Raw genomic sequence first — 115343 nt, 5'->3', positions numbered from 1 at the left:
CTCCGGATATGGAGCGGGAAAAGCGGCTGCAAAGGAGTAAAAAATGTTACGTATACATGAAATAAAATTAGATGTAATGGAACCGCTCTCTCATTTGCCGGACGCCATTCGAAGAAAGTTACGTTGCAAGGAGTTAGAACTTAGCTCTTGGAATATCGTAAAGGAGTCACTGGATGCGAGAGATAAAGGAAATATAAAGCGAGTTCATTCGATTGATTTTGAGCTTGCATCAATAGAAAACAAATCTTTTAAAAATGAAGAAGAACGCAGAAGCGCAGAAGAAACTTTATTGAGAAAAAATAAAAAAATAAAACTAGAACCTGTTGTAGCGAGACAATATGAATATGTGATTCCGAGAATTTGTATAGACCAAAACAGCAATTTAGACGGTGGTGTCGATGTAAAAAATCGAATGACGAAACGACCTTTAGTCGTTGGATTTGGACCCTGTGGGATGTTTTGTGCTTTGCTTCTTGCGCAAATGGGTTTGCGTCCTTTGGTACTGGAACGGGGAAGAGCAATGGAGCAACGTACGGAAGAGGTGCAGCGCTTTTGGGAGGATGGAAAGCTAGACATTCATTCCAATGTGCAGTTTGGTGAAGGTGGAGCGGGTGCGTTTTCAGACGGAAAGCTGACAACGCAAATAAAAGATCCAAGAGTGAGAAAAGTTCTGGAAGAGCTGGTAGCTGCAGGAAGCAACAGAGACATTCTTTATAAGCAAAAGCCTCACATTGGAACAGATGTACTCCGTAAAGTGGTTGTTAATATCAGAGAGCAGATTCTAAATTTAGGAGGTGAGATTCATTTTGAAAGCCAGATGACTTCTTTTGAAAAAAAGAATGGTCGTGTCAGTGGCGTATTTGTCAATCAAGGCGAATTTATCCCTTCTGATTTTGTTGTCTTAGCCTTGGGGCACAGTGCAAGAGATACGCTTCAGATGCTTCATGAATCCTCTGTTGAGATGGAACAAAAACCGTTTTCTATGGGTGTAAGAATTGAACATCCGCAATCTATGATTGATGAATCGCAGTATGGCAAACGATACAGCGAATACCGCCTTGGAGCTGCTGATTATAAACTTTCCCATCATTGTAGAGATGGGAGAGGCGTCTATACGTTCTGCATGTGTCCCGGTGGTCTGGTCATCGCTGCCGCTTCTGAGGAGGGCGGTGTCGTTACCAACGGCATGAGTTACCGTAGCAGAGATTTGGAAAATGCGAACAGTGGATTATTGGTAGATGTGCGGACTGAGGATTTTGAGTCAGAGCATCCGCTTGCAGGGATATATTTTCAACAAAAGTATGAGAGACTTGCTTTTGAACTTGGCGGGAAGAATTATCATGCACCTGCGCAAAGAGTTGGAGATTTTTTGAATGATCGGATGCCTTCAAAGGATACTGGGGATGTTCAAAATAAAATACAACCCACTTATAAGCCTGGTGTTTGTTGGACAGACTTAAGAAAGTGCTTACCTGCATTTGTTACGGAGTCGATCAAGGAAGCTTTGCCGTTTCTCGGAAGAAAAATCCAAGGATTTGATCGAGAGGATGCGGTCATGACGGCACTGGAGAGCCGAAGCTCTTCACCAGTCCGTATCTTAAGGAATAGAAAGTATATGTGTAACATAGAAGGAATTTATCCGGCAGGAGAGGGAGCAGGATATGCAGGTGGAATTGTTTCTGCGGCAGTGGATGGAATTAAGATTGCAGAAGAGATTGCGCGGGTATATAAAGAATATAAGTATGATAAAACAAGAGAGGTGAGGTAAAGATGGCGATTGAAAAAGGATACATTCAGCTCTACACCGGGAACGGAAAGGGTAAAACCACTGCAGCGTTAGGAATTTCTCTTCGCAGCTTATGTGCAGGAAACAAAGTTTTTTTTGGACAATTTATGAAAGGAAAGCCTTACAGTGAGCTGAAAGCAGTAAATTATTTTGAAAACCTAACGATGGAGCAATTTGGGAATGATTGCTTTGTCGGGCAGGAACCGGAACAAAGGGATTTTGAGGATGCGCAGAAGGGCTTGAACCGTATGAAGCAAATCCTCAGCTCCGATGAATATGATATGGTAGTCTTTGATGAGATAAATACTGCCTTGTTTTTTCATTTGTTAAAGCTGGAGGATGTCTTGGAGACTTTGGATTTAAAAGCAGAGAATACCGAAGTGATTTTGACCGGGCGCTATGCACCTGAAGAACTGATTGCACGTGCGGATTTGGTAACAGAGATGCGGGAAATAAAACATTATTATAATGCGGGAATTGATGCTCGATTGGGAGTTGAATATTAAAATGAAAAATGAATTTTTCCCAAAAGATTGAAAAGGTTGTAAAATGCGTCTTAAAAGCTCTATACGAAGCTTTAAGGACGCATTTTTTATAAGTTCTTTTATTTCGGTTGAATTAAGCTGACTCCAGTCATTTCATCTGGTTTATCCAGTTCCATTAAGTCTAGAAGAGTCGGGGCGAGATCAGCGAGTACACCTCCGTCTTTTAGCGTAACTTTTTTATCAGACATCACTAAAAGCGGAACCGGACTTAAGGAATGAGCCGTTATCACATTTTCTTCATCATCCAGCATGTAATCGGCATTTCCGTGATCTGCCGTTAAAAGCATCTGGCCATCATTTTGCTGCAGAGCAACTGCAATTTTTCCAACGCATTCATCTACTGTTTCAACGGCTTTTATAGCAGCATCTATCTTTCCTGTATGCCCGACCATGTCACAGTTTGCAAAATTTAAGATAATGACATCGTACGCTTTAGATGTAATTTGTTCTAAAACACGGTCTGTTACTTCATAAGCACTCATTTCTGGCTGCAAATCGTAAGTAGCAACCTTAGGAGAGGGAACCAGAATACGTTCTTCTCCTTTATTGGGAGCTTCCACACCGCCGTTAAAGAAGAAGGTGACATGTGCATATTTTTCGGTCTCTGCAATGCGAAGCTGACGTAAGTTCAAATCGGAAAGGTATTCCCCTAATGTATTCTTTAAAGATTGGGGAGGGAATGCAACTAAAACATTCGGCATTTGTGCATCGTACTGCGTAAAGCAGACATAGCATAAATTTTTACACTCCTTTTTTCGTTTAAAGCCGGTAAAGGTTGGGTCGACAAAAGCACGAGTAATCTGTCTTGCACGATCTGGTCGGAAATTAAAGAATATAATAGAGTCTCCGTCGTTGACCGTTGCAATCGGTTGACCATTTTCCATTAGAACTGTCGGTTTTACAAACTCATCATTTTCATTTCTTTCATAGGCATCAGAAAGTGCCTTTTGTGCACTTCCAGCAGTTTCTCCTATCCCAAGGGTAAGGGCATCATAAGCCAGTTCTTCTCGCTCCCAACGAGTATCACGGTCCATTCCGTAATAGCGGCCGCCAATTGTAGCAATTTTTCCGAGTCCAATTTTTTTCATATGCTCTTCCAAGGATAAAAGAAAACGTCCGGCACACCTAGGAGGAACATCTCTTCCATCTAAAAGACAGTGAATGTATACTTTTTTAAGTCCCTGTTTTTTTGCAAGATCAAGCAGGGCAAAGAGATGATTGATATGACTGTGCACACCGCCATCTGAGAGAAGCCCCAAAATATGAAGAGCAGTTTGATCTTTCAAAGCATGATTCATAGCAGAAAGGATGGCTTTATTGTTTTGAAAGGAACCTTCTTTAATTGCTTTGGATATTTTGGTCAATTCCTGATAGACAATACGTCCTGCTCCGATATTTAGATGCCCGACTTCAGAGTTTCCCATTTGACCACTTGGAAGTCCGACATCTTCACCGCTCGCTCCGAGCTGCGTGTTTGGAAAATTGGAAAACAGGTTATCCAGATTTGGTGTCTTGGCTTGAAGGACAGCATTACCGTGAACGGCTTTGCGTTTGCCGAAACCATCTAATATTAAAAGCATTGTCGTCTGTTTCATAGTTATAAACCTCGATTCTATTTTTAAGATCTCATTTTTAAAAAGTATAAAAAGTATCTGAGTGAAACGTTTTTTCATAGCTCATGCACATTATATCAAAAGAAATGTTTAAAATATATAGAAGAATAGATGAAAATTATATATAATAAATCAGAGTGCCTAATTGGCACGTGAAATTATATAAAAAGTCAGAAAGGGGAGACGGAGCGATCCGTTTTAGTAAATTATATTATGAGCAAAAAAACGTTTTTAAAAGGTGCGGCAATATTAGGGATTGCAGGATTGTTGGTGCAAGTGATGGGTGCGGTCTTTCGCATTCCTTTGGCTAATATTATTGGTGATGAAGGAATGGGCTATTATCAAACGGCTTATCCAATTTACATATTTTTGCTGGTGTTTTCCACCAATGGTGCTCCTGCTGCCATATCAAAGATGGTTTCAGAGCGTATTGCGGTTGGAAAGTATAAAGAGGCACACTTAGTATTTCGCATTTCATTTCTTGTTATGCTAATACTTGGTATCGTCTCTTCTGCGATTGTTTTTTTCGGAGCAAAACCCATCGTAATTCTATTGAAAAATCCACATGCTTATTATGCTATGGCAGCCATTGCGCCAGCACTTTTATTTGTTCCGATCATGGCGGTATTCCGGGGATATTTTCAGGGAATGCAGGAAATGGTGCCCACTGCTTTTTCGCAGTTAGTTGAACAAGCCATTCGCGTTGGAGTAGGATTAACTTTAGCGGTGATGTTAGTAGAAAAAGGAATTACTTATGCAGCAGGAGGCGCTTGTTTTGGTACAAGCGTAGGGCCGATTGCAGGAACGATCATTTTAATGATCGTATATTTATTAAAAAATAAAAGGATTATGCAGGAAGTCGATGGGGATGAAACGGTTGAAACAGAATCCGCAAAAAGCATTTTTAAAACACTGGTCTATTTGACAGTGCCAATTACAATCGGTATCTCTATTTTACCGATTATGAACATTGCGGATGTTGGGATTGTAATGAATCGTCTGCAAGGGATTGGATTTGATTATGATACTTCAAATGCTCTTTACGGACAGTTAACCGGAATGGCGGGGCCGATTATCAATATTCCACAGGCTCTGGCTCTCAGTATCGCTTTGAGCATGGTACCGGCTGTAGCTGCGGCACAAAGGACAAAGGATCAATTGTTTTTGAATGACAATGTTCGTTTGGGGCTTCGAACTGCAATGATGCTTGGTACTCCATGTGCATTTGGCTTGATGGCTCTTTCAGAGCCGATTATGCTCTTGTTATTCCCAAAACAATTAGAAAGTGCAATCAGTGCAGCTCCAAGCTTATTTTATCTATCCATAGGAATTATTTTCTTAGCGATCGCGCAGACGATGGCCGGAATTCTGCAAGGCTTAAATCGAGCGTCTTACGCTGTTTATGCACTGATGACTGGATTGCTGGCGAAGATTATCTTAACCTATTTGCTGACAGGAATTGAGCAGCTAAATGTACAAGGCGCAGCAATTGCAAGCTCTGTTGCTTACGGTGTTGTTGGGATTTTAAATTTACTGGCGGTGAAACGTTTATGTAAAACAGAATTTGACTGGAAACTAACTATCATAAAGCCGTTACTTTGTGGTGTATTGATGAGTATTTGCGTCTTGATTTGTTATTCCTTGCTTGTCGGTATTTTGGGAAATACAATTGCGACGGCGCTGGCTATTTGTGTGGGTGCTGCTGTGTATGGCATTTCACTGATATTCAGTAAATCGATATTGCCAAATGAAATAATGGCACTGCCGAAAGGAGAGACCTTACACCGTTTGCTGAAAAAATTACATTTGATTTAAGGCGGGGGAATAGAACATGAAATGGACAGAGGCACAAGATAGAGCAATCCGGTTACGTGATAAAAATATTTTGGTATCTGCTGCTGCGGGTTCTGGAAAAACCGCGGTTTTGGTCGAAAGAATCAAAAGCTTTATTTTAGAAGATGGAGTTGATTTGAGTCAGATGCTGATTGTGACTTTTAGCAATGCAGCGGCGGCAGAAATGAAAGAAAAAATTGTCCGTGCGATTTCCAACGAATTAAAAGAAGATGTGTTGAATCAACAAAAAGAACTGTTTTTACGAAAACAGTTGAGCTTGATTTATAAAGCGAACATTAGCACATTTCATGCATTTGCAATGGAAATCATACGAAGGTATTTTCATTTTATACAGATTGAACCGGATTTTAAAATTTGCGATGAGGCACAGAAAACTATTTTGCAGGCAGAGGCAATGGAAGAACTCTTTACAGAGCATTTTCAGAGCAGAGATGAGGCCTTTATTTTATTTTTGCGAACCTATGCGGCAAGTAAAAACGAAAAAGCTGTAAAAGAAATAATTCTTGACACATATCACTTCATACAAAGTATTCCAAATTCATTCGAATGGCTGCTGGAAAATACGAAGAGTCTAAAAAAAGATAAGGAAACATTTGAAAAAAGCAATGTATTTTTACTATTAAAAGAAACGATTCATGATAAGCTCTTTATGAGTTTGCAATATTTTAAGCAGGCTGAAAATTTATTGCAGGAATACGGCCTTGAAAAGCTGAGCAAGAAATGTGGATTGGATATAAATGAACTCACTTCCATTCAAAGCGCAGCAAGTATAGAAAATTTCGATCTTTTGATCCAAAGAATGAACGCATTAAAAGGTAATTTTCAACGCCTTACAGCGGGAAAAGAAGAAAAGGAGACTTATCAGGAAATCAAAGCTTCCGTGAGTGCGTTCCGTGACAAGGGAAAAGATCTTTTTAATTCCCTTTGTGAACAGTACGGAGGCCGCTCTTTAGAAGAACTGACAGTAGAAATACAGAATACTTATCCTTATGCATCCATTCTCTATTCACTTGTACAGGATTTTGAAAAAATTTATTCTGAGAAAAAGAGAGAAAAGGGATGGATTGATTTTAATGATATAGAGCATTATGCCTTGCGCATTTTAGAAAAGGAAGAGGCTGCTTTAGAGTATAAAAAGAAATTCAAGTATATTTTTATTGATGAATACCAGGACAGCAACATTGTTCAAGAGACATTAATCAATCGCATTAAAAGAGAAAATAACGTGTTTATGGTAGGAGATGTGAAACAGAGTATTTATAAATTCCGGCTGGCGGAGCCGGAATTGTTTATCAGCAAATATGAACTGTTTCGAAACAGTGAGGACAAGAAGAACGAAAAGATTGATCTAAATCGAAATTTTAGAAGTAAGGGAACGGTGATTGATGGAATCAATCATGTTTTTTCAAAGATTATGCAGAGACAAACGACTGGTCTTGCTTATGACGAAGATGCCGCATTATATAAGGGAGTGGCTTATGAGGGAGAATTAAACTATCCTTTATCTTTACATATCGTAGATGATGCGAAAGTTGAGGAAGAAGAACTGGATGATGCGATAAAGGAAATGAAACGCGCAGAGATCGAAGCTTATGCCGCGGTTCAAATCATTAAAGAAGCAAAAGGCAAAGAGATTTATGACTGCAAGAAGGAATGCACACGAACGTTAGAAAACAGAGATATCGTCGTTCTGTTGAGAGGTGCTAAGACAGACGGGCAAATTTATTTTCAGGCACTGATGGATGCCGGGATTCCTGCATTTGTCGATAACAGTGACGGGTATTTTGATACGGTAGAAATTCAAATCTTTTTAAACTTGCTGCGGTTGATTGATAATAAAAAGCAGGATGTATGCTTATTGAGTGTAATGCGTTCTCCTATTTTTGATTTTACAACGGATGAAATGGCAGAAATTCGAATTTTTCATAAAGAAGGGGCTTATTATGATGCCTTTTCACAGTATGCCGAAAAAGGGGAAGAGGAAAGCTTGAAACGAAAATGCAGCATCGCATTGGAGTCATTAAAGCTTTGGAGGAAAAATGCGGCGTATATGCCGTTAGAAAATTTGCTTTGGAAGCTGATTGAAGAAACCGGATATTATCAATATATAGGGAGTATCCCGGGAGGAATTCAGCGTCAGGCTAATCTGCGTTTCCTTGTTGATAAGGCAGTGCAGTACCAAGCGGCACAGGGGAAAGGTTTATTTTCCTTTATTCGTTACATCGAGGCTTTACAAGAGAAAAAAATTAGCACCGGACAGGTAAAGCTTGTTGGAGAAAATGATGATGTTGTAAGAATTATGACTATACATAAAAGTAAAGGTCTTGAATTTCCATTTGTACTGGTCGGCGGACTGGCAAAGAAATTTCAGTTTGGTCAAAAATCTGCCGCATGCAGTCTCGACAAAGAGTTAGGGGTTGCGTTGCGTTTGGTTGATACGGAGAATCATTGCTATCGAAAAACGCTTCTTCAAAATTTAATGGATGAAAAGAAGAAGAAAGAAGATATGGCTGAAGAGATTCGGATCTTATATGTAGCATTTACTCGAGCAATGGATGAGCTGGTTCTTTTAGGAACTGTGGCAGATATTGATAAAACTTTAGAAAAATACAGGTTGAGGGAACCTGAGGATGTAGGAAGTGCAAGATGCTATATGGACTTGATTTATCCGGCTGCCTCTGATTCTGAGATTCAGATTTTCCGTCATGATCGAGGTGGTATGAGTTTGCTTAAAAAAGACTGTGATCAGCAAAAAGAAGAAGTTTCCTTTGCACTGGCAGGCGGCTTTTCTGTAAAAGAAACAGAAGAAATGCAAAAAATCATTTACAGTCGTTTAGAATATGAGTATCCATATCTATCCGCCAATGAGATCAAATCGAAATACAGCGTATCGGAACTTGCTAAGGAAAATATAAAAGAATCATTTAAAACGGTGACGAGTTTATCAAAAGCATTGCCACAATTTTTGCAGGGGAAAAAAGTATATTCATCAGCGGAGAAGGGAACCATTCTGCATCGAATCATGGAATATCTTCCATTTCAGGAGTTTGCTTCACTTGCGGAAAACAGTGAAAAGAAGATAAAGGAGAATATTTCCCGATGGATTACACGGATGATAGAACGGGAGATTTTGCTGAAAGAGGAAGCACAAGCTGCAGATTTAGATAAACTGACCGCATTTTTCTTTTCCGATATTGGACGGAGAGCATGTGGAGCAAAGGAAATCTATAAAGAAGTATCCTTTAATCTAAAAAAGGAAAAGGAAAAGGAAGAGATCATCATTCAAGGTACGATCGACTGCTATTTTTCAGAGGGAAATAGTTATGTACTCTTGGATTATAAATCAAATGCGGTACATGACACGGAAATATCTTTGGAAAGAATAAAGGGGCAGTATCAAATGCAGCTTTCACTTTATAAGGAGGCATTGGAGAAGATTAAGGGGATTGAGGTAAAGGAAATGTACTTGTATTTGTTTTCAATTGGACGTGAAGTAAAGTTGTAAGTGAAAAAGGGAATAAAAAAGAATGGAGATGATCTCCATTCTTTTTTTACGTTATAGTATTTATTCGATTAAACCATGCCTTGTGCCATCATAGCCTGAGCTACCTTTAAGAATCCAGCAATGTTTGCACCAGCAACTAGGTTGTAGCCAAAGCCATATTCTTTGGAAGCAGTAGCGGAAGAATCGTGAATGTGTTTCATAATTCCTTCAAGCTGAGCATATACTTGTTCAGCAGTGTAAGGCATCTTTAAGGAGTTTTGGCTCATTTCAATTGCGGAGCAAGCTACGCCACCTGCATTTGCAGCTTTAGAAGGTCCAACAATGATACCGCTGTCTTGTAGGTACTTAAGAGCTTCGTTTGTAGTTGGCATATTTGCACCTTCACAAACAAATTTTGTACCGCTGGCAACGATTTTCTTAGCATCCTCCAAGTGGATTTCGTTCTGTGTTGCACAAGGGATATATAAATCTGCTTTTACGCCCCAAGGCTTCTCACCAGGGAAGAATTTAGCTTTAGGGAACTTCTCTGCGTAAGGAGCAACGATATTCTTTCCACTTCCTCTTAATTCAAGCATAAAGTCAACTTTTTCACCAGATATGCCTTCTTCGTCCAAAATATAGCCATCTGGTCCAGAAATCGTAATTAACTTCGCTCCTAACTCGTTCAGCTTGGTTGCAGTACCCCAAGATACATTACCAAAACCCGAGATTACAACAGTTTTACCAGCAAGCTTTTCACCGTTTGCTTCTATCATGTTTCTTGCAAAGAATACAATACCGAATCCGGTTGCTTCCGTTCTGCCGAGAAGACCGCCGTAAGGGATTCCTTTTCCTGTCAAAACGCCTTCAAATCTGTTAGCCAATCTCTTGTATTGACCATATAAGTAACCAATTTCTCTTGCACCTACACCGATATCTCCTGCCGGAACATCAGTTTCAGGGCCAATATGTCTAAATAATTCGGTCATAAAGCTTTGACAGAATCTCATGATTTCAGCATCGGATTTTCCGTTTGGATCAAAGTCGGAACCACCTTTGCCTCCACCAATAGGAAGGCCGGTTAATGAGTTTTTAAAGATTTGCTCAAAACCTAAGAATTTGATGATACCAGGATATACATTTGATGCAAAACGAAGACCCCCTTTATAAGGCCCGATTGCACTGTTAAATTGGTATCTGTAACCTCTGTTTACTTGTACCTTGCCATTGTCATCTACCCAAGTTACGCGGAAGCTAATGCCTCTTTCCGGCTCGATGAGTCTTTCAATCAATCCGGCTTCAATGTATTCCGGATGTTTTTCGAGAACCGGTTCTAAAGAAGTTAAAACTTCTTCCACTGTCTGGAGAAATTCAGGCTCACCTGGGTTTCTCTTTGCTGCAATATCAATGTACTTCTGAACGATACTTGCCATTTTTTCTCTCCTCTTTCTGTTTAAAAATTAAAAAAAATGTGGATATTGATTTTCAGATTGAATTTTCTCCGCAATTTCAATTTATCACACTAGATTTTTATAGTCAATAGTAAGAATCACAAAAATTGTAAAACTGATTTTTAAAAATCATAGAATAATAATTTGTTAGAAAAAATACGTTGGAAAATCAAGCGTTTAAAGAAAAACTTCTTTCAATAAAAAAATATAAATTTAATCTATTGGCTTGAAAATTTATTTACTTGAATTGTATACAAAAAAGCGGTATACTTAATAGATTAAAGAGGTATAACAGAAGAAAGGAAACCTATTTTTATATGATTACGACAAAACAGAGAAGCTATTTAAAAAGTCTTGCACATGATTTAGAACCTACCGTATACATCGGAAAGGCAGGAATCACCGAAAATATCATGCAAGAGATGGATACGGGATTTGAATGCAGAGAGCTTGTTAAGGTAAAAATTCAAGATGGGTGTGACTGGAAACCGAAAGAAGCAGCAAATGAAGTGGCCCAAAAACTAAATGCGGAATTTGTACAGGCAATCGGTAAGAAATTTACTCTGTATCGTGAATCGAAAGATCATAAACAGATAGTACTTCCGCGAAAATAAAAGCAAAATAAACAAGATGTGAAAAAGCTGTAAATTATGATAGAAAGTGAGACCGAAATTTTATGGAAGGGTACTTATCCTTAAAAGACCACGTTTATAATTACATTGCAGAGGAAATTAATAAGGGTAGTTTAAAACCAAATGAAAAGATTAATGAGCAAAGAATCAGTGATCTGTTAAATATCAGCCGTACACCTGTAAGGGAAGCATTGATTCAATTAGCCAGCGAAGGATTTCTGGAAAATGTACCTAGAAAAGGCTTTATCATTCGCCCGCTAAGTGAGAAAGAGGCAGCAGAAATCTATATTATTTTAGGTGTACTGGATGGACTTGCAGTATCTTTGGCCTGCTCTCGAGTCACAGATAAAGAAATAAAGGATATGCAGTTTTACATCGGAAGCATGGATCTTGCAATTGATTCTGGAAATTATGATATGTATTATAAGCAGCAAGAGGAGTTTCATCAAATCTATTTAGATTGCTGTGGAAATGATAGCTTAGTTAGTTTGATGAGCCGAACGAAGAAAAAGTTTTTGAAGAAATCTTATATTATGGATGTAGGTGAAAATGTTAAGACTATACTTCATCGCACGAACGACGAGCATCGCACAATGCTGACTTTGTTTGAGCAAAACAAAGGTGAGGAATTGGAGCGTTTTATGAAGGAAGTACACTGGAAACCGGATTTAGCATATATGGAAACCATTTAGCTATTTTGAGCCTATATTCTTTATCTATTCGAATAAAAAATTTAAGAAGCCATCAATCATTTGTTTGATGGTTTCTTTATACCTTTATACAGTTACGTAATATTCAGAACTTAAAGACGTTACAGAAAAGAATGCAAGCTCTACCCCATAAAAAGCAACGGGATTCTTAAGAATAGAGGTTTATCTATGGAATTTAATGAAAAACTGCAACAGCTGAGAAAAGAAAAATCCATGACACAAGAAAAACTCGCAGAACAATTATTTGTGTCCAGAACTGCAATATCGAAATGGGAAAGCGGAAAGGGATATCCGAATATTGAGTCGCTTAAAAGTATATCAAAACTTTTCTCTATATCTATTGATAATTTGTTGTCAGGTGAGGAATTGATCTCTCTGGCGGTGGATGAGAACCGTGCGAATATAAATAAGATTTATATCTTGATTTTTGGAATTTTAGATTTAATGGTGTTGACCTTTCTATTCCTTCCATTGTATGCATACCAGGAAGGGGCGTTTGTTCGCAAGGTAAACCTGTTTGCGCTTCAGGATATTTCCGCTATTACCCGTGCTATATTTTTTATCTTTCCTATTCTGATGGCTACACTTGGTATTATTGAGTTAGTCATACAGCATTATGATAATGATAAATGGCTGAGTACGAGCAAAAAATGTTCAATATTTTTACAAGCGTTTATAATACTGGCACTTATTGCAACGCGCCATCCGTACGCTATAGCACTTATGTTCGTTTTATTTATGGTTAAGGTTGTACTTTTGATAAGGAGCAGCCGTATGAAGTAAAATGGCTTAAGTCCTTACAGAAAGCCCTCTGACACGAAAAGTGTCGAAGGGCTTTTGTTGTTGTGACGATTCGTTTCTTGAAGATTTTTATGCCTGCCGTACAATAAAGATGTGGCTGGCGCACATGAATACTATAATAATAAAGAAAAGGAAGAGAGATATGATGAAAAATAAAAAGTACTTTGTATTTGCGGGGATACTGCTCTTGCTGTTTATTCTATTCACAGTAGGAGTTTTGACATTTGATGTTAGCCCTATAGGTCCGGAGAAATCCGTTGTTGCATTCGCTACTTTAAATAGTTCTATGCTCAAGCTACTTGGAGAAAATTTAGCATGGTATCATATTACGGATTGGCTTGGTGCTGTAGCTATCTCTGTTGCTTTGGGTTTTGCAATATTGGGACTGGAGCAACAAATCAAAAGAAAAAGTATTAAGCGCGTGGACAAAGATATTCTCGCACTAGGCGTATTTTATATTCTCGTGATGGTTTCGTATATATTTTTTGAAACTTTCATTGTTAATTACAGACCGGTTCTTTTAGGTAGCACATTGGAAGCGTCCTATCCATCATCCCATACGATGATAGTGTTATGTATCATGTCTACCGCAATAATGCAGTTCCACAAACGGATAAGGAATAAAGCTTTGAGAAATATAGGAGAGGTCATTTCTGCTGTTGTAATCGCGGTGACGATAATAGGGCGTTTTGTTTCGGGGGTGCATTGGTTCACCGATATTATAGGAGGCTTATTGTTAGGCTCTGCACTTGTCATGTTTTACTATGCAACGGTTAAGCAACTATCAAAAAACGGACCGACTTGAATGAACCGATTATTATTGACTTACTGCTCTAATTCACAGTAGTTATAAAAGGTTAGGTATTTTATAAGATTGTAAGGAAGAAAAAAATAATATTATTTCATGTTTCGTGTTTCTTAAAAACATTTCTTGTAATCACTTGCAAAAAAAACGTATTTTAGGTATAATTTTAAAGTTAATATATCAATTTAAGAAAAGGAGTGAGAGTAGATGGAAACAGTTCCCAGTCATAAACAAATGCATAGTGAACTGAATAATAATACAAGTTCCCTGCTTTCACGTTGTCTTTTTTAAGGTAGAATTCTGTTTCTTTCTTTTAAATTCATTGTTTTCAGCAGGGAAATTCCAAAGATAAGTTAAAGTAGACTTTAACCACTCGAAAGGAGAAGACCGATGGAAAACGAAAAAATGAATCAGATCATTGAACGAGTATTGATCTTGCTGGAAGAGAAAAAATACTTAAAAGCCCGAGAAGAAATTTTAAAACTGAATGAAGTGGATATTGCAGAAGTTATGGAAGAGGTTATCGACGAGCTTGATATTGACAAGGCCGTTGTTTTGTTTCGATCTTTTCCTAAAAATATTGCGGCAGAGGTGTTCTCTTATTTACCTTCGGATGATCAGGTTAATATCATTTCTGCAATTACCGATAAAGAAATCCAGCATATTGTTGATGAACTGGCTTTTGATGACATGATTGACTTATTAGAAGAATTGCCGGCTAATGTTGTTGATAAAATTTTAGAGAATGCCACTAAGGCAGAAAGAAAGCTGATCAATACTTTTTTAAATTATCCGGAAACCAGCGCAGGCAGCCTGATGACGATTGATTATATCAGCCTTCGAAAAGATATGACGATTGCAGAAGCAATGGCTCATATTAAAGAGGTAGGTATGGACAGTGAAACGGTTTATACCTGTTATGTGAAGGATAAAGAACGAAAACTTTTGGGGATTGTTTCCTTACGTACTTTAGTGGTTGCACAGGATAGTGATTTAGTCGAGTCATATATGCATGAAGATATGGTTTATGTCAATGCACTGGATGACCAGGAGGATGTATCCAACATCTTTAAGAAATATGGCTATTTGGCTTTGCCTGTTGTGGACAACGAGCATCGTCTTGTTGGAATTATTACATTTGATGACATTTTAGATGTTATCGATGAAGAAACGACAGAAGACTTTGAAAGAATGGCTGGTGTCATTGACAGCAGCGATATGGAATACTTAGATATGAGTGTTTGGCACCATATTAAAAACAGAATACCATGGCTTTTTGTCTTGATGTGTTCCTATGTGATTACGGGGGGCATTATTGCGAGCTTTGAGGGTGTGCTTTCTAAAGTGATTTCATTGGTTGCTTATATGCCGATGCTGATGGGAACGGGAGGTAATTCAGGCTCCCAATCTGCAACGCTTGTGATTCGTGGCATGGCGATAGATGATATAGACCTTTCCGATGTATGGAGAGTGCTCTGGAAAGAATTAAGAATCAGCTTTTTAATCGGCATTTTGCTGAGCGCTTTAAATTTTGCAAGAATTATTTGGCTGGATCAAGAAAGCGTATGGGTTGCATTGACTGTTAGCGGTGCGATGCTCGTCATCGTAATTGCAGCAAAAACAATTGGAAGTATGCTTCCGATGGCTGCTAAAAAGGTTGGGATTGACCCGGCTTTGATGGCAAGCCCTATGATTTCTTCTTTAACCGATATGGTATCGGTAGTCACTTATTTCGCAATGGCAACTTGGATGTTGGGAATATAACAAAATAATAACATTAAATTTTAGGGAGGGCTACGGTAAAGGATATTACGGAGCCCTCTTTGTTTTGCACAGATACAGAGCCGCAGTACAAAGAAACGATTTTCTTAACAATTGCAAGACCAATGCCGTTGCCGTCAGAAGTATGCGAGGTATCTCCTTGATAAAATTTATCAAATAGGTGTTTTTTTGTTTCTTCTTTTAATTTAGGACCGAAATTATCAATTTCAAAAATAATGGAATCCTTATTTTCTTGCAAAGAAATAGAAACCTCTTTAGCAGGAGGTGAAAATTTTATTGCATTGTCTACAAGGTTAATCCAAATCTGATTTAATAGATCATCATTTCCGTTAAAAGTGACTTCTTCTAAATTAACCTTCATGTTAAGATTCTTTGAAGACCACTTGTTTTCCAAAACCAGAATTGCTTTTCGAATTTGCTCGGACAAATCAAATTTCTGATTTTCAGGGGCTATTTTAAGCTTTTCAATTTTTGAGAGATTTAAAATATTTGTTGAAAGAGAAGATAAACGGTCGGCTTCACTGATAATAATATCCAGATATTCGTTTCGTTCTTCAGGAGATAGATCCGGGTTTTTTAATATTTTAGCAAAGCCTCGTAAGGACACGATTGGAGTTTTAAACTCATGTGAAAAATTATTTACAAAGTCAGAACGCAGCAGCTCAGTGTTTCCTAATTCTTCGGCCATTTTGTTAAAGCTTTCTGACAGATGCTTTAGTTCTTGTGGATAATTAAGTCTGATTCGCACGTCAAAATTACCTTTTGCCATCTGCTCGGTTGCAGCAATGAGACGGCGTAAAGGTTTTAAAGGAAAACTGCTTATCACGTTTGCTAAAGTAGTACCAATTGCAATACTTAGAACCATTATCACGATGATAGGTGTATAGATCGTAGGCTGATAAACTTCTGAAAGCCATCCAAGCTTGAGTAGAACGAAAACAGAAATCAACATGATAATCATAGTTGCCAGCATGATAAAGAATACTAGCAGAGTTAGAAATAAAGTCAGCGTTTTAGGCCCATTTATTTTCATATTCAAATTTTTTTCACCGCCTTATAGCCAAGTCCGCGGATGGTCTGAATTTCAAATTCCGGATAATCTTCGAAGCGTTTTCGAAGCCGATTAATATGGACGTTTACGGTATAGTCAGTTGAATCGGAATCAATTCCCCAGATTTCATCCATAAGCTGAATCCGTGTAAAAATTTTATTAGGATAGGACAGTAATTTATATAATAAATAGAATTCTTTTTGTGGAAGGGTATGACGTTTATCTTTTCGTGATACACTTAAAGAATCATAATCTAAAGTCACTTCCCCAATTATTATTTTATGTTCATTTACAATTTTGGCTCTTCGAAGTAATGCTTTAATTCTTAAAATCATTTCTTCGTCATCAATAGGCTTAGTCATATAATCATCGGTGCCAACAATAAATCCTTTCTTTTTATCTACAGGAAGCTGTTTCGCTGTGACCATCAAAATCGGAAGAGTATAGTTACTGTTTCTCAACTGCTGGGTTAATTCATAACCGTCCATGCGAGGCATCATAATATCTAGAATAATTAAATCAACATGTTGTATATCCAATATCTTTAAGGCTTCGATACCATCGGAAGCTAAAATTGGATGAAAGCCATTGGCGGACAATACTGTCTCCATAAGTTTCCCAGTGTTTTTATCGTCTTCTACAACTAAAATATTAAACACGGCATTACCTCCTTATTATTATTTCAATTGTAACATGAATTTATAAATTGAAAGTAAACAAAAATAATTTCTTATTATAGCGAAAAGTTTATGTTCAGTTTCTATTGGTAATATATCCTAAGTAAAAAGCAGTTTTAACATGGAGTTTTTGAAATAAAAAATAACATCTTAGCGTGTGATAACTGCTAGAAGAATAAAGGGAAGAGGAATTTGAATGAACAAGAAAACAAAAGTTATAATTGGTGGCTTTGTAATAGTGGTGGTAGCTGCACTATTATTAACACGTTTCATAAGCAAGGACGAGTCTTATGCAGAAATTTCACCGCCAGAGGTGACGGTTGCTTCACCTCAAATTGGGACAATTGAATTGACAAGCAGCTTGATCGGAACGGTTGAGCCGGCAGAATTTGTATCAGTTTCTCCCGAAATTGCCGGAGAAGTATCAGAAGTTATGATTCAGGCTGGAGATCGCATATCTGCGGGGCAGACGATCTGTAGAATTGATAACACACAGGTTGACTCTACGCAAATCAGCATGGAAAGTGCGGAAGTTTCCTTAGAAGATGCAAAGAAAAATTTTGCACGAATAGAAGTCTTATATGCAGAGGGAGGAATCTCAGAGCAAAGTTATGAAGATGCGAAAAGTGGACTGAAGAGAGCACAGCTCCAGTATGATTCAGCTAAGCTTTCCTATTCAAATCAGGCGAAGTACAGTGTAGTAACTTCTCCGATTTCCGGAATTGTTGAATCTTGTGATGTTGAAAGATATGACGTTGTTTCACCGCAAACCGTGCTGTGTGTGGTTGCGGGAGGCGAAGAAAAAGTAATTTCTTTTAATGTAACAGAACGGGTACTGGAAAAATTGGATGTTGGAAGCCAAGTAAAAATTGAAAAAAACGGAACGGATTATACCGGTACGATTACAGAAACAAGCTCTATGGTAGATGCTTCGACGGGACTGTTTAAAGTAAAAGCTTCCATTAAGAGTGGAACTGCGCTTGCCAGTGGAACCTCAGCAAAATTATTTGTACTTTCAGACAAAGTGGAAAACGTACTTACGATTCCGGTCGATGCTGTGTATTACGATGACGGAAAACCCTTTGTATACACGTATAAAGATAAAATGGCGCATAAGGTTTTTGTAGAGGTCGGAATTTGCGATGAAAGCAATATCGAAGTTGTTTCTGGGCTGAATTCAAAGGATTCTATCATTGTTTCTTGGAGCTCGGAACTGTACGATGAAGCGGCTGTTATTTTAGATAAAGAAGCTTCCGATACGCCTATGCCGGAAACAAATGAAAAAGAATAAAGGAGATCGGCTGCTATGAATTTAACTAAATTTATTTTACGAAGGCCATTGTCATTGATTCTTTGCGTTTTAGCTTTAGTTGTATTTGGTTTTGTTTCGATTACAGGTACGACACTGGAACTAACACCCGAGATGGAAATGCCGATGATGCTTGTAACGACTGTTTATGTTGGAGCAAGTCCGGATGATGTAGACGAATTGTTGGGTAAACCCATTGAAGAAGCGGTAGACACATTAAATGGAGTTGATTCGGTGACTTCATATTCTATGGAAAACAGTTCAATTGTTTTGTTGACGTATAAATACGGTACAAATATGGATACTGCATACATAGATTTAAAGAAAAAGATAGACTCTGTAATTTCAGATTTGCCGGAAGATGCTAAAGATCCGAACATTATGGAGATTGATATTAATGATAAAGCTTCGGTAAGACTTTCGGTTAAAAATGAAGAACAAAGTAATTTATATAACTATGTTGATGAAAAAATTGCACCGGAATTTGAGAAAATTGCTTCTGTAGCAAGTGTGGATATCAATGGAGGACAGGAATCCTACATCAAAATAAAGCTGATTTCAGAAAAGCTGGATCAATATCACTTATCAATGAACAATCTTGTTTCTGCAATTGGAAGTGCTGATTTTTCTTATCCGGCAGGGAACACGCATGTGGGAGGATTAGAACTTTCAGTCAGCACAAGTGTAAGCTACGACAATATAGAAAGTCTGAAAAAGATACCGATTTCTACAGGAGCGGGAAGCATCATTCATTTGGAGGATATTGCAAATGTATATGAAGCCTTGGAAGACAAAAGCAGTATAAGCCGATACAATGGAGAAGATACAATCTCTCTTGATATCAAAAAGCAGCAAAGCAGCAGTGCGGTCGACGTTTCTAAGAATGTGAAAGAAGTGATAGAAAAATTGACTGCGGCTGATGAAAATTTGGATATTATAGTGGTTTCCGATGACAGTGAAGATATTATGGCATCTTTAAAATCGGTTGCAGAAACTCTAGTACTGGCAATTGCTATTTCAATGGTGGTCATTTTTCTTTTCTTCGGAGATTTGAAGGCCTCCCTAATTGTTGGAAGCTCCATTCCGATTGCTATTTTTGCAGCGTTAATCATGATGCGTACAATGGGATTTTCACTCAACGTCATTACATTAGGTGCTTTGGTATTGGGCGTCGGTATGATGGTTGACAACTCCATTGTAATTCTTGAAAGCTGTTTCCGTGGTGCAGATAATCTCATGGATCAGGAGACATACTTCAGCGGAGCGAAGATAAGCATACATGATTATAAAAGAGCGGCATTAGATGGAAGTAAGATGGTTTTGAATTCTGTAATTGGTTCGACCGTAACTACCTGCGTTGTTTTCCTTCCGTTAGCCACTTTACAAGGTATGAGCGGACAACTCTTTAAGCCACTTGGATTTACAATCGTATTTTGTATGTTAGCATCCTTAATATCTGCGATTACAGTAGTTCCTTTATGCTATGCATTGTATCGCCCGGAAGAAAAAGAGAATGCTTTGGCAAATGCACCGATAAAGAAGATGCAAGGTGTTTATCGTATATGGATTCGATCTCTTTTGAAAAAGAAAAAAACAGTTCTTCTTGTTTCGGTCATCCTTCTATTATTTTCTTTCGGTCTTGCAACACAACTGGATTTGGAACTGATGCCTTCAGGAGATACAGGAAGGGTCGATGTGACGATTGAAACGAGGCCGGGACTTACGATTGATAAGGTAAATGAAGTTTTAAAAGAAGTAGAAAAAGTAGTGGTTGCTGATAAAGATATTGAATCGTATATGTTGACCTACGGAGGAAGTGGTTTAAGAGTCTCCGGTGCATCACAAGCGACATTAAGTGCATATTTATCGGATGATGCGAAAGTCAGCTGCGATGAAATCATAAATAGATGGAAGTCTGAAATGAATCGCTTAAAAAATTGTAATATAAAAATGGAAGTCGGATCGCCTATCGAAATAACAACAGATTCCAGCGATTATGAATTGATATTACAAAGTACACAATATGATGATTTAAAAAAGACATCTGATTTAGCGGTAAAGGATTTGATGAAGCGCGTCGATATAACGAAAGTGCATTCTACTTTAGAAAATGCAGCTCCGGTAATAAAAATTAATGTCGATCCGATTAAGGCAGCAGCGGAAGGGCTGTCTCCCGTTCAGGTTGCAGGAACTGTCCGCAGTATGCTAAGCGGTGTGGAAGCAACGAAAATAGATGTGGACAGTGAAAATATAAGCGTTATGGTAGAATATGCAGAGGATGAGTATGATACGATTGATGACGTACAGGAAATCATTGTGCAGAATGCAGCAGGAAATTCCATCGCTTTGAGAGATATTGCAGATATTACTTATAAAGACAGTCCGCAGACGATACGAAGAGAAGATAAACAGTATCAGGTAACGATTTCTGCTGAATATACATCTGAGGCAGATAAAAATACTGAAAAACTGCTGAATAAAGAGATGAAAAAATATGAAAAGGGAAATGTATCCATTGGAGTCAGTTCAATGGACGAATCAAGACAAGACGAATTTAACAGTTTATTTGGTGCTATTGCAGCAGCTGTTTTCTTGATTTTCATCGTTATGGGTATACAATTTGAGTCTGTTAAGTTTTCGATCATGGTTATGACAACCATACCATTTGCACTAATTGGATCTTTTGGGCTATTGTATTTGGCAGATGTTCCGATTAGTATGACTTCCTTGCTAGGATTTTTAATGTTGATTGGTACGGTCGTAAACAATGGTATTTTATATGTTGATACGGTGAATCAGTATAAAGAAGATATGAATTTGAAAGAAGCGATCGTAGAAGCAGGTGCGACTCGTATGCGTCCAATATTTATGACAACGTTAACCACGATTGTTGCGATGATACCTATGGCACTCGCTTATGGGGAAAACGGAGAGATGATGCAGGGACTGGCTTTAGTAAATGTTGGAGGATTGATTGCTTCTACCGCCCTATCTTTAATCGTGCTTCCGATCTATTATTTAATTTTAAATGGGAAGCCAAGAAAACGTGCAAGTATGAAAGAGAGAATGGTAAAATAAATTTTTTGAAAAGATTCGTATGTATTACGAGATAAAGGATAAAATTTTAAAAAGAAAAGAGTCTTCACAAGTGCTTCAAAAAATTATATAATTATTCTATACTAAAAAATGCAATAGAACCCGCCTTTTCCCAAAGGCGGGTTCTAAGCATATGTAATGAAAAATAAGGGGGAAGATAAAAAAATGGAAAAACCTTGTTTAATTACATCCACTTATGTCAATACTTTTCTTAAGAAGCGAGAAAGGGAGTTACATAAGGGAGATTGCGGAACGGTTTTAATAGTAGCAGGCTCCTTTGGAATGGCAGGTGCAGCAGTGCTTTGTGCACGTGGTGCCCTGCGAAGCGGAGCCGGATTAGTTCGAATATCAGTACCGGATTTTCTTTTTCCGATTATGCAGACAAGCATTGTTGAAGCGACCTGTGTAACTCGCAATTTAACCCATGAGATGATTTCGGGTGCAGATGCGATTGTCATTGGACCTGGATTGGGGAAGGAGGATGACTATGGAGCCTTGATTCAAAATATAGTAGAGGGTTGCAGAAAAACAGTTGTTTTAGATGCTGATGCACTGAATCTGATTGCAAAAGATCGAACGGTTCTTCATAATAGAAAAGCAAATTTGATATTAACGCCGCATCCGGGTGAAGCAGGACGACTTCTCGGTATGAATGCGAAAGAAATTAATGAAAATCGTGAAAATGCTGCAAGAGAGTTAGCAGAATCCTTTAATGGGATTGCAGTACTAAAAGGTTCAGGAACCCTTGTGGCAACACCAGAAGGAAAAACATATATTAACACAACAGGAAATCCCGGAATGGCGACGGGGGGATGTGGAGATGTTCTATCCGGAGTCATTGCAGCACTGGCAGGACAAGGTTGTTCGCCGGAAGAGGCTGCCACAGCCGGCGCTTATCTTCACGGAAAATCCGGAGATATGAGTGCCGCAAAGCTGGGAGAGTATGGTTTGACAGCATCGGACATCGCTTCGATGATGGCACTTGCTCTAAAGAAAACTTTAGAGGAGCAGAATTTGGAGAAATAAGGCATTTGACACCAAACGACAAAGTATATATAATCGGATATATGAATGCATATCGATTATATAACTTATGGATGTTAAAAAATGATGAGGTGAATGCTGTATGTCGAATTCAAAGCGAATCATATTGAGCTTGAAGCCAGAATTGCTCTGCGAGATCGATGCACAATCTGAATTAAGAAAAATAAATAGAAGCGAATGGATTCGAGAGGCAATTGCTTTATATCTGAAAGAGGGAGAAAAAATTAGAATCAGAGAACAAATGAAGAGAGGGTACCAGGAAATGGGACTTTTGAATCTTCAACTTTCCGAAGAAGGATTGGCTCGGGATCAGGAGGATTTTGCTTTCTATGAAAATAGACTGAATATTGGAGAGTGAATGACTTGATTGTAAAAAAAGGTGACATCTTTTTTGCCGACTTAAGTCCAGTCATAGGCTCAGAGCAAGGTGGCGTACGTCCTGTGCTCGTGGTGCAAAATGACGTTGGTAATAAATATAGCCCTACGATTATCGTAGCGGCGGTAACTTCACAGATTAACAAAGCAAAATTACCCACACATGTGGAAATCAAAGCGAAAGAGCACGGTCTAAATAAAGACTCTGTGATTTTGCTTGAACAGCTGAGAACAATTGATAAAAAAAGACTGAGAGAGAAGATTGGTCATGTAGACGATGCGGTTATGGAAGAGACGGAGAAAGCTCTTACTATAAGTTTAGGAATGATTGATTTTTAAATACGGAAAAGAAAAAGGAGCAACTTATGAAAAAAAAATGGGTAGCTGTTTTAGCGGCGGTGATGTTTGTTTTGTCCTTATCAGTGATAGTAACAACAGCCGCAGGATCGCCTGGTTCTGAAGATGATCCGGTAGTGACTAAAAGTTATGTTGATAGCAAAATAGCAGGAATCTCGCAAGGAGAGAATACCGCAGCAACGTATACTGCTATTTCGATTGAAGCAGGTCGAACGCTTTTGGGAAAAGAAGGAACAGAAATCATTCTTCGAAGCGGTGAAGCAACTGCTTTGGATAATGGTACAAATGGGATTTCTGATGTAACCGCAGGTACCGATCTTTGGAGTGGGAATGCCGTTACTGCCAATCATTTGCTTTTAATTCCGCGCGAAGATGGTAGAGGAATTAAAGCGACAACGATTATATGGGTTATGGTTCGCGGTGGTTATACCATTCAATAATGAATAGAATTTGCTTTTTAAGGATGATACCGATGAAAAAACATCGGTATCATTTTTTTATCGAATCAGAACTATAGTTCCGATTCGATAAAAAAGACTTAGAATTTTCTTTTGTTTGCTAGGAGGTATTTACTCTTTGACAAAAAAACAGTAAAATATAGTTTAGCGTTGTCTTAGAACTGGATGCAATCAGTCTGAGGTGGAAAATAATAGAGCTAAAAGGAGATTGGGATGAGGACTTTTTTTAAGGAGAATAAGATTCTATTCATATTTGTAGCAATTGGTTTGCTTGCAGCTATCGTCGCTTTAAGCGGTCGCATGCAGACAGAAGCAAAGAATAAGCATTATGATGTAGTATTGGATTATCAGGAAATGGAAAATATGGCAGCACAGTCAGAGGAAAGTTTGGATTGGTGGTTTGCTCAATTTCAAGACATGGGTATCAATAAAGTTGGTTTACTGGAAGAAAGTTTGAGCACCATCATGGAACATACGAAAATGCCTGTTTCAGCTGATGTGGTGTACCAGATTGCCAAGAATGCAGATTGGGAAAAAGACTATCCCCAGGGCTTCATTGATGAGATGAAAGGACGGGGTTATGATGATTATGATGTAATTGTAGAGAGTAAATCAAAGGACTCTTTTTTATTTATAGCTGATGCATTTCGAAAACGATGGGATGACAGCAAGTATATCATTTTAGAGACGGAAGACGGAGGCTATTTGTGGATCGACGGTACAGCGAAAGATGCTCTATACTCAGAGACCTATAAAAATATGGACTCTAAGCGGAAACCATTTTCCGAGCAGAGCGAAGTGATCAGTTCAAAAATTATGTACCTGAGTTTAGGTCTTCTCCCGGAACGTGTTCAAAGACTGGAAAAAGAAGGGATAGAGATTATTCCGCGAACAGCCAGTTATGAAGGATGGAATGACACACGCTATGCAAAAGCAGTGCTAGAGGGGTATCAAAGTCTTAAAAAAGTACCGACTTACATGATTGTAGGAGGAAAAGCAGTCATTGGAAGCGATGATGGAATTGATACAGCAGCGAATTATTTGGATGAAACGGGTTCGATTATCTCTCTAATAGAAAATGCATCACAACGTCAAAATAATCTGCAGAATGGTTTGGATCAGGCTGTTTGGAAATCCGGTTATCGAGCTGCCCGTGTATTCAGCGTTTGGGATTATATTCAGAATCGTTATCAATATTATGGATATGAAGGGGCGAAGGAAATTGAAAATACGCTCTTCCGTGCGATTACAGAACGTAATATTCGGATTATTTATTATAAACCGATTCGTGAATTAGATGATTACCGTGTATATGTTACAGATGTTGATGAATATAAAACGATGTTTGAGAATCTAAATGCTCGTTTGATGCGGCATGGAATTACTTTGGGACAAGCATCTGTAATGGATGTTTACACTGTTCGACGGCTTATAAAAGTCCTCATTGGTTTTGGATGCATCTCGGGTGCGGTCCTTTTACTCGGAACGTTTCTTCCAATGAAAAAGAAGCTGTCTTTAGCGCTACTTGGACTTGGCTGTGCAGGTGTCTTGGGAGCTTATGTGGTTATGCCCAATTTAGCACAGCTTCTAAGCAGCTTTGCTTCTGCGGTGATATTTCCTTGCTTGACCATAATGTATTTCATGCATAAAGGAAAAGAATATTCTGATTTAGAAAATAAGTCAGTTCGGTTGGGCAAGATTATAGGAATCGCAGCAGCAACACTGGCAATTGGTGCATTGATTTCTTTAGTTGGCGCCTTTATGACGGCAGCTCCGCTTTCTGAGGTGAATTTCATGTTGGAAATGGATATCTTCCGGGGAGTGAAGGTTGCACAGCTTTTACCGCTGGCCTTCTTTGTACTTGCTTATTTGGCTTACTTTGGATTTGGAACGAAGAAGACAGTACCGGGACGTTTAGAGCTTCATGATTTAAAGAATATAATGGAAGTGAAGATACAGATTTGGATGATTATCATGGGAATCTTGATGGCAGGTGTAGGAGCTTATTATATAATACGTACCGGACATGATACCGCTTTAGAGCCATCGACGCTGGAAATGCTGTTCCGCAACGAGTTGGAAGATGTACTTCTGGCAAGACCGAGAAATAAAGAATTTTTATTTGCATTCCCTGCCGTAATGCTGATGATTTATTCCTGTTTCCGAGGATTTAAGATTTGGAGAGTGTTATTCGGTCTGTGTTCGGTGATTGGAATGACTTCGATTGTCAATACTTTTATGCATATTCGTACGCCGCTTTATCTGGGAATTGCAAGGACAGCATATTCTTTATGTTTTGGTGTTATCATAGGAATGATAGGAATTGTAGTATTTGAATTGATCTATCAATTATATAAAAAAGCGGAGGTCAAGTTTTTTTAATGTATAGAATATTAATTTCCGGCTATTATGGCTTCAATAATATTGGAGATGAATCCATTTTACGAGCCGTGATTGCCAGTTTAAAATTAAAACTGGAAGACATAGATATCATGGTGCTTTCGAAAAATCCGGAATCGACAGCAAGACGCTATCACGTGAAGTCAGCAAATAGAAAATCAGTGACTGCCATATTAAAAGCAGTCAAAGAATGTGATTTGTTAATCAGCGGCGGAGGTAGTTTACTTCAGGATGCCACAAGCAAGCGAAGTATCCTTTACTATCTGATGATTATGTGGCTGGGAATCTTGCTTCGAAAAAAGATATTTATCTATAGTCAGGGAATCGGACCGATTGTTTCAAAGCTGAATCGGAAGCTGACTGCATGGACATTGAAGCGGGTAGATGGTATTGTAGTAAGAGATAAAGCGTCAAAAGAACTGTTGATTGAAATTGGTTTGCGTTCTGAAGATATTTATGTAACGACCGATCCGGTGCTTCGGATTCCAAAAGCTGATTTAAAAAAAGGACAGCAGATATTAGAAGATGAAGGAATTGCGCTAGATAAAAATAAAATAACAGTTGGCTTTGCGATTCGTGAACGGAAAATTAATAGTTGCTTTGTCAATGAGCTTTGCACATCGATTCAAAGATTAATTGCAGAAAAGGATGCGCAAATAGTATTAATTCCTTTTCACTATTCAGAGGATATGGCAGTGATTCGTGAGATAGAAAAAAGAATTTCCGGTGAACTTGGTTGTATTAAACATAAATATTTAACGGAAGAGATGATGAGTATTATCGGGAATATGGATGTTTTGGTTGGCGTACGGTTGCATTCCATTATCCATGCAGCCGTTATGGATGTGCCGATTATTGCGATATCCTATGATCCGAAGATTAATTCTTTTATGCATTCCATTGATATGAAAGCAATGAGTAGCATTTATGATTTTAAAAGTGATTTTTTTATGGAAGAATTCGAAAAAACCATTCAAAATCAAGAGGAAATCCGGATACGGGTGCAAAGACGTATGAAGGAATTATTGGTTAAACTGGACACGAATGAAGAGTTGATTCTTTCACTAATGGGAAATGGAAAGGAGAGACCTCCGGTTGCATAGAAAGATGCATCATGGAAAAATAAAAATGAGTATAAATAAAAGAGAAACATTAGAAATATTAGGAATTTCTGTCGATAAAGTGGATATGAGTAAGGCGCTTTCCAGGTTTTCAGAGTTGATGGATACGGAAGAATGCAGTCTAATTGTGACCCCAAATTCAGAAATTATTTTGAGTGCGACGAAGGATTCTGCACTGCGAGAAATTATTGCATCAGCGGATTTAGTAATACCGGATGGAATTGGAATTGTCCATGCGTCAAAATTACTTGGACAGCCATTGAAAGAGAGAGTTACGGGAATTGATTTCATGGAAATGATTTTAGTTTGGCTGCAAGAGCATGAAAAATCCATTTACTTATTTGGGAGTAAGCCCGGGACTGAAGAAAGAGAAGCCGTTTGCGATATTGCAGCAAAAAAGAAGCAGCTGCAATATCCAAATCTTAAAATTGCAGGCACACATCACGGATATTTTAAACCAGAGGAGGAAGATTCCATTGTGGAAGAGATCAATGCTTCCGGAGCCGATTTTCTTTGCGTTGCATTAGGTTCACCAAGGCAGGAGGACTTTATTGCACGGAGAAGAAAGGAATTAAAGGTAAAAGCGGCGATTGGTGTAGGCGGTAGTTTTGATGTCTGGGCCGGAACCTTGAAGCGTGCACCTGAATTTTATCGAGAACATGGTTTAGAGTGGCTGTATCGATTAATTCAAGAACCGAGTCGTTACAAAAGAATGGCAATGCTTCCAGTTTTTATGTTAAAGGTCATAATGAACAAATCAAAGTCTTGATTTTAATTTGTTATTTTTATATAAAAATGATTGAATTGTGTATGCATTTTCAATCGTAGATACACAGAAGAGGAGAAACAAAAAATGACAGTAAATTATGGTGAGCTGGCCAAAAAGGCGGCAGACATCAGAGTGGACATTATTAAAGGCGTGTTTTCTGCAAATTCAGGACATCCCGGCGGTTCGTTATCTGCTGCAGATATTATGGCAGTCTTGTATTTCCATGAAATGAAGCTTGATACGAATAACTTAAAATGGGAGGGCAGGGACAAGTTTGTTTTGTCAAAAGGTCACGCAGCACCGGTTCTATATGCGGCCTTAGCGGAAAAAGGGTATTTTGACAAAGAAAGCTTAAAGACGTTACGCCATATTGGAAGTAAGCTGCAGGGCCACCCTGATTGTAAGAAGGTGCCTGGCGTGGAAATGTCAACAGGATCTTTAGGACAAGGATTTTCTGCTGCTGTTGGTATGGCTATGGCAAATAAGATGGATAAAAAGTTAAACCGTGTCTATGTTCTTTTAGGTGACGGAGAGCTTCAAGAAGGTATTGTTTGGGAAGCAGCTATGTCTGCTGCACACTATCAATTAAATAATCTTTGTGCTGTTTTGGACTGGAATGGTCTACAGATTGACGGACAAAATGACAAAGTTATGAAAGTTGCGCCGATTGATGAAAAATTCAAGGCATTTGGCTGGAATGTTATTGTAATTGACGGACATAATTTGGAAGATATTGTACATGGTTTTGAAAAAGCAAGAGAATATAAAGGTGCACCAACGCTTCTTTTGGCAAGAACCGTAAAAGGAAAAGGTGTCTCCTTTATGGAGAATGAAGCAGGCTGGCATGGAAAGGCACCGAGTGAGGAACAGGCAAAGCAAGCGGTGCAGGAGTTAGGAGGAACATGGTAATGGCAGAAAAAATGGCGACAAGACAAGCGTATGGTGAGGCTTTAACAGAATTGGGAGAAAAGAATCCTAACATTGTTGTTTTGGATGCGGACTTATCAAAATCCACAATGACAGTAAATTTTTCAAAGACATTCCCTGAACGCTTTTTCAATATGGGAATTGCAGAACAGAATATGTATGGTGTAGCAGCTGGACTGGCACTTTCCGGTAAGATTCCGTTTGCAAGCACCTTTGCGATGTTTGCGGCAGGAAGAGCATTTGAAATCATTCGAAATTCAATTGGTTATCCAAAAGCAAATGTAAAAATTTGTGCAACACATGCCGGTCTGACCGTTGGGGAAGATGGAGCGAGTCATCAAGCGATTGAAGATATTGCACTGATGCGTGCGATACCGGGAATGACAGTTCTTAATCCGGCAGACGGCGTCTCTGCAAAAAAACTTTTAGCAGAGGCGGCAGAGTTAGAAGGACCTGTTTATGTACGGCTTGGACGTGCAGCAGTTCCAATGCTTTACAAAGATGGAGCACAAATTGAAATCGGAAAAGGCAGCTGTCTCAAAGAAGGAAATGACTATACTATCATCGCAACCGGAATCATGGTAAATGAAGCCATGAATGCAGCTGAAATGCTAGAGAAAGAAGGCATTCATGTGCGTGTCATCGATATGCATACGATAAAGCCAATTGATCAGGAGATCATTATAAAAGCAGCCAAGGAGACAAAAGGGATTGTTACAGCAGAAGAGCATTCCATTATCGGCGGGCTTGGTTCTGCGGTAGCAGAAGTAGTTTCACAAAATGCACCGGCTAAAATGAAATTAATCGGTGTTATGGATACGTTCGGAGAGTCGGGAAAACCTGCGGAATTGATGGAAAAATATGGACTGACTGCAAAGCATATCTATGAAGCAGTAAAGAGCTTATAAATAAATTAAATAATAAGAATAATAAACGCCCTTCTCGAATAGATTGAATTAAGAATAACGGAGGAGGGAGTTTTTATTGTGGGGAAGATTGGTATCTTACAAAAAATAAAAATGCCGAAAAAAAATACGGCAATAAAATGGATGATTCTTATTTTGTTGATCATTGTCGTGGTTGTCGCGGCTATGTACATGTTTAAGGGTGAGGAAAACGTGGAATTTAAAATTTTAAGTGAGAAAGAAATCCCAGCGCAAATAACCAGTCAGGTGATACCGGAATACCGTCAACTAGAGAGGGCGTTGGCTTGCGTAGTAGACGATAAAGTTTATGTTCTAGCTTCCCGCGGTGAGAAACCGACCTCTGGTTATGAGCTTCAGATTGAAAAGATGAAATTGTCCGATAAAAACGGAACAAATGTTTTAACCGTGTACACGCAGTTTAAAGATCCGCAGCCCGGAACAGCTTTGACCCAGGCATTGACTTATCCAATCCAAGTTGCAGAGACTGGCCTTTCGGCATTACCGGATCAAATTGAGTTAAAAGTACAATACGTGGAATAATGGGTATTGATTTGTAAAATATTTCGGCAATGAATTACAATATGCTTTTCTTGTGGTGAATAGTTTTAAAGAACAAACTATTTATCATAAGGGGAGCATATTTTTTTATAAGAAAATAGATGTTATATTTAATTACAGATATGTATTTACAAAAAATAAATAAAATGGTAATATATAGATAAATAAGTATTAAGGGAATACCTAAGAATACATGACCGGAGAGAAGTTATGGATTGTTTTAAGATAGGAATTATAAGCATAGAGAAGCATTCAGGCGTTAGTTTTTTGACGACTGTTTTGGCTGCATATTTTGCAGAACAAAAAAAATTTGTACCTGCGGTATTAGAATTGGGAACACCCTCTCTTTATTATTCACTGGGGATAGAGAAGTATTTTTTAGGAAGAGGGTTTACTTCCGTTTTTGAGGAAGAAAGCAAGCAGGAAGATACCAAGGAAATACAAAATTTGCACAAAGGAATCAATTGGGCATTACAGACTCCTTCTGATTATCAGAGAGAATATAATTTTATCAATAAATTTAGACTGATACATAATGTATACGGAGATTTGCTTCTTTGTGATTTTTCAGGATGCAAAATCGGGATGACAAGAGAAGGCGGTAATAGTGGAAATCAAGGAGTCGTGTGCGACGAAAATTGGCAGCTTCTAAGAGAAATGGATTGCATTTTTTTGGTGATTGATCCTTTACCTTCAAAGCTGCTTTCCGGGGCGGAGCAGCTTGCACATTACCGCCTCTCACGTCTGCCGATCAGAATTGTCATTAACAAAGACAATTCTGGGGTGCCGCATAAAGAACTGCAAAATTATTTACAGACAAAGGATCTGATCTGCATTCCTTATTTACAGCCTGAATGGCTTTACGAGGCAGAATATAAGTGTTTGGAACCTTATGCAGTGGATGAGGTAAAACACGCGTTAAAAGAACCAATCGGGGAGCTAGAGTCGGTTTTAGGAGCGAATCGTTTTAAAAATTCTCTTTTCCGTCAAGATGAAATCCATCGGAATATCCCTGGGTTCAAATGGAATCCTTTTTAATAATTGAAAATCATAAGAAAAACCTACTTTTAAGGCATCAGAACGAAGCTGCGGAAGAAAGGCATCATAGCAGCCCTTGCCAAAACCAATGCGGTTACCCATACGATCAAAGACAACGCCGGGAATCAAAACAACATCAATTTCTTTTGGATCTGCAACGGAGCAGGTAAGAGGGTCTGGTTCGGAGATTCCTAAGGCAGAAGTAATTAAGATTTCCTCTCCGCCCAGTTTATATGGAATGATTTTGAAGTTCTTATCGGTAAGGGGTAAAACTATATTTTTATTTTTTAATAGTGCATTCTTTAAAAGTGCTCGCGTGGGTGCTTCGTTTTGAAAATCCATATAAAACATGATCGTTTTGGCATCTTGATAAAATGAAAAATGATTTATGATCTCAAGAAAGCTTTCTTCACTTTTTTTTATAAAATCTTTATCCAATGCTCTTCTCTTTTGAAGCATTTGTTTTCTAAGCACTGTTTTTGTAGCTGATTGTCTCATTTGAATATCTCCTGTTTCACAATTTCTACACCTTGATGTAATAAAGTTGTAATATTATAGCTATTTATTCTAATGCTGTTTTATATTATAATATTATGTAAATATATGTGCAAGAGCACGTCCTATTTTGTTGAAAAGAATCGAGGGAGGACCTCTTTAAATGATAGTATACCAAAATGTCACCAAGTATTATGGAAATAACATCGGAATTGAAAATGTTAATATCCGCATTAACAAAGGTGATTTTGTATTTTTAGTCGGACCTAGCGGAGCTGGCAAGTCGACTTTTATTAAATTGCTTTTAAAAGAATTGGATGCAGACAGCGGTTCCATTAAGATGAATGATATGGAAATTACTTCTCTGCCAAATCGCTTTATTCCTAAACTCCGCCGCAGTACCGGAATCGTATTTCAGGATTTTCGTTTATTACCTAAAAAAACAGTTTTTGAGAATGTGGCGTTCGCCATGGAAATTATACATATGAGTTCGCGTACGATTCGCAGACAAGTTCCACAGGTTTTAAGCCTAGTTGGTATTAGTTCAAAAGCGGACAAGTATCCACATGAGCTTTCGGCGGGAGAACAGCAGAGAGTTGCGATTGCACGTTCGATTGTTAATAATCCTGCCGTGTTAATTGCAGATGAGCCAACCGGTAATTTAGATCCGGATACAGCTTGGGAAATTATGCGGCTTTTAGATAAAATTAACCGCAGAGGTACAACAATTCTTATGGTAACGCATGCAAAGGACATTGTAGACCGTATGGGAAAACGCGTTGTGGCAATCGAAAGAGGACGAATTGTCAGAGATGACGCAGAAGGAGCGTATGCCATAAATGTTTAAAACAATAGGTTATGCCATAAAACAGGCATCAATACAGGTTTTTAGAAACCGAACAATGACAGTTGCATCCATGTTTTCAATTACTGCGATGCTATTGATCTTGGGACTTTTTTTTATTTTGGTCGTAAATGTAAATTTGGCTAGTGAAAATGCAAAAAAACAATTTGATACAATTCAGCTTTACCTTTTAGACACAACAGACGAGACTGCTACTCAGGGGATGATAGATAGTCTTCAAAGCATGCCGGAGGTAGAGGAAGCCGTCTATGTTGATAAAGAAATGGCAATGCAGGAGTTTCGAAAGAGTTGGGGAGATAAAGCTTATTTGTTGGATGGCTTGAACACGAATCCACTTCCGAATTCCATTCGTATTACAGTGACAAACCTAGAAGACGCTGATTTAGTGGTTGAAGTATCAAAATCCTTTCAAGGAGTGGAGGATATAAAATATTATCAGACCGAAGTGAATCAAGTGTTGCAGATTACTGATTTTATTCAGGTAGGAGCACTCGTTATTATTGTATTTTTGGTCTTTGTTTCCATAATTGTCGTTTCGAATACGGTTAAGCTGACGGTACTGGCAAGAGAACGGGAAATCAGTATTATGAAATACATGGGAGCGACCAATTGGTTTATTCGAGGTCCTTTTTTGGCGGAGGGGATGTTGATTGGATGCTTATCTGCACTTATCTCTTCAGGTTTAATCGCATTTATTTATTATAAAATTTGTGAATTATTTTCGGTAAAGGCACTCGCATTACTTTCAACCAGTTTTGTTCCACTCAGCTTTTTAATATGGAATTTGGTTTGGATATTTATTGCATTAGGAGTTTGCATCGGGGCATTTGGAAGCATTGTTTCAATGAGAAGGTTCTTGGATACATAGAGGAGGAAGGGAATGAAAAAAAGTAGATTTGTTTCTTACACATTAATTGCTGTTTTAGTTTGTTCTATTTGGACATTGCATCTAGGCTATGCTGTGACTGACAGTGAAAAATTAAATAATGTCAACAGCCAAATCAACCAGACGCAGAAACAGTTAAATGAAGGAAAGAAAAAAGTCAATGCATTGAATACGGAAATTACAAACTTAGAAAATAAAATCAATGCGGCCGAAACTGAAATTGCAAACCTTCAAGGGGACATTGGGAAAACAAAACAAACGATTTTGGAAACGCAAAACACACTCAATCAGCTGAAGTCTGAAATGGATGAACAAAATACCAATATGAATTCGAGACTGCGTGCGATGTACAAGAACGGAGATGTTGATATTCTCGGAATTCTGCTTGGATCGTCAGATATCTCTGAATTCATGACCAATATGGATATGGTTCAAAAAATATATGATAATGATATACAGGTTCTAGAGTCAATGGAGCAAAGATATGAAAAAATTGACTTACAGCAAAAGCGGTTAGTCGCTTTAAATGAACAGCTGTTATCTCAGCAAACTGTTGCACAGGACAAGCAGGATGCATTGGAAGCAAATCGTGGTGCGGTGGTTGAAAAGAAAGCAGAAGTATTAAAAGATAATAAAGCCTTGACTGCTCAAATTGATACTTTAAATGCAGAAGCAGATGCTTTGGTTTCTAAGATTCGGGCTTTGCAGGATGACAGTGCTGTCTATGCTGGCGGCGTCTTGGCATGGCCGGTTCCTGGACATACCCGTATTACTTCGCCATTCGGTTATCGTTTACATCCGGTTTTAAAAGTAAATAAATTACATACAGGAATTGACATTTCTGCTGGGACAGGCACAAAGGTAATTGCTGCTGCGGATGGGAAAGTTATTATGTCCGGTTGGAATAACAGTTACGGAAATGTTGTCATGATTGATCATGGGAGTGGCATTGTAACGGTGTATGCACATAACAGCAAGCTATTAGTCAGCGTTGGAACTGCGGTTACGCGGGGACAGCAAATTGCAAGTTCTGGTTCAACGGGGATGTCAACTGGACCGCACGTGCATTTTGAAGTTCGTTTAAATGGTGCATATAAAAACCCGAAAGATTATTTATAGTTTAAATAATTGATAAAAAAGAAGTGGCTCAGCCACTTTTTTTATCGGTTGCATTTTAAAAATTATGAGCTATAATAGAGGAGCAGATATGAAAAAAAAGTGGATTTATCCAAACAAACTGAGAGAGGAAATTACCGAAGAACATCAGAAATCTTCGGTTCTTTTGCGTTTGCTCCGGAAAAGAGGCTTTCAAGATGAAAAGGAACAGGAAGAATTTTTATCATTAAAACCTCAAAAGACATATGATCCTTTTTTACTAAAAAATATGGAAGAGGCGGTTCAAAGTATATTAAATGCTTTAGATACGAACCAAAGCATTTGTATTTATGGTGATTATGATGCGGATGGAGTAACGTCTTGTAGTTTGCTTTTAGAAATACTGGGAAAACTTACTGCGAACCTTTTTTATTATATCCCCTCACGATTTGAAGAAGGATATGGTTTTCATAAGACTGCGGTTGATAAGATTAAAGCACTTGGGGCGGATATGATTATTACTGTGGATTGCGGAAGTACATCATTAGAAGAGGTAGAGTATGCAAAGCAACAGGGGCTTTCTATCATTGTTACAGATCATCATACCATTGTAAATGATATGGTTCCAAACTGTATTTTCATTAATCCAAAGCAAAAAGATTGTACATATCCGTTTTCCGGACTTTCAGGATGTGGTGTAGCTTTTAAACTGGCACAGGCGATTCAGCACACGTTAGAAGACAGAAAGGATGCAAGATCTACTTTATTAAATAAAAAGGCTTTAAATGATGTATTGGATCTGGTTGCAATATCAACGATTGGAGATATTGTCCCGCTTGTGGATGAAAACCGTACACTTGTAAAATATGGGTTAAAGCGGATACAAAAAGGCAGCCGATGCGGGCTTTTAGAATTAATTGATGCAATTGGTATTTCAAAAAAAAATATAAAATCAGAACAGATTGCATATAGTATAGTGCCGCACTTAAATGCTGCAGGTAGAATGTATTCTGCAAAAATTGGTGTTGAACTCTTAATTCATTCTGGAGATAATAAAGAAGATATCTTGAAACGTAAGACGGCTGTGGAAACTTTGGTTAAAAATAACCAGGAAAGGAAGCAGATTCAAGAAGAAACTTTTGTAAATTGTATGCAGCTTGCAGAAAAAATAAATGATACGGATTTATTTTTGTTAATCGCATCGGATAATGCACATGAAGGGATCGCAGGAATTGTTGCAGGTAAGCTGAAGGATTATTTTTCAAAACCAACTGCACTTGTGACCCTTTGTGAGGATGGAATTCATTATAAAGGTACGGGAAGAAGTGTGGAAGGGGTTGACCTTTATGAGCTGCTTCATACTCAAAATCCTTGTTTTGAGCGATTCGGCGGTCATGCCGGTGCTTGTGGATTTTTATTAAAAAAGGATAATATTGAAAAACTTAGAAGCGGATTAAATGAACATATGGAGGACCTAACAAAAGAAAATCCTACGCTCCTTGTGCCCACGCTTCGCATCGATGAAAAACTGGAATCTGAAGAACTGACGAAAACGTTTATTCAACAGCTGGACTGTTTTGAACCGTATGGGCATTGTAATGAGAAGCCACTTTTTTTAATTGAGAACCTGATTATAAAAGAAATTCGTTATATGGGAAGCAATATGGAGCATGTTCGTTTTAAAGCAGTGTCCCTAACCGGGAGCAATCACGATTATATTATATTTTCAAAGGCATCGGAGTATAAAGAAAAATTAAAAATCAGAACAAGTGTAGATGTCGTTGGCTATCCGTCTATAAACCATTTTCGTGGTACTGCAAATGTACAATTTATAGTTCGCGATATGAAGTGAAGGTTATGGAATAAATGGAAAGGGGAAATGATAAGTAGTATGCAAAATGAAGCAACAAAGAAAATGATAGTAATTAAAAAGCGAAATCTGATATTTTTATTGATTGTGACATTATTAATTGGGGGGGCTGCTTCCGCCTGGTTTTATAATCAAAATCTAGAATCATCTGAGGGTGTTACCATTTCAAAAAGAGATTATGCCGTATATAAAAAACTAGAAGAAAAATATGCAAAGCTTGAAGAACTAAGAGGCTATATAGAAGAAAACTATTACGTACCGGTGGATGAGGATAAATTAGAGGAAGGAATTTATAAAGGATTATTTTACGGAACCGGCGATCCTTATTCTGCTTATCTGAATAAAAAAGAATATGATGAACTTTTAATTTCAACGACTGGAGAATACTCTGGTATTGGCGTGAGCATTGTTCCGGATGCAAAAGGTTACATTAGCGTTGTCGCACCGATGGATGATAGTCCGGCAGCGAATGCAGGTATAAAAACCGGAGATAAAATATTAAAAGTGGATGATAAGGAATATACTGCGGATACGATCGATGCTGCTGTCTCTGCAATGAGAGGTGCAAAAGGGAGTAAAATATCTGTCACTATTTTAAGAGACGGAGAAGTAAAAGACCTTACAATGCAGCGTGCAACAATTGTAACAAAAACCGTAAAATCAGAAGTGATGGGTGATAATATCGGCTATCTGCGAATTACCGGTTTTGAAGAAAAAACTGCAGACGATTTTAAAAAAGCGTTGCGGGATATGGAAGTAAAAGGTGTGAAAGGATTAGTTATTGATCTACGTGATAATCCTGGAGGACTTGTAGATATCAGCGTAAATATTGCTGATGCATTATTAGATTCGGGAACGGTTACTTATACAGAAGATCGTAAAGGAGAGAAAGTATATTATAAGTCAAAAGAAGGAAAAACCAGCTTGCCTTATGTAGTTTTAGTAAATGGCGGTTCTGCAAGCTCTTCCGAGATTTTAGCAGCAGCAATCAAAGACAATCATGGCGGGAAATTAATTGGTACTAAAACCTTTGGAAAAGGGATTATACAAGAGATTAATGAGCTTCAAAACGGAGATGCTATGAAATTGACTGTGATGCAGTATTTCTCACCAAATGGAGATGTAATACATGAAAAGGGAATTGAACCGGATATCAGTATTGATTTGGAAGAAAGTGACTTCACAGATGGCGTTTTAACAAATGATAGGCAATTACAAAAAGCACTGGAGTTGTTAAAATAAAAAAAGAATATCGATTCAGAAATGATGATCTTTCCTATATATAAATAAAAAAGGATGAATCATTGTGATTCATCCTCAAGTCTTGTTAAAATAGTTTTATAGCCGTCGGCACCATACAGTAGGCATTTATTGATGCGGCTTATGGTTGCCGTACTGGCCTTTGTAATTTCTTCGATTTCATTGTATGTCTTTTTCTCACGAAGGAGCTTTGCGACCTGTAGTCTTTGCGCAATGGATTGCAGTTCCTTTATCGTACACAGGTCTTCAAAAAAACGATAACATTCTTCTTCCGTCTTTAATGCTAAGATCGCTCGAAATAAATCGTCTGTTTCTTTACCCTTAAGCTTTGAATGGTAAGTCATTACAAGTACCCCTTTCATTGGCTGAAAAATTTATGTAAAGAATACTTACTCGCTTTAACACTTTACAGTATTATTATACCGTATTTTTTTCTTCTTGACAATCCCGCTTTTTTCCAGTATGATACAGAATAATAAAAGGGAGTAGTTTTAAGTTTATGATCAACAATCGGCTTTATAAAGTCTGGTCATAAGACATTAGGTAACGAGACTTTTAGCATAAATTTTACTGTTTCTGTGAAAATTATGTTAAGAGTCATTTTTTTTATAAGGAATTTTACAAAAAGCTTTAAAAAAAGAAAGATTCAATGGTTATTAGGAGGCTTTCATGTTTGTAAAACAGAAAAAAGAAGATGTATTGCAGAGTTTTAATGTGAATGTCGGAACAGGACTTTCCCAAAAAGAAGCAGAAAAAAGATTAAAGGAAAATGGACCGAATTCATTTGAAGAGAAAAAAGGAAGAACCAAGCTGCAGTTATTTATATCGCAACTAAGAGATCCTATGATATATATACTTATGGGTGCGGTCGTCATTTCCGTCGCTTTGAGAGAGTTTAGTGATGCAGCGATCATTGTAGCAGTTATTCTACTCAATGCGGTAATCGGTATGATTCAAGAAGATAAGGCGGAAAAGTCACTTGAAGCTTTAAAACAGATGTCCAGTCCGATGGCATTGGTAAGAAGGGATGGTAAAACCTTAGAAATTCCTGCAAAAGAACTGGTCACAGGGGATATTGTTTTATTAGAGGCTGGGCGCATTGTTCCGGCGGATTTACGTCTGTTAAGCAGCATTAATTTAAAAATTGAAGAATCTGCCCTGACCGGTGAGTCCGTTCCAGCTGAGAAAGATGCTTCTTTTTTAAGTGAGGCAGATCTTCCTCTAGGTGATCGTGTAAATATGGCGTATTTATCGACGAATGTATCTTATGGACGAGGCGAAGGTATCGTTGTATACACAGGAATGCAGACTGAAATCGGTAAAATTGCAAAGATGATCAGTGAATCGAAAGAAGAGATGACACCTTTGCAGGTTCGTTTGGCGGATTTGGGAAAGCTGCTGGGAATCATCGCAGTTGTACTTTGTATGGTCTTATTAGGCGTCGCTGTTTTTCAGGGACGTGATATTGCAGAAATGCTTTTAACAGCAATTTCTTTAGCAGTTGCAGCAATTCCGGAAGGTCTTCCGGCAGTCGTAACGATTGTTTTAGCTTTGGGCGTACAGCGTATGGTTAAGGTGAATACCATCGTCCGAAAGCTTCCCGCTGTAGAAACTTTAGGCTCGGTAAGTGTCGTATGTTCCGATAAAACAGGGACTTTGACTCAAAATAAAATGACGGTAACACAGGTTTACTTAAATGAGAAACTCTTATCAGAAAAAGAGCTGGATTATAAAAGAGATAGCATTTTTGTAGATGGTTTTATTCTTTGCACAGATGCCTCGATTTCTGGAGAAAATCGTATTGGTGATCCGACTGAATTGGCACTTTTAGACATGGGTGTTCCATTTTCTGTTGAGAAAGAAGTGCTGGATAAGAAGTTTCCACGTATCAATGAACAACCATTTGATTCAAATCGAAAAATGATGACAACGGTGCATAAAAATCAAGAAGGAGAGATTATTGCATATACAAAAGGTGCAATGGATCAAATCTTAAAGCACTGCACGCAGATTTTAATGAATGGAACAACACGTAAAATTACAGATGAAGATATAAAATCCATCCATGCTGCATCAAAAACGATGTCCCTTGACGCATTACGTGTGCTGGCACTGGCAATAAAAAAAGGGGAAACTTCTGCAGAAGAAAGTAATTTAACTTTTATTGGACTAGTTGGAATGATTGATCCTCCCCGACCGGAAGCAAAGGAAGCGGTAGAAATTTTTAAGGAAGCATCGGTAACTACGGTGATGATTACAGGAGATCATAAAGATACTGCATACGCCATCGCGAGAGAACTTGGAATTGCAGAAAGTCCGGAGCAATGCATTGCAGGAGAGGAACTGAATGAGATGACGCAAGAAGAGCTAAATCAGGCAGTGCTGCATTTAAGAGTATTTGCACGTGTGTCACCTGAAAATAAAGTAATGATTGTAAATGCATTTCGTTCCCATGGAAATATTGTATCGATGACGGGAGATGGCGTCAATGATGCACCTTCTTTGAAAGCTGCCGACATTGGTGTGGCTATGGGAATTACAGGAACTGATGTTGCAAAAGGTGCGGCAGATATGGTATTGACTGATGACAATTTTGCAACCATTGAAAAAGCAATCCATGAAGGCAGAAACATTTACAATAATATTAAAAAATCCGTATTGTTTTTGCTCTCTTCAAACTTTGGGGAAATTATTACGATGTTCACTGCGATTGTAGCAGGATTACTGTCACCACTTAAAGCAATTCATATATTGTGGGTCAATTTAATTACCGATTCTCTTCCGGGATTGGCACTTGGTGTAGACAGCGGCGATGAAGATGTGATGAGGGAAGCACCTAGAAAACCAAAGGAAAATTTGTTCGCTCATGGCGGATTGGCACTCACTATTTTCTACGGGATTGTCATTGGATGTTTAACGCTAAGTGCATTTCTTTTTATACCGCTTGAACGTTTAATTTTAAATGGGACTTCTATCACTTACATTGCGATCAAAGAGACGCTTGCCGCCCCCCTGATCTATGTGAAATGTCAAACTTATGCTTTTACCGTTCTCGCAATATCACAGTTGTTTCATGCAGTGGGAATGCGTAATGTAAAAAAATCAGTGTTTCGAATCAACCATTTGTCCAACCGGATGATGATTATTGCATTTATTGTTGGTTTTGCTTTGCAAATTGCAGTAACGGAAATACCGCTTTTAACAAACTTATTTGGAACGGTGGAGCTTTCTTTTAGAGAATGGTGTATCTTAACTGGGCTTGCGACAGTGCCGCTCTGGTTCCATGAATTATTTGTATTGATTGGAGTTATGAGAAAAAATAAATAAATAAAGAACGGAATGATGCATCTTAAAAAATGTGAAATATTTATGGCTGATTGTGGGGTTGACGATAAGACTTATAGCTTGTATAATAGAATGGCTTATAAGATTCGGGAAAATCGAATTTACAGACAGAAAAACACAAAAGTGCTAGGAAGGAGACTGCATATGATGGTAGAAGATATAAAAGTCGAGATTTGTGTTTGCACAGAATGTGTGATGCGAGGCGCAATGGATTTGGTCGAGTCCGTAGAAAGCTTAAAAAAATTAAAAAGATATTTTGGTTTTGAAGGTAATATTAACGTAGAAATGAGTAAATGCTTAGGTCATAAAGAAGACGGGCATCATTCTTTAGTTGCTGCGATTAATGGAAAAGTAATGGAAAATGCAGATAGCGAAAGCGTAATGGAAAAAGTAATTGGGATGATAAAGAAGGACGTGAAGTAATCTTGAGAGGTATTTATACACCGGTAACGAACATTAGAAGACAGGTATTTGCAGAAGTTGCAAAATTGGCGTATGAAGGCGGAGACTATTCTCGTGTTGAAGAAATTCCCTTCCGGATAATTCCGGGAGAAGTACCCACATATCGAGATAGTATATTTTTAGAAAGAGCGATTATCGGAGAGCGAATTCGCTTGGCGATTGGTCTTTCTCTATATCCACCAGATCAACCAACCCATATTTCAAAAGGTGTGGAAGAAAGTGCTATTGCTGAGAAGGTGTATGAACCGCCTCTCATTAATGTCATTCCTTTTGCATGCAATGCATGCAAAGAAAAAAGTGTCCAAGTGACAGATAATTGCAGAGGGTGTTTAGCTCATCCATGTACATCAGTCTGTCCAGTAAAGGCAATCAGTATTCAAGATGGAAAGTCTGTCATTGATGATGACAAATGCATTCGATGCGGACGCTGCGTCGATATCTGTCCTTACCATGCAATTGTAAAATTTAATCGGCCTTGCGCTGCTGCTTGTGGCGTGGATGCGATTGAAAGCGACCATCTTGGACGCGCTAAAATAAACTATGATAAGTGTGTCTCTTGTGGAATGTGCTTAGTGAATTGTCCGTTTGGAGCAATTGCGGATAAATCACAATTATTTCAATTGATACAAGCAATCAAAAATGGTGAAGATGTTATTGCGGCAATTGCTCCTGCTTTTGTCGGGCAATTTGGTCCGCTTGCGACGCCAGAAAGAGTGAAAGCAGCTCTTAAGCTTTTAGGCTTTTCTAAAGTAGTTGAAGTGGCGATTGGAGCGGATTTGGGTGCAGTCGAAGAGGCACATCACTACATCCATAAGGTTGCCAGCGGAGAAGAACCATTTTTGGCAACCTCTTGCTGTCCTGCTTGGTCAGTTATGGCGAAGAGAGATTTTCCGGAAATTGCACCCTATGTTTCTGGATCACTGACTCCTATGGTAGCTACGGCTCGCCTTGTTAAACAAAAAAATCCGAACTCCAAAGTTGTTTTCATTGGACCTTGCGCTGCGAAAAAGCTGGAAGCTTCGAGAAGGTCGGTTCGCAGTGATGTGGATTTTGTCATTACCTTTGAAGAGTTGATGGGTATGTTTGTTGCAAAAGGGATAGAGTTTGGAGATATTGAGACAGATGAAGTTTTTGATGATGCAACTTATGGCGGACGCGGATACAGCGTAGCAGGCGGGGTTGCAGAAGCAATTGCAGATTGTGTCGACAGCTTGTATCCGGATAGTGCCATCAAGCTTGACCGTGCAGAAGGATTAAGGGAATGTGCAAAGATGCTTCGTATTGCAAAAGCTGGGAAAAGAGACGGCTACCTATTGGAAGGGATGGCTTGCCCAGGTGGATGCGTCGGCGGTGCGGGAACAATGATGTCCTTTGCAAAAGCATCGGCCGCAGTGAAAGAATTTCAAAATGCCAGTGAAGAAAAGCTTGCGATAGAAAGTAAGTATGTGAAACAAAAAGAGTAACGAAAAAAACGCAGACAAGTTTTGTCTGCGTCTTTTTTAGAAAAGGATGCGTTTGAAGGAGATGCGAACAGTGTATCTGTATTATAGAGAAAATAAAAATCAAGAGGAAAGCCAAGGCCTGTTAAAAGAGGCATTAAGAAAACACGCCAGAAAAAAAGGGCTGCAGGAGTTTCTTCAATCAGAGATTTGTGTGTCAAAAGGAATACATGGAAAACCTTACATAGAGCAGCCATGCATGGATAACCTTCATTTTTCTATTTCTCATACAGGAATTTATTGGGTTTGCCTGATCGACGGTGGAGAAGTTGGAGTTGATATTGAAAATAAAACTCGGAATCTCTCTGAGGCTCGTATTTTAAACATTGCACGACGCTTCTTTTCTGAGGAAGAATTAAATGCTGTAAAAAAGCAGGGAAAAGAGACCTTTTATCAGATATGGGTAAGAAAGGAAGCTTTTATCAAATGCAAAGGCACTGGACTTTCAGAAAACTTAAAAAGTTTTTCTGCAATAGATGAAGATGGGAATTATAAGAAAACGATTAAAGGGCTTTGGGTTCAATCGCTTCCTTTACCGATACCGGTTTATGGAGCTTACTGTAGCGCTCTGAAAGAAGCGCAGATACAGCATATAGAAAATTTTTAAGAGGAATAGAGCATGCAAAAAGAAAAAACAAGTTTTACAAAGAGTGCAAAAGAAGAAGCTATGAATTATTTAGGATATCGGGATCACAGTGTCTTAGAAGTAAAAAACCGTTTAAAACAAAAAGAATATTGTGAACATGAAATAGAAGAATGTATAAAATTCCTTGAGGAAAGTGGGTTTGTCAATGATCAACGTTATTGCGAAGCATATCTTCGTTATGCACTTGGCAAAGGGAAAGGACCGTTGAGACTGCGTCAGGAGCTTTTAAAAAAAGGTATAAAGGAAGAGACGATTCAAGAGTGCATGAAAGAAAATATCGATGAAGAGCTTCTGTTTTCTAATGCAATGAAGCAGGTGAATAAAATAACAGGAGATGTTGCTATTGATAAAAAAATGCTTTCAAAATTGGGCAGAAGATTGTCTTATTTAGGCTATCCCGCAGAATTGGTTTATCGTATTTTAAATCAGATTCGTGGTAGCGATTGATTAAGGAGACGGAAGAAAAGGATACAAAAGGTTGACAAGTCAATCGCCTTTCGTTACAATAAAAGAGTTATAGGTAAAAAGCGATGACGGAGATAGTACACTGTATGCATAACACCTTACAGAGAGGCATTGATGGTGAGAAAATGCCGGAAAGCAGCAGGCGGAAGATCACTCCACAGCTGATTTTTTGAACCCCTCAAGGGACGTAGCGCACTTGAAGGCAGTAGGAAAGTCCGTCTCTGTGCGTTAAACGGAATAAAGTGGCAGGCATGCGTGCTTTGCTATTAGGGTGGTACCGCGGTTATAATCGTCCCTGAATTTTCATTTTGGAGAATTTAGGGATTTTTTTATAGGTTTAATGTAACGCATCTGTATTTTTACAGAAGTGCTGAAACATTTTTTAGAAAGGGAAAAAGCATGTTTAAAAATTTATCGGAAAAACCCATTGCTGAGTTACAAATGGAGCAGGCGGATCAGTGGGACAAAGAAAAATTATTGGATAAGTGTGTGTCAACAAGAGAAGGAAAGCCAGCTTTTATTTTTTATGAGGGACCTCCGACTGCAAATGGAAGACCGGGCATTCATCATGTCATTGCGAGAACATTAAAGGATTCAGTGTGCCGTCATAAAACGATGCAGGGGTATGCTGTGAATCGAAAAGCCGGATGGGATACACATGGATTGCCAGTCGAAATAGAGGTAGAAAAGCAGCTTCAAATGAACGGAAAGCAAGATATTGAAGAGTATGGGATCAAGGAGTTTAACCAAAAATGTAAAGAATCTGTATTCACTTATGAAAAGCAGTGGAGAGAAATGACAAAGCGTATGGGCTATCTCATTGATATGGATGATCCTTACATTACGCTAGACAATGATTATATTGAATCCGGCTGGTGGATTTTAAAGGAGTTCTTTAAGGCGGGGTTGATTTATGAAGGACATAAAATTCTCCCTTACTGCCCAAGATGTGGAACTGGACTTGCTTCTCACGAGGTTGCACAAGGATATAAAGAGGTAAAGGTAAATACCATCACTGCAAAGTTTAAGAGAAAGGATGCAGAAAATGAATATTTTCTTGCATGGACAACCACACCGTGGACTTTAGCTTCGAATGTAGCCTTAACGGTTGGACCGACAGTGGATTACATCAAAGCAGAGAAGGACGGGGAAATTTATTATGTGGCAAAATCCTTAGCAGATAAGGTTTTAGGAAAAAGCAAGGATGGGGAAGCTGAGTATAAAATTCTTTCAGAAATGAAAGGAAAAGACATGGAGTATATGGAATACGAGCAGCTGATGCCGTTTATAACTCCTGACAAAAAGGCATTTTTTATCACCTGTGCAGATTACGTTACCATTGAAGATGGCACAGGAATCGTGCACACAGCTCCTGCGTTCGGTGAAGATGACTACCAAACGGGAAGAAGATACGATCTGCCGGTTTTGAATCCAGTAGATGAAGAAGGAAAGTATACCGATACGCCTTGGAAGGGTATGTTTGTTATGGAGCCTGAGCTGGAGGTCAAGATCATCAAGTGGCTGGCTGCTGAAAATAAGATTTATACAAAAGAAAAGCTAGAGCACAATTATCCGCATTGCTGGCGTTGTAGCACACCTTTGATTTATTACGCAAAGCCAAGCTGGTACATTGAAATGACGAAGCTGAAAGAGCAGCTTGTTGCAAACAATAATACAGTGAATTGGTTCCCGGAATTTGTCGGTGAAGGACGATTTGGAAACTGGCTTGCAGAAGTCAAGGACTGGGCGATATCTAGAAACCGTTATTGGGGTACGCCGATTAATATCTGGCGTTGCGAATGTGGCCATTTAGAATCAGTAGGTTCAAGAGCAGAGCTTGCGGAACGGGCGATTGAGGACATTGATGACACAATCGAATTGCATCGTCCTTATGTGGATGAGGTTCATATCGAGTGCCCGGAATGCGGAAAGAAAATGAGTCGAATTCCGGAAGTAATGGATTGCTGGTTTGACAGCGGTGCAATGCCGTTTGCACAGAGACACTATCCATTTGAAAATAAAGAGCTGTTCGATGAAAAACTTTTTCCGGCTGATTTTATTTGTGAGGGAATTGACCAGACGAGAGGGTGGTTCTACTCGTTGCTTGCGATTTCTACCTTTATAAAAGGAAAGGCACCTTATAAAAATGTACTTGTAAATGATTTGATTTTAGATAAAACCGGAAAGAAGATGTCTAAGAGCAAGGGTAATACAGTAGACCCGTTCCAATTATTTGATAAATACGGTGCGGATGCAACAAGATGGTATTTGCTTTATGTGTCACCGGCATGGTCTCCGACTAAATTTGATGAAGAGGGATTGATTGAGATTCAGAGTAAATTCTTCGGTACGCTAAAGAATGTATATAATTTCTTTGTATTGTATTCCAACAATGACAAGATTAACGTGACTGATCTATCTGTGGATTATGAGAAACGACCGGAACTTGATCGATGGATTTTATCGAAATATAATAAACTCATAAAAGAAGCCATCTCTGAAATGGATCGCTATGATCATATGAAAGCAGTGCGCAAGATTCAAGAATTTGTGACGGAAGACTTATCGAATTGGTATATCCGAAGAGCACGAAGACGTTTCTATGCAGAGGAATTAAATGATGATAAAAAGTCTGTTTACCTGACAACGTATGAGATATTAACGGGTGTCGTACAGCTGGCTGCGCCATTTGCACCATTTATTACAGATGAGATCTATGGGAATTTAACTGGAGGGGAATCCGTGCACCTTTCTTTCTATCCAAAGGAAAAAGAAGAATTGATTGACGAAACGGTAGAGGAAAGAATGGATTTAGTTCGTGCAATTGTCGCGCTTGGACGAGGAATTAGAGAAAAAGAAAGAATCAAGGTGCGGCAGCCTCTGAAAGAAATTTTAATCGATGGAAAATATGAAGCATTGATTTCTGATATGACAGACTTGATTAAAGAAGAATTAAATGTAAAAAAAGTCGTATTTGAAAGCAAACTGGACGAATTCATTAATTACACGTTGAAGCCGAACTTTAAGGTGGCAGGTCCTGTGCTTGGCGGAAAAATTAAGAGCTTCGCTGGTGTCTTGATGAAACAGAATGCCGCTGAGCTGGTTTCAAATCTTGAACAAAATGAAACGTTTGATTTGGAAATCGATGGGGAAGTCTTTGCGATAACCAAGGAATATATCGATGTTAAGATTTCTGCAAAAGAAGGATTCACAGCTGCGATGGAAAATAATGTGTTTGTCATTTTAGAAACGACTATCACAGAGGAACTGATGTATGAAGGATTGGCAAGAGAATTGATTTCTAAAGTACAGCAGATGCGTAAGCAGAATGGCTTTGAGATGATGGATCATATCCATATCTTCTATCATGCGAATGAAGAAGTATCCAAAGCAATTGTAAAATTTGAAGATTATATTAAAAAGGAGACTCTGGCGGAAAAAATGATTTCTGCAGATCAAGCTTTGACCGAGTATGATCTGAATGGTCATAAAACCGGGATTGATGTAGAGCGGATTTAAGAAGCTTTATTACCGTAACAAAATATAGACTCTGTTTAATGAAAATGCATCTTGTTTAAGAGGTGCATTTTTATCTTTTTTGAATTTTTGTGATTCGCTGTTGAGAGTTAAAAATAGATAAAAAATCTCTATGAAATTTTACATAAGCTTTACTTCCTCTTAAACAAGTTGTGACAGAAGAGTATTTATACTTAAGGCAGAATAGAAAGAGGAAGTCTTAGGAATGAAAAAAGGCCGTTGCTCAATGCTTTTTTAGTTTCGTAGCTGTCTAGAAGGTTCAGTGTCTTAAGTAGCTCTTCGATGGAAGCTGTCATATTATAATATAGCTTCAAGTGTAATCGTTTTTTCTGATGCAACTTTAATGGTAAAATAAGGAGGAATTCCCTTGATTAAAAATTATATTCTGGATACCAATGTCCTAATCCATTTTCCAGGCTGTATTTATACTTTTGAGGACAATAATATCATTATCCCCATTATATGCTTAGAAGAATTGGATAGCTTAAAGAAAAAAGAAGGCATATTGGGGTATCAGGCAAGAGAAGCAATTCGAGAGATTAATAATATAAGGCAGTACGGTGATGTAAATGGAGGTATCAGATTGCCGAATGGAGGCACAGTACGAGTTGAATTAAATCATATGAATGCGGTTGCTATTCCTGATGGGATGGATTTAAGTAAAAACGATAATAAGATTTTAACGATTGCCATAAATATAAAAAATGAATCAGAAGATATGGAGACGATTTTAGTAACAAAAGATATCTGTGTTGCAATCAAGGCAGAGGCCATGGGTTTGGCAGTTCAAGATTATCAAGGTGATAAAATCGATGTAGAGCATATTTTCCGTGGTTATAAAGAGGTATCTTTATCTTCCACCCAAATCGATAAAATTTATCAAGGGGGACTAAAGCTAAATAAAAAGACAGGAGAAGCCTATCCAAATGAATTTTTTTGTATTAAAAGCAATGACCGAAGTTCACATGAAACACTTGCGAAATATGATGGGAATAAGATCGTGCCTTTAAAATATGCAAATGATAAAGCATGGGGACTGACTCCCAGAAATCGAGAACAGAGAATGGCTTTTGAATTACTCATGGATGATACGATTCCTCTCGTCACACTCAGTGGTGGTGCAGGGACCGGAAAATCAATTCTCTCAGTAGCGGCAGCGCTGCAAAAAGTCATTGAAAATAATGTGTATGATAAGATCATTTTAATAAAACCTGTTGTATCGGCAGGGGACTCTATTGGATATTTACCGGGCAAAGAATCTGCAAAACTAAAGCCATTTATGGACTCTTTTGGGGATGCAATTGAAAGTCTTATGAGTGAACGTGTAAAAAAGCAAGCTTCAGCTAAAAATGATAAGTTGGAAAAAAATGCGAAAAAAAGAAGAGACTATAGTGAAAAACCGGTTTTTTCCGCAGAAAGCTTTTTAGAGCAGTATAAAGAGGCAGGGATCATAGAAATGAAAACATTTGCATTTATGAGAGGAAGAACGCTTTCGAATGCAATGGTAATCATTGATGAAGCGCAGGAAATGACGCCGCACCTTGCAAAATTGATGCTGACAAGGGCTGGTCAGGATGCAAAATTTGTTATGATCGGAGATCCTTCCGATAATCAGATCGACAATACGCTTGTCGATTCCAAATCAAATGGGCTTGTTTATGTCATAGAAAAAATGAAACCTTATGCGATAACAGGGCATATTTGTCTGGAAGAGGTCGAACGAAGTGAGCTTGCTAAAGTAGCAGAAGAATGTTTATAAAAAAATTATTAATATTATTTAATTATTAAAATTAATTTGACAAATTCGTTATATTGTTGATATAGTAACCATATCAGTTAAAGCTTTTCATGATTATTAAATACAACGATAGAGATAGCAATCTCATTTTAATCTGTATTTAATGAAAGGGCAGATTAAGGGGATCGAGTGGTATGGAAAATAAAAAAAAGTATAGTTATCTAGTATGCATGCCTCTAATGATTTATGTGATTTACGCAATTCAACAAATTCTTATTAAAAAAGTAGCGGTCCATATTTGGGATAACTATACTTATACAGTATTTGTTTCCGCGGTTGTTACAATTGTATCCTTGCTACTGATAGGGGGATTGCTTGGCGGACTATTGTTTTTGGAGTCAGGATTTTCGAGAAATAAGATCGTATCTAGCATCTGTATTTTTTACAGTATCATTCCTGTCTGCATGTGCATTGGCTTGTATTTTGTAGATATACCAGTCGATCTATTATGGACGAAAGCTATTTATGATGCACCGCTTATCTCAGCGTTTTATTTTATGCTTTGGTTAAAAGGAAGAACCGATAAAAGGAAATACAATATAGAGGAAGAATAAAAAAGTGGAGGCTGGTTCGAATTTTTCGAAAGCAGCCTCCATTTTTTAATATATAATTATTATATCCCGTTTCACGTTATAATCCAGCACGTTTTTTTGCGTTTTCTAAATGAACGGTAATTGCTTCTGCGCCGGCATCCGGGTCTTTTGAAACAAAAGCGTCAAAAATATTTTTATGTTCTTTTAATACTTCATCAAGATATTGATCCACATAGGCTCGGTTTACCTTCGTTTGTTTTGTATAGAATTGATAGGAAGATAATACATGTTTTAACATACGGTTATGCGCGGCGTTATATATTAATTCATGAAAATGCATATTGATATTCAACATTTTATTCATGTCTTTTTTCATGGTATAAAATTCCATAAACTCATAGGCTTCCTGCAATTCCTCAAATTCTTCCTTCGTAATGCGCTCAATCGCCCATCGAACAGCAATCGCTTCATATGCTTTTCTCAGAACATACATATCTTGAATGTCTTCTATCGTTACGCCTAAGACAAAGGCACCGCGATTGGGAATGGTTTCAATCAAGCCATCCAGCTCTAACTGGCGAAATGCTTCACGCACCGGAGTACGGCTCACTGCATATTCATCACAGATACGCTGCTCTGTTAACTTTTCGCCGGATTTTAACTTTCCTTGAAGGATGTCCGAACGAAGTTGTATAAATAAATTTGAAGAAAGAGGAAGACCGGTAACTTTAATTCCGGCAGTATCCTTAAACATGAAACATTACCTCCTAATGGTCTCCAAAATGTAATCGGCAAATTCAGCCCCGGTGGCACCGTTTGATTTTCCGGTAATGGTGAGCTTCTTCTCTGTCACTGTACAGATATCTAGGGCGGAGAATAGAGCATCTGCCTGCTTTTGGCAGCCGATATGGCTTAAGAGCATCGCAGACGCACGTATGACGCTGCAAGGATCTGCATAAATATCACGGCCTTCTTCTACCATTCTCGGTGCAGAACCGTGCACGGCTTCAAACATAGCATAGTGCTTTCCTAGGTTTGCGCTCCCTGCTGTGCCGACTCCTCCTTGGAATTCTGCGGCTTCATCGGTTAAGATATCGCCATAAAGATTCGGAAGAATGAAAACCTCGAATTGACTTCGCCTTTTTTCATCAATCAGCTTTGCAGTCATGATATCGATGTACCAGTCATCCACTTCAATTTCTGGGTATTCCTCACCGATCTTTTTACAGATTTCTAGAAATTTGCCGTCTGTTGCTTTTACGATATTTGCTTTGGTGACGATGGATACACGTTTTTTGCCATTGGCTTTTGCATATTCAAAGGCTTGGCGTGCAATCCGTTCGGTTCCGGGATTTGTGATGACACGAAAATCAATTGCTAAATCATCGCTGATATGAACGCCCTGGCTTCCCATTGCGTATAGACATTCGGTATTTTCACGGAAAAAAGTCCAGTCAATTCCGAGTTCGGGAACTTTTACGGGTCTTACATTTGCAAACAAATCAAGTTCTTTTCGCATAGCGACATTGGCGCTTTCAATGTTTCCCCATTGATCGCCTTTTCTTGGAGTGGTAGTTGGGCCCTTTAAAAGAACGTGGCATTTTTTTATATCTTCTAAGACATTGATTGGTATGGCCGCTTTTTCAGCTGCTCTGTTTTCAATTGTAAGACCGTCGATGGTTCGAAGCTCAATTTTTTCTGCTTTTATCTCGTCTGCCAAAAGGTCTTCTAAAATTCGCTTTGCATGAGCGGTGATGGCAGGGCCGATACCGTCTCCTCCAATAACGCCTATAACGATTTTATCCAAAGAACGGTAATCGATAAAATCAGTATCATTTTTCATTTTTTCAACTCTTTTTAACTGCTGTTCTACAATTTCTTTAAAGCTTTCTAAATACTGCAATGAAATTCCTCCTTTAGTTTCTTTTAATCTGACTGATCTTTCCGCCGGCTAATATCATTTCAATTTCCAAGTCGGATAGATGTGAAAGTAACGTGTATTGTTTTCCCGTTGATTCATTTAACAAAAGGATATGCGGGTTTTTAATTTGTGTAAGTGCATCTTTTATGACAAGCGTTTGTCCCAATTCAAAGTCTTCATAATCGGCAGGGTCTTCAAATACCAAGGGAATAATGCCGCTGTTGATTAAATTGGAGCGGTGAATCCTTGCAAAGGATTTTGCAACAACAAAGCGAATACCAAGGTGAAGAGGAACCAATGCTGCGTGTTCACGGCTGGAACCCTGCCCATAGTTTTCACCGCCGATAATGATACCGTTTTTAGCCTCCTTACATCGAGCAGGAAACTCTGAATCAATTTTTTCAAAGCAGTAATTGGACAGATGCGGTATATTTGAGCGATAAGGCAGCAAACGAGAGTCTGAAGGCATAATATCATCAGTCGTAATGTTATCGCCCGTTTTGAGTACAACGGTACCGGATATCTCATTTTTCAGCGGTGTGTTCTGAGGGAACGGCTTGATATTCGGACCCATTGCCACGGAAATATCTTTTTTGCTTTCTCCTTTTGGATACACCATAAAGCTATCATTACTGTGGAAGCTTTCAGGATTGATTTCCGGCAGGGAAATACCAACTGTCGTACCATCAGTTAAATGACCCGTAATTGCGGAAATTGCTGCGGTCTCCGGACTGACTAAATATACGGAAGCATCCAAGGTACCGCTTCTTCCTTTAAAGTTTCGATTGAAGGTACGTAAAGACACACCGCCGGATTGCGGCGACTGACCCATTCCAATACAAGGGCCACAGGCATTTTCGATAATACGTGCACCTGCTTCAATCATGTCTGCCAAAGCACCGTTTTGTGCAAGCTTACTTAAAATCTTGCTGGAACCAGGAGAAATGACAAGGCTTACATTTTCATTGACATGCTTTCCTTTTAAAATGGAAGCGACCTTCATTAGGTCAGTGTAGGAAGAATTTGTGCAGCTTCCGATTGCAACTTGATTAATCGCAATCTCGCCTATATTTATTATCGTATCGACATTGTCCGGGCTATGCGGTTTTGCTGCGAGCGGTACTAGCTCGGAAAGATTTACTTCTAAAATATCGTCATAGATCGCATCGTCGTCACTTTTCATTTCTATATAATCCTTTTCACGGCCTTGCGATGTCAAGAACGCTTTTGTATTTTCATCACTTGGAAATACTGAAGTGGTTGCGCCAAGTTCAGCGCCCATATTTGTGATGGTTGCACGATCGGTCACACTTAAATTCGCAACACCTTCACCGAAGTATTCTACAATTTTGCCGACGCCGCCTTTTACGGTGAGCTTTTGAAGCACATATAGAATCACGTCTTTTGCAGAAACCCAAGGGCGAAGGCTTCCGGTCAGCTTTATGCCAATTACCTTAGGAACGGTAAGGCTGTATGTTCCTTTTGCCATTGCAACAGCAACATCAAGACCGCCTGCACCGATTGCAATCATACCGAGACCGCCTCCTGTTGGTGTATGGCTGTCTGAACCTAAAAGAGTTTTTCCGGGAATTCCAAAGCTTTCTAAATGAAGTTGATGGCAGATGCCGTTACCTGGTTTTGAAAAAAGAACGCCATGGCGTTTTGCAACGCTTTTTATAAATGCGTGATCGTCTGCATTTTCGAATCCAGTTTGTAACGTGTTGTGGTCAATATAGGCTACGGACAACTCCGTCTTGATCGTTTCCACATCCATAGCTTCAAGCTGCAGATACACCATAGTACCGGTGGAGTCTTGTGTCAGTGTTTGATCCATTTTAATGGTTATTTCTTCACCAGGTATCATCTGACCGCTGATCAGGTGATTTTCAAGTATTTTATAAGCTAATGTCTTTGCCATTCTCAATCGTCTCCTTGTCTCAATTAATTGGTTTGTTTATCTGTATACAATTATACGTTTTTATCTTTTAGTTGTAAAGAGGGAAGGATAAAAAATCTTAAATGTTTCCTAGAATAAAGGTTGAAAAAAAGCATAAAATACTATATAATGGGCAATGCATTAAATGCGTCACCATATATAGATGCGAATTGGATAGGAAAAGAAATTAGATAAAAGTCACTTTTCTAAAAAATGAGGGGCGTATTCAGGGAGGATAATATGAAAACGGTAATAAAACGAGATGGCACGGAAGTGGACTTTAATGAGAAAAAGATTAAAAATGCCATTGAAAATGCGATGATGGAGACAAGATTTGGGGTGGATTCTGCTTTAGCACAAAGCATTTCTTCTGCTATTTTTAAGCAGGTGGAGAAATCGGAAAGACGAATCAATGTGGAGGATATCCAGGACTTGGTTGAAGATTTTTTAATGGCGAGCGAAAGAAAAGATGCGGCGAAAAAATTTATAATTTACCGCTATGAAAGAGACAAAACGCGAGACGCAAGAAAACGGCGTGATGGGCGAGTTATTTCAGAAGAATTTGTAAGCAAGTATAAGCATAAGCAATCTCCAATGAATCAATTGGGAAATTTTGTGTATTATCGTACCTATTCCCGTTGGGTGCCGGAAGAAATGCGAAGAGAATATTGGTGGGAGACGGTAAGGCGTTCGGTAGAATATAATTGCAGTCTCATTCCGACATCGAAAGAGGAGGCGGAGAAGCTTTATCGCAATGTGTATGATTTAAAACAATTTTTATCCGGCCGAACTTTTTGGGTAGGAAGTACGGATGTATCAAAATATTATCCAATGTCTAATTTTAATTGTTCTTTTCAGGTCATTGACAGCTTTGCTTCATTTCGAGATGTATTTTACTTATTAATGGTCGGTTCCGGTGTCGGTGTGCGTATCTTAAAGTCTGATATTGAAAAATTACCGATGGTGCGAACCGATGTGGAAATTATTCATGAATCTTTTACACCAATTTTAAAGACGTTGCGCCAAGACAGTACTGCACTTGAGTTTACACATAATGATACGGTAAAAATCACTATAGGTGACAGCAAAGAAGGCTGGGTGCAGTCACTGGATTATTATCTGCGTGTGCTTTACAGCACAGAATACCGTAAGATTAAAACCATTATATTAAACTACGATCATGTAAGAGCGAAGGGCGAAAAATTAAAGACCTTTGGAGGAACAGCCAGCGGTCATTCCAGCATGAAAAATATGTTCATTAAAATTAATAAGGTCATTGAAAAAGCAGGACACCGTTCTACAACGAATAAAGTAAAGCTCAAGCCGATTGATTGTCTGGATATTGCAAATGTAATCGGTGAAAACGTAGTAGTCGGCGGCGTACGGCGTACGGCAGAGATTGTCTTAATTGATCAGGACGATAAAGAATGCATACAGGCAAAGAGCGAACTTTATAAGAAAGTAGATGAAAAATGGGTGATTGATCAGGAAATTGCTCATCGGCAAATGAGTAATAATTCAATTTACTATACGTCCAAGCCAACACGGGCGCAGCTTCACTGGCATTTGCAGCAAATGCGCTACTCCGGAGAACCGGGCTGGGTAAATCAAGAAGCAGGATTAAAAAGACGGCCGAATTTTGCAGGGGTTAATCCTTGTGCAGAAATTTTGCTGGATTCGAAAGGTCTGTGTAATTTAACGACAGTGAATGTAATGGCTTTTGTAAGAGATGACAATACTTTGGATTATGAAGGGTTAATGGAAGCGCAGAGACTTTCTGCAAGAGCAGGGTATCGAATGACTTGCACGGAGCTTGAAATACCGGAGTGGAATGCTGTACAGCAAAGAGATAAGCTTTTAGGCTGCTCTTTAACAGGGTGGCAGGACATGGTAAATGCATTGCATTACAGCAAAGAAGAGCAGATTCAGTTATTAAGAGATTTAAAAGAGGAAGCGCGTAAGGCAGCAGAGAATTATGCAAATGAGATGGGGATGCAGGAACCTCTTCTGGTTACTACAATTAAACCAGAGGGCACATTGAGTTTGCTTCCGGTAGTATCTAGCGGCGTTCATTTCTCACATGCACCGTATTTTATTCGAAGAATTCGAATCAGCAGCGATGACCCGTTGACAAAAGTGTGTGAAGAGTTGGGATATCCGGTACATCCAGAGGTCGGGCAGGATAAAGAAAATTGTGTGACAAAAGTAGTAGAATTTCCGGTTAAAGCACCGGAAGGTAAATTTAAAGCGGATGTCAGTGCAATTGAGCAGCTGGAAATTTACAAAATGTTTATGACGGAGTATGTAGAACACAATTGTTCGATTACGGTACATGTTCGTGATCATGAGTGGGAAGAAGTGGAGCAATGGGTATGGGAAAATTGGGAAGATACCGTTGCATTATCCTTTTTGTCTTTTGAAGATAATTTTTATGAGTTATTGCCATTTGAAGGCATTAGCGAAGAGGAATATGAGAAACGAAGAGAAGCTATGAATCCGTTTGTACCGTCATTAATCAGCAAATATGAAAAAGAAGAAGTACAGTATGACATTGGAGATGAAGGCTGTGAAGCTGGTGTGTGTCCGATTCGTTAAAGCTCGATCATGCAGTTATTAATTGGAGGATTTATGCGAACCTTGACTTTTAAGCAAATACAAAAAAGTAAAATAGCACTACAAAGGATAGCAGAAAAAGCGGAAGCCTCTCAAAAACTAAATTATGGTAAAGATAATAAAAATTCCGCTATTTTTAAAACATATTCAACGAGCAGCCCGATGGGCCAGACAATTTACTTCAACTTTTCTGATGAAGAATTATTAGAATTATTAAGGCTGGAAGCAAAAAGGCTCGGTCATTCACCGGCACAAAAAGAGATTTTTTGGGTCTACCGTTTTTACATTCGAAACCGTTTTCAAAGATGGCCCTATGCACTTAAAAAAGCGGGACTTTCAAGGAGTGCGGGAAAATCGGGAAAATCGATGGAAGCGATGATGAAAGACCGACACAATTATGAGTATTGGTTAAATAAAGTAAGGGAACATGCGCTGGAATTAGAACGTCCACCTCATGCGGTTGAAATGCCGGAGGCATGTGAGGCTCTAAAGCGGAATTTTAGAACGTGGGCAGAGGTTTTACGTGCTGCTGGAGTCAGCCGCAGCTGGATGCGTCAAAAAGTAGTAAATCGAATCCCCGATCTAGAAGAGGAGTATCGAATTCTTTTAAAAGACATTCAAAAAAAGGCAATCGAATTGGGGCGGCCTCCGCTGAAAATAGAAGTTGATCAGGAAGTCAGAGTTAAATTGAGACAGCGATGCGGATCTTGGAGAAATGTTTTGTTTCAGATTGGATTAGAACCAGTTACAAAAATCTCTCCTTTCGCTAGTTCCTATTTGGATGAAAAAGATCAGATACGAAATCGAATTCATAAAGAAATCTTAAAGGATAGCTTATATCAGGTCTTAAATTTAGATCAGAAAGCGAGAAAATATCTTCTTTGTTTAAAGAATAAAGCAAAAGAGTTAGATAGAGCACCAATCAAAGAAGAGTTACCAAAAGAAATGGTACAGTATCTGATCGGATATTGCGGTACTTGGTCTAATACTCTGTATCAAATCGGATGCAAGCCTCTTCGTGGAGATCAACTAAAGGCAGTAAAAAAAGAAAACCGCAAACGTGTTATACATAAATAAAAAATGCCTCCCTGGGACAGCTAGGGAGGCATTTTTCATTTGTCAGAAGAAAAAATAACCCCTTACATATTGTGTATGTTAGAGGTTAGTGAGGAGTGCTTATTTATTAATAGCGTTTTTTCTTATTACGGCGTTCGTTTCCACTGCTTTTTTTGTTTCGTTGCCGTTTTGTTGCTTTTTCCATTGTTACTTTTCGTCCTCGATGTGTAAAGTTACGCATTGCGTGCATAATATCATCAACGTGTTCTTTTGGCAATTCTACAAAACTGAAATTCTTATGAATATCAATAGAACCAATTAGTTTACCCGGAATGGCAGATAAAGAAGCAATTCCCTGTACAATGTTCTTCGGTTGTATTTTATCCATAGAACCTACATTTAAGAAAACACGTACCATATTTCCTCGTCCGGACTGATGCGGGTCTTCATCCAGGTCTGAATGTTCATAATTTCGGCTCTCCAATTCTTCGAATGCCATTTGAAATAAGGCAGATGCAACATCTAGAGTTGTCATATTATCAGTGTCTTCCAATATTTTTTCAATGATCGGAGTATATTTGGAATAACCGCCATTTTTTAAAGCTGTTACTACTTTTTCGGCGGCTAGGCTTAAACGAACTTCCTCTACATCGGAGATCGTAGGAGGTTTCATAGGTAAGATTTCACTTTTTGTATAACGCTGGATGTCTTTCAGCTTATAAATCTCACGACCAAAGACAAAAGAATAAGAAACACCGCATTTTCCTGCACGTCCAGTTCGACCTATTCGATGTACATAATATTCTTCATCACTTGGAATATCATAATTGAAGACCGCATCGATATTGTTGACGTCAATACCTCTTGCAGCGACATCTGTTGCAACGAGAATATCAATTAAACGTTTACGAAATTTATTCATGACACGGTCGCGTTCGGATTGTTTCATATCACCATGCAGCGCGTCCGCAGAATAGCCTCTGGCTTGAAGGGATGCTGTTATTTCATCAACTTTTCGTTTTGTATTGCAGAAAACAATGCCAAGCTCTACGTTTTTCGCATCAATTAAGCGGCATAATAGTTCTAACTTTGAGGATTCTCTGACTTCTAAAAAGTACTGCTCGATATTTGGTACAGTTAACTCTTTGTGAGCGGCTTGAACATGGACTGCATTGTTTTGATAAAGCTTTGCTAAATCTTTAATTTCTTTTGGCATGGTTGCAGAAAAGAGTAAAGTTTGTCTTTCTTCTGGTATACCCTGCAAAATCAGATCAATGTCTTCTCGAAAACCCATGTTAAGCATTTCATCTGCTTCATCTAAGATAATCATTTTAAGATCTGCCAGTTTTAATGTACGGCGACGCATGTGATCCATGATGCGGCCGGGTGTTCCAACGATGATCTGGGGTTTTTTCTTTAGTGCCATAATTTGACGGTCGATAGATTGACCACCATAAATCGGTAAAATTTGGATTCCTTTTTTATATTTGGTTAAATGGCGCAGTTCTTCTGCTACCTGAATTGCAAGTTCTCTTGTGGGACAAAGTGCAAGAACTTGTGTACCAGAAAGGGTAGGATCTATTTTTTCAATCGCAGGGATTCCAAAGGCACAAGTCTTTCCGGTTCCCGTTTGAGCTTGCCCAATGATGTCTTCTCCCGAAAGAACATGGGGGATTGCCATAGACTGTATAGGTGTTGCTTCTTCAAAACCCATTTCGTCCAAAGCACGCTGCATATCTTCTGATAGATTTAAATTTTCGAATATTAAGTTTTCCATAAAAAATTCCTTTTCTTTTATCGTTCAGTCATCGACTCCATTTCATCTGAAAGAACCAGAGAATGGGGTGATGTTTTCATTAAAATCGGGTAAATGATAAGCGAAATAAAGAAGCTGATCAAATAGCCGTTGTTTGTCATCCAGTGAAGGGATGGTATTATTTTACCCAAAATTGGGGGAATGCAACCCAATAACCATGAGAAAAAAGCGATGTAATTAAATCCTTTTTGATACCAATATCGTCCTTCCTCTGCTTGGAATAAAGACATAACATCTATCTTTTTCTTCTTCACTATGTAATAATCTGCTAAAAATATACCTGCAATTGGAGCGAGCATAACGCCGTAAAGTCCCAGCCAGTCGTAGATAAAAGCATTCCCGCTTTGCATGAATTGCCAAGGTCTCATGATGATTGCTAAAATACCTGTGATTAAAATTCCGGTTTTATAAGAAATCTTCTTTGGTGCTAAGTTAGAAAATCCATTCGCAGGTGCAACGAAGTTTGCGGCTATATTTGTTGTGAGTGTTGCTATAATGATACCGGCAGCACCTAATACGGTGGCAAAGGAGTTCGAAATCAAAGTAACAACTTCGGCAGGATCGGTTATCATAGAGCCATCTGGTGTGATAAAGCTGGTCGCTGCCGTCACGTAGGCACTGATGAAAGCGAAGATTCCCAAAGTGGTAGGCATTCCGTATAATTGACCGAAAAATTGTGTTCTTTGAGATTTTGCGTATCGAGAAAAATCTGGAATGTTTAGTGCTAAAGTGGACCAAAAAGCAAGGTTGCTCGTTAATCCTGCCGCAAATACTGCCCAAAAACCACCGCCCTCTAATAATTTTTCTTCGTTTATAGGGAGGTTTAAAACATCTAGTATCTCAACATTCCCATTGGATTTTACCGCAAGGGTAGCCCAAATAAGAAGAGCAATACTCAGGATTCCAAGAAACGGTGCTCCCCAACATTCTAATTTCCGAATCCATTCCGGGCCCCGATAAGCCAAGATTATATTGATGCTCCAAAAAATAAAACACGTTAAAAATAGTGTTGCTTGATTTCCGGAAAAATCAGGGACTAAAGTCATAAGAATGAGATGCAGAGCTTTTCCTCCGAACCATGTCTGGATTCCAACCCAGCCGCATCCTACGATTCCGCGAGCAATTGAAGCAATATGTGCCCCCCTTGGACCAAACGCCAATCGGGCGAATACGGGATAGGGAATTCCATATTTGGTGCCGGCATGTGAGTTTAGCTGCATAGGAATTAAAACAAGCAGATTGCCAATGGTAACATTAATGAGCGCAGCCCAAGTAGACAAACCGAGGGAGACTAAGCTTGCAGATAAAGCATAAGTGGGAAGGCAGATAGACATTCCGACCCAAAGAGAAGAGACGTTGTAAGTTGTCCAGGTTCTTTGGGAAATAGAAGTTGGTGCCAAATCTCCATTGTAGTATTTTGAGTCAATTAATTCCGCACGGGCAACATCCGTTAGTTCATATAACCCATTATGTTCCCGCTGTGTATAGATAGACATATAACCTCCGTAATTCCATTCAATTTTATATTAAATTTCTATTTTATTACACACAAAACAATTTCAGAACAATTATATTATTATACAACATATCTCGTTATACTACTATTGTTTTTTATTTATTATTTTTGTAAACCATTTAAGATTAACGAGAGTAAATCATTTGAGTTCCAATTTTTTACTGAAATATCCTTTAGTACTTGCGGGATAAAATGTTGATTTTGAAAGTCTATATAGAATGCGATGGATCCCAAGATTCCGATGGAATACATTGATGGATCGCCTTCTTTAAATTCACCGGAGGAAATGCCATTTTTAATAATATTCAAGAGGCAGTGATAACGATATTCTATAAACTTTTCAAAAAGGGTTGATAGTTTAGCATCCCTGAATAATTCTAAGAGAAACAGATGCGGAGGAAGCTTTTTTGTGTGACACACATAATGAACAATACTGGTATCGTATTTAATAAAAATCCGCAACTGCTCAGATGCTTTTTTATTTTCATTTGACTTTTTTATATATTCATAATTCTTTTTATACTCATTTGAAAAATAGTCAAAGAGAGCCATAAATATGGCCTCTTTGCTGTCAAAATATTCGTAAACGGTACCTTTTCCAATGCCTGACCTGTTTGCGATATCTATAATTTTTGTGTTTGCATATCCTTTTTCTACGAAAATATCATAAGTAGCTTCTAAAATTTGTTCCCGTTTTTGTTTTTTTCTTACATTCATAGCCGTGACCACCTTTTTATAATGTAGAAAATAGCTTTTTAGTTTGGAAGAAAGTTTTGCTCTTCATCCTTGTTCCATTCTTCTTCCAATGCTTTCAGCTGCTCTGCACGCTGTTCTTTTTTTATGATAGATTTTTTCTTACGGTCATCATTAATAGAATAAAGTACCGGAATTAAAATCAATGTAACAAGTGTAGAACCCAGCAGTCCGCCGATAATAGTGGTTCCCATAGGCGCCAGCATTTCACCACCGTCTCCAAGTCCAAGAGAAAGTGGAATCATACCCACGCAGGTAGTAATTGTAGTCATTAAGATAGGGCGAAGCCTTGAAGAACCTGCCAATGCAATTGCATCTTCTTTTTCCATCTTCGTTTCGTTTAGCTTGATAAATTCAATCAGTAAGATTGAATTGTTTACAACAATACCAATCAACATGATGAGTGCAATGAAAGCAGGCATGGAGAGTCGCATTCCTGTTATAAATAAAGCTAGGAAGGAACCAGACATTGCAAAAGGAATTGCCATCATAACAACGACCGGAAGAACCAAGGATTCAAATTGTGCGGCCAAAAGCATATATACAAGTAAAATGGAAGTAAGCAGGGCGAGAAGCAGTGAACCGAAAGCTTCTACCATTTCTTCCTGCTGCCCGCCGTTATCATAAGAATAGCCGTCAGGGAACGGATAATTTTCAACGAGCTTCATGACGTCTTTTGAAACGGAACCAAGGTCTCTTCCTTCTATAGTAATATTTAAATCCACCGTTCGTTCCTGATTGGTCCGATTGATGACAGATGGCGAATTATCGTATACAAAATTAGCAATTTCACCCACTGGAACACTCTGACCGGAAGTACCTGTGACCAATATTTGTTTCATATTATCCAGACTGTCTTGAAACGTATCGTTTAAAGATAGGTTGATTTCAATTTCTTCTCCGTTTAATTTTAGCTTAGTAGCAGTGCTTCCAGTCAGTCCGGTTTTTAAATCATTAGCCAGCTGGTAGGCAGTGATGCCGTAGTGAGCGGCAGTATTTCGATTTAGAGAAACACGCACTTCAGGATTTCCCTCCGTTATACCTAATACAGCGTCTGAAACGCCTTCTACATCATGGATTTGACTTAATAAATCGTTTCCAATCTGTTCAAGCACGTCGAGCTCAGCTCCTTTAAAAGTTAAAGACATATCAGAACCACCCATCATCATTCCGGTTGAGGAAGATTCTGTAACTTTAATATCGGAACCGGAAAAATCCTTCAACTGTTTTTTTACTTCTTTCACAACTTCTGCTGTACTCCTTTTTCTTTTACTCCTTTCAACAAGTGTTACGTTGATTGTGGAGGTGTTGGAGGAGCTTCCCAAAAAATCGGAAGAAGCAATATCTACAGTACAGTGTTCCATTTCAGGAATTTCAAGTAAATAATTTTCCATTTGCTCTGCCGCCTTGTCACGGTCTTCAAGGCTGGTTCCATAAGGGCTTTCAATCGTGACTGAGAAGCTACCTTCATCTGTGGCAGGAATCAGTTCCATACCGACAACGCTCACTAAAATAGAAGAGACAATGAAAATGATGACACAGGTAATACAAGTGCGCTTTCTGTGTCGAAGAGCCCAGCGAATGATTTTTTCATAAATTTTTGTAAGAGCTTCAATTCCATGTGTAAAATAGGGAAGTAATTTAAATTTATAGCGGTGCTTCCCGATCCGTACATAGGTAACATGAATTACTTTTTTCATTATCCTTGAGCAGAGCATAGGGACAACGGTTAAAGATACTGCCAAGGAGGCAAGTAATGCAAAAATAATGGTATAACAGAAATCTCGGAACATCATAGCTGAAATGCCGCCGCTTAAGGCAATTGGGAGATATACGACTAAGCTGGTGAGAGTAGAAGCGATGACCGCAGTGTAAACCTGCTTACTCCCGGTAATTGCTGCAGCTTGCGGGTCACCCATTTCATGATTTAAGCTGTATATGTTTTCCAATACGATAACCGAGTTGTCAACGAGCATGCCGACACCTAAAGTAAGGGCACACAGAGTAATCATGTTTAACGTAATTCCCATAAAGTGCATCAAAGCAAAGGTCGCAAGAAAAGAAGCTGGGATCGATATAGCAATTACCATAGTAGAGCCAAAATTACGCAAAAAGAAGAAAATAACGATGACTGCTAATATTGCTCCGGTTATTGCAGAATTTGCAACGGAAGAAACTGCGTTCTGAATGAAGTCCGCTTGATTAAATCCAATCGTAAAATGTAAATCGGGATTCTTTTTCTCCAATGCATGTAATGTATTTTCAACAGATTTGCATACATCAACGGTATTGCCGACTGATTGTTTTGTGATGATGATTCCAATTGCTGTTCGGCCGTCTACACGGCTGATGGAATCCTGCTCTTTTTCCTGCATGGAAAGTGACGCAATATCTTGAAGATTAATAATTTCTCGTGTAGGGAGAGTAATCGGATATTTTTCTAATTCTTCTACATCTTTAAATTCTCCTATGGTACGCACGATAACCTCTGTTGAACCTTTTGAGATTGCACCGCTTGGACGATTTAGATTTTCAGCAGATAGCATTTGGCTAACAGCAGAGAGGGTAAGACCGTAACCCGCCAGTCGTTCTTGGTCAAAGTTGACTGCGACTTCTTGTTCAATTCCTCCAACTAACGAAACAGAGGCGACTCCGTCAACTCGCTTAAAGGAGTTAGTCAGATCGCCGTCGATTTTATTGTATAGGTCAGTTAGAGGCATATCACCGGATACATAGATCTGCATAATTGGTGCAGCATTCATATCCATTTTCATTACAATAGGATCCGATGCTTCATCTGGTAAATAGTCTTGAACAAGAGCAATCTTTTCACGCATATTAAGAGTTGCAAAATTCATATCTGTATCAGTTGAGAATTGTACTGCTGTAATCGAGCTGCCAGCACTTGAAAGAGAATAGATTGTATCTAAATTTTCTACAGCCGCCAACTGTTCCTCAATGGGCTTTGTAATCATAGTTTCCACTTCTTCAGGTGATGCGTTTGGATAATTAATCATAACCAAGGCGACCGGAAGCTGTATATTGGGAAAGAGATCTTGAGGAATTTGTATGAGAGATACCGTACCAATCAGAACTACCATTAACAGAACCATTACGGTAGTAATGGGGCGTTTTACGGAAATATGGGATAAATTCATATGTAATAAGCCTCCTATTTTATTATATTTACTTTTTCGCCTTCAATAATGTAATGCTGTCCTTCAGTAACAACTAAGTCACCTTTTTTCAAGCCCGATTTGATCTCGACTAAAGTACCGTTATCTAATCCGGTTTCTACTGAAACGTAAGAAGGAATACCATCTTTTAGAAGCACTACTGTTGTTTCGCTGGCTTTAATGATGACAGCATCAGAAGGGATGCAAAGTACGTTGGACTTCTGATCTGAGACTAGATTTACTTCTGCAAACATGCCCGCTTTTATTCCATCAGGAAGTTGGTTAAATGAGATTGTAACTGGGTAAGTTAAATTTCCGCTGGCTGGAGCGGGAGAAATCGTTTTGACAGTACCGTTAAAAGGCTCATTTGAAAGTGATTTTGCAGTTACGCTGACTTTATCTCCGACTTTTATTTTTCCGATGAGATATTCAGAGACGTTTGCTTCCAATTCTAGTTTTTCGGTATTAGCAATTGATACCGCCGCAGAGGAAAGAGAAGGATAGGCGCCTTCTGTTAAATTAACCTCGGTGATATATCCGCTGATTGGTGCGGTCATTGTGCCGTTTGAAAGCATGCTTTGAGCAGATGCCTGTGCCGCAAGTGAAGAATCGAGCTGCCCTTGACAAGTCTTATAGTTGGTCTCTGCCTGTTCATATTGCTGTTGTGAAACAGCTCCTTCTTTATATAATGTAGCCATACGTTCATAGTTTGTCTTAGCACTGTTTAATGCTTCCTGCGAAATAGAGACGCCTGCAGCGGCTTGATTGTAAGAAGCCTGTACTTGCTCGGTGTCCTGTGTAAACAGAACATCCCCTTTTGTAACATAGTCTCCAACCTTTACATTGACACGAGTAACTTCAGTCTGCAGAGTTGCCATCAAAGAGACTTGATCTTCTGCGGAAATAACTCCGCTCAATGGTGTTGTAACTTCGATGGTAGACATCAATGCTTCTGCTGTTTTCACATTAACTGGAGTTTTATCTAAGGACTCTTTATTGAGTCTGGATGAGATAATACGAAAAGCTGCAAAAAGAATAAATACGATTATAATACTAAAAAGTAAGAATTTCTTTTTTTTCGAGATGCCTGATATTTTTTTTGTTATTTGTTTTTCCATATGGTATTCCTCCTAAAACCAATTGCATTTACGCTGTTAAATTTATGTAATTCAATAAAAATTCTAAAAACTGACCAATGGGTCAGACCGATTTAATACTACTTTAGTGAGCTGAAAATGTCAATAGAAAATTGATCTTATGGAGGGTTCTGTTTAAAATAAATATGTAGGGATATATATATTAAAAAGAAAGAATAAAATTTTTGAATATTTAGTAAAATCTTAAGCTGTAAATAAAGAATATAGATGATTTATAGAATCGATTTGTGAAATAAGGGGGAAGCAAAATATGAAGAAATTAAAGAAGAAAGAACGTGAAGAATTAGTTGCACGTTTGTTGAATTTGTATCCAAATGCTGAGTGTGCACTTCACTTCAAGACGATCTATCAATTGCTGATTGCAGTGCTTCTATCAGCACAGACAACAGACAAGAGCGTAAATGAAGTGACCCCGGCACTTTTTGAGAGGTCTCCGGATGCAAAGACAATGTCGGAGCTTTCAGAGGAAGAATTGCAGAAGTATTTAAAGAGGATTGGGATGTATCGAACCAAGGCAAAAAACGTACGGAATTTATCCATTCAATTGTTAGAGGAATATAACGGAGAAGTTCCAAAGGATTATGAAAAGCTGGTTGAATTACCTGGGGTGGGAAGGAAAACGGCAAATGTTGTATTGTCTGTTGGATTTGGTGAACCTCGTATCGCTGTAGATACACATGTCTTTCGATTAGCGAATCGAATTGGAATTGTAAATGAAAAGAATGTATTAAATACCGAACTTGCATTAATGAGAGTTATCCCAAAAGAATATTGGAGTGATACGCATCATGCTCTGATCTGGCATGGCCGCCAGATTTGTACAGCGAGAAATCCAAAATGTGAAGAATGCTTCCTTAATGATTTGTGTTTAAAAAATGGTCTAGATAAGAAATAAAATTGGTTATAGTATGTCTTGCTTAAAAAACAGATAATTCCTATTATTTCAAATTATTTTGTAGAAATTTACCAAAAGCAATTGTAATTTACTGTGGATACGTGTATAATTTTATACATAGTCTATTTTGTATTTTTAAATTTAGTAATTATAAAATTTAAACCGAATTTGAAACAGTGGGGGAAGTAAAATGAAAAAGAAGATGTATTTTAAAAGCAGCATACAACGAATGAATAGTATTCAAACCAAAATAATTACAATTATTGGAAGTATTTTAATTGTTGCAATGGTTCTTGCCGGTATTGTTGTGGTGAATCTTACATCGAAAACGGTCATTAAAAATGAATCAGATATTGCTCAAATATCTCAAGAAAAATTGGTGGCCGAGCTGAATAATTACTTTACACTTTATGTAACTGTCACGAAACAATTAGCCTATGATGATAACGTGAGAAATTTATTACAGAATGTGACTGCGGTAAGTGAGTTAAAAAGTTCCCCTTATTGGAGCGGAGCCCATGATATGCTTGCACGGACCGAATATGCAAATGTAGAAAACAATTTTGAGCCATTTGTTGTAGATTTGGATGGGCAAGTTGGATTTGATGGTGAGAATTGGGTTGACAGTTATGATCTGACGACGCGGGACTACTGGTTTCGGGATGAAGCAGATATAGAACGAGGGTATATCATTACTGAGCCGTATGTGGATCTGGACACGGGAGATCAGGTTATTACTGTTTCCGCTCCTGTCTATAATTCATCCGGCAGTAAGATTATAGGGATTGCAGGGATTGATGTACATACAAATAAAATCAATGAAATGATTTCTGAACATAAAACTACTTATGAAACTGGGCAGACTATCCTCTTTTCCAAGACTGGAATGGTATTGTCAAGTAAAGACGACGAAGATATTTTAAAGGATATTACAGAAATCGGTCTGAGTTCGGAAATTCTAGGTGATTTAGAATCACCTAGTGGAAATGTCATACAATTTAATGATGACGGAGTGGAATCGTACGGTGTAAGCAGCACGATTGAAGCAGCTGATTGGAAAGTGCTTTTATCCATACCGGAAAAAGAATTTTTAAGCGCAGTTCAAACAACAAAGCGGACGGTGACGTTACTATTCGTATTTGCTGGAATGATTCTTTTAGCCGTTATGGTCTTAATTTCCAGAAGCATTATAGCGCCGTTAAAGCGTTTGACTGTGGTTACCGATGAAATGGCGAAAGGAAACCTGGATGCAGAAATAGATATTCATGCGAATGATGAAGTGGGAAGGCTCGCAGACTCGATGCGTGCATTGACGCAACGTTTACATAGCTACGTGGATTATATTGCAGAAATCTCTGATGCACTTTATGAATTCGGAAATGGAAATCTGACCTTGCATTTGGAGCAAGCCTATGATGGCGAATTTGAACGAGTAAAAGAAGCGATGATGAATGCATCTACAGTCTTTAAACATACGATCGGAGAAATGGTAGACATTTCTTCACAGGTAGCAAGCAGCTCCGAGCAGGTGGCAAGCGGTTCACAGATGCTGGCACAGGGTACAACGGAGCAGGCAAGCTCCATCGAGGAATTGTCTGCAACCATTCAGGAAATCTCTGAGAATGTAAATAAAAATGCACAAAATGCAATGCATGCAGCAACACAGGTACAGACGGTGGGAAAAGCCGCAGATAAGAGCAACGAACAGATGGTTCATATGATGAAGGCAATCGATGAAATCAATGTGAAATCATCGGAGATCGGAAAGATCATTAAAACGATTGATGACATTGCATTCCAGACTAACATTTTGGCACTGAATGCAGCTGTTGAAGCGGCCAGGGCTGGAGCAGCCGGAAAGGGCTTCGCTGTCGTAGCCGACGAAGTTCGAAACTTAGCAAGCAAGTCAGCAGAAGCGGCAAAGAATACGACTATTTTAATTGAAGATTCCATACGAGCGGTAGAGAATGGAACGTCAATTGCAAATGAAACGAGTCAGGTCTTAAGTGAAGTGCTGGAGGGTGTGACACAAACGGTTGATCAAATACATAAAATTTCAAATGCATCCAATGAGCAGGCAGATTCCTTGTCCAGTACGTTGCAGGGAGTGGAACAAATCAGTGCCGTTGTACAGACGAATTCAGCAACGGCTGAGGAGAGCTCTGCGGCCAGTGAAGAATTATCCAGTCAGGCTGCAATGCTGAAACAATTGTCGAATCGATTTAATTTAAATTAGATTATTAATAAGTGTAAAAAATACGAAATGCAATTTATTGCATTTCGTATTTTTTTGTTCGTACATATACGATAAACGATATAATGTTTAATTATTTGCAATATTCATGAAAATGAATTATAATAATTAGTAAAATATTAGTTACAGATAATGGGGGAAATAAAATGAAAAAAAGGTTGCATTTTAAAAGCAGCATACAACGGATGAAGAGTATTCAAACCAAAATTGTTACAATTATTGGTAGTATTGTAATTGTTGCAATGGTTCTTGCCGGTATCGTAGTGGTGATTCTTACATCGAATACGGTCATTAAAAATGAAACAGATATTGCACAAGCATCTCAAGAAAAATTAGTGGCCGAGCTGAATAATTATTTTATTCTTTATACTACAGTTACAAAACAGATGGCATATGATGACAATGTAAGAAATTTATTGCAAAATGTAACGACTGCGAATGAGTTGAATAGCTCGCCTTATTGGAAGGGCGTTTATGATATGCTTACGAGGACATATTCTGCTAACGTGGATAATAATTTTGACCCGTTTGTTGTAGACTTGGATGCCAAAGTTGGTTTTAATGGGATTGATTGGTTAGATAATTTTGATTTAACAACGAGGGATTATTGGTTTAAAGATGAAACGGATATTAAGAGAGGATATATTATAACTGAACCATATGTGGACTTGGACACAGGAGATCAGATTATTACCGTTTCTGCTCCGGTGTATAATCCATCCGGAAGCCAAATTATAGGAATTGTTGGAATTGATGTACATATTAATAAAATCAATGAAATGATCGCAGAGCATAAAACAACCTATGAAACAGATAAAACTGTGCTCTTCTCAGATACAGGAGTGGTACTGTCAAGTCAGGATGACGAAGATATTTTAAAAAATATGACGGAAATTGGATTAAGTAAGGAAATGCTGGATGACCTGAAATCACCAAGTGGGGATGTGATTCAATTTAGCGATGACGGCGTATCCTCTTATGGCGTGACTGGAACGATTGAAGCAGCTGATTGGAAAATACTTTTAACGATTCCGGAGAAAGAATTTTTAAGTGCAGTTCGAACTACAAAACGAACCGTGACTTTATTCTTCGTAGTTGCTGGAATGATTCTTTTGGCAGTAATGCTTCTGGTTTCCAGAAGCATTACTGCGCCGTTAAAGCGTTTGACTGCGGTTATTGATGAAATGGCGAAAGGAAATCTGGATGCAGAAATCAATATTTATGCAAATGATGAAGTGGGAAGGCTCGCAGACTCGATGCGGCAACTGACGCAGCGTTTACACAGCTATGTCGATTATATCGCAGAAATTTCCGATGCACTTTATGAATTCGGAAATGGAAATCTGACCTTGCATTTGGAACAAGCCTACGATGGCGAATTTGAACGAGTGAAAGAAGCGATGATGAATGCATCTACAGTCTTTAAACATACAATCGGAGAAATGGTAGACATTGCTTCACAGGTAGCAAGCAGCTCCGAGCAGGTGGCAAGCGGCTCACAGATGCTGGCGCAAGGGACAACGGAACAAGCAAGCTCCATCGAGGAATTGTCTGCAACCATTCAGGAAATCTCTGAGAATGTAAATAAAAATGCACAAAGTGCAATGCATGCAGCAACACAGGTACAGACGGTGGGAGAGGCTGCAGATAAGAGCAATGAACAGATGGTTCATATGATGAAGGCAATCGATGAAATCAATGTGAAATCATCGGAGATCGGAAAGATCATTAAAACGATTGATGACATTGCATTCCAAACGAACATCTTGGCACTGAATGCAGCCGTTGAAGCAGCCAGAGCCGGAGCAGCTGGAAAGGGCTTTGCAGTCGTAGCCGACGAAGTTCGAAACTTAGCAAGCAAGTCAGCAGAGGCGGCAAAGAATACGACTATTTTAATTGAAGATTCCATACGAGCGGTAGAGAATGGAACGTCAATTGCAAATGAAACGAGTCAGGTCTTAAGTGAAGTGCTGGAAGGTGTGATACAGACCGTTGAGAGGATTCATGAGATTTCAAATGCATCCAATGAGCAGGCAGATTCCTTGTCCAGTACGTTGCAGGGAGTGGAACAAATCAGTGCCGTTGTACAGACGAATTCAGCAACGGCTGAGGAGAGCTCTGCAGCCAGTGAAGAATTATCCAGTCAGGCTGCCATGCTGAAACAATTGTCGAATCGATTTAATTTGAACTAAACTTGCATTAAAATAAAACAAAAAATGTTTTACAGGCAGTTTTAAGGCTGCCTGTATTTCATATGCTGAGGGTAATTATATAATAATACTTTTACTTTTAATTTAAGATAAAATACTTGTAATTTTATAATTTGAATGTAATTATTTTTATACAAAATTATTAAATAACCTGATAGAATTAAAAAACACAAAATTAAATATAAATTTATTTGAATTTATTGACAATATGACATATAATAGCACAATCTGATAAAATTTGAAATGAAAGGGTAGCAGTAGATGAAAAAAAGTATAGGCAAAATCAAAAGTATACAAAACAAGATAATAATTGGAATTGGCGGCATTATAATCATTGCAATGGTTCTTGCAGGTATTGTTGTGGTGAATCTTACTTCCAAAACAGTAATAAAGGATGAGAGTAATATTGCTCAGGTATCAGAAGAGAAATTGATTGCTGAGTTGAACCATTACTTTACTCAGTACATAAGCGTCACAAAGCAGATGGCACTTGATGAAAGCCTTCAAGAACTATTAGAAACAGTTCATGAGAGAAAAGATCTAAAAACCTCACCTTATTGGGAGGGTGCACATGAAATGCTGAGGCGTACAAAAGATGCAAATGTTGAAAATGATTTTGCACCATTTGTTGCAGATTTGGATGCGCTACTTATGTTTAATGGGGAAGAATGGGTTTCGGAAGATGGATTTGATTTTACGTTACGAGACTACTGGTTTAAGGATGAAACAGATATTGAGCGAGGTTATATCATTTCTGAGCCATATCTCGATTCATATACCGGCGACCAGATTGTTACGGTTTCCGCTCCGATTTATAATAAAGCAAATACTAAAATCATAGGTATTGCAGCGATTGATGTACATATCAATGAAATGAATAAGATGGTTACGGGGCATGCGACTTCTTATGAAACAGCGAAAACCCTTCTTTGTTCTTCAAGCGGAAAGGTGCTTGCAAGCAGTGATGAAGAGGAAGTGCTGAAATCGATTGACGAAATCGGATTGAGTAAAGCCATGTTAGAAGACGTTGCACAGCCAAGTGGAAATGTGATTCGATTCGACGATAACGGCGTATCCTCTTATGGTGTGAGCGGAACGATTGAAGCATCCGGCTGGAAAGTACTTTTATCCATACCGGAAAAAGAATTTTTAAACTCGGTAAAAACAACGACACGGACATTGACGATCTTTTATGTATTGGTAGGACTGATTTTATTAGCGGTTATGCTTTTCATTTCCAGGAGCATTACAGCGCCGTTAAAACGTTTGACTGTGGTTACCGATGAAATGGCGAAAGGAAACCTGGATGCAGAAATCAATATTTATGCAGATGATGAAGTGGGAAGGCTCGCAGACTCGATGCGGCAACTGACGCAGCGTTTACACAGCTATGTCGATTATATCGCAGAAATTTCCGATGCACTTTATGAGTTCGGAAATGGAAATTTGACCTTGCATTTGGAACAAGCCTACGATGGCGAATTTGAACGAGTGAAAGAAGCGATGATGAATGCATCTACAGTCTTTAAACATACAATCGGAGAAATGGTAGACATCGCTTCACAGGTAGCAAGCAGCTCCGAGCAGGTGGCAAGCGGCTCACAGATGCTGGCGCAAGGGACAACGGAACAAGCAAGCTCCATCGAGGAATTGTCTGCAACCATTCAGGAAATCTCTGAGAATGTAAATAAAAATGCACAAAGTGCAATGCATGCAGCAACACAGGTACAGACGGTGGGAGAGGCTGCAGATAAGAGCAATGAACAGATGGTTCATATGATGAAGGCAATCGATGAAATCAATGTGAAATCATCGGAGATCGGAAAGATCATTAAAACGATTGATGACATTGCATTCCAAACGAACATCTTGGCACTGAATGCAGCCGTTGAAGCGGCCAGGGCCGGAGCAGCCGGAAAGGGCTTTGCAGTCGTAGCCGACGAAGTTCGAAACTTAGCAAGCAAGTCAGCAGAGGCGGCGAAGAATACGACTATTTTAATTGAAGATTCCATACGAGCGGTAGAGAATGGAACGTCAATTGCAAATGAAACGAGTCAGGTCTTAGGTGAAGTGTTGGAGGGTGTGACACAGACCGTTGAGAGGATTCATGAGATTTCAAATGCATCCAATGAGCAGGCAGATTCCTTGTCCAGTACGTTGCAGGGAGTGGAACAAATCAGTGCCGTTGTACAAACGAATTCAGCAACGGCTGAGGAGAGCTCTGCAGCCAGTGAAGAATTATCCAGTCAGGCTGCCATGCTGAAGCAGTTATCGAATCGATTTAATTTAGATTAAATCGAAGTAAAATATATTTGTGAATAGTCAAAAACAGGCAGTTTTATAACTGCCTGTTTTTTGTTTGTAGTAACTGCAAGTTGATTCAAAATATAAATTACAAATTTTCTATGTATATAATAAAAAATTACTTAAAAAAATTGTCCGATAATACCGAATAGAAAAAATTAACAAAATAAAATGTAAATTCAATTGAATTTGGAAGTGATGTGGAATATAATATATTTCATACAATATATTATTAATTCAAATAAGGGGGTAGCAGTGCATGAAAAGAAGTATAAAAGATTTATACAGGATAGAAAGCATACAAAACAAAATAGTTATTGGCATTGGTGGCATTATAATTATTGCAATGATTCTTGCAGGTATTGTTGTGGTGAATCTTACTTCCAAAACAGTAATAAAGGATGAGAGTAATATTGCTCAGGTATCAGAAGAGAAATTGATTGCTGAGTTAAACCATTACTTTACTCAGTACATAAGCGTCACAAAACAGCTGGCACTTGATGATAATCTTCAAAAAATATTAGAAACGATTCATGAGAAAAAAGATCTAAAAACCTCACCTTATTGGGAGGGTGCACATGAAATGTTAAGGCGTACGGAAGAAGCAAATGTTGAAAATGATTTTGCACCATTTATTGGAGCCCTAAATGCACAAGTTGGATTTGACGGTGGAGATTGGATCAGTGATGATGATTTCGATTTAACACAAAAAGACTATTGGATTCAAAATGAAACAGATATTGAGCGAGGTTATATCATCACTGAACCATATCTCGATTCATATACCGGAGACCAAATTATTACGGTTGCTTCTCCAATTTACAATAAAGCAAATACTAAAATCATAGGAATTGCGGGAATTGACGTACATATCAATAAAATGAATAAGATGGTTACGGGGCATGCGACTTCTTATGAAACAGCGAAAACCCTTCTTTGCTCTTCAAGCGGAAAGGTGCTTGCAAGCAGTGATGAAGAGGAAGTGCTGAAATCGATTGACGAAATCGGATTGAGTAAAGCCATGTTAGAAGACGTTGCACAGTCAAGTGGAAATGTGATTCGATTCGACGATAACGGCGTATCCTCTTATGGCGTGAGCGGAACGATTGAAGCAGCTGGCTGGAAAGTACTTTTATCCATACCGGAAAAAGAATTTTTAAGTTCGGTAAAAACAACGACACGGACATTGACGATCTTTTATGTATTGGTAGGACTGATTTTATTAGCGGTTATGCTTTTCATTTCCAGGAGTATTACAGCGCCGTTAAAACGTTTGACTGTGGTTACCGATGAAATGGCGAAAGGAAATCTGGATGCAGAAATCAATATTTATGCAAATGATGAAGTGGGAAGGCTCGCAGACTCGATGCGGCAACTGACGCAGCGTTTACACAGCTATGTCGATTATATCGCAGAAATTTCCGATGCACTTTATGAGTTCGGAAATGGAAATTTGACCTTGCATTTGGAACAAGCCTACGATGGCGAATTTGAACGAGTGAAAGAAGCGATGATGAATGCATCTACAGTCTTTAAACATACAATCGGAGAAATGGTAGACATTGCTTCACAGGTAGCAAGCAGCTCCGAGCAGGTGGCAAGCGGCTCACAGATGCTGGCGCAAGGAACAACGGAGCAAGCAAGCTCCATCGAGGAATTGTCTGCAACCATTCAGGAAATCTCTGAGAATGTAAATAAAAATGCACAAAGTGCAATGCATGCAGCAACACAGGTACAGACGGTGGGAGAGGCTGCAGATAAGAGCAATGAACAGATGGTTCATATGATGAAGGCAATCGATGAAATCAATGTGAAATCATCGGAGATCGGAAAGATCATTAAAACGATTGATGACATTGCATTCCAAACGAACATCTTGGCACTGAATGCAGCCGTTGAAGCAGCCAGGGCCGGAGCAGCCGGAAAGGGCTTTGCAGTCGTAGCCGACGAAGTTCGAAACTTAGCAAGCAAGTCAGCAGAGGCGGCAAAGAATACGACTATTTTAATTGAAGATTCCATACGAGCGGTAGAGAATGGAACGTCAATTGCAAATGAAACGAGTCAGGTCTTAGGTGAAGTGTTGGAGGGTGTGACACAGACCGTTGAGAGGATTCATGAGATTTCAAATGCATCCAATGAGCAGGCAGATTCCTTGTCCAGTACGTTGCAGGGAGTGGAACAAATCAGTGCCGTTGTACAGACGAATTCAGCAACGGCTGAGGAGAGCTCTGCGGCCAGTGAAGAATTATCCAGTCAGGCTGCCATGCTGAAGCAGTTATCGAATCGATTTAATTTAAATTAACTTTTTTATGACATGTAAAAGCGCAAATTTCTATGAAATTTGCGCTTTTGCAATTTGTACAGGAACCCATTATTGTTGAAATTATTTGAAAGTTTCTTAAATAGAGAATATAATGAAAAAAAGAATTTATAAATAAGTAATAAGAAATGGGGGAAGTGAAATGAAAAAATGTATGCAAGGAATGAAAAGTATACAAACAAAGATTGTAGCAATCATTGGAGGAATTATCATTATAGGTATGATAATTTCAGGAGTTGTTTTAATAAGTTTGACTTCAAGGACTGTTACAAATGATCAAAGTCATATTGCCCGACTGTCTACACAAAAATTAGTTTCTGATGTGGATAATTATTTTACTCACTATGTCGCAGTTGCACAACATATGTCCCTAGACTCAAATCTTCAATATTTGTTGACTTCAGTATCGAATAAATCCCAGTTAAAAACTTCTCCGCATTGGGATGGGTCTTATCATATGTTGAAAAAAACGATGGATGGGGATACAGAGAATATCTTATCCGCATTTGTTGCAGATCTAGATGGTAAATTTGGATTTGACGGAGGAGACTGGATTTCGGATGACGGTTTTGATTTGGAACAGAAAGATTATTGGTTTTATGACGCAGCCGACATTGAAAAAGGATTCATTATCACTGAGCCGTATGTGGATGTAGACACCGGAAGTATGGTTATTACTGTTTCTGCACCTATTTACAATTCTTCTGAAAGTCAGATTATAGGAATTGCAGGCATTGATGTACAAATTACAAAAATTAATCAGATGGTTACTCGGCAGGAATCTGCTTATGAAACCGCTGAGACTATTTTGTGTGCAACAAGCGGTAAGGTTTTAGCGAGTGTAGATGAAAAAGAAATATTAAAACCGGTTTCAGAAATCGGATTAAGTCAGTCAATGCTGGATGATATTTCAGATCCAAGTGGTGATGTGGTGGAATTTGAAAATAATGATATCCCTTTTTATGGCGTTAGCGGTACTATAAAAGATGCAGGATGGAAGGTTGCATTACTGATTCCGGAAAAAGAATTTTCACATACAGTAAAATCCACTACAAGAACAACTGTGTTATTTTTTATTTTAGTCGCGCTGATTTTATTTGCTGTGATGATTCTTATAGCAAGAGGAATTGCGGCTCCATTAAAAAGATTGACGGCAATAACGGATGAAATGGCACAGGGAAATTTGGATGCTGAGATTGATATTGTTTCTAGCGATGAAGTCGGAAGACTTGCAGACTCCATGCGCGCATTGACACAGCGTTTACATAGCTACGTCGATTATATTAATGAGATATCGAATGCACTTCATGAATTCGGAAAGGGAAACCTTACGTTAAATTTGGAACAGGCATACGATGGAGAATTTGAACAAATTAAGATTGCATTGCTTAATATGTCTTCTGTTTTTAGGGAGACCATTGGTGAAATGACTGAAATTGCTTCACAAGTTGCAAACGGTTCTGAGCAGGTAGCGGGCGGTTCACAGATGCTGGCACAAGGAACAACGGAACAAGCAAGCTCCATCGAGGAATTGTCTGCAACCATTCAGGAAATCTCTGAGAATGTAAACAAAAATGCACAAAGTGCAATGCATGCAGCAACACAGGTACAGACGGTGGGAGAGGCCGCAGACAAGAGCAACGAACAGATGGTTCATATGATGAAGGCAATCGATGAAATCAATGTGAAATCATCGGAGATCGGAAAGATCATAAAAACGATTGATGACATCGCATTCCAAACGAACATCTTGGCACTGAATGCAGCTGTTGAAGCAGCCAGAGCAGGAGCAGCCGGAAAAGGCTTTGCGGTTGTAGCGGATGAGGTTCGAAATTTAGCAAGCAAGTCAGCAGAGGCGGCAAAAAATACAACCGTTTTAATCGAAGATTCGATACGTGCGGTTGAGAATGGAACAGCGATTGCGAATGAAACGGGTCAGGTATTGAGTGAAGTTCTAAAAGGTGTGACTCAAACAGTCGATCTAATTCATGAAATTTCTGAAGTGACCAATGTTCAAGCGGATTCACTTGATAATACACTGCGAGGCGTAGAGCAAATCAGCGCCGTTGTACAGACGAATTCAGCGACAGCAGAACAAAGTTCAGCTGCAAGTGAAGAACTTTCCAGCCAAGCTGCAATGCTAAAGCAGTTATCAAATAAATTCATTTTATAGAAAAAAAAGCAGCAGTTTATATAGAATAAACTGCTGCTTTTTTTAGCGATTTTATTTCCCACAGCATTTTTTATATTTTTTTCCGCTCCCGCAAGGACACAAATCATTTCTTCCAGGTGTTTTTTCTTTGATAACGGTTTTGGACCGCTTATAATTCCTTGTGATTTCTTCTCTTTTTTCAGCTGAAAGAATGGTTTCCCATTGAGGCAAACCATAAAGATAATCCGCATCGGCTGCAAGCATATTAAAATATAGCTTTTCTAAGTCAATATCAAGCTCAATTTGGCTGGATTTATCCGTTTTTTCAATAGGCTGCTCCTTTTTTAAGCTGGATTGTATGCCATCTAAGAAGCCCATAAAGATAACAGGGTCCGCATCATACTTTGCTACTAATTCTTCAAAGGAACCACATACCTTTTTTGTTGGATGTTCCAAAATGGAGCTGTAAATTTTCTTTTCTGTAGAGCTATAGTTCTCCCAAAATTTCGGAAAGCTCTCATCTGTCTGATTTCCAATCAAATCTTGCCATTCTTCAAATAAACTCATATCCGATTCTCCTTATAATATAACTTTTGCTTAGTCAAGCAAAGCTACGCTGATAATGCTTTTGACTTCTTTTACAAAGCTAAAGTTGCAAACTTCTTCTAGTGCTTCATTCAAGCGATCTCTTGTCACTTCATGAAGGATATAAATTAACGGAACATTTCTTCCGGTCTGACGACCTCTTGAACGCTGTAAAAATGTATCAATACTGATGCCATAGTTTCCTAATGTCGTTGCAATGTTACCAAGAACGCCTGGCATATCTTCTGCAATTAGATTGACATAATACATATTTTGCCCTTCTCCGTCGAAGGAAAGATTCTTGTTGTCATTAATTGCAGTCGGTACAGCCATAGCTGTGGTGTTAGTTGCATAAGCGCGAGCAATTTCTACAATATCACCTACGACTGCACTTCCGGTAGGCATGGCACCGGCACCTTTTCCGTAAAGCATTACATCATCAACGGCATTTCCCTTTGCAAAAATAGCATTAAATTCGTTGTTTACAGTGGCTAGAGGATGATTCATTGGAATCATAGCCGGTTGTACATGGCATTCCAGCGAATTACGGTAACGTTTTGCCATAGCGATTAATTTGATTTTATATCCAAACTGAAAAGCGAAATCAATGTCTTCTTTTGTAATGTGTGTGATTCCCTGTGTTGGTATGTCTTTTGGCGATATGCTGAGCCCGAACGCAGTAGAGATAAGGATACAAAGTTTATTCGCTGCATCCATTCCCTCAACATCACTCGTAGGGTCAGCTTCTGCAAATCCTTTTAACTGTGCATCGTGTAAAGCATCTTCATAGCTTAAACCATTTTCGGACATTTGCGTTAAAATATAATTTGTAGTGCCGTTTACAATACCTACGATCTGTGTAAACTCATTCGCTTGCAGTGATGTAGAAATTGCATTCAAGATCGGAATACCGCCTCCTACACTTGCTTCATAGCGGAGCATTACTTTGTTTTTAATCGAAAGTTTTGTCAGTTCTTCACCTTTAGCGGCGATAACTTCTTTGTTTGCAGTAACGACATGTTTTTTATTATTCAATGCTTCTGTCATATAATCATAAGCGGGGTGCATTCCGCCTAATAACTCCACAACTACATCAATCGAAGGGTCTTTTAAGATGTCATCGGGATTCTCAGTTAGAAGCTCCTGCGGGATATCCACCTCTCTTTTTTTTGTTTTGTTGTGAACGAGAACCTTTACTACTTCAATGGTAACTCCGGTTGTAGATGAGATGATTTGATCATTTGTGCAGAGCATTCGATAGGTCCCGCTGCCTACGGTTCCTAGACCTAAGATTCCAATTTTCAGCTTTTTGTTATTCATATTTCTCCCTCCTGGATTTTGATATGACAACATTATATTATATTATTGCTTATTCTGCAAAAATTATCTTTTAAAAGTGTCAAAAATTTATTATGATATAAGAAGTTATGTGTAAACTGAAAGAATATAGGAACAAAAAACAGAAACGGAGTAATAATATGGCAATGCATATTGTATTGGTGGAACCCGAAATTCCTCCCAACACGGGAAACATAGCAAGAACTTGTGCAGCAACGGGAACTGTGCTACATTTGATTAAACCATTGGGATTTTCAATAGATGACGCTCACCTGAAAAGAGCTGGATTGGATTACTGGCCTTATGTTAAGATTGAGGTACATGAAAACTTAGATAATTTTTTAGAACTTTATGGAGAAAAAAATCTATACTTGGCTACTACAAAAGGTGGAAAGGTCTATACAGATGTTAAATTTCGAGATGATGATATGATACTTTTTGGAAAAGAAACGGCGGGACTGCCGCGGGAGTTTATCCAAGCTAATATGGAAAAAGCAATTCGAATCCCTATGAGTAAGGATACAAGATTACGCTCTTTAAACTTAGCAAATTCGGCAAACATTATTTTATTTGAAGCATTAAGACAGATGCAGTTTCCGGATTTGCGATAATGATTTTTAAGATGGAATAAAAAAAGCAGTATAAAAACATATTGATATAACAAATAAGAAAGAAGGAATTGCTTTGATGTTAACAATTATTTTTTTCCAAGTTTTGGGTGGTTCAGGGTTATTACTTTATGGAATTGAAATTATGAAAGACTCCCTTGAGCTATGCACGGAGGGAAGAACTGTAAAATTGTTAGAACTGTCCAGCAAAAGTACGTTTAATAGTATTTTGGCCGGAGCAGCAGTAACAATGATCAATCAAAAAAGCAGTGCAACCACAGTTATGGTAGTCGGCCTGGTAAATGCAGGAATGATGTCATTGGTGCAGGCAACTGGAGTAATTATGGGTGCAAACGTCGGTACAACAGTAACGGCACAGATTTTAGCATTTCGTATTGAGCTTTTAGCTCCATGCATTGTCGGTGTTGCTGCGATATTTTGGAAATATGTAGAGAATAAACAAGTGCAGTATATCGCGGAGATATTTATTGGCTGTGGCATTATGTTTATTGGAATGATTTTTATAGAAAGTGCAATGGAACCGCTAAAGCTGAATCCTCAGATTCAGCCGCTACTGCTGCGTTTAAGTCGTCTTGATCTGCTTGGATATATCTATTTAATTATCTTTGGTTTCTTGGTAACTGCCTTAGTGCGAAGCAGCAGCGTTATTACGGGTATCATGATTGCGATGTCGGCACAAGGAATGTTGACCATAGAAGCAGGAATTCCACTTATTTTAGGTTTAAATATTGGGAAATGCCTGTCAGCCATGTTTTCCAGTTTTGGAACAACAAGAACAGCAAAGAGAGCAGCAGTGATACATTTATTATTCAATACGTTTGGAGCCCTGTTAGTGCTTCTTTTTTTTCGACACCCAATGGAAAGCATTATGTTTCGCTTGGCGCCGCATAGTATTCCGCGGCAGATTGCAAATGCGCATACTTTTTTTAATTTGGGAACGACGATACTTTGTGCTCCATTTATAAGTATTTTGGTTAGAGCTTCGGGTAAATTGGTTCCTTTGAAGAAAAAGGAAGAGAAAAATGAAGTCAGCAACTTAAATGTACGTATGCTGGAAACGCCTAGTATTGCATTGGCACAGGTAAATAATGAAATCTATCAGATGGCGTCCTTGGCATGCAATATTTACGATCAAAGTTTTCAATCAGTCAGAAAATCATCAGAGAAGATCGTAGAACGAGTTCAGCAAGAAGAAGAAAATGTGATGAGAATGCAAAAAGAAATTGAGATCTATCTGGTAAAGCTTTCTCAAAAAAATATTACGGATGTACAACATAAAAGCCTGAACTTATTATTGGGTGTAACGGGAGATGTAGAGAGAATCAGTGATGCGTCCTACAATATATCTAAATTGGCATTCTTTAAAAAGAAAAATAGTATCCATCTGAGTCAGGAGGCAAAAGACGAGTTGGATGAACTCCATAAACGCATTATGGAAGTTGCAAATGGCATGGTAGAATCCATCAGAGACGGTAATGCAGAACGAGCTAATAATCTGCTTTCTATGGAAATACAAATAAAAGCAATGGAAGAGGTGCTTCGTGAAAACCATGTAAAACGTTTAAATCAAGGATGTTGTACACCTGGTTCCGGAGTTTTATATTTGGACTTAATCAGTCATATGGAACGTGTGGCGGAACATTTACGAAAAATAGGTATTTTTATCATAGAAAATGCAAAATACTAAAACAGTTTGCTAATTTGATGAATTGTTTTTTTTCCAGAGGAAATGTGATATACTATATACAGGAGGAAATTTTTTCTTGGCCTAAGCTAGAGTTATTTCTTGAAGAGAAAGGACGGGAATCATGAGACTTGGTTATGACCTGACAATTGAACAATCACAGAAACTGGTAATGACTCCTGAACTGATTCAAGCCATTCAGATTTTGCAATTCAATACACAAGAACTGGATACTTATGTAGAAGAGCAATTACTCATTAATCCTATTTTAGAATTAGATGGGAACCATTTTGAGGCAAAGGGGCAGACGGAAGAGCCTGAGAAGGAGATGAATCAAAGCGCAGGTGAGAAAGAATATAAGAAAAAGGACGAAGAATTCGACTGGGCGGAACATTTTAAAGAAAGAGAATATGATGATATTAGCTACAAGCAGTGGGAGTACGGAAGTTCGGAGAAAGAAGAATATTCTTTTGAACAATTTGTTTCTTCAGATATTACATTGACAGAACATTTGATGTTCCAGCTGCAATTTGTATCGATGCGGAAAAGCTGCCGGATGCTGGCTAAATATATGATTGAAGGTTTAGATGAAAATGGATATTTGACGCAGACTGTTAGTGAAATTGCGGGTCGATTTTCAACGACACCGGATAAAGTTGAAGAAGTTTTGGCTGTATTGCAGGGCTTTGAGCCAACCGGCGTTGCAGCCAGAAATTTAATCGAGTGTTTAAAAATCCAATTACAAAGTAAAGGCAGCGACAGTCCTATAATTAATAAAATTATTGAAGAGCATTTAGAGGACTTAGCGGCAAATCGTCTTTGCGCGATTGCAAAAGCAGTTAATTTGTCAGTGAAAGAAGTGCAGGAAATCTGTGATCTGATTAAAACGTTAGAACCAAAACCGGGAAGACAATTTGGCTCTGCTCAGGAGACTCGATATATTGTACCAGATGTTACAGTAGAAAAAGTGGGTGACGAGTATGTAATTACAGTGAATGACAGCACTGCACCTCGTCTAAATGTAAGCACATATTATCAAAAAATGCTTGTGCAATCCGATAAAGAATCCAGTATTTCTAAATTTTTAACAGGACGTTTAAATTCAGCACTTTGGCTCATAAAAAGTATTGAACAAAGAAGGCAGACTATTTATAACGTGGTAAGTGCAGTTGTGAAATATCAAGTGGATTTTTTTGAAAAAGGACAGAAATATTTAAAAACATTAACTTTAAAGCAAATTGCAGATGAAGTAGGGATTCATGAATCCACAGTGAGCCGTTCCATTAACGGAAAGTACATGCAGAGTCCAATGGGTGTATTTGAAATAAAATATTTCTTTACCAGTGGTGTGGCAGCCAGCAGCGGTGAGGGAATCGCATCAGGGAGTATAAAAACTTTCATTAAAGAAATTGTTGATAATGAAGATCCAAAAGCACCATACAGCGATCAACGTATGGTAGAGCTTTTGAAAGAAAGAGGAATTGATATTTCAAGAAGAACCGTCGCAAAATATCGAGATGAAATGAACATTCTATCTTCCTCTAAAAGAAAGCGTTATTAAAATATTTGCTAGCCTAATATGATAGAGAGGTATCGAGGATGAAGAAAAAAGTTGGAATCAACGGATTTGGGAGAATTGGCAGGAACGCATTCAAAATTGCACAAGAAAAAACGGTTGATTATGAAATCGTTGCAATTAATGATTTAACAACGCCGTCAACACTGGCACATCTTTTAAAGTATGACAGCTGTTTTGGGAAATTTCAAGGTACGGTTGAATCAAGTGAAAATTCCATCATTGTGGATGGAAAAGAAATTAGGGTTTACGCAGAAAAGGACCCGGAAAACATTCCTTGGAAAGAGCTTGGAGTAGAGGTTGTATTGGAAGCAACCGGGATTTTTACAAAGAGAGATGGTGCGGAAAAGCATATTAAAGCAGGAGCGAAAAAGGTAGTGATTTCAGCACCTGCTACTGATGAAGACATTACAATTGTAATGGGGGTTAATGAAAAAAATTATGATGCAGAGAAACATCATATTATTTCAAATGCTTCGTGTACGACAAACTGTCTTGCTCCTTTTGCTAAGGTGATGGATAGAGAATTCGAGATTCAAAAAGGTTTGATGACGACGGTGCATTCCTACACAAATGATCAAAGAATTTTGGACTTGCCACATAGAGATTTAAGAAGATCGAGAGCTGCTTGCATCTCTATGATACCTACGACAACAGGGGCGGCGAGAGCGGTATCACAGGTATTACCTCAGCTTAAAGGTAAATTAAACGGTATGGCACTTCGTGTGCCGACACCGGCTGTCTCCGTTGTAGATATTGTGCTGGAGCTAGGAAGAGATACTAGTGCAGAAGAAGTCAATGAAGCATTAAAACATGCGGCAGAGAATGAGTTGAAGGGGATTTTAGGGTTTTGCGAAGAACCGTTGGTTTCTATTGATTTTAAACAGGATGACCGTTCTTCTATCATTGACGCACAGGCAACGATGATGATTGGGGAACGAATGGTTAAGATTCTATCATGGTATGATAACGAGTGGGGATATTCCAACCGCGTGGTCGACTTGATTCAGTATGTGATCACGAAAGGATTATAAAATCAAGTAATAATTTAATGGAGGGAAAAAATGAAAAAAACAGTCAGGGATATTGATGTAAAAGGGAAACGCATCATTGTGCGCTGTGATTTTAACGTGCCGCTGAATGATGAAGGTTGTATTACCGACGACATCCGTATCACCAGTGCAATGCCTACGGTAAACTATTTAATACAGCAGGGGGCAAAAGTTATTTTAATGTCCCATTTAGGAAGACCGGATGGCGAACCTAATCCGAAATATTCTTTGAAGCCGGTTGCAGCGCGCTTATGTGAGCTTTTAGGAAAAGATATAAAATTTTTATCAGTTCCTGAAGTTGTAAATGATGAAGTGAAAAATATGGTTGATTCATTGCAGGCAGGTGATGTTATGCTGCTTGAGAACGTTCGCTACCGGAAAGAAGAAACAAAAAATGGAGAAAGTTTTTCAAAAGAACTTGCACAACTTGCTGATATTTTCGTAAACGATGCGTTTGGAACTGCTCATAGAGCACATGCTTCAACAGCCGGAATTGCGGCGTTTATTCCAGCTGTATCTGGATTCTTGATTGAAAGAGAGATTCAGTTTTTAGGAAATGCTGTTGAAAAACCAAACCGTCCGTTCCTTGCTATTATGGGTGGTGCTAAAGTCAGTGATAAGATATCCGTTATTGAAAGCTTACTGGAAAAAGTGGATTGTTTAATTATAGCAGGAGGTATGGCCTATACCTTTTTTAAAGCATTAAATTATGAAATTGGAACTTCTATTTTAGAAGAGGATAAGCTAGATTTAGCACTTTCTTTAATGAAAAAGGCTGAAGAAAAGGGTGTAAGGCTGCAATTACCTGTAGACATCTGCGTTGCAAAAGAGTTCAAGAATGATTCACCTTCTTCCGTTTATGCAATAGATCAAATGCCAAATGACGAAATGGGGATGGATATTGGAGAAAAGAGCATGAAGCTCTTTGCGGAAATGATATCGGAAGCAAGAACGATCATATGGAATGGCCCGGTAGGTGTTTTTGAAATGGATCGTTTTTGCGGTGGAACAAAAGCGGTTGCAGAAGCAATGGCAAAAAGTGAAGCAGTTACGATTATAGGCGGCGGTGATTCTGCAGCTGCTGTAAAAAAATTCGGTTTGGAAGAAAAGATGACACATATTTCTACTGGCGGCGGCGCTTCCTTAGAGTTTTTAGAAGGAAAAGAATTACCTGGCGTTGCAGTACTACAGAACAAATAGGAGGGAAGATATGAGAACACCTTTTATAGCCGGAAATTGGAAAATGTTTAAGACGACAAAAGAAGCAGTTGAGTTTGCAAGCGTATTTCGCACATTATATAAAGATACAGATGTTAAAACAGCAATTTGTGCTCCATTTACTCAGCTTGCAGCTTTAAAGGAAGCTTTTTCAGGATCTTCCATCAAATTGGGAGCTCAAAACATGCATTTTGAAGAAAAAGGTGCATATACAGGAGAAATTTCAGCAGATATGCTGGACGAAATTGGTGTGGATTATTGCATTATCGGGCATTCAGAACGCCGGCAATATTTTTGTGAAACCGATGAAACAGTAAATAAAAAATTACATAAATGTTTTGAACATAATATTACGCCAATTCTCTGTGTGGGAGAAACCTTAGAGCAAAGAGATGACGGGCTTGCAGAAGTTGTTGTCCGAATTCAGATGCGGGAAGATTTAAAGACGCTTACTGCGGAACAAGTTAAAAAACTTGTGATTGCATATGAACCGATATGGGCGATTGGTACAGGACGAACAGCGACTCCACAACAGGCAAATGAAATGTGTGGATTGATTCGATCTTCTATTGTAGAGCTTTATGGAGATGAAGTTTCCGAAGAAGTTCTCATTCAATATGGTGGAAGCGTAAAGCCTTCCAATGCAACAGAGCTGATGAATATGGAAGAAATTGACGGAGCGCTAGTTGGTGGAGCCAGCTTAAAACCGGAAGATTTTATTCAGATTATTGATTTTTAAATTAAATAAAAATGCAGAATATGGTTTCTAATTAAGGAGGAAATAAAATGTCGTATATTGAAGATGTCTTAGCTCGTGAGGTGCTTGATTCAAGAGGGAATCCAACCGTTGAGGTTGAGGTCTATCTAGAAGATGGGAGTATGGGAAGAGCGATCGTGCCTTCCGGTGCATCTACAGGTGTTCATGAAGCTGTAGAACTTCGCGATGGTGATAAAGGTCGTTACCTTGGAAAAGGTGTAGAAAAGGCAGTAGAGAATGTAAATGATATCATTGCAGAAGCAATTGTTGGCATGAGTGCTTTTGATCAGGTGGGACTAGACCAATTCTTAATTGGCTTGGATGGTACACCCAATAAAGGAAAATTAGGAGCAAATGCGATTTTAGGCGTTTCTATGGCGGTTGCACATGCAGCAGCAGATAGCTTGGGATTACCTTTGTTCCAGTACTTAGGCGGGGTGAACGGAAAACTTTTACCTACACCGATGATGAATATTTTAAACGGCGGAGAGCATGCTGACAATACGGTAGATATTCAAGAATTTATGGTAATGCCGGTTGGCGCAGACAGTTTTAGAGAAGCACTTCGTATGGGTGCGGAAGTATTCCACAGCCTAAAAGGCGTATTAAAAACAAAGGGATTAAATACAGCAGTTGGTGATGAAGGAGGATTCGCTCCAAACCTTGCAACCAACGAAGAAGCGATTCAAGTTATTTTAGAAGCGATTGAAAAAGCTGGTTATAAGACTGGTGAAGATATCAAAATTGCACTTGATGTAGCGGCTTCCGAAATGTATGATGCAGATAAAAAAATATATGTTCTAAAAGGAGAAGGTGTTTCTAAAACAGCGGAGGAGATGGTCGCTTATTATGAAATGCTTGTAGAGAAATATCCGGTTATTTCAATTGAGGATGGCCTTGCTGAAGATGACTGGGACGGATGGAAGCTGATGACTGACCGCATTGGAGATAAAGTGCAGCTGGTTGGTGATGATTTGTTCGTAACAAATACAAAGAGACTGGAAGAAGGAATTCGCAAAGGAATTGCAAATTCAATTTTAATTAAAGTAAATCAGATTGGAACTTTGACTGAAACTTTTGATGCCATTGAAATGGCAAAGAAGGCAGGATATACTGCAATTGTTTCACATCGTTCCGGTGAAACAGAAGATGTTACGATTTCAGATATTGTAGTAGGCCTAAATGCAGGGCAGATTAAAACCGGTTCCTTGTCCAGAACGGACCGTATTGCAAAATATAATCAATTGCTTCGGATTGAAGAGCTTTTGGATGTTTCTGCACAGTATGCTGGAGAGAACGCGTTCTATAATCTTGGTAAGTAATAAAAGAGAAATAATCCAGTTAGCGGTTTTTCTCGATGATTGTGGAATTTCAAGGAATTTGTGTTGATTTTTGCTGAGCAATATGATACACTCAAATAGTTAATCTAACAGAGGAGGTGCGAAGGTGGATTTATTCTTAAAAATAATACTTTTAATTGTCAGTGTTGTATTGACTGGGAGCATTTTACTGCAATCCGGTAACAGCGCAGGCCTTTCCGGATCCATCGGTGGTGGTGCGGAACAGCTTTTCGGAAAAAAGAAGAGCCAAGGCTATGAGGCGATTCTAAGTAAGATAAGCACCGCTGCTGCAATAGTCTTTATCCTATGCTCGCTTGTTTTGGTTGCATTTGAATAAGACAGGACGGAAAAACAAAATAATTTTGCTGACAAAATTAAGAGGTGTATATGCGCCTCTTAATCTTTTGGTAAGCGCACATTTTTACGTACAAGTAGTACAAGGAACAAACAGTTAAAGGAGGACAAAGTTAAAATGGAAGCATTAGCATTTGCCGCCCCTGCGGTCGGCATAATTGCATTGGTCGTTGCCTATGGCTTATCTGCATGGATTAGCAGTGTGGAAGAAGGCACCGATCGTATGAAGGAAATCGCTGGATACATTCGTGAGGGTGCGATGGCATTTCTGAGTAGAGAGTACAAGACGATGGTCATTGTAATCGCGGTATTATTTTTAGTATTAGGATTTGGTCTTCAAAATTGGGTGACAGCCTTACTTTATTTAGTAGGTGCCTTATTTTCTGTACTTGCAGGTTACTGTGGTATGAGAGTTGCTACTAAAGGAAATGTAAGAACTGCAAATGCAGCTCGTGAAGGCGGTATGAACAAAGCGTTAAAAGTAGCGTTCCGCAGTGGTGCAGTCATGGGTCTATGTGTAGTAGGTCTTGGACTTTTAGGTATTGGTGGAATTTTCGTTCTTTTAGGAATAGATAGTGCAGAAGTAATTACGGGATTTGGACTAGGTGCATCATCTATGGCATTGTTTGGTCGTGTTGGCGGCGGTATTTATACAAAAGCGGCTGATGTTGGTGCAGACCTTGTAGGTAAAGTAGAAGCTGGTATTCCGGAAGACGATCCAAGAAATCCAGCTGTAATTGCAGATAATGTTGGTGATAATGTTGGTGACGTTGCAGGTATGGGCTCCGACTTGTTTGAATCTTATGTTGGTTCAATCATTTCAGCTATTACATTAGCTGTCGTTATTCCAAGTATTACACCTGCTTTTGGAAATACGTTTGTGTTAGATCCGTTTTTAGGATCTGTATTTCCGCTTGTACTTTCTGCAGTCGGTATTTTAGCTTCTATCGTTGGTATCATGTTTGTAAAAGGCGATGAGAAATCAAACCCGGCATCTGCATTGAACATGGGAACTTATTTAAGCGCAGTGCTTGTAATTATTGCATCTTTTGTTATGAGCAAAATGTTTTTTGACAATTACAATTGTGCAATTGCCATTGTTTCAGGCTTGATTGTAGGTACTGCAATCGGAAAAATTACTGAGATTTATACATCCGCAGATTATAATTCTGTTAAAAAGATTGCAGATCAGTCCCAGACCGGTGCAGCAACAACAATCATTAGTGGACTTGGTGTTGGAATGCTTTCCACCGTATGGCCGATTATTATCATAGCTGTTGGTATTTTAGTTGCGAACGCTACTGCAGGACTTTATGGTATTGCTCTTGCTGCTGTTGGAATGCTTTCCACAGCTGGTATGACAGTTGCTGTAGATGCATATGGTCCGGTATCTGATAATGCTGGCGGCATCGCTGAAATGTCCGAACTTCCTCATGAAGTTAGAGAAATTACAGATACATTAGATTCTGTTGGTAATACTACTGCTGCAATTGGTAAGGGATTCGCAATTGGTTCTGCTGCATTGACTGCATTGGCATTATTTGCTTCCTATTCCCAGCTTGTTAAGCTAGATAAAATCGACTTGCTTGATCCGTTCGTAATTGCTGGTTTATTCATTGGAGCGATGCTTCCATTCTTATTCTCTGCTTTAACTATGAATTCTGTAGGTAAAGCTGCAAATCAAATGATTGAAGAAGTAAGAAGACAGTTCAGAGAGAATAAGGGTATTATGGAAGGAACAACAAAGCCGGATTATGCTCGTTGTGTTGATATTTCCACCAGTGCTGCATTAAAAGAAATGGTAGCGCCTGGTCTGTTGGCAGTTATTGCACCTTTAGCAGTAGGACTTATTATGGGACCTGCAGCTTTGGGCGGTATGCTTGCCGGCGCTTTAGCCGCTGGTGTTCTTCTTGCTATTATGATGGCAAATGCAGGCGGTGCTTGGGACAATGCTAAGAAATATGTAGAAGCTGGAAATTATGGCGGAAAAGGAAGCGAAACACATAAAGCTGCTGTCGTTGGTGACACGGTAGGTGATCCGTTTAAAGATACTTCTGGTCCATCCATTAACATTTTGATTAAGTTGATGACAATTGTGGCTGTAGTGTTTGCTCCATTATTTCTTGCTGTAGGCGGAATTTTATAATAACAATATAAAAAAACTAAAAACACTTTGATGAGTTTATACTCAGCAAAGTGTTTTTTTTTATATAAAAAAAATTTTAATATATGTGTATTTGCTCCTTAAAATAAATTGTTGATATATAACAAAAAAATAATAAAAAATATGTTGACAATACCACAAAAAAAGGATATTATAACAATAATTTAAAAATTAAAAATTCTTATTTTAAAAAAGGTGGTGTGTTTCTAATGAAAAAATTTATGGGAGCTGGGCTGGTGTTTCTATTGATGATCAGTATGGCACTGACCGGCTGCGGCGGTAATGATGATAAGGAGAGTACGGATGCCATTAAGGTGGGACTTAATTATGAATTGTCTGGTGATGTTGCTACGTATGGACAGAGCTCTGTAGATGGCATTAAAATGGCAGTTGAAGAAATTAATGCTGCTGGAGGCGTTTTAGGCAAGCAGATTGAATTAGTAGAAGTCGATAACAAATCAGATGCATCTGAGGTTGTATCAGTAGCAACAAAGCTGATGTCTCAAGAGAATGTTGTTGCTGTAATCGGGCCTGCAACTTCCGGAAATTATAAAGCACAGGAGCCAATTGCGACACAGTATGGCATTCCGATTCTTTCCGGATCTGCGACTGCAGATGATGTAACCGTTGGCAAGGATGGAGTAAAGGATTATGTTTTCCGTTTATGCTTCAGTGATTCTTTCCAAGGAACTGCGATGGCAACTTATGCAAAAGATAATTTGGAAGCGACAAAGGCAGTTATTATAAAAGACAGTTCCAGTGATTATGCAGCTGGATTGGCCGATAATTTCCGTGCAACCTTTGAAAAAAATGGTGGAAAAATTGTAACGGAAGAAGCCTATGCTCAAAAAGAAAAGGACTTTAACGCAATCTTAACGAAAATTAAAAAAGAATCGTATGATGTCATTTTCTTACCAGGATATTACCAGGAAGCTGGACTGATTATTAAACAGGCACGTGATTTGGGAATTACAGCACCAATACTTGGCGCAGACGGATTTGATTCTCCTAAATTGAAAGATTTAGCAGGAACAGCAGCATTAAATGATGTTTATTATTCCAACCACTATTCTTCTTTGGATAAAGACCCTGCTGTAGCAGCATTTATAGGAGCGTTTAATAAAAAATACAATAAGGAACCGGATGCCTTTAATGCGCTCGGCTATGACTGCGGTAAATTTATTGCGGATGCAATCACAAGAGCAGGAGAAGCAAATCCGGAAAAAATTAAAGAAGCACTTGCTTCCACTGAAAACTTTTCAGGTGTAACCGGTTCTTTCAGCATAGATGAGAACCATAATCCAGTGAAATCAATTGTTGTCATTAAGCTGACTGATGGAGAACAATCTTCTTCTGAAAAGGTTGGGCTATAATATTAAAAACGAATATAACAGGATGATTAAAAAGATTAATCATTAAGACATCTGGCACAATCTAGTTAAAGAATTGAGTTAGGGTAGAAGTTCCACCCTAACTCAATTCTTATTAAAATATTTGCAGTAGAAATGGGGGTGGATGCCTTGGAACAATTCATGCAGCAGATTGTAAATGGAATTTCTCTTGGAAGCATTTATGCGCTGATTGCTCTTGGGTATACGATGGTTTATGGAATCATCAAATTAATAAATTTTGCACACGGTGATATCTACATGATTGGAGCTTATATCGGTTATGCTGCGATTACTTTTGCACATTTAGGTTTTTTTCCGGCAATGGTGATTGCTATGGTGGCTTGCGGTCTTTTAGGTGTTATCACAGAAAAAGTTGCATATAAACCATTACGTAATGCATCTCGAATTGCTGTCTTAATCACAGCGATCGGTGTGTCGCTTCTTATGGAATATGTCATGATGTTTTTTGTGTCACCTGATGTGCGTTCTTATCCAGCGGTATTGTCTAGTAAGATCTTTCATATTGGCGAAGTCAGGATCAGTATGCAGCAGATCTATATTGTTGCGACTGCAATTGTACTGATGCTGGTTTTACAGTTTATCGTCCATAAGACTAAAGTAGGGAAAGCGATGCGTGCCGTGTCTATTGATAAAGACGCAGCAGAGCTTATGGGGATTAAAGTGGATCAGACAATTTCCTATACCTTCGCAATTGGTTCAGCAATGGCGGGAGCAGCTGGCGTATTGGTAGGTATTTACTATAATTCGATCGATCCGCTGATGGGTATCATGCCTGGACTGAAAGCATTTGTGGCAGCGGTATTCGGAGGGATCGGAATTATACCGGGAGCGATGATTGGGGGTTTGTCAATCGGAGTCATTGAGACAATGGTATCAGGTTATGGAAGCTCTCTTTTTAAAGATGCTGTTGTTTTTGCAATTTTAATTGTCGTTCTAATCTTAAAGCCAACAGGGATTCTTGGCAAAAATACAAGAGAGAAGGTGTGAGCTATGAAAAATTTATTTTCAAAGAATGCCCTCATAACATTAATTTGCCTAGGTGCTTCCTTCGGTATCATTCAGCTTTTGATCAGTTTGAATATCATAAATGCTTATTATCAGGTAACGCTTGCACTTATTTGTATCAATATTATTATGGCGGTCGGTTTAAATTTGGTAACCGGATTCACAGGCCAATTTTCTTTGGGGCATGCAGGTTTTATGTCCATAGGTGCTTACACCTGTGCGATTATTACCGTGTCGATGCCGACAACTGCCGGATTTTTAATTGGTACATTTGCAGGAGCTGTCATGGCAGCGATTTTTGGAATTTTAATCGGTATTCCAACCTTACGGCTTCGTGGAGATTATTTAGCCATTGCAACGCTTGGTATGGCAGAAATTATTCGCATCATATTTTTGAATTTGAAAATTACAGGTGGAGCGGCAGGGTTAAACGGCATTCCTAAATTTACTAATTGGCCGTGGTTGTGGTTGTTTACTGCTGGCTCCATTCTGTTGATTAATAATTTTATTCATTCTTCACATGGGCGCGCCTGCATCTCCATCCGTGAGGATGAGATCGCGGCAGAGTCGATGGGAATTAACACTACAAAATATAAAGTTATGGCTTTTGCGATCGGTGCATTTTTTGCAGGGATTGGCGGCGCACTTTATGCGTCAACCTTCTTTATTTTAAAACCAAATATGTTTGGTTTCTTAAAATCCATTGATTTTTTAGTCATCGTTGTGCTTGGTGGGATGGGAAGTATCACAGGTTCAATTATTGCGGCGGTTTTACTAGCAATACTAACTACTTATTTACAGGCCTTTACAGCATTGCGGATGATTATTTATGCGGCATTGCTCGTTATTGTAATGATTTTCCGCCCACAGGGACTGATGGCTTCCAAAGAATTGGATTTTACAAAATTGTTTCGAACGAAGTCTAAAGATGAAAAGAAAGTAGAATAGGAGGTGTCAAATATGCCATTGCTTTCAGTAGAAAAACTGACAAAGTCTTTCGGTGGTTTGACTGCCGTTTCTAATGTAAATATGGAAATTCAAGAAGGAGAACTGGTTGGGTTAATCGGTCCAAACGGAGCTGGAAAAACAACATTATTTAATCTTTTAACCGGTGTTTATGAACCGAGTAAGGGAACGATTGCATTAAATACGAAAGAGAATCCTCGCAGGATAGATGGATGTAAACCATATCATATTACCAAAGAAGGAATTGCTCGTACCTTTCAAAATATACGTCTTTTTAAAGATTTAACTGTATTGGATAATGTGCGGATTGCAATGCATCAGAACATACGCTACCAAATGCCTGGAGCTTTTTTTCATACGGCAGGGTACCATAAAGAGGAAAAAAGATTGGTTGATGAGTCAGAAGAATTACTGAAAATATTTAATCTGACACACAAAAAAATGGAGTTGGCTAAAAATCTGCCATATGGTGAGCAGCGTCACTTAGAAATTGCAAGAGCATTAGCGACGAAACCCTCTTTGCTTCTTTTAGACGAGCCGGCCGCTGGAATGAACCCAAACGAGACTGCGGAACTGACGGCAACCATTGCATGGTTGAGGGAAAAGTTCGATTTAAGCATTTTATTAATTGAACACGATATGTCTTTAGTTATGAAAGTCTGCGAGAGAATTTATGTTTTAGATTACGGGATGATGATTGCAAATGGAACGCCAGAGGAAATCCGTTCAAATAAAAGAGTGATTGAGGCTTATCTAGGGGAGGATATGAGCAATGCTAGAGATTAAAGATTTAAATGTACATTATGGTGTAATCCATGCGTTAAAAAACATCTCTTTAGCCGTAAATGACGGGGAAATTGTTACGCTTATAGGCGCCAATGGTGCGGGAAAGACCACCACCCTCCGCACGATTTCGGGTCTGAAAAAGATCACGAGTGGCGAAATTATACTTGATGGGAAGCAGATTGGTTCTCTTTCTGCTCCCCAAAGAGTATTATTGGGATTGTCACAGGTACCAGAAGGAAGAAGAATTTTTCCGGAAATGAGCGTTTTAGAAAACTTGGAAATGGGCGCATTTTTAAGAAAAGATAAAGAGGAAATCCGCAAGGATATGCAGAACGTTTATGAACGTTTTCCAATTTTGGGAGATCGAAAAAAGCAGATGGCAGGTACACTTTCTGGAGGAGAACAGCAGATGCTGGCAATGGGAAGAGCGTTGATGTCACGTCCTAAAATTTTACTTTTAGATGAACCATCTATGGGGCTTGCACCACTTTTGGTACGGGAGATTTTTGAGATTATTAAAGACATTAATAAAAGTGGGACGACAGTTCTTTTAGTCGAGCAAAATGCAAGTATGGCTTTGTCAATTGCGCATCGAGGCTATGTTATTGAGACGGGATCAATTGTGCTGACAGGAAGCGGCGAGGAATTGATGAAGAGCAATGAAGTGCAGAAAGCTTATTTAGGAGGGGAATAAGATGTATGTAAAAAATCGGATGACAAAAGATCCATATACAATTCAGGCAGATGCTCCGATTACGGAAGTAGTGGAACTGATGCGGATAAAAAATTTAAAAAGAATTCCGGTACTGGACGGAGAACGTGTTGTAGGTATCTTAACGGATGGAGATATTCAAAAAGTATCGCCTACAAAGGCAACCGCACTGAGTGTTTTTGAAATTAATTATTTATTGGCAAAAACAACGGTAAGAGATGCAATGACAAAAAAAGTTGTGACGATATCACCAGAGGATATTTTAGAAGAGGCAGCAGTTCTGATGCGTGCAAATCGAGTCAGTTCGCTTCCCGTCATTGATGGCACACGGCTTGTGGGAATTATTACGGAAAGCGATATCTTTGATGCTTTTATTGATTTACTGGGTGGCAGAGATATTGGAACACGCCTTGTGATTGAAACCGATGATAAACCGGGGATTCTTTCGGATGTTGCCAACATAGTAAGCGAATATGGTGCAAATATTAATCACATTGCTGCATATCGACGTGAAGAAGAAAAACGAAGTGATGTTGTGATTCGAATGGACACTTTGGATTCAGAAGCGATTATTCAATCATTAGAAAAAAAAGGATATGAAATTCTTAGCATAACCAAAAACCGAAGTTAAGGTTGAAAAGTTAGAATATAAAAAAATAAAAAGTGCAGGATAAGAAATATACCTTGTGCTTTTTTTATTTTAAAAATTAAATATTTTTTATTTATATTTTAAATAAATTTTATTCCCTTTTTTTCCTTTTATAATCTTTACAAAATTGCCATTAAATAAATGTCTAAAATTTTTAAATATAGCTCATAATAAGGTTGAGAAAAGAGAGGAGATGAAATCGTGAAAAAGACAAGAATATTTTTAGCAATTTTACTGATTCTAGCTTTATTCACTTTTATGGGTTGCACAAACAAAGACGTTGATTTAAATCCAGATGGCACGGATAATGGTGTTGTTGATGAAGATTTGAATAACGATGGTGTTGTTGATAATGGTGTAGACAACAATACTACCAACAACGATTTGGATAATGACGGCATTCCTAATAACAGTGATGTAAATGACGGAACAATTACCGACAATTCAAAGACTCAAGAAGATGCGAAAACCGAATAAAGCTTAAGAAAACTAACAGAACAGGCTGCTTCAAAATTTTTGAGCAGCCCTTTTCATTATAATAATATAAATTTTACATAAATTTCATGTGAAATTGGACTTGGTATGTTATGATATTAAAAAGAGATAAATAGCTAATTATGGGAGAGGTAATATGGAAAGAGATTACAAAAGTGAAATATTAGATAAATTAGCTGAGAAAAATTATGAACCGATGTTGGACAAAGAATTAGTTGCTTATTTTGAACTGAAAGGAAAAGAAATTGGCAGCTTTATTTCTCAATTGGATCAGCTTTTTGAAGAAGGAAGAGTTTTTAAAACCAAAAAAAATAAATTTATTCTGCCAAAGAATTTAGACATTGTCGTAGGGACTCTTACGAAACATCGGAAAGGGTTTGGATTTGTAATTCCTATAGAGGAAACAGAGGATGACATTTTCATTAGTCCAAAAGATTTGAATTATGCAATGCATGGAGATTTAGTAGCCGTTAAATTAACTGGACAAAGAGAAAAAGATGCGAAAAGAGAAGGGGTAGTCAGTCGAATTCTAAAAAGAAATACGATTGAAATCATTGGCACTTTTCAGTTGCAGAAAAAATATGGATTTGTTGTGTCAGACGATCCGAAAGAAACAGATGATATATTTGTTGCAGAACGAAATATAAATGGTGCAAAAAATGGTGATAAGGTAGTGGTTCAAATCACACAATGGCCGGAAAAGAATTTAAATGCAGAAGGTATTATAACAGAACTTATCAGCCGTCAAGGAGAACAGGGAGGAGATATAAAGGCTCTCATTCGCCAGCATCGACTAAAAACTGAATTTCCTTATGCCGTACAAAAAGAAGCACAAAATATGGAAAATTATGTAAGCGAACAAATGCGGCAGGGAAGAATTGATTTACGTGATAAAAAAATAATTACCATTGATGGTTCCGATTCAAAAGATTTTGATGATGCAGTATCGGTAGAGCAGTTAGAAAACGGAAACTACCTCTTAGGAGTTCACATAGCAGATGTATCTCATTATGTGAAAGAGGGAAGCGCATTGGATCTAGAAGCTTTAAAAAGAGGAAACAGTGTGTATTTATTAGATCAGGTAATTCCGATGCTTCCAACGGAGCTTTCAAATGGTATTTGCAGTTTAAATCCAAGGGTTGACCGCTTGACTTTAAGTATTGATATGGAAATCAATTCAGCAGGTGAGGTTGTTAATCATGAGGTCTATGAAAGTATAATCTGTTCGAAAGAGAGAATGGTTTATACAGATGTTTCTGATATGTTAGAGAAAGACGATCAGAAATTAATCAGTCAATATCAAACGATTTATCAAGATTTATTGTTGATGCAGGAATTGGCTGCAATATTACGCTCTGTACGAGATAAAAGAGGAAGCCTGGATTTTGACTTTGATGAAGCATATATCAAATTAAATGAAAAGGGAATACCGGTTTCGGTGGAAACGGCAGAACGCAGAGTTGGAAATCGAATCATTGAAGAATTTATGCTGCTTGCAAATGAAACCATTGCAGAACATTTTTATTGGATGGAAGTTCCTTTCGTATATCGAATCCATGAAAAGCCTGCTTTAGAGAAAATGGAAGCTTTAAAACAGTTTTTAATGAGTTTTGGTATTCTTTTGAAGGGGAATCCGGAAAACATACATCCTCGATCATTAAATGAAGTGATTAAATCCGTCGAGGGAAAAGCAGAGGAGCATGTAGTGAATACCGTTATGCTGCGCTCGATGAAAAAAGCTTTTTATGGAATAGACTGCGAGGGACATTTTGGTTTAGGGGTGAAGTTTTATTGTCATTTTACTTCACCGATACGTAGATACCCTGATTTAATCATTCACAGAATTATAAAAGAAACACTTTCAGGTAAATTGAACGAGAAACGAATAGGGGCTTTAAAAAAGAAAACAATAGAAGCGGCTGATATTTCATCGAAGACAGAAAGAGACGCACAAGAGCTTGAAAGAGAAGTAGAGAAATTAAAAATGGCAGAATATATGTCTTATCATATTGGGGAGGAATACGAGGGAATAATCAGTGGAGTCGCACAATTCGGATTCTTTGTAGAGATAGAAAATACAATTGAAGGTATGGTAAGAGCCTCTGAGATGAATGATGATTATTATGACTATGAGCCGGAAAAATACCGTATGATTGGAAGACGTACACATAAGATCTATGGACTTGGAGACCGGGTAAGAATTCGGGTTGATTCAGTAAATATTGAGAACCGTGAGATTAATTTTGTTTTATGTTAGATGAAAATCACTTAAATTATAATATGTATATAAGATTCTTAGAAAAAATAGAAAAAACAAGCGTAACGCATAAAGCAATACGCTTGTTTTTCAATTCTGTTTTTTTAATTAATTGTACTGGGTTTTGAAATTGCATTTAATGCATCGCCAGCTTCATCTACATAAATTGGCTTTCTTGCAATATCTGCCATAGCTAGCATTCCAACTAATTTGTTGTTTTCAACGACAGGTAAACGACGCACCTGATTTTGAGCTAATAACATAGATGCTTCATGCGTGTTCATTTCAGGATTTGCAAATACTAGGTTCTTACTCATAATATCCTGCGCCGTTTTTTCTTTTCCAGACTCAGCCATTGCACGTAATACAATGTCTCGATCTGTTATGATTCCAACCGGTTCTCCACGATCTGTACAAACTGGAATTGAACCAATATTTTCCTGCTTCATGTACTTGGCAATTTCTGATAAGGAAGTGCTTGGACGTACACAAGTAACGGATGTTGTCATTAATTCTTTTACCTTCATAAAAAAAACCTCCTTTTTGGTTAGTATGTCTAAAAGGAAGTTCTTTTATTTATTAATTTATGGGATTATATCAATTATTTCTAGCGGTCCGGATTCCAAAAAAGTTTAGAGAACAGCAAGATGATCGTAAATAGTTCCAATCTTCCAATTAGCATGTAAAAAGACAAAAACATTTTTGAAAAATCTGAGAACATACTATAATTTGAAGATGGTCCAACTAGTTCAAAGCCAGGACCGATATTTCCAAGGCATGCAGCAACGGAGCTTATGCTTGTCATCATATCAAAATTTTCTAAAGAAATAACTAGGCTTCCGAATAAGAGCAGGCATACATATAAAACAGCAAAGCTGGTGATCCCCGATACCGTATCGGAAGGAATGGACCTTCCTTGAATTTTGACCGGAACAATTGCACGAGGATGAAGCTTTCGATAGATTCCTCTTCGGATAAGCTTTAATAGGATTAAGACTCGAATAACCTTTACTCCGCCTCCTGTGGAAGAGGAAGAACCACCGACAAACATAAGCAGGAAAAGAACCATCTTACTAAAGGTAGGCCATAAATTAAAGTCTGCGGTACCGTATCCAGTAGTTGTAGTAATGGACGCTGCCTGAAAAACAGAATACCGTAAAGACTCTCCTATAGTATCGTAAGTTTTTGTAAACCATAGGTTTAATGCAATTAATATGGTTGCAATTCCAATAATAAGCAGATAACCACGCAGTTCATAGTCAGAAAAAAAGTCTTTAATCCTTTTTTGTAATAAAAGGTAATATAAATTAAAGTTTATTCCTGCTAAAACCATGAATATAGTGATGACGATATCTACATAGATGCTGTTAAAATGTGCAATGCTGTCGTTGTAAGAGGACAAACCGCCGGTACCCACCGTACCAAAGGTATGCACAAGAGAATCATAGAGGCTCACTCCGCCTAAACAAAGGAGGATAACTTCTAAAAGTGTCATACCAAAATACATCGAATATAAAATTCGTGCAGTATCTGAAATTTTAGGAGATAATTTATCCAGAGTCGGGCCTGGTGTCTCTGCTCGGATAATTCGTTGTCCTCCGATTCCAAGTGCAGGAAGCAGAGCAATTGCAAAAACGAGAATGCCCATTCCTCCCAGCCAATGTGTAAAGGAACGCCAAAATAAAATGCCTTTTGGGAGCAGTTCAATATTCGTAAGGATGGTAGATCCGGTAGTGGAAAAACCAGAGGCTGTTTCAAAAAAGGCATCCACAAAAGATGGAATTGTATGAGATAGCAAAAATGGAACGGAACCGAAAATCGATGCTAGAATCCAAGAAGATGCTACAATTAAAAACCCATCACGCATATGCAGCGTTGAAGTGGTTGGTCTGATTTTATACACAGCGAAAGAGCCCAGCAAAAGCATAGGAGCGATGCAACGGGCAAATGCAACCGCGGCATCTGTTTCGTTATAGAGTAGTGATACGATTAAAGAGGGAATCATTGCAACAGCTAAAAGAATACCGATAGCAGCATCTACTTTTAATATTAGTTTATAATTCAAGACCATAGTGAGGTACCTTTCTTATTTAAAAAAGCGTGACCGTTTTGAACGAAATAATTTTTCAAGGTTTGGGATATTAGATAGTAAAGATAGTATGATAATACGATCCCCGTTTTTGATCACCGTATCCCCATTTGGAATGATTGCTTCTTCGCCTCGATGGATAGCAGCAATGATAACACCATTCGGTAATTCCAAATTTTTAAGTGGTTGATTTAAAAGGCGCATTTTTTGATCCGCAACCAATTCAATAAATTCTGCTTGTCCTTGAATGAGCTGCGAAAATATAATGTGCGTAGAACCTTGAATATAGCGCAGAATATTGGTAGCGGACATATCCAAAGGATTCAATGCCATACTGATTCCCATTTTTTCAATTAAATCGGCATAGCTTTTTCGACTTACTTTTGCTACTACATCTTCAATATTATGTTGTTTTGCCATTAAAGCGAGCAAGAGATTTTCTTCATCAAATCCGGTAAGCGTAATAAAAGCATCCATTTCATTGATATTTTCTTCTTCCAATAGGTTAGGGTCAGTTGCGTCACCATGAAGCACCATGACGTTATCTAGGTGCTCTGAGAGATACTGACAGCGTGACTTATCAATTTCGATGATTTTAACTGCAACGCCAAAAGCAGATAATTTTTGTGCAAGATAAAATCCCGCTTTTCCGCCGCCGGCGATCATAACACGTTGTAAATCAGTATACTGATCTTTATCATGTACAATGTCATTGAGCTTTTGAATGTGCTCATCAAGTCCTAAAACGTAGAGACGGTCGCCGTCTAAAATAATTGTATCACCCCTCGGAATGATGACTTTTCCATTTCTGGAAATAGCGGTGACTTGCATATCTCCTAATATCTTTGTAACATTGTGAATGGGCTTGTCAATCAATACAGGAAGCTTATCTGTTGAAAATTCAATGACTGCAATCTTTCCACTAGAATAACACCCATTATTCAGTGTATATTTCTCAACAAGGTATTTATATATTTCATTGGAAATGGACATGTCGGGATTTACTATGAAATCTATGTTTAGGGCTTCTTTAATGATCTGAATTTGTTTTACATGTTCCGGATCACGAATACGGGCAATGACCTTTGGGCACCCCAAGTGTTTTGCAAAGGAACAGATAACCATATTTTTCTCATCGTTATCGGTAACAGCAACCAGATAATCATAAGTCCATATATTGATCTCTTCCATAAAAGAAATTTGTTTCGCGTTTGCATTTACAGTTAATAAATCAAGCTGGCTGTTTATTTTTTGCAGTAAATCGCTGTTTTTATCAACTAAGGTTACTTCATTGTCACCGCTTAAGAGCGCTTCTGTAATTGTGATGCCTAATTTACCGGCACCGATAATTGCCACTTTCATTTCGTTACTCCTCGATATATAAATACAGTTTACTATTCCGCATTTACTTATTATATATTTTATTATTGTATCATTATTTTTAATGAAATCAATGAAAAATTGTATTTTGCAACGAAATAGGGTAAAATCAGTCTTACAAAATAGTATCTTATTTTATGGAGGATAGAATGAAAATTAAACGGTTTATCGGAGGAAATTTAGAGAGTAATGGTTATGTGCTTTATGATAAAGAAGGCGGAGAAGCTTTTATTATTGATCCCGGTTATCTGCCGGAACGATTTCTAAAGAGTTGTTCTGCTTTAAATTTATCAGTAAAGGGCATTTTGCTTACGCACCATCATTACGATCATGTGGGAGCGGTAGAACGCTTAAAAAAGGAATGGAACTGTCCGGTTTACCTGCATTGGCAGGATATCGAGCAGTATAAAAAAAATGTAGACGGAATGCTTGAAGGTGGAGAGGTCTTCCTTTTAGGTGAAGAAGAAATTCGAGTGATACATACACCGGGGCATACCCATGGCAGTGTATGCTTTTTTTCAGAAAAAAGCAAATGTGTATTTACGGGAGACACTATATTTAATATAGATCTCGGACGTACGGATTTGGCAGATGGCTCAGAGCAGGAGATGCGCCGCACTGTAAGGGAAATTATTTCAAGATGGAATAACGATATCACAATCTATCCAGGGCATGGAGATTCTGCAACGATGAAGTATGTACATATGCATAATAGGGAATACTTAGATTTACTATAAAAGACTGATTGTTTTTTCGCAAGACAACGAACTGATTGCTGTAACAGACATTTTCTGCTATAATTACTCTGATTGAGCAATATATATTTTTTTACTTGTTTTTAAAATAGAAAAAACAAGAGAGAGATGGAGTGAAGACATTATGAATAAACCAATAGTCGCTGTTGTAGGCAGACCAAACGTAGGAAAATCGACTTTTTTTAATAAAATAGTAGGCAGGAGAGTATCAATTGTAGAAGATACGCCGGGAGTAACTCGAGATCGCATCTATGCAGAAGCAGAATGGAGAGATACTCCGTTTATTTTAATTGATACGGGTGGCATTGAGCCGGATTCAGATGATATTATTCTATCTCAGATGCGTGCACAAGCAGAGATTGCAATGGAAACGGCGCAAGTCATTTTATTTCTAGTAGATGGAAGATCTGGTGTGACTTCAGCGGATCGGGAAGTCGCGTCGATGCTGCGTCGAAAGGGTAAGGATGTTATTTTAGTTGCGAATAAGATTGATACTCCGAAGCTCCCAGATGATTTCTATGATTTTTATGAATTGGGTTTAGGTGATCCAATTGCTATTTCTGCGGCAAATATGCTGGGACTGGGTGACCTTTTAGAGATGATCATTGAAAAATTTCCGCAAAATGAGGATGCAATGGAAGAAGATGACAGAACAAACATAGCAATTATAGGGAAACCAAATGTCGGAAAATCTTCTTTAATCAATGCATTTTTAGGAGAAAATCGTGTGATTGTCAGTAACATTGCAGGAACGACACGAGATTCGATTGATACCCCATTTACGCATGGAGAAGATTCTTTTTTATTAATTGATACGGCAGGGATACGTCGAAAGAGTAAAGTAATTCAGGATATTGAACGCTACAGTGTAATACGTGCTATTTCAGCAATTGAACGCTGTGATGTTTGTTTCCTGATGATAGATGCCCAAGAGGGTGTTACAGAACAGGATAAAAAAATTGCAGGTGTTGCGCACGAATCCGGAAAAGGAATGATTATCGTTGTAAACAAATGGGATTTGGTAGAAAAAGAAACGAATACAATGCGAGATTTTGAAAGAGAAATTCGTGAAGAGCTGCCCTTTATGACATATGCGCCTATCGTATTTATTTCTGTTTTAAAAAATCAACGGTTGGAAAAACTAATCAACATGGCAAAAATGGTTGCAGACAAACGAGCGATGCGTGTTCCAACTGGGCAGCTGAACAGCTTGATTGTTGATGCGACCATGATGCAGTCTCCTCCTTCGGATAAAGGAAAACGTTTGAAAATTTATTATGTTACGCAGGTTGCAGTGAAACCGCCGCTTTTCTCGTTTAAGATTAATGATCGGGAATTGATGCATTTTTCCTATGCCCGTTATTTAGAAAATAAGATAAGAGAAGGTTTTGGCTTTGAAGGTACTTCTATAAAATTTGTATTTAGAGAGAAAGGTGAGTCCGTGAATGAGTAATCCGCTTTATTTAATAATTTCGGTTATACTTTCCTATTTCATAGGAAATATTTCACCTGCCATTTTAATTGCAAAAGCATCAGGGATTGATATTCGCTCGCAGGGTAGTGGAAATGCAGGAAGTACCAATGTTCTCCGTGTATTAGGGAAAAAAGCGGCGATAGCGACATTAGCGATTGATATACTAAAAGGTGTGACTGCGGTTCTTTTAGGTCGTTACATAGGAGGGCAATCCGTTGCTGTTTTTTGCGGTGTAGCGGTATTTATCGGACACATCTGGCCCCTTCTATTTGGATTTCGGGGAGGAAAAGGGATTGCAACCGGGTTTGGAGCAATTGTAAGCATAGAGCCGATTTTGGGTTTAGAGATTGCGGTAATTGCCCTTTTGGGAATCGTCTTTTCCAAGAGAGTTGCTGTTGGATCTGTATTAGCTGCTGCGGCACTTCCGTTTTTGGCTTATTATATGCATCCTGAGTATTTACTTTGGTCGTCAGCGATGGGAGTAATAGCCATTTTCAAACATCGTCAGAATATCAAACGTATTCTGCATGGAGAAGAAGCAAAAATAACTTTAAAAAAATAAATTTTGGAGGCAGAAAATGAATAAAAAAATAGCAGTTTTGGGAGCTGGAAGCTGGGGAACCGCTTTAGCAGTTACTTTAAGCGCAAATGGTCATGAAGTAAATATGTGGGATATTAATGAACAGCATGCGCAGGAGCTGAGGGTGAACAGAGAAAATAAAAGATATTTACCGGAGGTCTCTTTCCCAGAATTATTAAATATTGCTCTGGAGTCGGAACAAGCGATAAAGGGTGCCGATATTGTACTGTTCTCAGCGCCGGCGCAGCATTTTCGAAGTGCTTTGGAAAATGCGCTTCCTTATTTGAGAAAAGATATGGTTCTCGTTAATGTTGCAAAAGGGATTGAACAGAAAACACTGCTTCGTATGTCTCAAATTGCAAATGAAAAGCTGCCGGATGCTGATTACGTTGTACTTTCCGGACCTTCTCATGCAGAAGAAGTAGGAAAAGCTATGCCAACTACTGTTGTATCTGCATCGAAAGACATCAAACTGGCGGAATACATTCAGGATGTTTTTATGTCTGATACATTTCGTGTTTATACGAATACAGACGTTGTCGGAGTGGAACTGGGAGGCGCATTAAAGAATATTATCGCTTTGGGAGCCGGAATTTCAGATGGTATGGGATTTGGTGACAATGCTAAGGCGGCAATGATGACTCGGGGAATGACAGAGATGGCTCGATTAGGCGTAAAGCTGGGAGCAGAGGAAAAAACGTTTTCCGGACTCAGCGGAATGGGTGACTTGATTGTAACCTGTACCAGTATGCACAGTAGAAACCGTCGCTGCGGTATCATGATTGGAGAAGGATTGCGCCCTGCAGAAGCAACGCAGAAAGTAGGTATGGTTGTAGAAGGAATGTTTACAACGGAAGCCGCTTATGAGCTTGCACAAAAAAATGGTGTGGAAATGCCGATTACCGAAGCAATTTATCAAGTTGTAAACGATAAAATGGATGCGAGAAAAGCCGTTACTGCATTAATGGGCCGCAGCAAAAAACACGAAACAGAAGATTTACTGATTCGTTAATATCAAATATTTGGAGAAAAATAAATGGAAAATAATCAGCCAAGCAGTTTTTTTATACAGACCTTTGGTTGCCAGATGAACGAGCGTGATTCCGAAACGATCGCGGGTATGCTTGCAGAGCGTGGATTTACGACAGCAAAAACGAAAAAAGATGCAGATATCGTAATCTTAAATACATGTAGTGTGAGAGAAAATGCGGATAAGCGTTTTTTCGGCATTTTAGGGCAGCTGAAGAAAATAAAAGAAGAAAGACCGTCATTTGTTGTCGCCGTCTGTGGCTGTATGATGCAGCAGCAGCACATTATTGACACTCTGAAAAGCAAATATCCATGGGTTGACTTAGTTTTTGGGACGCATAACATCCACGCTTTTCCCCAGCTGATTGAGGGGGTTCTTGCAGAACGTAAAAAAATTGTCGATGTTTGGGAAGAAGCCGGAGCTGTAGTGGAGGGATTACCAGCTAAGCGGCTTTATCCTTTTAAAGCTTTTGTTAACATAATGTACGGATGTAACAATTTTTGTACTTACTGCATCGTTCCTTATACGAGAGGAAGAGAGCGAAGCAGAAGACCGGAGGAAATTATTTCCGAAGTGGAGCAATTAGTTGCTGCGGGTGTAAAAGAAGTGACTTTATTGGGTCAAAATGTCAATTCTTATGGGGTCAGCTCCCACGGAAGTGACTATTGTGCGCCAAAAGAAAACGGGATGGACTTTGCCGGACTGATTTATGCACTGAATGAAGTGGATGGATTAGAACGCATTCGATTTATGACCTCGCATCCAAAGGATTTGTCAGACCATTTGATTCAGGCCTTTCGAGATTGTGATAAACTTTGCAAACATATTCATTTACCGGTTCAGTCTGGAAGCACAAATTTACTGAAGAAAATGAATCGAAACTATACAAAAGAACAGTATCTGCATTTGATTGAAAAACTTCGTAAAGCAGTTCCGGATATAGCGATTACCACTGATATTATTGTAGGTTTTCCGGGAGAGACAGAAGAAGATTTTTCTGAAACTTTGGATCTAGTGCAAACCGCACAGTTTGATTCTGCTTTTACATTTTTATATTCCATAAGAAAGGGAACACCTGCCGCAAACCTTACGGATCAAATTTCTGAGTCGGTGAAGCACGAGCGCTTTAATCGTCTGGTAGAGTTGATGAATGGGATAACCGCTCAGATTAATAAGAGCTATGAGAAAACCGTGCAAAAAGTATTGGTAGAAGGAACGAGCAAGACCGACAAAACGACTTATACCGGAAGGACGGATTCTTTAAAGATAGTCAATTTTAAAGGAAACAGTGCGTTAATCGGTGAGATCGTAGAAGTGAAAATTACAGAAGGAAAGACGTTTAGTTTGACCGGAGAAGTCATCTCATAAGTGAAATAGATATTTGATTTAAAACTGCTGTGAAATCATACAATGCAATGTTTTTCAGCAGTTTTTATCTGTCCAATGTTTTTTGAGCTTTCAAATCCATATCGAAGAAGGTATGAGAAATTTTATGGATTGTAGAAATTTGTTGACATTTGTTTGAAAATTAGGATATAATGTAAATTATAAAAGTTCCATGAGGATTAATAGGGAAATTGGTGTAAGTCCAATGCGATCCCGTCACTGTAAAAAAGGGTTTCTTCCAAAAACCACTGGATATTTTGTATCCGGGAAGGAGGAAGGAACGATGCTTTTAAGCCAGGAGACCTGCTTTTATGCATATCAGCAATGCCTACGGAGGATGGGTGAGCTCAAAGAAAAAATGACAAGGAATTCTTTGTGTACACTTATTTGTGTACATTTTTTTTTGATTAATATTCTTGATATAGTATGAGATAAGCAATGAGGAGAATGTAAATGAATCTAATTGACCTTACGCAAGCATTAAAATACAGAAACGAAAAAATTCAGGGAGTTGTGGAAATCGCAGAAGCAGGCGTTCAATTACCGATTACCGTTATCTGCGGAAAAGAAGAAGGAAAGACAATTTTAATAACAGGTGGCATTCATAATGCGGAGTATGTTGGAATACAGGCAGCACTTGAGTTGTCTGTTTTTTTAAAACCGAGTCAGATCAGCGGGAATATCATAATACTTCCATTGGTAAATCGAACCGGATTTGAGCATCGCACAAAAAGCTGTGTTTATGAGGATGGGAAAAATCTAAATCGTGAATTTCCCGGGAATAAAGAAGGAACATTGGCAGAAAAAATTTGTTATTACATAGAGAAAGAAGTTTTTTCTCATATCGATTATTATATTGACCTGCATTGTGGGGATTGGCATGAAGAATTAAAGTCCTATGTATATTGCCAGGGAAAAGCCGATGAAGAAACCTGCCGTATTTCCGAGAAGATGGCAAGGCAAGTGAATGTAAAATATATTGTGCAATCTCAGAACGGAAGTGGAGGTGCTTATAACTACGCGGGAAGCTTGGGAATCCCGGGTATTTTGCTTGAAAGAGGAAATCTGGGACTCTGGTCACAGGATGAAGTGAAGGAAGACATCTTGGATGTAAAAAGGATTTTAAGAGCAATGGGCTTTCTTGTGGGCAGTGCATTTGAGAAAACCGATCAAATCCTGATTAAGGAAGCGTTTTATGAAGAGGCAGGAAAAACAGGATGCTGGTACCCTCGGCACCGAGCCGGTGATATCGTTGAAGAAAATGAGGTATTAGGAGAAATCAGAGATTATTTTGGAAATTTACTGGAAAGACATATTGCAAAAGCAAGAAGTGTTATTTTGTATCAAATCGCAAGCTTGTCTGTTTTAGAAAAAGAAACGGTCATTGCTTACGGAAAGCTTTTCGATTAATGATTATAGGCAAGGAGGAGGCATTTTGAGCGGGACAAAATTGAGGAATAGGCTATTTGAGACTATAATCGTTTTATTCGGGATTAGTTTTATTACATTTGGGTTAACCTACCTGGCTCCAGGGGATCCCGTTAGAACCATGTATGCTGTATCTGGGAGTATTCCAAGTGAGGAAATTTTAGAACAAACGAGAGAAAGTATGGGGTTAAACAAACCGTTTTTTATCCAGTACTGGAATTGGCTCGCTGGATGCCTTCGCGGGGATTTTGGTATTTCTTACTCTATGAACCGACCTGTTGCTGATATTATTTTAGTAAGATTATGGCCAACTTTAAAGCTGGCATTTACCTCTCTTGCCTTTATGATTCTTGTATCCGTTCCACTTGGTATGCTTGCAGCGGTTAAGAGAAACAGGGTGGCAGATTACTTGATACGAAGCGGCACTTTTTTAGGGATATCCATACCTAATTTTTGGGTAGGGATGCTCTTGTTATATGTGGTTGCTGTAAAATTTAAATTAGTATCAGTCGTTTCTATGGGAAATGGAATCGAAAAGCTGATTTTGCCGGCAGTTACACTTGCATTTGCAATGTCTGCAAAGTATACGAGGCAGGTGCGAACTGCTGTTTTGGAAGAATTGAATCAAGAGTACGTTATTGGAGCAAGAGCAAGAGGCATTAAAGAAAGCATTATTCTATGGAAGCATATCTTTCCAAATGCATTATTGCCGCTGATCACCCTGCTTGGTTTATCATTGGGAAATTTACTTGGTGGAACTGCAGTAGTTGAAGTTATTTTTTCTTATCAAGGACTTGGGAATTTAGCGGTTTCTGCGATTAAAGCCTATGACTATCCTTTAATTCAAGCCTATGTAATTTGGATTGCAGTGATATATATGGTAATCAATGGGCTGGTGGATATTTCATATTCTTATTTGGATCCAAGAATTCGAAAAAGGAGTGAAATATGAAAAAAGTAGTTGTATTCATGAGAAAAAACAAACAGTTTATGATTCTCGTTTTATTGGCGGCTGCACTTGTATTAATTGCTTTATTTGCTCGGAAAATAGTGCCTTACAGCCCTTATGAATCAAATTTAAAGGAAGCATTTCTTTCACCGAGTGCGTCACACTGGTTTGGAACGGATAAGCTGGGGCGAGATGTTTTATCTCGTGTTATTTATGGACTTCGAATATCGCTGACGGCTTCATTAGCCTTAGTTAGTATCATTTTTTTGGTCGGGACGATTTTTGGAACGATTTCCGGATTTTATGGCGGCATGATAGACTCTGTAATCATGAGATTTTCGGATATGATGATTTCTTTTCCGGGAATGGTCTTAGCGATTGCGGTGGCAGGTATTATAGGGGCTAGTATTGCGAATGCAATTATCGCAATTGCGGCGGTAAGCTGGACAAAATATGCAAGGCTTGCAAGAAGTTTGGTTTTGAAAATTAGACATAAGGATTATATCTATGCAGCACAGACCATGGGGACAAAAGATATTGATATTTTAAGATATTATTTAATACCTAACGCATTACCTACGCTAATAATTACAGCTGCTACGGATATAGGAACGATGATTTTAGAATTAGCAGGACTTTCTTTTTTGGGATTTGGAGCACAAGCACCATTAGCAGAGTGGGGGCTTATGCTAAATGAAGGAAGAGCTTACATGTTTGATTGTCCATGGCTTATGGTATTTCCTGGAATGGCGATTTGTGTGGTAGCCGTTATATTTAATTTATTAGGCGATTGTTTACGGGACATATTAGACCCGAAGCAAATATAAAATCACAGGAGGCAAAAAATGAAGCTAAAAAAGAGAATTGCGGTATTGGTATTGCTTGCAGTTATAGTTGTCAGCATATTTGGCGGATGTGGGACAAGCGATAAGAATTCTGCGGATAAGGGTAAGACATTGAATTTTGGGTGCACTAACTTTTCGGATTCATTAGATCCATCCGCAATGATAAATGCGGCTTGGTGCGTATCCAGATACAGCATCGGAGAAGGTCTGTTTCGTTTTGATGAGGAAATGAATGCGCAGCCCTATATAAGTGATAAGTTCAAAGTAAACGATGAGAATACAGATTGGAAATTTCATATTAGGGATGGAGTGAAGTTCTCCAACGGAAAAGATGTAACTGCTTCCGCAGTTGTGGATTCTATAAAATATATGTATGAGCAAGAAGCGAATAGTAACGGAAATTCAACGCCGTCCGTATTTATGCAATACGAATCGATTATTGCAGATGATGATTCTGGTATGGTTGAGATTGTGACGAGCAAGCCATATGCAGATTTGTGTGCGGTATTAGCCCATCCTTACTTTTCTATTTTGGATGTAAATTCCGATCTGGATATTGCAAACAATCCGATCGGAACCGGCCCATATGCAATTAAAAAGTATGATACAGGAGTATCGATTGCAATGGAAGCAAATGGATATTATTGGAACGGAGAGGTTCCATATAGAAATGTTAATATTATATTTATTGATGACAGCTCAACAAAAGCTATGGCGTTACAAAGCGGCGATATTGATATTGTAGAAAACATTGTAACAACAAGCGATTTGGAAAAATTAAGAGACTCTTCCGATTTTCAGGTTTCAGAAACCATCGGTATGCGATGCGGATTTTCTTATATCAATCAAAAGAGAGTTTTAAAGGATGTAAATCTGCGAAAAGCCGTATTGCTGGCACTGGATGATGAGACAATGTGTAATGTGACCGTAGGTGGTATGTATACACCCGGCTGCTCAGTTCTTCCTTCTACATTAGATTATGGATATAAAAATCTAAAGGATGCGACACCATATGATATAAAAGCTGCAAAGAAACTTTTGGACAAAGCAGAAATAATCGATTCGGATGGAGATGGGTATCGTGAAATAAATGGAGAAATGATCGACTTATCTTATCTAACGTATGACAGCAGAAATCTGACGGATTTTACAGAAGCAGTAGCATCACAATTGGAATTGATTGGTATTAAAGTAACGATAAATACGACAGATGCAGATACCGAATGGAATATGTTAGTGGCAGGAGAATATGATTTGCTTGCAAATAATTGGATGACGGTTCCGGTGGGAGATCCATATTCGTATTTAGATAACTGGTATAGTAAGTCAAGTGCTAATTATTGTGGATATGCAAATGCGAAGTATGATAAACTGTATGGACAGTTAGAAACCGAGATGGATATAAAAGCCCGTGCAGGCATTATTGAAGAACTACAGCAAATTTTAATTGATGATGCAGCCGTTTTAATTCATGGATATTATCACAGCAATATGTGCAGTTCAAAGAAGGTAGAAGGGGCAGAAATACATACAGCGGACTACTACTGGATTACAACAGATATGAAACCGGCTAAGTAAAACGCAGGAGGCATTATGCTGAGCATTGAAAATATTTCAATTGAATATCAGAAGAGAGATGCAGTTGTCCAAGCATTCAATTTAGAAGTAAAAAAAGGACAAATTGTAAGTCTTGTGGGCGAAAGCGGAAGTGGAAAAACTTCCGTTATTCGTGCTGCGATGGGTTTGCTGCCTTCCGGTGGAAAAGTCACGAAGGGAGATATTCGGTTTGATGGGGATTCAGTGATGAATTATTCAAGGAAGGAATGGGATCAATTCCGAGGCAGCAGAATTTCTATGATATTTCAGGATTCAGGAGCCATGATTAACCCAATTCGGAAAATCGGGCATCAGTTTATAGAATATATACGTAGTCATGATACGATGTCAAAAAAAGATGCATGGGATATGGGAAGAGAGATGCTGGAAAGAATGCAGCTTCCAAACGGTGAACATATTATGCATAGCTATCCATTTGAACTAAGTGGTGGAATGAGGCAGCGAGTCGGCATCGCTATGGCGATGACATTCCAACCACAATTGCTGTTAGCAGATGAACCCACCAGCGCATTGGATGTTACAACTCAGGCACAGATTGTAAGTCAGATGATGGATTTAAGGGCTGAGTTTGGTACAGGCCTTGTCATCGTGACGCATAATCTTGGTGTGGCCGCGTATATGTCAGATAAAATTATTGTCATGAGAGATGGAGAGATTGTAGATGAAGGGGACAGAGAATCCATTTTAAAAAATCCTGCCAGTGAATATACAAAAAGACTGATTGCGAGTGTTCCGACATTAGAAGGGAAGAGATATGTTGAGTGAAGAAAATTTGATTTTGGAAACAAAACAGCTCACAAAGAGATTTAAAAGAGCGAGAAATTGCTCTTTCGTTGCATGTGATAGCGTTTCCCTAAAATTTTATAAAGGAAAAACACTTGGACTTGTGGGAGAGAGCGGCTGTGGGAAGAGTACCTTTATGAAAACGATTGTACAGATGGAAAAAGCAGAGGGGGAAATTCTTTTTCACGGAAAAGATATCACGAAGCTGAAAGGGGAAAGATTGCGACAGCATAGACGCCGTATTCAAATGATCTTTCAAGATCCATCTGCCGCCTTTAATCCAAAGATGAAAATCAGAGATATTATTTGTGAACCGCTCATTAACTATGGAGAAATCAAACGAAAAGATCGGGATCTGATAGCAAAGAAGTATCTTCAAATGGTAGAACTCAGCCCGGAATTTTCCGATCGCTATCCGCATCATTTGAGTGGTGGACAAAGACAGCGAATCGGAATTGCACGTGCTTTGGCCTTGGAACCGGAGATCATTATATGCGATGAAGCAACCTCTGCCTTAGATGTATCAGTGCAAAAAAGTATTATAGAGCTTTTGGTGAAGCTTCAGAAAGAAAAAGGTATTACAATGGGTTTCATTTGTCATGACATCAACCTGGTAGGGCAGGTATCTCATCAGATTGCAGTAATGTATTTTGGAAATATAGTTGAAGTGATAGCAGGACGTAACTTGAAAGATAATGCAAAGCATCCTTATACGAAAACACTTATGGATTCAGTTTTTTATTTGGACATGGACTATAAAAAGAATATGGGTGCAACTGGTAATGAGGTTTCTGGCTTATCGGATTTTTCTCATGGATGCGCTTTTCAAAACCGTTGCAGGGTTTGTTCAGAGAAATGCCGTATCGAAAAGCCGAAATTAAAAAGACTGGATGAAGAACATTATGTAGCTTGCCATTTCGTTAGTGGTGCATAAATGGAAGAAAATAGGCTGACAGAAGGAAGTGTATCACAATCAATTTTGAGATTTTTAATCCCCATTCTGATATCGAGCCTCATCCAACAGTGCTACAGTGTGGTAGATTTAATTATAATCGGGCGATATGTTGGGGCTGAGGCGACCGCAGCAGTAGGCGCAAGTGCTTTAATTGTTACTTGTATGATTGGCTTTTTTAATGGAATGGCAATTGGAACAAATGTTGTAGCTGCACATGAATTTGGGAGAGAAGACAACGATGCCTTAAAATCAATTATTCAAACTGTATGGATTTCAGGAATCGGGGGCGGAATTGTGGTTATGGCGCTGGGACTGACCTTTGCTCCCCTCTTTCTTAGTTGGATGAATACACCAGACAGAATTTTGCAGATGGCTGTAAATTATCTGCGGATTTATATGCTCAGTATGCCTGGAATTATCTTATTTAATTTATCTTCTGGAATTCTAAGAGCAACGAGTGATTCAAAACACCCTATGATGTTTCAAACGGTTGGGGGCCTTTTAAATATCATCGGTGATATTATTTTTATAATCTATCTCAATAAAGGTGTTGAAGGGGCTGCTTTTTCAAGTTTTCTATCTCAAAGTATAGCTGCGGGGTTGACGCTGTTTTATTTGCATGGCAGAAAAAGAAAGATCAGACTTAATTTTACATTCAATGGTTTTCAGTTAAAATATTTGAAGCGAAT

Annotated in this window: 92 protein-coding genes, 1 riboswitch and 1 other annotated feature (2 of these 94 only partly in view); of the genes, 73 read left to right on the top strand and 19 right to left on the bottom strand. The window is 38.5% G+C overall.

What is annotated here, in order from left to right; translation table 11 throughout:
* The 3 genes in view from U5921_RS16050 to U5921_RS16040 are tightly spaced (at most 3 nt apart) and all read left to right on the top strand, a layout consistent with a single transcriptional unit that may run on beyond the window.
* Window positions 1–40 carry the 3' portion of an NAD(P)/FAD-dependent oxidoreductase gene (locus U5921_RS16050; protein ID WP_324824469.1) on the top strand. Its footprint begins 1253 nt before the window's first position, so the window shows 40 of its 1293 coding nt (coding positions 1254–1293); its start codon lies beyond the left edge, outside the window; its stop codon occupies window positions 38–40.
* A 3-nt stretch (window positions 41–43) separates the two neighbouring features.
* On the top strand, window positions 44–1768 hold the full coding sequence (locus tag U5921_RS16045; protein WP_324824468.1) for an NAD(P)/FAD-dependent oxidoreductase: 1725 nt from the start codon (window positions 44–46) through the stop codon (window positions 1766–1768).
* 2 nt (window positions 1769–1770) lie between these two features.
* Window positions 1771–2292, top strand: a complete 522-nt coding sequence (locus U5921_RS16040) for a cob(I)yrinic acid a,c-diamide adenosyltransferase (RefSeq protein ID WP_324824467.1) — start codon at window positions 1771–1773, stop codon at window positions 2290–2292.
* Window positions 2293–2390: 98 nt separating this feature from the next.
* Here the strand turns inward: U5921_RS16040 and gpmI are convergent, their stop codons facing one another.
* Entirely contained in the window at window positions 2391–3926 is a 1536-nt protein-coding gene (gene gpmI / locus U5921_RS16035) for a 2,3-bisphosphoglycerate-independent phosphoglycerate mutase (protein ID WP_324824466.1), read from the bottom strand.
* A 231-nt stretch (window positions 3927–4157) separates the two neighbouring features.
* Between gpmI and U5921_RS16030 the strand changes: the two genes are divergently transcribed.
* Complete coding sequence (locus U5921_RS16030; protein ID WP_324824465.1) at window positions 4158–5759, top strand: polysaccharide biosynthesis protein; 1602 nt, start codon at window positions 4158–4160, stop codon at window positions 5757–5759.
* A 16-nt stretch (window positions 5760–5775) separates the two neighbouring features.
* Window positions 5776–9303: a helicase-exonuclease AddAB subunit AddA gene (gene addA, locus U5921_RS16025; protein ID WP_324824464.1), complete on the top strand. Its 3528-nt coding sequence runs from the start codon at window positions 5776–5778 to the stop codon at window positions 9301–9303.
* 68 nt (window positions 9304–9371) lie between these two features.
* On the opposite strand, the gene gdhA is transcribed toward addA, so the two are convergent.
* Window positions 9372–10715 carry an NADP-specific glutamate dehydrogenase gene (gdhA, locus tag U5921_RS16020; RefSeq protein ID WP_324824463.1) on the bottom strand — a complete coding sequence of 448 codons (1344 nt, stop codon included), beginning with the start codon at window positions 10713–10715 and terminating at the stop codon, window positions 9372–9374.
* A 335-nt stretch (window positions 10716–11050) separates the two neighbouring features.
* Here gdhA and yhbY point away from each other — a divergent pair, with 335 nt between their 5' ends.
* The 5 genes from yhbY (at window position 11051) to mgtE (ending at window position 15445) form a co-directional block, all read left to right on the top strand.
* Window positions 11051–11347 (top strand): ribosome assembly RNA-binding protein YhbY, encoded by a 297-nt coding sequence (gene yhbY / locus U5921_RS16015; RefSeq protein ID WP_324824462.1) that lies wholly within the window; start codon window positions 11051–11053, stop codon window positions 11345–11347.
* A gap of 62 nt (window positions 11348–11409) precedes the next feature.
* Window positions 11410–12057: a GntR family transcriptional regulator gene (locus U5921_RS16010; RefSeq protein WP_324824461.1), complete on the top strand. Its 648-nt coding sequence runs from the start codon at window positions 11410–11412 to the stop codon at window positions 12055–12057.
* Window positions 12058–12243: 186 nt separating this feature from the next.
* Window positions 12244–12858: a helix-turn-helix transcriptional regulator gene (locus U5921_RS16005; RefSeq protein ID WP_324824460.1), complete on the top strand. Its 615-nt coding sequence runs from the start codon at window positions 12244–12246 to the stop codon at window positions 12856–12858.
* Between the two features lie 124 nt (window positions 12859–12982).
* Window positions 12983–13681, top strand: a complete 699-nt coding sequence (locus tag U5921_RS16000) for a phosphatase PAP2 family protein (RefSeq protein ID WP_324824459.1) — start codon at window positions 12983–12985, stop codon at window positions 13679–13681.
* 390 nt (window positions 13682–14071) lie between these two features.
* Window positions 14072–15445, top strand: a complete 1374-nt coding sequence (gene mgtE, locus U5921_RS15995) for a magnesium transporter (RefSeq protein ID WP_324824458.1) — start codon at window positions 14072–14074, stop codon at window positions 15443–15445.
* A 13-nt stretch (window positions 15446–15458) separates the two neighbouring features.
* On the opposite strand, the gene U5921_RS15990 is transcribed toward mgtE, so the two are convergent.
* Window positions 15459–16496 (bottom strand): HAMP domain-containing sensor histidine kinase, encoded by a 1038-nt coding sequence (locus U5921_RS15990; protein ID WP_324826015.1) that lies wholly within the window; start codon window positions 16494–16496, stop codon window positions 15459–15461.
* 2 nt (window positions 16497–16498) lie between these two features.
* Window positions 16499–17173, bottom strand: a complete 675-nt coding sequence (locus U5921_RS15985) for a response regulator transcription factor (protein ID WP_324824457.1) — start codon at window positions 17171–17173, stop codon at window positions 16499–16501.
* Between the two features lie 214 nt (window positions 17174–17387).
* On the opposite strand from U5921_RS15985, the gene U5921_RS15980 reads away from it, so the two are divergent.
* The 13 genes from U5921_RS15980 to U5921_RS15920 all read left to right on the top strand — a co-directional run bounded on the left by U5921_RS15980 (window position 17388) and on the right by U5921_RS15920 (window position 31569).
* Window positions 17388–18482: an efflux RND transporter periplasmic adaptor subunit gene (locus U5921_RS15980; protein WP_324824456.1), complete on the top strand. Its 1095-nt coding sequence runs from the start codon at window positions 17388–17390 to the stop codon at window positions 18480–18482.
* 15 nt (window positions 18483–18497) lie between these two features.
* Window positions 18498–21578 (top strand): efflux RND transporter permease subunit, encoded by a 3081-nt coding sequence (locus U5921_RS15975; RefSeq protein WP_324824455.1) that lies wholly within the window; start codon window positions 18498–18500, stop codon window positions 21576–21578.
* Window positions 21579–21761: 183 nt separating this feature from the next.
* Window positions 21762–22622, top strand: a complete 861-nt coding sequence (locus tag U5921_RS15970) for an NAD(P)H-hydrate dehydratase (RefSeq protein ID WP_324824454.1) — start codon at window positions 21762–21764, stop codon at window positions 22620–22622.
* 100 nt (window positions 22623–22722) lie between these two features.
* Complete coding sequence (locus tag U5921_RS15965) at window positions 22723–22998, top strand: CopG family ribbon-helix-helix protein (protein WP_324824453.1); 276 nt, start codon at window positions 22723–22725, stop codon at window positions 22996–22998.
* 5 nt (window positions 22999–23003) lie between these two features.
* Window positions 23004–23354, top strand: a complete 351-nt coding sequence (locus U5921_RS15960; RefSeq protein ID WP_206459546.1) for a type II toxin-antitoxin system PemK/MazF family toxin — start codon at window positions 23004–23006, stop codon at window positions 23352–23354.
* 26 nt (window positions 23355–23380) lie between these two features.
* Window positions 23381–23812, top strand: a complete 432-nt coding sequence (locus U5921_RS15955; protein ID WP_324824452.1) for a hypothetical protein — start codon at window positions 23381–23383, stop codon at window positions 23810–23812.
* A gap of 231 nt (window positions 23813–24043) precedes the next feature.
* Entirely contained in the window at window positions 24044–26212 is a 2169-nt protein-coding gene (locus U5921_RS15950; RefSeq protein WP_324824451.1) for a DUF5693 family protein, read from the top strand.
* Complete coding sequence (gene csaB / locus U5921_RS15945) at window positions 26212–27333, top strand: polysaccharide pyruvyl transferase CsaB (RefSeq protein ID WP_324824450.1); 1122 nt, start codon at window positions 26212–26214, stop codon at window positions 27331–27333. The genes U5921_RS15950 and csaB overlap by 1 nt, the downstream gene beginning before the upstream one ends.
* Before the next feature lie 25 nt (window positions 27334–27358).
* A complete protein-coding gene (locus tag U5921_RS15940; RefSeq protein ID WP_324824449.1) occupies window positions 27359–28120 on the top strand; it encodes a WecB/TagA/CpsF family glycosyltransferase in 762 nt (253 codons plus the stop codon).
* Between the two features lie 84 nt (window positions 28121–28204).
* On the top strand, window positions 28205–29029 hold the full coding sequence (locus tag U5921_RS15935) for a transketolase (RefSeq protein WP_324824448.1): 825 nt from the start codon (window positions 28205–28207) through the stop codon (window positions 29027–29029).
* Window positions 29029–29955, top strand: a complete 927-nt coding sequence (locus U5921_RS15930; protein ID WP_324824447.1) for a transketolase family protein — start codon at window positions 29029–29031, stop codon at window positions 29953–29955. The genes U5921_RS15935 and U5921_RS15930 overlap by 1 nt, the downstream gene beginning before the upstream one ends.
* 78 nt (window positions 29956–30033) lie before the next feature.
* Entirely contained in the window at window positions 30034–30513 is a 480-nt protein-coding gene (locus U5921_RS15925) for a protease complex subunit PrcB family protein (protein WP_324824446.1), read from the top strand.
* A 228-nt stretch (window positions 30514–30741) separates the two neighbouring features.
* Window positions 30742–31569, top strand: coding sequence for a hypothetical protein (locus tag U5921_RS15920; RefSeq protein WP_324824445.1), 828 nt, complete (start codon window positions 30742–30744; stop codon window positions 31567–31569).
* Here U5921_RS15920 and U5921_RS15915 read toward each other — a convergent pair.
* A complete protein-coding gene (locus U5921_RS15915) occupies window positions 31483–32067 on the bottom strand; it encodes a 5-formyltetrahydrofolate cyclo-ligase (protein ID WP_324824444.1) in 585 nt (194 codons plus the stop codon). The genes U5921_RS15920 and U5921_RS15915 overlap by 87 nt on opposite strands.
* A gap of 160 nt (window positions 32068–32227) precedes the next feature.
* Here U5921_RS15915 and ftsE point away from each other — a divergent pair, with 160 nt between their 5' ends.
* The 5 genes from ftsE (at window position 32228) to U5921_RS15890 (ending at window position 38022) form a co-directional block, all read left to right on the top strand.
* Window positions 32228–32911 carry a cell division ATP-binding protein FtsE gene (ftsE, locus tag U5921_RS15910; RefSeq protein ID WP_324824443.1) on the top strand — a complete coding sequence of 228 codons (684 nt, stop codon included), beginning with the start codon at window positions 32228–32230 and terminating at the stop codon, window positions 32909–32911.
* Window positions 32904–33797 (top strand): permease-like cell division protein FtsX, encoded by an 894-nt coding sequence (ftsX, locus tag U5921_RS15905; protein WP_324824441.1) that lies wholly within the window; start codon window positions 32904–32906, stop codon window positions 33795–33797. The genes ftsE and ftsX overlap by 8 nt, the downstream gene beginning before the upstream one ends.
* 12 nt (window positions 33798–33809) lie before the next feature.
* A complete protein-coding gene (locus U5921_RS15900) occupies window positions 33810–34934 on the top strand; it encodes a murein hydrolase activator EnvC family protein (RefSeq protein WP_324824440.1) in 1125 nt (374 codons plus the stop codon).
* 88 nt (window positions 34935–35022) lie between these two features.
* Window positions 35023–36762: a single-stranded-DNA-specific exonuclease RecJ gene (recJ, locus tag U5921_RS15895; protein WP_324824439.1), complete on the top strand. Its 1740-nt coding sequence runs from the start codon at window positions 35023–35025 to the stop codon at window positions 36760–36762.
* A gap of 27 nt (window positions 36763–36789) precedes the next feature.
* Window positions 36790–38022, top strand: coding sequence for a S41 family peptidase (locus U5921_RS15890; protein ID WP_324824438.1), 1233 nt, complete (start codon window positions 36790–36792; stop codon window positions 38020–38022).
* 59 nt (window positions 38023–38081) lie between these two features.
* Here the strand turns inward: U5921_RS15890 and U5921_RS15885 are convergent, their stop codons facing one another.
* Window positions 38082–38384: a YerC/YecD family TrpR-related protein gene (locus U5921_RS15885; protein ID WP_324824437.1), complete on the bottom strand. Its 303-nt coding sequence runs from the start codon at window positions 38382–38384 to the stop codon at window positions 38082–38084.
* A 325-nt stretch (window positions 38385–38709) separates the two neighbouring features.
* Here U5921_RS15885 and U5921_RS15880 point away from each other — a divergent pair, with 325 nt between their 5' ends.
* The 8 genes from U5921_RS15880 (at window position 38710) to U5921_RS15845 (ending at window position 50346) form a co-directional block, all read left to right on the top strand.
* Window positions 38710–41367: a cation-translocating P-type ATPase gene (locus tag U5921_RS15880; protein WP_324824436.1), complete on the top strand. Its 2658-nt coding sequence runs from the start codon at window positions 38710–38712 to the stop codon at window positions 41365–41367.
* A 162-nt stretch (window positions 41368–41529) separates the two neighbouring features.
* Window positions 41530–41808 carry a hypothetical protein gene (locus U5921_RS15875; protein ID WP_324824435.1) on the top strand — a complete coding sequence of 93 codons (279 nt, stop codon included), beginning with the start codon at window positions 41530–41532 and terminating at the stop codon, window positions 41806–41808.
* Between the two features lie 2 nt (window positions 41809–41810).
* Window positions 41811–43310, top strand: coding sequence for a 4Fe-4S dicluster domain-containing protein (locus tag U5921_RS15870; protein WP_324824434.1), 1500 nt, complete (start codon window positions 41811–41813; stop codon window positions 43308–43310).
* Between the two features lie 70 nt (window positions 43311–43380).
* Window positions 43381–43953, top strand: a complete 573-nt coding sequence (locus U5921_RS15865) for a 4'-phosphopantetheinyl transferase family protein (protein ID WP_324824433.1) — start codon at window positions 43381–43383, stop codon at window positions 43951–43953.
* Between the two features lie 12 nt (window positions 43954–43965).
* Window positions 43966–44439 carry a regulatory protein RecX gene (locus U5921_RS15860; protein ID WP_324824432.1) on the top strand — a complete coding sequence of 158 codons (474 nt, stop codon included), beginning with the start codon at window positions 43966–43968 and terminating at the stop codon, window positions 44437–44439.
* Between the two features lie 74 nt (window positions 44440–44513).
* Window positions 44514–44757: a binding site (T-box leader), on the top strand.
* A 99-nt stretch (window positions 44758–44856) separates the two neighbouring features.
* Window positions 44857–47976, top strand: coding sequence for an isoleucine--tRNA ligase (gene ileS / locus U5921_RS15855; protein WP_324824431.1), 3120 nt, complete (start codon window positions 44857–44859; stop codon window positions 47974–47976).
* Between the two features lie 385 nt (window positions 47977–48361).
* Window positions 48362–49753, top strand: coding sequence for a PhoH family protein (locus tag U5921_RS15850; protein WP_324824430.1), 1392 nt, complete (start codon window positions 48362–48364; stop codon window positions 49751–49753).
* Between the two features lie 173 nt (window positions 49754–49926).
* On the top strand, window positions 49927–50346 hold the full coding sequence (locus U5921_RS15845) for a hypothetical protein (RefSeq protein ID WP_324824429.1): 420 nt from the start codon (window positions 49927–49929) through the stop codon (window positions 50344–50346).
* Between the two features lie 76 nt (window positions 50347–50422).
* Here the strand turns inward: U5921_RS15845 and U5921_RS15840 are convergent, their stop codons facing one another.
* The 3 genes from U5921_RS15840 to U5921_RS15830 all read right to left on the bottom strand — a co-directional run bounded on the left by U5921_RS15840 (window position 50423) and on the right by U5921_RS15830 (window position 54164).
* The gene (locus U5921_RS15840; protein ID WP_324824428.1) at window positions 50423–51079 is read right to left on the bottom strand and encodes a GntR family transcriptional regulator; all 657 of its coding nucleotides are present in this window, start codon (window positions 51077–51079) and stop codon (window positions 50423–50425) included.
* Between the two features lie 6 nt (window positions 51080–51085).
* Window positions 51086–52168, bottom strand: coding sequence for an isocitrate/isopropylmalate family dehydrogenase (locus U5921_RS15835; protein WP_324826014.1), 1083 nt, complete (start codon window positions 52166–52168; stop codon window positions 51086–51088).
* A 73-nt stretch (window positions 52169–52241) separates the two neighbouring features.
* Window positions 52242–54164 carry an aconitate hydratase gene (locus U5921_RS15830; protein ID WP_324824427.1) on the bottom strand — a complete coding sequence of 641 codons (1923 nt, stop codon included), beginning with the start codon at window positions 54162–54164 and terminating at the stop codon, window positions 52242–52244.
* 258 nt (window positions 54165–54422) lie between these two features.
* On the opposite strand from U5921_RS15830, the gene nrdJ reads away from it, so the two are divergent.
* Entirely contained in the window at window positions 54423–56777 is a 2355-nt protein-coding gene (nrdJ, locus tag U5921_RS15825; RefSeq protein ID WP_324824426.1) for a ribonucleoside-triphosphate reductase, adenosylcobalamin-dependent, read from the top strand.
* Window positions 56778–56810: 33 nt separating this feature from the next.
* Entirely contained in the window at window positions 56811–57872 is a 1062-nt protein-coding gene (locus U5921_RS15820; RefSeq protein WP_324824425.1) for a homing endonuclease associated repeat-containing protein, read from the top strand.
* A 106-nt stretch (window positions 57873–57978) separates the two neighbouring features.
* Here the strand turns inward: U5921_RS15820 and U5921_RS15815 are convergent, their stop codons facing one another.
* From U5921_RS15815 to U5921_RS15795, 5 genes are all read right to left on the bottom strand, one after another.
* Window positions 57979–59628 carry a DEAD/DEAH box helicase gene (locus U5921_RS15815; protein WP_324824424.1) on the bottom strand — a complete coding sequence of 550 codons (1650 nt, stop codon included), beginning with the start codon at window positions 59626–59628 and terminating at the stop codon, window positions 57979–57981.
* Window positions 59629–59645: 17 nt separating this feature from the next.
* The gene (locus tag U5921_RS15810) at window positions 59646–61163 is read right to left on the bottom strand and encodes an NCS1 family nucleobase:cation symporter-1 (protein WP_324824423.1); all 1518 of its coding nucleotides are present in this window, start codon (window positions 61161–61163) and stop codon (window positions 59646–59648) included.
* 122 nt (window positions 61164–61285) lie between these two features.
* The gene (locus U5921_RS15805) at window positions 61286–61900 is read right to left on the bottom strand and encodes a TetR/AcrR family transcriptional regulator (protein ID WP_324824422.1); all 615 of its coding nucleotides are present in this window, start codon (window positions 61898–61900) and stop codon (window positions 61286–61288) included.
* 38 nt (window positions 61901–61938) lie between these two features.
* Window positions 61939–65094, bottom strand: coding sequence for an efflux RND transporter permease subunit (locus U5921_RS15800; RefSeq protein ID WP_324824421.1), 3156 nt, complete (start codon window positions 65092–65094; stop codon window positions 61939–61941).
* 14 nt (window positions 65095–65108) lie between these two features.
* On the bottom strand, window positions 65109–66230 hold the full coding sequence (locus U5921_RS15795) for an efflux RND transporter periplasmic adaptor subunit (protein ID WP_324824420.1): 1122 nt from the start codon (window positions 66228–66230) through the stop codon (window positions 65109–65111).
* A gap of 289 nt (window positions 66231–66519) precedes the next feature.
* On the opposite strand from U5921_RS15795, the gene nth reads away from it, so the two are divergent.
* The 6 genes from nth (at window position 66520) to U5921_RS15765 (ending at window position 78425) form a co-directional block, all read left to right on the top strand.
* A complete protein-coding gene (nth, locus tag U5921_RS15790) occupies window positions 66520–67164 on the top strand; it encodes an endonuclease III (RefSeq protein WP_324824419.1) in 645 nt (214 codons plus the stop codon).
* A gap of 190 nt (window positions 67165–67354) precedes the next feature.
* Window positions 67355–69400 (top strand): methyl-accepting chemotaxis protein, encoded by a 2046-nt coding sequence (locus U5921_RS15785; protein WP_324824418.1) that lies wholly within the window; start codon window positions 67355–67357, stop codon window positions 69398–69400.
* 164 nt (window positions 69401–69564) lie between these two features.
* Window positions 69565–71610, top strand: coding sequence for a methyl-accepting chemotaxis protein (locus U5921_RS15780; RefSeq protein ID WP_324824417.1), 2046 nt, complete (start codon window positions 69565–69567; stop codon window positions 71608–71610).
* A 279-nt stretch (window positions 71611–71889) separates the two neighbouring features.
* On the top strand, window positions 71890–73923 hold the full coding sequence (locus U5921_RS15775; RefSeq protein ID WP_324824416.1) for a methyl-accepting chemotaxis protein: 2034 nt from the start codon (window positions 71890–71892) through the stop codon (window positions 73921–73923).
* Between the two features lie 268 nt (window positions 73924–74191).
* Complete coding sequence (locus U5921_RS15770) at window positions 74192–76234, top strand: methyl-accepting chemotaxis protein (RefSeq protein WP_324824415.1); 2043 nt, start codon at window positions 74192–74194, stop codon at window positions 76232–76234.
* Window positions 76235–76394: 160 nt separating this feature from the next.
* Window positions 76395–78425 (top strand): methyl-accepting chemotaxis protein, encoded by a 2031-nt coding sequence (locus U5921_RS15765; protein WP_324824414.1) that lies wholly within the window; start codon window positions 76395–76397, stop codon window positions 78423–78425.
* 51 nt (window positions 78426–78476) lie between these two features.
* Here the strand turns inward: U5921_RS15765 and U5921_RS15760 are convergent, their stop codons facing one another.
* Window positions 78477–78971 (bottom strand): SEC-C metal-binding domain-containing protein, encoded by a 495-nt coding sequence (locus U5921_RS15760; protein WP_324824413.1) that lies wholly within the window; start codon window positions 78969–78971, stop codon window positions 78477–78479.
* Window positions 78972–79001: 30 nt separating this feature from the next.
* Window positions 79002–80309: a homoserine dehydrogenase gene (locus U5921_RS15755; protein WP_324824412.1), complete on the bottom strand. Its 1308-nt coding sequence runs from the start codon at window positions 80307–80309 to the stop codon at window positions 79002–79004.
* A gap of 158 nt (window positions 80310–80467) precedes the next feature.
* On the opposite strand from U5921_RS15755, the gene trmL reads away from it, so the two are divergent.
* From trmL to rnr, 17 genes are all read left to right on the top strand, one after another.
* The gene (gene trmL, locus U5921_RS15750; RefSeq protein WP_324824411.1) at window positions 80468–80938 is read left to right on the top strand and encodes a tRNA (uridine(34)/cytosine(34)/5-carboxymethylaminomethyluridine(34)-2'-O)-methyltransferase TrmL; all 471 of its coding nucleotides are present in this window, start codon (window positions 80468–80470) and stop codon (window positions 80936–80938) included.
* A gap of 76 nt (window positions 80939–81014) precedes the next feature.
* Window positions 81015–82643, top strand: a complete 1629-nt coding sequence (locus U5921_RS15745) for a Na/Pi cotransporter family protein (protein WP_324824410.1) — start codon at window positions 81015–81017, stop codon at window positions 82641–82643.
* Between the two features lie 121 nt (window positions 82644–82764).
* On the top strand, window positions 82765–84201 hold the full coding sequence (rpoN, locus tag U5921_RS15740; protein ID WP_324824409.1) for an RNA polymerase factor sigma-54: 1437 nt from the start codon (window positions 82765–82767) through the stop codon (window positions 84199–84201).
* Between the two features lie 38 nt (window positions 84202–84239).
* Entirely contained in the window at window positions 84240–85250 is a 1011-nt protein-coding gene (gap, locus tag U5921_RS15735; RefSeq protein ID WP_324824408.1) for a type I glyceraldehyde-3-phosphate dehydrogenase, read from the top strand.
* A gap of 30 nt (window positions 85251–85280) precedes the next feature.
* Window positions 85281–86468: a phosphoglycerate kinase gene (locus U5921_RS15730; protein WP_324824407.1), complete on the top strand. Its 1188-nt coding sequence runs from the start codon at window positions 85281–85283 to the stop codon at window positions 86466–86468.
* A gap of 10 nt (window positions 86469–86478) precedes the next feature.
* Entirely contained in the window at window positions 86479–87225 is a 747-nt protein-coding gene (gene tpiA, locus U5921_RS15725) for a triose-phosphate isomerase (protein ID WP_324824406.1), read from the top strand.
* Between the two features lie 47 nt (window positions 87226–87272).
* Window positions 87273–88565: a phosphopyruvate hydratase gene (eno, locus tag U5921_RS15720; protein ID WP_324824405.1), complete on the top strand. Its 1293-nt coding sequence runs from the start codon at window positions 87273–87275 to the stop codon at window positions 88563–88565.
* Window positions 88566–88689: 124 nt separating this feature from the next.
* Complete coding sequence (gene secG, locus U5921_RS15715) at window positions 88690–88920, top strand: preprotein translocase subunit SecG (RefSeq protein WP_324824404.1); 231 nt, start codon at window positions 88690–88692, stop codon at window positions 88918–88920.
* Window positions 88921–89055: 135 nt separating this feature from the next.
* Window positions 89056–91083, top strand: a complete 2028-nt coding sequence (locus U5921_RS15710) for a sodium-translocating pyrophosphatase (protein WP_324824403.1) — start codon at window positions 89056–89058, stop codon at window positions 91081–91083.
* A 227-nt stretch (window positions 91084–91310) separates the two neighbouring features.
* Window positions 91311–92474 (top strand): ABC transporter substrate-binding protein, encoded by a 1164-nt coding sequence (locus U5921_RS15705; protein WP_324824402.1) that lies wholly within the window; start codon window positions 91311–91313, stop codon window positions 92472–92474.
* Between the two features lie 147 nt (window positions 92475–92621).
* A complete protein-coding gene (locus tag U5921_RS15700) occupies window positions 92622–93500 on the top strand; it encodes a branched-chain amino acid ABC transporter permease (protein WP_324824401.1) in 879 nt (292 codons plus the stop codon).
* A gap of 3 nt (window positions 93501–93503) precedes the next feature.
* The gene (locus U5921_RS15695) at window positions 93504–94466 is read left to right on the top strand and encodes a branched-chain amino acid ABC transporter permease (protein WP_324824400.1); all 963 of its coding nucleotides are present in this window, start codon (window positions 93504–93506) and stop codon (window positions 94464–94466) included.
* Window positions 94467–94478: 12 nt separating this feature from the next.
* Complete coding sequence (locus tag U5921_RS15690) at window positions 94479–95270, top strand: ABC transporter ATP-binding protein (RefSeq protein ID WP_324824399.1); 792 nt, start codon at window positions 94479–94481, stop codon at window positions 95268–95270.
* Window positions 95257–95964, top strand: a complete 708-nt coding sequence (locus U5921_RS15685; protein WP_324824398.1) for an ABC transporter ATP-binding protein — start codon at window positions 95257–95259, stop codon at window positions 95962–95964. The genes U5921_RS15690 and U5921_RS15685 overlap by 14 nt, the downstream gene beginning before the upstream one ends.
* A gap of 1 nt (window position 95965) precedes the next feature.
* Window positions 95966–96613 (top strand): CBS and ACT domain-containing protein, encoded by a 648-nt coding sequence (locus tag U5921_RS15680; RefSeq protein ID WP_324824397.1) that lies wholly within the window; start codon window positions 95966–95968, stop codon window positions 96611–96613.
* Window positions 96614–96832: 219 nt separating this feature from the next.
* Window positions 96833–97108 carry a hypothetical protein gene (locus U5921_RS15675; protein ID WP_324824396.1) on the top strand — a complete coding sequence of 92 codons (276 nt, stop codon included), beginning with the start codon at window positions 96833–96835 and terminating at the stop codon, window positions 97106–97108.
* Between the two features lie 154 nt (window positions 97109–97262).
* A complete protein-coding gene (gene rnr / locus U5921_RS15670; RefSeq protein ID WP_324824395.1) occupies window positions 97263–99383 on the top strand; it encodes a ribonuclease R in 2121 nt (706 codons plus the stop codon).
* A 104-nt stretch (window positions 99384–99487) separates the two neighbouring features.
* Here rnr and U5921_RS15665 read toward each other — a convergent pair whose 3' ends face one another.
* The 3 genes from U5921_RS15665 to trkA form a co-directional block, all read right to left on the bottom strand.
* Window positions 99488–99910 (bottom strand): CBS domain-containing protein, encoded by a 423-nt coding sequence (locus tag U5921_RS15665; RefSeq protein WP_324824394.1) that lies wholly within the window; start codon window positions 99908–99910, stop codon window positions 99488–99490.
* A gap of 80 nt (window positions 99911–99990) precedes the next feature.
* A complete protein-coding gene (locus U5921_RS15660; protein ID WP_324824393.1) occupies window positions 99991–101454 on the bottom strand; it encodes a TrkH family potassium uptake protein in 1464 nt (487 codons plus the stop codon).
* Window positions 101455–101469: 15 nt separating this feature from the next.
* On the bottom strand, window positions 101470–102834 hold the full coding sequence (trkA, locus tag U5921_RS15655; RefSeq protein WP_324824392.1) for a Trk system potassium transporter TrkA: 1365 nt from the start codon (window positions 102832–102834) through the stop codon (window positions 101470–101472).
* A gap of 167 nt (window positions 102835–103001) precedes the next feature.
* On the opposite strand from trkA, the gene U5921_RS15650 reads away from it, so the two are divergent.
* From U5921_RS15650 to U5921_RS15595, 12 genes are all read left to right on the top strand, one after another.
* Window positions 103002–103589 (top strand): MBL fold metallo-hydrolase, encoded by a 588-nt coding sequence (locus tag U5921_RS15650; protein WP_324824391.1) that lies wholly within the window; start codon window positions 103002–103004, stop codon window positions 103587–103589.
* A 142-nt stretch (window positions 103590–103731) separates the two neighbouring features.
* Window positions 103732–105060, top strand: a complete 1329-nt coding sequence (der, locus tag U5921_RS15645) for a ribosome biogenesis GTPase Der (RefSeq protein WP_324824390.1) — start codon at window positions 103732–103734, stop codon at window positions 105058–105060.
* On the top strand, window positions 105053–105643 hold the full coding sequence (plsY, locus tag U5921_RS15640; RefSeq protein ID WP_324824389.1) for a glycerol-3-phosphate 1-O-acyltransferase PlsY: 591 nt from the start codon (window positions 105053–105055) through the stop codon (window positions 105641–105643). Before der ends, plsY begins: the two co-directional genes overlap by 8 nt.
* Window positions 105644–105659: 16 nt before the next feature.
* On the top strand, window positions 105660–106673 hold the full coding sequence (locus U5921_RS15635) for an NAD(P)H-dependent glycerol-3-phosphate dehydrogenase (RefSeq protein ID WP_324824388.1): 1014 nt from the start codon (window positions 105660–105662) through the stop codon (window positions 106671–106673).
* 24 nt (window positions 106674–106697) lie between these two features.
* Entirely contained in the window at window positions 106698–108059 is a 1362-nt protein-coding gene (gene miaB / locus U5921_RS15630; RefSeq protein ID WP_324824387.1) for a tRNA (N6-isopentenyl adenosine(37)-C2)-methylthiotransferase MiaB, read from the top strand.
* A 166-nt stretch (window positions 108060–108225) separates the two neighbouring features.
* Window positions 108226–108403, top strand: a riboswitch (cobalamin riboswitch).
* Between the two features lie 127 nt (window positions 108404–108530).
* Entirely contained in the window at window positions 108531–109487 is a 957-nt protein-coding gene (locus U5921_RS15625) for a M14 family metallopeptidase (RefSeq protein WP_324824386.1), read from the top strand.
* A gap of 25 nt (window positions 109488–109512) precedes the next feature.
* The gene (gene nikB / locus U5921_RS15620; RefSeq protein WP_324824385.1) at window positions 109513–110457 is read left to right on the top strand and encodes a nickel ABC transporter permease; all 945 of its coding nucleotides are present in this window, start codon (window positions 109513–109515) and stop codon (window positions 110455–110457) included.
* Window positions 110454–111281, top strand: a complete 828-nt coding sequence (gene nikC, locus U5921_RS15615) for a nickel transporter permease (RefSeq protein ID WP_324824384.1) — start codon at window positions 110454–110456, stop codon at window positions 111279–111281. Before nikB ends, nikC begins: the two co-directional genes overlap by 4 nt.
* Window positions 111282–111299: 18 nt before the next feature.
* Window positions 111300–112877 carry an ABC transporter substrate-binding protein gene (locus tag U5921_RS15610; RefSeq protein ID WP_324824383.1) on the top strand — a complete coding sequence of 526 codons (1578 nt, stop codon included), beginning with the start codon at window positions 111300–111302 and terminating at the stop codon, window positions 112875–112877.
* A gap of 15 nt (window positions 112878–112892) precedes the next feature.
* Window positions 112893–113681: an ABC transporter ATP-binding protein gene (locus U5921_RS15605; protein ID WP_324824382.1), complete on the top strand. Its 789-nt coding sequence runs from the start codon at window positions 112893–112895 to the stop codon at window positions 113679–113681.
* Window positions 113671–114633, top strand: coding sequence for an ABC transporter ATP-binding protein (locus U5921_RS15600; protein WP_324824381.1), 963 nt, complete (start codon window positions 113671–113673; stop codon window positions 114631–114633). Before U5921_RS15605 ends, U5921_RS15600 begins: the two co-directional genes overlap by 11 nt.
* A protein-coding gene (locus tag U5921_RS15595) for an MATE family efflux transporter (protein WP_324824380.1) crosses the window boundary here: on the top strand, window positions 114634–115343 show its 5' portion. Its footprint extends 637 nt past the window's final position; 710 of the gene's 1347 nt are visible here — the first part of the coding sequence; the start codon lies at window positions 114634–114636; its stop codon lies beyond the right edge, outside the window. It abuts the gene before it with no gap.

The sequence above is a fragment of the Sinanaerobacter sp. ZZT-01 genome, assembly GCF_035621135.1.
Taxonomy (GTDB): domain Bacteria; phylum Bacillota; class Clostridia; order Peptostreptococcales; family Anaerovoracaceae; genus IOR16.
The sequence above is the reverse complement of the archived record's forward strand: the minus strand, read 5'-3'. Positions and strand labels throughout refer to the sequence as shown.

Excerpts from the sequence above, each read along its gene's own strand:
- gap (WP_324824408.1), top strand. The coding sequence starts at position 84,240 with ATGAAGAAAAAAGTTGGAATCAACGGATTTGGGAGAATTGGCAGGAAC.
- U5921_RS15915 (WP_324824444.1), bottom strand. The coding sequence starts at position 32,067 with ATGAGACAATCAGCTACAAAAACAGTGCTTAGAAAACAAATGCTTCAA.
- U5921_RS15880 (WP_324824436.1), top strand. The coding sequence starts at position 38,710 with ATGTTTGTAAAACAGAAAAAAGAAGATGTATTGCAGAGTTTTAATGTG.
- rpoN (WP_324824409.1), top strand. The coding sequence starts at position 82,765 with ATGAGACTTGGTTATGACCTGACAATTGAACAATCACAGAAACTGGTA.
- U5921_RS15975 (WP_324824455.1), top strand. The coding sequence starts at position 18,498 with ATGAATTTAACTAAATTTATTTTACGAAGGCCATTGTCATTGATTCTT.
- U5921_RS15845 (WP_324824429.1), top strand. The coding sequence starts at position 49,927 with ATGGAAAATAAAAAAAAGTATAGTTATCTAGTATGCATGCCTCTAATG.
- U5921_RS15685 (WP_324824398.1), top strand. The coding sequence starts at position 95,257 with ATGCTAGAGATTAAAGATTTAAATGTACATTATGGTGTAATCCATGCG.
- U5921_RS16040 (WP_324824467.1), top strand. The coding sequence starts at position 1,771 with ATGGCGATTGAAAAAGGATACATTCAGCTCTACACCGGGAACGGAAAG.
- U5921_RS15980 (WP_324824456.1), top strand. The coding sequence starts at position 17,388 with ATGAACAAGAAAACAAAAGTTATAATTGGTGGCTTTGTAATAGTGGTG.
- yhbY (WP_324824462.1), top strand. The coding sequence starts at position 11,051 with ATGATTACGACAAAACAGAGAAGCTATTTAAAAAGTCTTGCACATGAT.
- gdhA (WP_324824463.1), bottom strand. The coding sequence starts at position 10,715 with ATGGCAAGTATCGTTCAGAAGTACATTGATATTGCAGCAAAGAGAAAC.
- ileS (WP_324824431.1), top strand. The coding sequence starts at position 44,857 with ATGTTTAAAAATTTATCGGAAAAACCCATTGCTGAGTTACAAATGGAG.
- U5921_RS15705 (WP_324824402.1), top strand. The coding sequence starts at position 91,311 with ATGAAAAAATTTATGGGAGCTGGGCTGGTGTTTCTATTGATGATCAGT.
- U5921_RS15660 (WP_324824393.1), bottom strand. The coding sequence starts at position 101,454 with ATGGTCTTGAATTATAAACTAATATTAAAAGTAGATGCTGCTATCGGT.
- trkA (WP_324824392.1), bottom strand. The coding sequence starts at position 102,834 with ATGAAAGTGGCAATTATCGGTGCCGGTAAATTAGGCATCACAATTACA.
- nikC (WP_324824384.1), top strand. The coding sequence starts at position 110,454 with ATGAAAAAAGTAGTTGTATTCATGAGAAAAAACAAACAGTTTATGATT.
- U5921_RS15730 (WP_324824407.1), top strand. The coding sequence starts at position 85,281 with ATGAAAAAAACAGTCAGGGATATTGATGTAAAAGGGAAACGCATCATT.
- U5921_RS15680 (WP_324824397.1), top strand. The coding sequence starts at position 95,966 with ATGTATGTAAAAAATCGGATGACAAAAGATCCATATACAATTCAGGCA.
- plsY (WP_324824389.1), top strand. The coding sequence starts at position 105,053 with ATGAGTAATCCGCTTTATTTAATAATTTCGGTTATACTTTCCTATTTC.
- U5921_RS15820 (WP_324824425.1), top strand. The coding sequence starts at position 56,811 with ATGCGAACCTTGACTTTTAAGCAAATACAAAAAAGTAAAATAGCACTA.
- U5921_RS15860 (WP_324824432.1), top strand. The coding sequence starts at position 43,966 with ATGCAAAAAGAAAAAACAAGTTTTACAAAGAGTGCAAAAGAAGAAGCT.
- U5921_RS15840 (WP_324824428.1), bottom strand. The coding sequence starts at position 51,079 with ATGTTTAAGGATACTGCCGGAATTAAAGTTACCGGTCTTCCTCTTTCT.
- tpiA (WP_324824406.1), top strand. The coding sequence starts at position 86,479 with ATGAGAACACCTTTTATAGCCGGAAATTGGAAAATGTTTAAGACGACA.
- U5921_RS15795 (WP_324824420.1), bottom strand. The coding sequence starts at position 66,230 with ATGGAAAAACAAATAACAAAAAAAATATCAGGCATCTCGAAAAAAAAG.
- miaB (WP_324824387.1), top strand. The coding sequence starts at position 106,698 with ATGGAAAATAATCAGCCAAGCAGTTTTTTTATACAGACCTTTGGTTGC.
- U5921_RS15710 (WP_324824403.1), top strand. The coding sequence starts at position 89,056 with ATGGAAGCATTAGCATTTGCCGCCCCTGCGGTCGGCATAATTGCATTG.
- U5921_RS15610 (WP_324824383.1), top strand. The coding sequence starts at position 111,300 with ATGAAGCTAAAAAAGAGAATTGCGGTATTGGTATTGCTTGCAGTTATA.
- nrdJ (WP_324824426.1), top strand. The coding sequence starts at position 54,423 with ATGAAAACGGTAATAAAACGAGATGGCACGGAAGTGGACTTTAATGAG.
- U5921_RS15890 (WP_324824438.1), top strand. The coding sequence starts at position 36,790 with ATGATAAGTAGTATGCAAAATGAAGCAACAAAGAAAATGATAGTAATT.
- U5921_RS15920 (WP_324824445.1), top strand. The coding sequence starts at position 30,742 with ATGGATTGTTTTAAGATAGGAATTATAAGCATAGAGAAGCATTCAGGC.
- U5921_RS15600 (WP_324824381.1), top strand. The coding sequence starts at position 113,671 with ATGTTGAGTGAAGAAAATTTGATTTTGGAAACAAAACAGCTCACAAAG.
- U5921_RS15815 (WP_324824424.1), bottom strand. The coding sequence starts at position 59,628 with ATGGAAAACTTAATATTCGAAAATTTAAATCTATCAGAAGATATGCAG.
- U5921_RS15770 (WP_324824415.1), top strand. The coding sequence starts at position 74,192 with ATGAAAAGAAGTATAAAAGATTTATACAGGATAGAAAGCATACAAAAC.
- U5921_RS16005 (WP_324824460.1), top strand. The coding sequence starts at position 12,244 with ATGGAATTTAATGAAAAACTGCAACAGCTGAGAAAAGAAAAATCCATG.
- U5921_RS15900 (WP_324824440.1), top strand. The coding sequence starts at position 33,810 with ATGAAAAAAAGTAGATTTGTTTCTTACACATTAATTGCTGTTTTAGTT.
- recJ (WP_324824439.1), top strand. The coding sequence starts at position 35,023 with ATGAAAAAAAAGTGGATTTATCCAAACAAACTGAGAGAGGAAATTACC.
- U5921_RS16000 (WP_324824459.1), top strand. The coding sequence starts at position 12,983 with ATGAATACTATAATAATAAAGAAAAGGAAGAGAGATATGATGAAAAAT.
- U5921_RS15605 (WP_324824382.1), top strand. The coding sequence starts at position 112,893 with ATGCTGAGCATTGAAAATATTTCAATTGAATATCAGAAGAGAGATGCA.
- ftsE (WP_324824443.1), top strand. The coding sequence starts at position 32,228 with ATGATAGTATACCAAAATGTCACCAAGTATTATGGAAATAACATCGGA.
- U5921_RS15635 (WP_324824388.1), top strand. The coding sequence starts at position 105,660 with ATGAATAAAAAAATAGCAGTTTTGGGAGCTGGAAGCTGGGGAACCGCT.
- rnr (WP_324824395.1), top strand. The coding sequence starts at position 97,263 with ATGGAAAGAGATTACAAAAGTGAAATATTAGATAAATTAGCTGAGAAA.
- U5921_RS15695 (WP_324824400.1), top strand. The coding sequence starts at position 93,504 with ATGAAAAATTTATTTTCAAAGAATGCCCTCATAACATTAATTTGCCTA.
- U5921_RS15950 (WP_324824451.1), top strand. The coding sequence starts at position 24,044 with ATGAGGACTTTTTTTAAGGAGAATAAGATTCTATTCATATTTGTAGCA.
- U5921_RS15990 (WP_324826015.1), bottom strand. The coding sequence starts at position 16,496 with ATGAAAATAAATGGGCCTAAAACGCTGACTTTATTTCTAACTCTGCTA.
- U5921_RS15690 (WP_324824399.1), top strand. The coding sequence starts at position 94,479 with ATGCCATTGCTTTCAGTAGAAAAACTGACAAAGTCTTTCGGTGGTTTG.
- U5921_RS16010 (WP_324824461.1), top strand. The coding sequence starts at position 11,410 with ATGGAAGGGTACTTATCCTTAAAAGACCACGTTTATAATTACATTGCA.
- U5921_RS15625 (WP_324824386.1), top strand. The coding sequence starts at position 108,531 with ATGAATCTAATTGACCTTACGCAAGCATTAAAATACAGAAACGAAAAA.
- U5921_RS15965 (WP_324824453.1), top strand. The coding sequence starts at position 22,723 with ATGTCGAATTCAAAGCGAATCATATTGAGCTTGAAGCCAGAATTGCTC.
- U5921_RS15785 (WP_324824418.1), top strand. The coding sequence starts at position 67,355 with ATGAAAAAGAAGATGTATTTTAAAAGCAGCATACAACGAATGAATAGT.
- U5921_RS15755 (WP_324824412.1), bottom strand. The coding sequence starts at position 80,309 with ATGAATAACAAAAAGCTGAAAATTGGAATCTTAGGTCTAGGAACCGTA.
- U5921_RS15775 (WP_324824416.1), top strand. The coding sequence starts at position 71,890 with ATGAAAAAAAGTATAGGCAAAATCAAAAGTATACAAAACAAGATAATA.
- U5921_RS15835 (WP_324826014.1), bottom strand. The coding sequence starts at position 52,168 with ATGAAAAATGATACTGATTTTATCGATTACCGTTCTTTGGATAAAATC.
- U5921_RS15805 (WP_324824422.1), bottom strand. The coding sequence starts at position 61,900 with ATGAATGTAAGAAAAAAACAAAAACGGGAACAAATTTTAGAAGCTACT.
- gpmI (WP_324824466.1), bottom strand. The coding sequence starts at position 3,926 with ATGAAACAGACGACAATGCTTTTAATATTAGATGGTTTCGGCAAACGC.
- U5921_RS15955 (WP_324824452.1), top strand. The coding sequence starts at position 23,381 with ATGAAAAAAAAATGGGTAGCTGTTTTAGCGGCGGTGATGTTTGTTTTG.
- U5921_RS15665 (WP_324824394.1), bottom strand. The coding sequence starts at position 99,910 with ATGAAGGTAAAAGAATTAATGACAACATCCGTTACTTGTGTACGTCCA.
- U5921_RS15940 (WP_324824449.1), top strand. The coding sequence starts at position 27,359 with ATGAGTATAAATAAAAGAGAAACATTAGAAATATTAGGAATTTCTGTC.
- csaB (WP_324824450.1), top strand. The coding sequence starts at position 26,212 with ATGTATAGAATATTAATTTCCGGCTATTATGGCTTCAATAATATTGGA.
- ftsX (WP_324824441.1), top strand. The coding sequence starts at position 32,904 with ATGTTTAAAACAATAGGTTATGCCATAAAACAGGCATCAATACAGGTT.
- U5921_RS15800 (WP_324824421.1), bottom strand. The coding sequence starts at position 65,094 with ATGAATTTATCCCATATTTCCGTAAAACGCCCCATTACTACCGTAATG.
- U5921_RS15780 (WP_324824417.1), top strand. The coding sequence starts at position 69,565 with ATGAAAAAAAGGTTGCATTTTAAAAGCAGCATACAACGGATGAAGAGT.
- U5921_RS16045 (WP_324824468.1), top strand. The coding sequence starts at position 44 with ATGTTACGTATACATGAAATAAAATTAGATGTAATGGAACCGCTCTCT.
- U5921_RS15650 (WP_324824391.1), top strand. The coding sequence starts at position 103,002 with ATGAAAATTAAACGGTTTATCGGAGGAAATTTAGAGAGTAATGGTTAT.
- U5921_RS15765 (WP_324824414.1), top strand. The coding sequence starts at position 76,395 with ATGAAAAAATGTATGCAAGGAATGAAAAGTATACAAACAAAGATTGTA.
- addA (WP_324824464.1), top strand. The coding sequence starts at position 5,776 with ATGAAATGGACAGAGGCACAAGATAGAGCAATCCGGTTACGTGATAAA.
- U5921_RS15830 (WP_324824427.1), bottom strand. The coding sequence starts at position 54,164 with ATGGCAAAGACATTAGCTTATAAAATACTTGAAAATCACCTGATCAGC.
- mgtE (WP_324824458.1), top strand. The coding sequence starts at position 14,072 with ATGGAAAACGAAAAAATGAATCAGATCATTGAACGAGTATTGATCTTG.
- U5921_RS15810 (WP_324824423.1), bottom strand. The coding sequence starts at position 61,163 with ATGTCTATCTATACACAGCGGGAACATAATGGGTTATATGAACTAACG.
- trmL (WP_324824411.1), top strand. The coding sequence starts at position 80,468 with ATGGCAATGCATATTGTATTGGTGGAACCCGAAATTCCTCCCAACACG.
- U5921_RS15885 (WP_324824437.1), bottom strand. The coding sequence starts at position 38,384 with ATGACTTACCATTCAAAGCTTAAGGGTAAAGAAACAGACGATTTATTT.
- U5921_RS16030 (WP_324824465.1), top strand. The coding sequence starts at position 4,158 with ATGAGCAAAAAAACGTTTTTAAAAGGTGCGGCAATATTAGGGATTGCA.
- U5921_RS15930 (WP_324824447.1), top strand. The coding sequence starts at position 29,029 with ATGGCAGAAAAAATGGCGACAAGACAAGCGTATGGTGAGGCTTTAACA.
- U5921_RS15935 (WP_324824448.1), top strand. The coding sequence starts at position 28,205 with ATGACAGTAAATTATGGTGAGCTGGCCAAAAAGGCGGCAGACATCAGA.
- nth (WP_324824419.1), top strand. The coding sequence starts at position 66,520 with ATGAAGAAATTAAAGAAGAAAGAACGTGAAGAATTAGTTGCACGTTTG.
- U5921_RS15745 (WP_324824410.1), top strand. The coding sequence starts at position 81,015 with ATGTTAACAATTATTTTTTTCCAAGTTTTGGGTGGTTCAGGGTTATTA.
- eno (WP_324824405.1), top strand. The coding sequence starts at position 87,273 with ATGTCGTATATTGAAGATGTCTTAGCTCGTGAGGTGCTTGATTCAAGA.
- U5921_RS15875 (WP_324824435.1), top strand. The coding sequence starts at position 41,530 with ATGATGGTAGAAGATATAAAAGTCGAGATTTGTGTTTGCACAGAATGT.
- der (WP_324824390.1), top strand. The coding sequence starts at position 103,732 with ATGAATAAACCAATAGTCGCTGTTGTAGGCAGACCAAACGTAGGAAAA.
- U5921_RS15760 (WP_324824413.1), bottom strand. The coding sequence starts at position 78,971 with ATGAGTTTATTTGAAGAATGGCAAGATTTGATTGGAAATCAGACAGAT.
- U5921_RS15970 (WP_324824454.1), top strand. The coding sequence starts at position 21,762 with ATGGAAAAACCTTGTTTAATTACATCCACTTATGTCAATACTTTTCTT.